The 115,343-nt window shown below is 41.0% G+C and carries 96 protein-coding genes and 3 tRNA genes (2 of these 99 cut by a window edge); 49 read left to right on the plus strand and 50 right to left on the minus strand.

Translation table 11 applies throughout. The annotated features are described in order from the left end of the window. The 7 genes from I2I04_RS00390 to I2I04_RS00420 form a co-directional block, all read right to left on the minus strand. Positions 1-813, minus strand: partial view of a FecR family protein gene (locus tag I2I04_RS00390; RefSeq protein ID WP_195654018.1) — the 5' portion only. Its footprint begins 174 nt before the window's first position; the window shows 813 of its 987 coding nt (coding positions 1-813); the start codon lies at positions 811-813; its stop codon lies beyond the left edge, outside the window. A 58-nt stretch (positions 814-871) separates the two neighbouring features. Continuing rightward, on the minus strand, positions 872-1,426 hold the full coding sequence (locus I2I04_RS00395; RefSeq protein WP_195654019.1) for an RNA polymerase sigma-70 factor: 555 nt from the start codon (positions 1,424-1,426) through the stop codon (positions 872-874). 283 nt (positions 1,427-1,709) lie between these two features. After that, positions 1,710-1,789, minus strand: a tRNA-Leu gene (locus I2I04_RS00400). Positions 1,790-2,036: 247 nt separating this feature from the next. Further along, the gene (locus tag I2I04_RS00405; protein ID WP_158570820.1) at positions 2,037-3,806 is read right to left on the minus strand and encodes a leucine-rich repeat protein; all 1,770 of its coding nucleotides are present in this window, start codon (positions 3,804-3,806) and stop codon (positions 2,037-2,039) included. A gap of 75 nt (positions 3,807-3,881) precedes the next feature. Continuing rightward, entirely contained in the window at positions 3,882-4,241 is a 360-nt protein-coding gene (locus tag I2I04_RS00410) for a DUF5640 domain-containing protein (protein WP_049701763.1), read from the minus strand. Between the two features lie 573 nt (positions 4,242-4,814). Next, entirely contained in the window at positions 4,815-5,450 is a 636-nt protein-coding gene (locus tag I2I04_RS00415; RefSeq protein ID WP_117971619.1) for a recombinase family protein, read from the minus strand. 283 nt (positions 5,451-5,733) lie between these two features. Next, complete coding sequence (locus tag I2I04_RS00420; RefSeq protein WP_117971622.1) at positions 5,734-6,759, minus strand: DUF3871 family protein; 1,026 nt, start codon at positions 6,757-6,759, stop codon at positions 5,734-5,736. 761 nt (positions 6,760-7,520) lie between these two features. Between I2I04_RS00420 and I2I04_RS00425 the strand changes: the two genes are divergently transcribed. Beyond that, positions 7,521-7,766: a hypothetical protein gene (locus I2I04_RS00425; RefSeq protein WP_117611307.1), complete on the plus strand. Its 246-nt coding sequence runs from the start codon at positions 7,521-7,523 to the stop codon at positions 7,764-7,766. A 208-nt stretch (positions 7,767-7,974) separates the two neighbouring features. Next, positions 7,975-8,793: a winged helix-turn-helix domain-containing protein gene (locus tag I2I04_RS00430; RefSeq protein WP_117971628.1), complete on the plus strand. Its 819-nt coding sequence runs from the start codon at positions 7,975-7,977 to the stop codon at positions 8,791-8,793. Positions 8,794-8,944: 151 nt separating this feature from the next. Here I2I04_RS00430 and I2I04_RS00435 read toward each other — a convergent pair whose 3' ends face one another. The 12 genes from I2I04_RS00435 to prmC form a co-directional block, all read right to left on the minus strand. Then, positions 8,945-10,750 (minus strand): DEAD/DEAH box helicase family protein, encoded by a 1,806-nt coding sequence (locus tag I2I04_RS00435; protein WP_117971631.1) that lies wholly within the window; start codon positions 10,748-10,750, stop codon positions 8,945-8,947. Beyond that, positions 10,734-10,910 carry a hypothetical protein gene (locus I2I04_RS00440; RefSeq protein ID WP_007754371.1) on the minus strand — a complete coding sequence of 59 codons (177 nt, stop codon included), beginning with the start codon at positions 10,908-10,910 and terminating at the stop codon, positions 10,734-10,736. Before I2I04_RS00440 ends, I2I04_RS00435 begins: the two co-directional genes overlap by 17 nt. Before the next feature lie 67 nt (positions 10,911-10,977). Beyond that, positions 10,978-11,457, minus strand: a complete 480-nt coding sequence (locus I2I04_RS00445) for a hypothetical protein (RefSeq protein ID WP_229032993.1) — start codon at positions 11,455-11,457, stop codon at positions 10,978-10,980. Between the two features lie 254 nt (positions 11,458-11,711). Continuing rightward, positions 11,712-12,710, minus strand: a complete 999-nt coding sequence (locus I2I04_RS00450) for a hypothetical protein (RefSeq protein ID WP_229032992.1) — start codon at positions 12,708-12,710, stop codon at positions 11,712-11,714. A gap of 66 nt (positions 12,711-12,776) precedes the next feature. After that, positions 12,777-13,982 (minus strand): site-specific integrase, encoded by a 1,206-nt coding sequence (locus tag I2I04_RS00455; RefSeq protein WP_049701755.1) that lies wholly within the window; start codon positions 13,980-13,982, stop codon positions 12,777-12,779. Between the two features lie 157 nt (positions 13,983-14,139). Continuing rightward, positions 14,140-14,223 (minus strand) — tRNA-Leu (locus I2I04_RS00460). Positions 14,224-14,239: 16 nt separating this feature from the next. Next, positions 14,240-14,312, minus strand: a tRNA-Gly gene (locus I2I04_RS00465). 93 nt (positions 14,313-14,405) lie between these two features. Next, on the minus strand, positions 14,406-15,746 hold the full coding sequence (gene argH, locus I2I04_RS00470) for an argininosuccinate lyase (RefSeq protein WP_004305025.1): 1,341 nt from the start codon (positions 15,744-15,746) through the stop codon (positions 14,406-14,408). 11 nt (positions 15,747-15,757) lie between these two features. Next, positions 15,758-16,168 carry an SRPBCC family protein gene (locus I2I04_RS00475; protein WP_008024483.1) on the minus strand — a complete coding sequence of 137 codons (411 nt, stop codon included), beginning with the start codon at positions 16,166-16,168 and terminating at the stop codon, positions 15,758-15,760. A gap of 95 nt (positions 16,169-16,263) precedes the next feature. After that, entirely contained in the window at positions 16,264-16,902 is a 639-nt protein-coding gene (pyrE, locus tag I2I04_RS00480) for an orotate phosphoribosyltransferase (RefSeq protein ID WP_004299787.1), read from the minus strand. A gap of 78 nt (positions 16,903-16,980) precedes the next feature. Beyond that, complete coding sequence (locus tag I2I04_RS00485; protein ID WP_004299786.1) at positions 16,981-17,463, minus strand: regulatory protein RecX; 483 nt, start codon at positions 17,461-17,463, stop codon at positions 16,981-16,983. Further along, positions 17,460-18,296 carry a peptide chain release factor N(5)-glutamine methyltransferase gene (gene prmC, locus I2I04_RS00490; protein ID WP_195654020.1) on the minus strand — a complete coding sequence of 279 codons (837 nt, stop codon included), beginning with the start codon at positions 18,294-18,296 and terminating at the stop codon, positions 17,460-17,462. Before prmC ends, I2I04_RS00485 begins: the two co-directional genes overlap by 4 nt. A gap of 36 nt (positions 18,297-18,332) precedes the next feature. Between prmC and ribD the strand changes: the two genes are divergently transcribed. From ribD to I2I04_RS00530, 8 genes are all read left to right on the plus strand, one after another. Further along, positions 18,333-19,388: a bifunctional diaminohydroxyphosphoribosylaminopyrimidine deaminase/5-amino-6-(5-phosphoribosylamino)uracil reductase RibD gene (gene ribD, locus I2I04_RS00495; protein ID WP_195471842.1), complete on the plus strand. Its 1,056-nt coding sequence runs from the start codon at positions 18,333-18,335 to the stop codon at positions 19,386-19,388. Positions 19,389-19,530: 142 nt separating this feature from the next. Next, complete coding sequence (locus tag I2I04_RS00500) at positions 19,531-21,048, plus strand: DUF6242 domain-containing protein (protein WP_195654021.1); 1,518 nt, start codon at positions 19,531-19,533, stop codon at positions 21,046-21,048. 25 nt (positions 21,049-21,073) lie between these two features. Continuing rightward, positions 21,074-21,808, plus strand: a complete 735-nt coding sequence (locus tag I2I04_RS00505) for an isoprenyl transferase (protein WP_143257019.1) — start codon at positions 21,074-21,076, stop codon at positions 21,806-21,808. A 30-nt stretch (positions 21,809-21,838) separates the two neighbouring features. Then, positions 21,839-24,493, plus strand: coding sequence for an outer membrane protein assembly factor BamA (bamA, locus tag I2I04_RS00510; protein ID WP_195654022.1), 2,655 nt, complete (start codon positions 21,839-21,841; stop codon positions 24,491-24,493). Positions 24,494-24,516: 23 nt separating this feature from the next. Next, positions 24,517-25,032 (plus strand): OmpH family outer membrane protein, encoded by a 516-nt coding sequence (locus I2I04_RS00515; protein ID WP_195654023.1) that lies wholly within the window; start codon positions 24,517-24,519, stop codon positions 25,030-25,032. A 56-nt stretch (positions 25,033-25,088) separates the two neighbouring features. After that, the gene (locus tag I2I04_RS00520; protein WP_143257016.1) at positions 25,089-25,604 is read left to right on the plus strand and encodes an OmpH family outer membrane protein; all 516 of its coding nucleotides are present in this window, start codon (positions 25,089-25,091) and stop codon (positions 25,602-25,604) included. A 108-nt stretch (positions 25,605-25,712) separates the two neighbouring features. Beyond that, positions 25,713-26,555: a glutamate racemase gene (gene murI / locus I2I04_RS00525; protein ID WP_195471837.1), complete on the plus strand. Its 843-nt coding sequence runs from the start codon at positions 25,713-25,715 to the stop codon at positions 26,553-26,555. A 72-nt stretch (positions 26,556-26,627) separates the two neighbouring features. Next, a complete protein-coding gene (locus tag I2I04_RS00530) occupies positions 26,628-26,861 on the plus strand; it encodes a DUF2007-related protein (protein ID WP_004313000.1) in 234 nt (77 codons plus the stop codon). Here I2I04_RS00530 and I2I04_RS00535 read toward each other — a convergent pair. Then, entirely contained in the window at positions 26,830-27,978 is a 1,149-nt protein-coding gene (locus tag I2I04_RS00535) for a pyridoxal phosphate-dependent aminotransferase (protein WP_195654024.1), read from the minus strand. The two genes, I2I04_RS00530 and I2I04_RS00535, sit on opposite strands and share 32 nt — an antisense overlap. Before the next feature lie 105 nt (positions 27,979-28,083). Here I2I04_RS00535 and proB point away from each other — a divergent pair, with 105 nt between their 5' ends. The 4 genes from proB to I2I04_RS00555 all read left to right on the plus strand — a co-directional run bounded on the left by proB (position 28,084) and on the right by I2I04_RS00555 (position 33,517). Continuing rightward, complete coding sequence (proB, locus tag I2I04_RS00540) at positions 28,084-29,166, plus strand: glutamate 5-kinase (protein WP_143257013.1); 1,083 nt, start codon at positions 28,084-28,086, stop codon at positions 29,164-29,166. A 503-nt stretch (positions 29,167-29,669) separates the two neighbouring features. Further along, positions 29,670-30,926: a glutamate-5-semialdehyde dehydrogenase gene (locus tag I2I04_RS00545; protein WP_195654025.1), complete on the plus strand. Its 1,257-nt coding sequence runs from the start codon at positions 29,670-29,672 to the stop codon at positions 30,924-30,926. A 78-nt stretch (positions 30,927-31,004) separates the two neighbouring features. Beyond that, on the plus strand, positions 31,005-31,961 hold the full coding sequence (locus I2I04_RS00550; RefSeq protein ID WP_195654026.1) for an acetylornithine carbamoyltransferase: 957 nt from the start codon (positions 31,005-31,007) through the stop codon (positions 31,959-31,961). 185 nt (positions 31,962-32,146) lie between these two features. Further along, positions 32,147-33,517, plus strand: coding sequence for a phosphatase PAP2 family protein (locus tag I2I04_RS00555; RefSeq protein WP_195654027.1), 1,371 nt, complete (start codon positions 32,147-32,149; stop codon positions 33,515-33,517). Between the two features lie 40 nt (positions 33,518-33,557). On the opposite strand, the gene I2I04_RS00560 is transcribed toward I2I04_RS00555, so the two are convergent. From I2I04_RS00560 to rpmH, 7 genes are all read right to left on the minus strand, one after another. Next, on the minus strand, positions 33,558-33,950 hold the full coding sequence (locus tag I2I04_RS00560; protein ID WP_143257009.1) for a rhodanese-like domain-containing protein: 393 nt from the start codon (positions 33,948-33,950) through the stop codon (positions 33,558-33,560). 14 nt (positions 33,951-33,964) lie between these two features. Further along, positions 33,965-34,666 carry a hypothetical protein gene (locus tag I2I04_RS00565; RefSeq protein WP_195654028.1) on the minus strand — a complete coding sequence of 234 codons (702 nt, stop codon included), beginning with the start codon at positions 34,664-34,666 and terminating at the stop codon, positions 33,965-33,967. After that, positions 34,663-35,811 (minus strand): 1-acyl-sn-glycerol-3-phosphate acyltransferase, encoded by a 1,149-nt coding sequence (locus I2I04_RS00570; RefSeq protein WP_143257169.1) that lies wholly within the window; start codon positions 35,809-35,811, stop codon positions 34,663-34,665. The genes I2I04_RS00565 and I2I04_RS00570 overlap by 4 nt, the downstream gene beginning before the upstream one ends. Positions 35,812-35,818: 7 nt before the next feature. Further along, the gene (locus tag I2I04_RS00575) at positions 35,819-36,793 is read right to left on the minus strand and encodes a D-alanine--D-alanine ligase (protein WP_143257007.1); all 975 of its coding nucleotides are present in this window, start codon (positions 36,791-36,793) and stop codon (positions 35,819-35,821) included. After that, positions 36,790-37,863: an RluA family pseudouridine synthase gene (locus I2I04_RS00580; RefSeq protein ID WP_004312991.1), complete on the minus strand. Its 1,074-nt coding sequence runs from the start codon at positions 37,861-37,863 to the stop codon at positions 36,790-36,792. Before I2I04_RS00580 ends, I2I04_RS00575 begins: the two co-directional genes overlap by 4 nt. Before the next feature lie 25 nt (positions 37,864-37,888). After that, complete coding sequence (locus I2I04_RS00585) at positions 37,889-38,539, minus strand: PASTA domain-containing protein (RefSeq protein ID WP_195654029.1); 651 nt, start codon at positions 38,537-38,539, stop codon at positions 37,889-37,891. Between the two features lie 369 nt (positions 38,540-38,908). After that, positions 38,909-39,067: a 50S ribosomal protein L34 gene (gene rpmH / locus I2I04_RS00590; RefSeq protein WP_004299762.1), complete on the minus strand. Its 159-nt coding sequence runs from the start codon at positions 39,065-39,067 to the stop codon at positions 38,909-38,911. Between the two features lie 192 nt (positions 39,068-39,259). Here rpmH and efp point away from each other — a divergent pair, with 192 nt between their 5' ends. After that, a complete protein-coding gene (efp, locus tag I2I04_RS00595) occupies positions 39,260-39,826 on the plus strand; it encodes an elongation factor P (RefSeq protein WP_004312989.1) in 567 nt (188 codons plus the stop codon). A 73-nt stretch (positions 39,827-39,899) separates the two neighbouring features. Here the strand turns inward: efp and I2I04_RS00600 are convergent, their stop codons facing one another. Both I2I04_RS00600 and I2I04_RS00605 read right to left on the minus strand, forming a co-directional pair. Then, on the minus strand, positions 39,900-41,300 hold the full coding sequence (locus tag I2I04_RS00600; RefSeq protein ID WP_195471823.1) for an alkaline phosphatase: 1,401 nt from the start codon (positions 41,298-41,300) through the stop codon (positions 39,900-39,902). 152 nt (positions 41,301-41,452) lie between these two features. Continuing rightward, on the minus strand, positions 41,453-43,048 hold the full coding sequence (locus tag I2I04_RS00605; RefSeq protein WP_195654030.1) for a DUF6377 domain-containing protein: 1,596 nt from the start codon (positions 43,046-43,048) through the stop codon (positions 41,453-41,455). A gap of 243 nt (positions 43,049-43,291) precedes the next feature. Here I2I04_RS00605 and I2I04_RS00610 point away from each other — a divergent pair, with 243 nt between their 5' ends. From I2I04_RS00610 to I2I04_RS00630, 5 genes are all read left to right on the plus strand, one after another. Beyond that, positions 43,292-45,145 (plus strand): glycoside hydrolase family 13 protein, encoded by a 1,854-nt coding sequence (locus tag I2I04_RS00610; protein ID WP_195654031.1) that lies wholly within the window; start codon positions 43,292-43,294, stop codon positions 45,143-45,145. A 203-nt stretch (positions 45,146-45,348) separates the two neighbouring features. Further along, positions 45,349-47,556, plus strand: a complete 2,208-nt coding sequence (locus I2I04_RS00615) for a glycoside hydrolase family 97 protein (protein WP_195654032.1) — start codon at positions 45,349-45,351, stop codon at positions 47,554-47,556. A gap of 105 nt (positions 47,557-47,661) precedes the next feature. After that, complete coding sequence (locus tag I2I04_RS00620; protein WP_195654033.1) at positions 47,662-50,673, plus strand: SusC/RagA family TonB-linked outer membrane protein; 3,012 nt, start codon at positions 47,662-47,664, stop codon at positions 50,671-50,673. Between the two features lie 11 nt (positions 50,674-50,684). Beyond that, a complete protein-coding gene (locus I2I04_RS00625) occupies positions 50,685-52,280 on the plus strand; it encodes a RagB/SusD family nutrient uptake outer membrane protein (RefSeq protein ID WP_195654034.1) in 1,596 nt (531 codons plus the stop codon). Between the two features lie 17 nt (positions 52,281-52,297). Then, the gene (locus I2I04_RS00630) at positions 52,298-53,425 is read left to right on the plus strand and encodes a SusE domain-containing protein (protein ID WP_195654035.1); all 1,128 of its coding nucleotides are present in this window, start codon (positions 52,298-52,300) and stop codon (positions 53,423-53,425) included. Between the two features lie 227 nt (positions 53,426-53,652). On the opposite strand, the gene I2I04_RS00635 is transcribed toward I2I04_RS00630, so the two are convergent. The 5 genes from I2I04_RS00635 to I2I04_RS23605 all read right to left on the minus strand — a co-directional run bounded on the left by I2I04_RS00635 (position 53,653) and on the right by I2I04_RS23605 (position 57,046). Beyond that, complete coding sequence (locus tag I2I04_RS00635; protein WP_195471808.1) at positions 53,653-54,417, minus strand: UDP-2,3-diacylglucosamine diphosphatase; 765 nt, start codon at positions 54,415-54,417, stop codon at positions 53,653-53,655. A 52-nt stretch (positions 54,418-54,469) separates the two neighbouring features. Continuing rightward, on the minus strand, positions 54,470-54,781 hold the full coding sequence (locus I2I04_RS00640; protein ID WP_143256996.1) for a metal-sulfur cluster assembly factor: 312 nt from the start codon (positions 54,779-54,781) through the stop codon (positions 54,470-54,472). Between the two features lie 182 nt (positions 54,782-54,963). Continuing rightward, the gene (gene radC, locus I2I04_RS00645; RefSeq protein ID WP_143256995.1) at positions 54,964-55,659 is read right to left on the minus strand and encodes a RadC family protein; all 696 of its coding nucleotides are present in this window, start codon (positions 55,657-55,659) and stop codon (positions 54,964-54,966) included. A 250-nt stretch (positions 55,660-55,909) separates the two neighbouring features. Continuing rightward, positions 55,910-56,899, minus strand: a complete 990-nt coding sequence (locus I2I04_RS00650; protein ID WP_195654036.1) for a glycosyltransferase — start codon at positions 56,897-56,899, stop codon at positions 55,910-55,912. A gap of 18 nt (positions 56,900-56,917) precedes the next feature. Further along, positions 56,918-57,046 carry a hypothetical protein gene (locus tag I2I04_RS23605; RefSeq protein WP_370511859.1) on the minus strand — a complete coding sequence of 43 codons (129 nt, stop codon included), beginning with the start codon at positions 57,044-57,046 and terminating at the stop codon, positions 56,918-56,920. Positions 57,047-57,553: 507 nt separating this feature from the next. Here I2I04_RS23605 and I2I04_RS00660 point away from each other — a divergent pair. From I2I04_RS00660 to I2I04_RS00695, 8 genes are read left to right on the plus strand one after another with little or no spacing between them, the layout of a single operon-like run. Further along, positions 57,554-58,657 (plus strand): hypothetical protein, encoded by a 1,104-nt coding sequence (locus I2I04_RS00660; RefSeq protein ID WP_195654037.1) that lies wholly within the window; start codon positions 57,554-57,556, stop codon positions 58,655-58,657. 10 nt (positions 58,658-58,667) lie between these two features. Beyond that, positions 58,668-60,731: a DUF5689 domain-containing protein gene (locus I2I04_RS00665; RefSeq protein ID WP_195471802.1), complete on the plus strand. Its 2,064-nt coding sequence runs from the start codon at positions 58,668-58,670 to the stop codon at positions 60,729-60,731. 14 nt (positions 60,732-60,745) lie between these two features. Further along, on the plus strand, positions 60,746-61,663 hold the full coding sequence (locus tag I2I04_RS00670; protein ID WP_195654038.1) for an endonuclease/exonuclease/phosphatase family protein: 918 nt from the start codon (positions 60,746-60,748) through the stop codon (positions 61,661-61,663). 35 nt (positions 61,664-61,698) lie between these two features. After that, positions 61,699-64,824, plus strand: a complete 3,126-nt coding sequence (locus I2I04_RS00675; protein WP_185911599.1) for a SusC/RagA family TonB-linked outer membrane protein — start codon at positions 61,699-61,701, stop codon at positions 64,822-64,824. Between the two features lie 28 nt (positions 64,825-64,852). Further along, positions 64,853-66,364, plus strand: coding sequence for a RagB/SusD family nutrient uptake outer membrane protein (locus tag I2I04_RS00680; RefSeq protein ID WP_229126891.1), 1,512 nt, complete (start codon positions 64,853-64,855; stop codon positions 66,362-66,364). Positions 66,365-66,389: 25 nt separating this feature from the next. Then, entirely contained in the window at positions 66,390-67,229 is an 840-nt protein-coding gene (locus I2I04_RS00685; protein ID WP_185911598.1) for an endonuclease/exonuclease/phosphatase family protein, read from the plus strand. A 38-nt stretch (positions 67,230-67,267) separates the two neighbouring features. Then, on the plus strand, positions 67,268-67,966 hold the full coding sequence (locus I2I04_RS00690; protein ID WP_195471792.1) for a BACON domain-containing protein: 699 nt from the start codon (positions 67,268-67,270) through the stop codon (positions 67,964-67,966). Between the two features lie 45 nt (positions 67,967-68,011). After that, positions 68,012-70,315, plus strand: coding sequence for a DUF5689 domain-containing protein (locus I2I04_RS00695; protein WP_143256987.1), 2,304 nt, complete (start codon positions 68,012-68,014; stop codon positions 70,313-70,315). Positions 70,316-70,390: 75 nt separating this feature from the next. Here I2I04_RS00695 and I2I04_RS00700 read toward each other — a convergent pair whose 3' ends face one another. Next, positions 70,391-71,482 carry an SGNH/GDSL hydrolase family protein gene (locus I2I04_RS00700; protein ID WP_195654040.1) on the minus strand — a complete coding sequence of 364 codons (1,092 nt, stop codon included), beginning with the start codon at positions 71,480-71,482 and terminating at the stop codon, positions 70,391-70,393. Positions 71,483-71,719: 237 nt separating this feature from the next. Here I2I04_RS00700 and I2I04_RS00705 point away from each other — a divergent pair, with 237 nt between their 5' ends. Beyond that, on the plus strand, positions 71,720-74,026 hold the full coding sequence (locus I2I04_RS00705) for an Sb-PDE family phosphodiesterase (RefSeq protein ID WP_195654041.1): 2,307 nt from the start codon (positions 71,720-71,722) through the stop codon (positions 74,024-74,026). A gap of 233 nt (positions 74,027-74,259) precedes the next feature. Then, a complete protein-coding gene (locus I2I04_RS00710; protein ID WP_143256984.1) occupies positions 74,260-74,505 on the plus strand; it encodes a hypothetical protein in 246 nt (81 codons plus the stop codon). Positions 74,506-74,713: 208 nt separating this feature from the next. On the opposite strand, the gene I2I04_RS00715 is transcribed toward I2I04_RS00710, so the two are convergent. From I2I04_RS00715 to I2I04_RS00735, 5 genes are all read right to left on the minus strand, one after another. Then, positions 74,714-75,580: an HAD-IIA family hydrolase gene (locus I2I04_RS00715; protein WP_370511853.1), complete on the minus strand. Its 867-nt coding sequence runs from the start codon at positions 75,578-75,580 to the stop codon at positions 74,714-74,716. After that, positions 75,567-76,844 (minus strand): MFS transporter, encoded by a 1,278-nt coding sequence (locus I2I04_RS00720; protein WP_195654142.1) that lies wholly within the window; start codon positions 76,842-76,844, stop codon positions 75,567-75,569. The genes I2I04_RS00715 and I2I04_RS00720 overlap by 14 nt, the downstream gene beginning before the upstream one ends. An 11-nt stretch (positions 76,845-76,855) precedes the next feature. Continuing rightward, positions 76,856-78,196, minus strand: coding sequence for a sn-glycerol-1-phosphate dehydrogenase (locus I2I04_RS00725; protein WP_195654143.1), 1,341 nt, complete (start codon positions 78,194-78,196; stop codon positions 76,856-76,858). 83 nt (positions 78,197-78,279) lie between these two features. Further along, positions 78,280-79,185 carry a glycerophosphodiester phosphodiesterase family protein gene (locus I2I04_RS00730; RefSeq protein WP_195654042.1) on the minus strand — a complete coding sequence of 302 codons (906 nt, stop codon included), beginning with the start codon at positions 79,183-79,185 and terminating at the stop codon, positions 78,280-78,282. 41 nt (positions 79,186-79,226) lie between these two features. After that, positions 79,227-80,798, minus strand: a complete 1,572-nt coding sequence (locus I2I04_RS00735) for a glycerol-3-phosphate dehydrogenase/oxidase (protein WP_143256982.1) — start codon at positions 80,796-80,798, stop codon at positions 79,227-79,229. Between the two features lie 216 nt (positions 80,799-81,014). On the opposite strand from I2I04_RS00735, the gene I2I04_RS00740 reads away from it, so the two are divergent. Continuing rightward, complete coding sequence (locus tag I2I04_RS00740) at positions 81,015-81,779, plus strand: DeoR/GlpR family DNA-binding transcription regulator (protein WP_065537542.1); 765 nt, start codon at positions 81,015-81,017, stop codon at positions 81,777-81,779. A 636-nt stretch (positions 81,780-82,415) separates the two neighbouring features. On the opposite strand, the gene I2I04_RS00745 is transcribed toward I2I04_RS00740, so the two are convergent. From I2I04_RS00745 to pta, 4 genes are all read right to left on the minus strand, one after another. Beyond that, positions 82,416-85,109, minus strand: a complete 2,694-nt coding sequence (locus I2I04_RS00745) for a PL29 family lyase N-terminal domain-containing protein (protein WP_195654043.1) — start codon at positions 85,107-85,109, stop codon at positions 82,416-82,418. 372 nt (positions 85,110-85,481) lie between these two features. After that, on the minus strand, positions 85,482-86,417 hold the full coding sequence (locus I2I04_RS00750) for a tyrosine-type recombinase/integrase (RefSeq protein WP_195472138.1): 936 nt from the start codon (positions 86,415-86,417) through the stop codon (positions 85,482-85,484). 205 nt (positions 86,418-86,622) lie between these two features. Next, entirely contained in the window at positions 86,623-87,822 is a 1,200-nt protein-coding gene (locus tag I2I04_RS00755) for an acetate kinase (protein WP_143256980.1), read from the minus strand. A 40-nt stretch (positions 87,823-87,862) separates the two neighbouring features. After that, positions 87,863-88,882, minus strand: a complete 1,020-nt coding sequence (gene pta / locus I2I04_RS00760; RefSeq protein ID WP_009039813.1) for a phosphate acetyltransferase — start codon at positions 88,880-88,882, stop codon at positions 87,863-87,865. Between the two features lie 197 nt (positions 88,883-89,079). Between pta and I2I04_RS00765 the strand changes: the two genes are divergently transcribed. Genes I2I04_RS00765 through I2I04_RS00780 form a run of 4 tightly spaced genes read left to right on the plus strand, consistent with a single transcriptional unit; the run spans position 89,080 to position 92,219 of the window. After that, positions 89,080-89,523: a CidA/LrgA family protein gene (locus tag I2I04_RS00765; RefSeq protein ID WP_143256979.1), complete on the plus strand. Its 444-nt coding sequence runs from the start codon at positions 89,080-89,082 to the stop codon at positions 89,521-89,523. After that, positions 89,520-90,215, plus strand: a complete 696-nt coding sequence (locus tag I2I04_RS00770; protein WP_004305057.1) for an LrgB family protein — start codon at positions 89,520-89,522, stop codon at positions 90,213-90,215. Before I2I04_RS00765 ends, I2I04_RS00770 begins: the two co-directional genes overlap by 4 nt. Before the next feature lie 56 nt (positions 90,216-90,271). After that, the gene (locus tag I2I04_RS00775) at positions 90,272-91,189 is read left to right on the plus strand and encodes a DUF2156 domain-containing protein (protein WP_195472144.1); all 918 of its coding nucleotides are present in this window, start codon (positions 90,272-90,274) and stop codon (positions 91,187-91,189) included. A 13-nt stretch (positions 91,190-91,202) separates the two neighbouring features. Next, positions 91,203-92,219: a GNAT family N-acetyltransferase gene (locus I2I04_RS00780; protein WP_195654044.1), complete on the plus strand. Its 1,017-nt coding sequence runs from the start codon at positions 91,203-91,205 to the stop codon at positions 92,217-92,219. Between the two features lie 46 nt (positions 92,220-92,265). Here I2I04_RS00780 and cdaA read toward each other — a convergent pair whose 3' ends face one another. Together cdaA and folP are read right to left on the minus strand one after the other, a co-directional pair. Further along, positions 92,266-93,030 carry a diadenylate cyclase CdaA gene (gene cdaA / locus I2I04_RS00785; protein WP_004299718.1) on the minus strand — a complete coding sequence of 255 codons (765 nt, stop codon included), beginning with the start codon at positions 93,028-93,030 and terminating at the stop codon, positions 92,266-92,268. Positions 93,031-93,041: 11 nt separating this feature from the next. Further along, positions 93,042-93,908 (minus strand): dihydropteroate synthase, encoded by an 867-nt coding sequence (gene folP / locus I2I04_RS00790; protein WP_195472150.1) that lies wholly within the window; start codon positions 93,906-93,908, stop codon positions 93,042-93,044. A 117-nt stretch (positions 93,909-94,025) separates the two neighbouring features. Between folP and I2I04_RS00795 the strand changes: the two genes are divergently transcribed. Continuing rightward, positions 94,026-96,041 carry a sensor histidine kinase gene (locus I2I04_RS00795; protein ID WP_195654045.1) on the plus strand — a complete coding sequence of 672 codons (2,016 nt, stop codon included), beginning with the start codon at positions 94,026-94,028 and terminating at the stop codon, positions 96,039-96,041. Positions 96,042-96,119: 78 nt separating this feature from the next. After that, positions 96,120-97,415 carry a UDP-N-acetylmuramoyl-tripeptide--D-alanyl-D-alanine ligase gene (locus I2I04_RS00800; RefSeq protein WP_195654046.1) on the plus strand — a complete coding sequence of 432 codons (1,296 nt, stop codon included), beginning with the start codon at positions 96,120-96,122 and terminating at the stop codon, positions 97,413-97,415. Between the two features lie 139 nt (positions 97,416-97,554). Here the strand turns inward: I2I04_RS00800 and I2I04_RS00805 are convergent, their stop codons facing one another. Continuing rightward, complete coding sequence (locus tag I2I04_RS00805) at positions 97,555-97,947, minus strand: VanZ family protein (RefSeq protein ID WP_195472157.1); 393 nt, start codon at positions 97,945-97,947, stop codon at positions 97,555-97,557. Positions 97,948-98,050: 103 nt separating this feature from the next. On the opposite strand from I2I04_RS00805, the gene I2I04_RS00810 reads away from it, so the two are divergent. Both I2I04_RS00810 and I2I04_RS00815 read left to right on the plus strand, forming a co-directional pair. Next, the gene (locus I2I04_RS00810) at positions 98,051-99,421 is read left to right on the plus strand and encodes a sodium-dependent transporter (RefSeq protein ID WP_143256973.1); all 1,371 of its coding nucleotides are present in this window, start codon (positions 98,051-98,053) and stop codon (positions 99,419-99,421) included. Further along, positions 99,421-100,341: a helix-hairpin-helix domain-containing protein gene (locus I2I04_RS00815; protein ID WP_195654047.1), complete on the plus strand. Its 921-nt coding sequence runs from the start codon at positions 99,421-99,423 to the stop codon at positions 100,339-100,341. Before I2I04_RS00810 ends, I2I04_RS00815 begins: the two co-directional genes overlap by 1 nt. A gap of 181 nt (positions 100,342-100,522) precedes the next feature. On the opposite strand, the gene I2I04_RS00820 is transcribed toward I2I04_RS00815, so the two are convergent. The 3 genes from I2I04_RS00820 to I2I04_RS00830 are packed head-to-tail and all read right to left on the minus strand — an operon-like array spanning position 100,523 to position 104,039. Continuing rightward, complete coding sequence (locus I2I04_RS00820; protein WP_195654048.1) at positions 100,523-101,179, minus strand: ABC transporter ATP-binding protein; 657 nt, start codon at positions 101,177-101,179, stop codon at positions 100,523-100,525. A gap of 8 nt (positions 101,180-101,187) precedes the next feature. Beyond that, positions 101,188-101,922, minus strand: a complete 735-nt coding sequence (locus I2I04_RS00825; protein ID WP_410489747.1) for a ThiF family adenylyltransferase — start codon at positions 101,920-101,922, stop codon at positions 101,188-101,190. Further along, on the minus strand, positions 101,904-104,039 hold the full coding sequence (locus I2I04_RS00830) for a cation:proton antiporter (RefSeq protein WP_143256969.1): 2,136 nt from the start codon (positions 104,037-104,039) through the stop codon (positions 101,904-101,906). The genes I2I04_RS00825 and I2I04_RS00830 overlap by 19 nt, the downstream gene beginning before the upstream one ends. A 513-nt stretch (positions 104,040-104,552) precedes the next feature. Between I2I04_RS00830 and I2I04_RS00835 the strand changes: the two genes are divergently transcribed. From I2I04_RS00835 to I2I04_RS00880, 10 genes are all read left to right on the plus strand, one after another. Next, on the plus strand, positions 104,553-105,560 hold the full coding sequence (locus tag I2I04_RS00835; RefSeq protein ID WP_004299708.1) for an aspartate-semialdehyde dehydrogenase: 1,008 nt from the start codon (positions 104,553-104,555) through the stop codon (positions 105,558-105,560). A 235-nt stretch (positions 105,561-105,795) separates the two neighbouring features. Then, positions 105,796-108,633, plus strand: a complete 2,838-nt coding sequence (locus I2I04_RS00840; RefSeq protein ID WP_195654050.1) for a TonB-dependent receptor — start codon at positions 105,796-105,798, stop codon at positions 108,631-108,633. A 4-nt stretch (positions 108,634-108,637) separates the two neighbouring features. Continuing rightward, complete coding sequence (locus tag I2I04_RS00845) at positions 108,638-109,870, plus strand: DUF4876 domain-containing protein (RefSeq protein ID WP_195654051.1); 1,233 nt, start codon at positions 108,638-108,640, stop codon at positions 109,868-109,870. Further along, positions 109,863-111,371: a DUF6850 family outer membrane beta-barrel protein gene (locus I2I04_RS00850; RefSeq protein ID WP_195654144.1), complete on the plus strand. Its 1,509-nt coding sequence runs from the start codon at positions 109,863-109,865 to the stop codon at positions 111,369-111,371. Before I2I04_RS00845 ends, I2I04_RS00850 begins: the two co-directional genes overlap by 8 nt. Before the next feature lie 39 nt (positions 111,372-111,410). Beyond that, the gene (locus I2I04_RS00855) at positions 111,411-112,334 is read left to right on the plus strand and encodes an FISUMP domain-containing protein (RefSeq protein ID WP_195654052.1); all 924 of its coding nucleotides are present in this window, start codon (positions 111,411-111,413) and stop codon (positions 112,332-112,334) included. Positions 112,335-112,493: 159 nt separating this feature from the next. Beyond that, positions 112,494-113,081, plus strand: coding sequence for a hypothetical protein (locus I2I04_RS00860; RefSeq protein WP_195654053.1), 588 nt, complete (start codon positions 112,494-112,496; stop codon positions 113,079-113,081). Continuing rightward, positions 113,068-113,634 (plus strand): PepSY-associated TM helix domain-containing protein, encoded by a 567-nt coding sequence (locus I2I04_RS00865; RefSeq protein ID WP_065537510.1) that lies wholly within the window; start codon positions 113,068-113,070, stop codon positions 113,632-113,634. The genes I2I04_RS00860 and I2I04_RS00865 overlap by 14 nt, the downstream gene beginning before the upstream one ends. A 23-nt stretch (positions 113,635-113,657) precedes the next feature. Then, positions 113,658-114,545, plus strand: a complete 888-nt coding sequence (locus tag I2I04_RS00870; protein WP_195654054.1) for an ABC transporter ATP-binding protein — start codon at positions 113,658-113,660, stop codon at positions 114,543-114,545. A 70-nt stretch (positions 114,546-114,615) separates the two neighbouring features. Next, a complete protein-coding gene (locus I2I04_RS00875) occupies positions 114,616-115,284 on the plus strand; it encodes a hypothetical protein (protein WP_195472181.1) in 669 nt (222 codons plus the stop codon). A 39-nt stretch (positions 115,285-115,323) separates the two neighbouring features. Then, positions 115,324-115,343, plus strand: the beginning of a protein-coding gene (locus I2I04_RS00880) for a DUF4857 domain-containing protein (protein WP_195654055.1). It continues 1,015 nt past the right edge of the window; the window shows 20 of its 1,035 coding nt (coding positions 1-20); the start codon lies at positions 115,324-115,326; its stop codon lies beyond the right edge, outside the window.

Raw genomic sequence — 115,343 nt, forward strand, 5'->3', positions numbered from 1 at the left:
GCGCTCCAGATGGGTAAATATGTCTTCCAAATACATATTGCTGAATACTAATTCACCACGTTGCCAAGCCGTTACTTCATCAATTTCAGGCTGATACAATTTATGGGTTTTGGTCAGCTTATTATATGCCAACTGCTGATTAGGTTTTAAAATAACATTAGTCATAAGGTTATTAAACTCCACACTCACACTTCCTTCCAACAATGTCGCAGTTAAATTCTCACTCTCCGGATATGCATTAACATTAAATTCTGTTCCTAAAGCAGTAACCTGAAAATCGTTCGCTTTTACAATAAATGGATGTTTCTTATCCGCTTTAACCTTAAAATTAGCTTCACCTATTAAATACACACTTCTAGTCTTCCCACTAAACTGGTCTGGATACAGTAAAGTACTTTTTGAATTCAGCATCACACGTGTACCATCCGGCAACGTAAGTTCACGAATTTCTGCTGTTGGCATATAACATTCAACTAAATCTTTTTCCGGCCGGTTCTTTTCCAATATTAGATAAATAGAAACAGACGAGACCGCTAACAAGAAAATAGCTGCCGCTCTCCATATAAGCAACTGGTAATTTCTATGAGAAGTAGCCGACTGTATTCCCAAATTCTGCTGCATTCGTCGTATTGATTGTTGCATACCACCAGAAACTCTCTGCTCCCCGGCTTGTTTCCAAAGCTCGCGAAGAGCCTCATTCTTTTCATCAACATGCTCCTCATCAGCCAACCACTGTTGCACTTTCTTCTGTGTATCGGCTGAATAGTTATTATGACCGAACAGTTCTACGAGTTGTTGAATATAATTTTTCATGAATCTTTTTCTTTCTTTTTTTTGGCTTTATATACTAAATACAACTACTACACACACACTACTTAAAAATATTGGAGAAAAAAATAAAAAGGAGAAGTACCTTCTTTAATTCTATCAATGCCAAATAAACCTGATGTTCTATTGTTCGAATAAAAACATCAAGTTTATCTGCTATTTCTTTATGACTTAATCCCCGAAAACGACTAAGTTCGAATATCAACCTCCGACGCTTCGGCATCTTCTCTAAGGTCAGCTGAATAATCATCAGCATTTCCTTGTAATATACGTTATTCAAGATCTCTTCCTTCTCTGTCAATTCGTAAAGAAGAGTCTTCTCTATAACTTCCGACTGATATTCCTGCTCCACTTGTTGATGTTTAAAGATATTCAGAACAATATTTCTAGTCATTATAAAAATATAATTGTCTAGTTCTTTATCATTGTCCAACCACAATTCGGGCTGTAACCAGAGCTTACAGAAAACATCTTGAGCCACATCTTCCGCATCAGTTTCCGATTTAAGCAGCATTTGAGCAAAGTTCTTTACCTTCGGAAAATTCAAAGTAAAAAACCTCTGAAACTTTAATTCAATCTGCTTGTCGTTATTTTCCATCTCTCCAGTATTTTTCAGTATTAACGGTTAAATCAAAATGTAGCACATATTAGGGTAAAGAAGCGGCTGCCTATATATCATTAAATGCAAAATCATAATCTGAAAGCAAAATAAAAGATTAATAACACAATAAAAAAATATTATTCCTATTTTTTGATTTATTTTTTCCAGGCAGCTATTGCATAGAACTCAAAAGAAATAAAATCGAATGTATATTATACACTCATAAAAATAAAAAAGGCTTCATGAATCAATGATTCATAAAGCCTATAAAGAATACTCGTACTCGAAGCGGGACTTGAACCCGCACAGCCGCAATGGCCAAAGGATTTTAAGTCCTTCGTGCCGGGTCACCATTCGAGCATCCTAATGGCTATAAATCAACACATTACCTAATTTACATCTATCAATGTACCCATGTGGTTTACATATTGGTTTACATCAACCATGTAAAACAAGATAAGTTATTCAATACGTTAATAATCCCTTTGCAGTATAATACTGCACTACAAAAGTAATGAAATTATTTGTTCCAATAGTCAAATTACAGCATATTGATAATAAAAAACAGCAAATGAATTTCTTCAAATGCTGTTTTTATCGATGACGATTATTCTTCATATATATTCCTTATCTCACGCCAAGGAGAAGTAGTACTGTAAGAATTAAAACACCCTTTAGGAACATATAATTTAGTATATTTAGCTTGGTCAGAATTAAAAATAGAAGCTGCGGAATATGGAGCAATCCGAGTTTTTATATGTACCTCAATATTAGCAGAACACCCCCAAAATATATTATACCCTATATTCTTTAAATTTGAACCTATATTTATTTTTTTTAGACCACAGCCCAAAAACGCTTCTGTCTCAATAGTAGTCACAGCCTCTGGAATATCAATATCTTTTATTCCCGACGAAATAAACAGCTGTTTGCTTATTTTATTTAAATTAGACGGTAACTTCACTGTCTTTAGCGATGTACACTTATGGAAACTAGCATTACCTATTTCTGAAATATTATCATGTAAATTAATTTTCGACAACTGAGTACAACAAAAAAAAGCATATTCTTCTATTTTGGTTATATTATCAGGAAGGACTATTTCTTGCAAAGTCCTACAATTGTGAAATAATCTAATAGGTATAGTATTGGATTTGGTAGTATACTGTTGATGATTATGTATATAATATGTCCCTCCACCAACAAAAAATGCATTAGACAAATCAAGCTTAGTCAACTTTCCGTTTGTTACATACTCATCACCATATACATTTGTTCGGGACATCTCCCTAACAAACAACATATCATCACCATTTACATAACCTCCAAGAGTTAAGTCCGTTATTTCATTCTTTTTGTCATCACTAATATAATTACTTAATGTCCCTCCTTCACTTAAGAATATGACAGCTTTTCCCCCTTCTATCCGATTTTTACCACCTTGTATTATCTGCACCTCCCGTTTAACATCACTTTTTTCATCATAAAATAGTAAACTTGCACAGCGAATTTTATCCGTTGTATTTTGTTTGATAGTATAATAAAGAGTATGACTTGATATTCCACGAGTATGTGATGCTTCTTGTATCCAATCCACAGCAGGTAATTTTACCTTAAAATCAAAATTACTTTTAACTCTAACAGTAATCATTTCTTCACTATCACTTACTAAATACTTAGCTGAAGTAAGTAACATTCCTTCTCCTGTTTGATAAATATGTATTGTCTCTGATTTATCATTTCCTCGAATTATAATTTCCCCTTCACGTTTATCATATTCCCAACTATACTGTACAGTAAATGATAAAATATTGCTAGACAAAGAGCGAGATTTATTATTTTGAACAATCCAACTTTGATATGCTGGCGGAATAATGACTTCATATTCTATATTCGATTTTACTTCAACATCAATTATATGGTTAGATTTATCCAACTCAAAAATATTTGATGATACTAAAAGTGCATCTTGCTGTTTTTGAGTAATCTTTATTCTTTTTTCTATTTCTCCGACTTTCAACGTTAATATGGCATTACGTTCATCATAAAATGTGTTCTCTGTTACTTTTATCGTCAGTGATACAGTACCTGCTACTCCATTATTAGAGGAAACAGTACACCATTCTATATTAGTTGGTATAGCAATATTCCATTTCTTGTTAGTCTCGAAAGTTAAAGTTTTCTCCTCATTATTTGAGGTAAAACAGATTCCTTTTTCAAAATACCCTTCACTTTCTCCCAAAGGTATTAATATAGTCTCAACATCATGGCTTTCTTCCTCTCTTGAATCGTTGACAGGATTATCATCTCCACAACCTATCAATACAAGAAGCGCATATACAATGCTACTAATAAATACAATATAATTATTTCTCATTATTTCATTCATTTAAAAACAGTAAAGGAGTAAATGCTAGCCTAATAAGACTAGCACTATACGGTTAAATCCCAATTATTGTTTAATAAAAGTTTCTGTATGCCCTCCTTCTTCGATTAACTTCAAGCTGTTATCGGAAATTTCAACTGTATAAGTTTCAGGGTCATCATCTCCCCAATCAAGAACCAACTTAGTACTACCGTCAAATGTATAAGAGAATGATTCTGTATTAGACTCATCATCATACACATCATAAGATTCCCAAGTTCCTTTACCGTCTGATTTAAAAGTAACAATTTCTTTGTTTCCACCTCCCCACGTATAAGACCAAACACCTACTAACGGATTTTCATCTTCATCATCATCGCTACAAGAAGTAAAACCTGCACATAAAGCAATAACCAATAAAGTCGCAAACAATCTAAATGTTTTCATATTCTGTAAATAATCTTTTTGTTAATAAATTAATTGTAGTATAAGCTGCTCAAAAATTGAGTTGGCTACTTAAAAGATAGTAGCAAAAGTTGTTTCTTAATGTCTGATTCGTAGTTATATATCGTTTTATGTACCCTGTTTCCTTCAGATACTATTAAAAATTAAAAGGCGTGGAAACTATTGAATATTATCATATTGAGGCTCTGGACTGCCCAAGGTTGAATAATAAACAATAGCCCACGCCAAACGATATATAGACTATCTTAACAAGATAGGTATATAACATTGACGTGAGCGTTCTTGCCTATTATCTTCAACCTTCGAAATTGTCCAGATTCCAATATGAGATAATATCTTAAACGCTCTTCGTTAACTAATATGTCCTTTCAGACCTAACACATTAGGTATCTGAAATTGCCACAAAGTTACGAAAAGCGTTTGTAATAGCAAGAACTATTGTTTATTAAAAGTTGAGAGCTGCCTCTTCTTAGTAAATCCAAGTAGGTAGAAAATTTGTGATTGCCTATATAAGAGCAAAATTTTAAAATTTTCTACCCAACTGATAATTTATACCTATGGCTTTATAAACTGATTTTTGATCCGTTGAACGGTGGAAATACCAATACTTTGTAGCTTAGCTATATTTCTGATTGAATAGCCTTTTCTTAGTAAAGCAATGACTTCTTTATATTCTTCTTTCTTCTTATCATCCTTTTTGGTTGAACCTGTCTTTCTGCCAAGTTTACCACCTTTGGCAATATAGTTTGCCCTACCACTATTCAAACGGTATTGAATATTGCTTCTTTCGATATTTGCCATTTCTGCAAGTACTGTCACCATGATAGACGCTATTGGATTAACTTCTCCATTTGGTTGCAAAGTATATAAGCCTAAGTTCTGTATGTAAACCGATACTTTCGATTCATGCAATATATCCAAAGAGCGAAGAACCTGTAATGTACTTCTTCCCAATCTTGACAATTCAGACAAAAGTAGGATATTCACAGATTCACGTTTACAGTATTCCAAACATTCCCCTAAAATCTGCCTTTCCTCTATTTTCTTTGCACCTGAAATATGCTCCTGGAATATATTCACTATTTCTATATCCTGTGAAATAGCATATTTCTTTAAATCCTCTATTTGTCTGCTCGTGTCCTGTCTGTCATTACTTGACGAAACACGAGCGTATATTACGGCTGTTTTCATTTTATTCTTTGATTAAATTGATAACATGAAAGAATGTGTTCAAAGCAACTTTGCAGATTTATTTGAACACATTCCTGTTTTGAACACTAACGAGGTTTATTCGCTTCTTCAATATCCCATAAGCCAACTAAAAGAATAAGTAGGATTAACGGAACACAACCTGTTATAAAAGACAATACCACCCAAAAGAGCCAAACAAGTATCTTATAATAAAACATGATTTTTTGTTTTACGTAGTTAATAAAATAGGAGAATACCCATTTCTGAATATTCCCCTGTTTAATCAATCAATAAACCACTTATATTTAGTGTCTCCATGCAAAGCGGCATTTATTCCCGTTGCTATTTCGGTTGCATTTACCGCTCTATCCAAAAACGTGTCGATATAACTATTTTTACACGCTCCAGTTAACAAATTAAAGAATTCCCACATAGACAAGTCACTTCCCAAGCTACCAAAGTTCTCATCATTGATATAAGCCCTAGCCACATTGTTAATCTGTGTATCAGTAAATAACATACGTGGAATATCTTTCTGATAACTTTGTGGCAATGATTGATAAAGTTTCATTCTACCTAATAGTTGGCAAAATTGATGTTCTGTAAGGTATGAATTACCAAGTGTTTGCATTAAGTGTAGATGTTTTGCAGGTTGGTAACTCTGAAACATTTCCAATACTGCTTGATATAAATCTTTGGTATTAGTAACTTCCAAACAGCTAAGAAAACCGTCTGTTGATACACACAAATTTGTGCATACTTTACAAATAAAGCCAATAAACACTTTAAAGCGTTCTGCTCCTTTCTTTGAATAAAGATTGGTGTGATTATAAGCACGAACACCACCAATAGTTAATATTAACTTATTTCCGTTCACCGTTTCGTAAATCGTAGGAATCTGAATAATAAAAGCACATCTTTCGTAGTAGATAGTCTTATCACTTTCTAATAACTGATTGGCTGGCTTATGGATAGCACCCGAAATACGACCCTTAATAACATGTGATACCCGTATATCGGGCTTATCAATACTTTCACCACTGAAAAACGTATTTGCAGCGTCATAAACAGTATCAATAAATGCAGGGTGAGGAATTGTAAGCTCATTGTCTTTGGCAAATACGGGTGTAATACAATCTTCTTTCAAATGTTGCATTGTTACCTCTAGTGTATTAGCTTCCAAGAAATGAGGATTCTCTTTTTTAACTTTTGGTTGTTCTTCGATTATTGTTGCTTCTTCTGCATATTCACCAAAGTTACTTTCTCTTCTTACCTGTGGCACATTGCCAATAATTTGTAGATTTCTCATAACGAATAAAATTTTAAATGATTTATAAATTGATTACGTGGATTGAAATATATTTCGTTTTCTATCCAACTACCCTCGGGGGTTGTTAGAACTACTCTTCATGTGCTCATGTAACTTTCAATTCAGTAAATCATAGGAGAAGTAAGCTGATATACATTTAAGATCCTATTTTTATAGGTAGGGGGTATTATATATAAGTACCTATACTTTATTGCACGCATATCTTTCTACTCTCCACAAATGGAACTACTTTAGACCATTACAGAATGTGGCATAACCATACAACCAATGTTTGAAAAATGAGTATCATTCATTTTTTAGCTTCCCCAATTATTCGTAAATTTGTGTATCCCATGAAGGAAAGATTACCGTATTGCATCGAGGGCTTATTATCTCCATTTCCCAATTACTATCAATGTGGTAAATTCATTTCTTCGCAGTCTTTCATAGATAAAGCCATGTTTGATAGATTTTATTGCAGTCGCCTATATACTAGTATTAGACGACCTTTTTCATTTTTGTAGCATAACCATAAAAAGTAGGGCAATTTGACGTCTGCCCTACCTCTTGTGGTTATGAAAAATTCTTCTTATTACCTACCATGTCAGAAGTATATACCTATCAAGAATTACGTGAATTAGCCTTGAAACACGGAATCAGAGATAATAAAGTCCATATCGGTGTATGGATACAAACACAAGGCTATCAGAAACAGAGAATACAGATTAACCACATTAGAAAAACATTTTATTTAAAATCCCATGATTGAGACAAGAATCCCAATAGCACCTGACACAAGTACCACCCTTACAGATGAAACAACAGAACACATTGTTAATCGCAAGGTAACAATCAAAATAGACAGAGATTATTTAAAAAAGAAGTATGCAGAACTATACGAACAACTGGCAAAAGTTGCAGAAAAATATCCTTATACTCCGAAAAAACAACTTGTAAAAAAACAGGGGCACGCTCATGTAAAAAAACAGGGTGGACTATACTACTAACCATTGGAAAATAACTAATAAGCATTGCCTTCTTTCAGAAGTCAAAAGCACATTCTAAATCTTATTTTTTTCATGTATGTAAATCAACTAACCAATGAAACTTATATAAACAGAAAGGAAGCCAAAATAAGTCTCGGAACTTCCAATTTCAACAGATTATTAAAAAAGAAGATTATTTATTTTATCAACGGACAACCATTTGCCAACTATGGGATACAGAATAATACCGGCAAGCCTAGTCATAGGACTTACAACAAATGAAGCATATACTTATTTTTGTTTATTAGCGAAATCAGATTACAACACTTATATTTCACGCGTAAAGCTTGAAACGCTATCCCAATTGACAGGAATAAGCAAGACCGAATATATATCCAAGCATATCGAGAAACTAATAAAGAAAGGGTTACTACGGAAAGATACACAACAGAACATTGGTAACAAAGGCGTGTTCAATACCTGTACGTATTATCTATACAAACCGCAAATTGACTGGATTAGAATTGACTTGGATTTATTGGAAGAAAACATTCCTAACAAACTCAAAGCTTTCCTCATCTTATTAAAATGTATCTGCCTAAACAACACCAATTACACAGGATACAACAAAAGTGAAATCTGCAAGAAACTAAATATATCCCGACCGACCTTAGATTCTTATCTCAATCAGTGTATCGACAAAGAACTGATAAAAGAAGAACAAAACGGATACACACTTACAAACACACATTTATTCAAAATAGATATTGTCAAAGGAAAGGATGATGACGAAGTTTATACAAAGGTATATATACCAATGGCTGATTTTTTCGCATCACAAAGCATTACAATACCACCATATAATAAAAAAATAGTAGGCAAAATTATCGACCATTATAGCGCATTACCATTTTTAGCAGCAGCACTAAAAAAACGAAAAATACCGGAAGGAACTGTTTGTACTTGGAAGTATTTAGCTAAAGTCTTGAAGGTAAATATCGTGGAAAAACCTCGTCCCATACCACCAAAGGTTACTCTTATCATGTAAAAATCAACCTTTACAAAAAAGGAGATTCGCTCCGTGATGAGTGAATCTCCTTTTTCTACTAAGTTATTCTTTTAGTCGATTATTCCAAAGTAAGGGACATTTTTCGAACAGGGTCTATAAAAGTGTTTTTCTTCAAAAAATGTCCTTCGCATTATAATATTTCCTCAATCAGCAAATAACATCTTTCACCTCTGACTTTGCATTCGGACACCATAAAAAAATCGCTTATAGTCTTACTTGTTATGGCTTTAGGGGGATGTATATTCAATAGAGCATAAATTCTCTTTATTTCTTCTTTTGTATATTTACGAGTGTATTTTTGACCAACAGTAAATGAGTTCTTTATTAAGCGGATTACCTCTGTTCCGGTTGCCTTCTCACTGTATTGCTTCTGTATCATGGCTTCCGTGATTTTCTTTTTGGAATATTTGAGTTGTTCAATCACTTCTTTACCTACCGTATCATAAGCTTCAACAATAAATGAATCAGCCGCAATCAAATCCCGCTTGTATTCCAGCTCCATTTCAGTAACACAATCTCCCAACATCTCCAACTGGCGGACTATCTCCTTACGCTTGTCTTTAATGGATTGAGATTTATTTTCCCTCTTTAGCCGCTCGCTATCCCCCAATGGACAATAGTGTCCCGCATGATAAACAATAAAAGAATCACAATTATCATATGCTTTATATAGAGAATCTTCATCATGGAAATAATTTTTCATCAATTCCTCATCCATGTAATTGTCTATTGCAAACCAATTTTTGTTCCCGTCCCTATCAAGCATCCTATTGAAAGGAAGACTTTCCAATGCAGCACGATAAGCATCACGGGAAGCCCTGTCTGTTGCACAATCATAAAAGTTCTTCATAGTTCGGTATATTTCCTTGCTGCAAATAAGATAACCTTTTATCTCCTCTTTGCTTCTTTGGGGCAATCCTTTTTTGGTATTACTTATATAGGTAATTGACGAAACTCCATTTCTGAATCGTCCTACTATCTGAATTGCGTCCGTATATGGATCTATCATAGTATGTTCCGCAAAATAGACATCGGTCAGCATTATAACATGAGGTTGCTCTTCCAACTCCATATCCACAGCATTGAAAAAGCGGCTTGTGAAAAAGTTGTACCGCTTCATTTTATCCTTGTTCCACTGTTCGTAAACATTACAAAATCTGTTCTTTTTTAGTTTATCAACACTTTTCGGAGCACAAAAAACAGCAGATTCTTCCAACAGGTCTAGTTGCTTCATCAATGAATATATAATATCGGTTGAATTGATAAACACACAAATCGGAAGTGGTGCAGCTTCCTCATTGTCTAGCTTGGATAGCACATTTTTAAATGCTTGCAGCGTATTATTCGTATGATGAAGCCAAATCTCCTTTTTATAATCGAAAGTCGGCTGTATTTCTATCGTCTGAAAGTTCTGCTCCTTAAATCGAGGATCATTCAATTCTATCGGTGTGGCAGAAACCAATGCTTTTTGGTCAAATTTAAAGAAATCATCTATCGGTAGTGTTATGTTATTCCGGTAATCCGCATCCTTCACTAGCTTATGACATTCATCAAACAGAAGAAAACAAGAACACTGCGCACTCATTTCCAGTTCTTCAAATGCGTCCTTTACTTTCTGAAAACTTTCGGGAGTAGTAAGTATCTTATAATACTTATTCTTACTCTTCTCCAAGTAGTTTACAATATCGTCAGTATATACACCTTCATATACTCCGAACAGATTATCATCTTTATGTTTAGGGTCATTACATTTACCGATAATAACAGGAACATTCGGCTCAATGATAATCGAGTTACGTTTTGCCGTGATTTCTCCATAGGTAGCACCAAGTCCGGTCAACTTCTTATAAAGAATTGTATTCGTGGGAATTTCGGGAAGAACTTCGGTAAGGTATTGCACCCTACCGAGTTCATTAAGATTAATTTCTATTGTCATCTTCCTCATTAACGTCTATCACATCCATTCCTTCATTTTCGTACTCTTCCTGCTTGATTGCATCAAAATCGGGTGCATCTTGCAACAAATTTCCAGGAGTTTTAGCTTCATTAATGAACTGGGACAATTCTTCTACTGGCTTTACATTTAACTTTTTCATAATTTTTAATTTTAATAGATTTATAAATATGAGGGAAGGAATTACACCTTCCCCGTTAATAATTCAATTATGCTATCAATTCTTTTTCCAATAAATAATCATATAACTCTTCTGTCCTTTCCAACCGGAAGAAAATCTTTCCTTTTCTGAAAAAAGCACAGGCAGTAATTTTCGCTCCATACTCACGAAACGTAGGAACAAATTGTAATGCTTTTCCCGCTAAAATCAGTTGCTTAAAAATTGATAGTTGAAAATCATTATCTTCTCCCTCACCATAAGCCGTAACACTATTAGGATTAAAACCAAAATCTTCCGCTTCTCCTGTTTCCAAATAAGTACGTAACCAACTTAATCCCTCTTGATTCAATATCAAACAGAAACCTTGGATCTTTTTGGAACCAATCCAAGCACATGGATAGTTATCCTTGTTAGTGTAAAACTTAACATCCAATTGCTCACCTCTTTTCATCATTGCCTTTACAGTTTGCATTGCACCTTCATTGTCATAAGACTTAACTACTTTTTTTTCTACAAATTCTAAATTCATAATCTTTATTTTTTAAAATTAAACATTAATGAATCTCAAACGAGGTGCGCACCTTTGTTTTTGATTACGCTGTAAAACTACGGAGAAATAGAAGCGTATGAAATGAAGAAAAAAACATAAAGAAATCCCTTTTTTTATGCTTAATTCTTTATGTAATCACAAATATCATAAATCACAATATATCAGCAGATTATATATATTCATACAATAATCATCAATTAAATAAAGGCTATCATTTTTTATCTTTATATGTTTTACCAATATGATTTTAAATGCTCAACCGGATTATTGGGAGATGTTTTACACATAGGAATTTTCCACCAATTTGGACGAACTTCATATTTTTGTAAGTTCCTGATTGTAGCCCGTAAATTCAATATGTCATTTTTAGGACTATCCTCATCAATCAGTTTGAGATATTTCAGTAACCCAAGAATGAAATTCCCCTCGTTATCTGTTAATCCTTTACCTTTGGCTGCAAATGATGAGTGACGTAGTAAGTTATATATACTAAGAGTTATCGTATCAAGTATCGCATTTTCGCGTTTCCTGCCTCTTTTACCTATACTGGGATAATCTTTATCCAATTCCGTTTCCGCTTCTTCCAAAGTTGAAACTCCTAAATATTTATCAAGATATGGAGTTATCATATTGAGAAACCAACTATCATCATTCGTAAGTTCTATTTTCTGTTTGTTATATTCAATCGTGACAATATTACTCTTGGTCTTTTTCTTCTCATGAAACATCTTGTAAAGACGTAGCATATCCGGTCTGACAGAATAACTATACTTTATCTGTGTTGGATCAGCAATATAATCCTCAAAATCAAAATAGCCATTGGTCTGTGTGTATTTATAGTAGATACTTACAATAAGAAGAACAGCGTAAAATACATCTTGGTCTTGCTGTTCATAGGCTTCGTCTTCATTTTTATTGTATGTATTCCACAATGTTTCAATATACTCGGCTTTAAAATTACCACTTTCAAGGACTAAATTCTTTCCCACAGTCATGCTAAATTCATATTTGTCCTCATCTGTCCCGCAATTAGGATAGGGAATCTCCTGCTCTTCCTTCTTTATTGACAAGTACAAATCCTGTATTTCCATTGGGAACTTATTACCCAAAAGATATACATCAGATATATAGTCCAGTTCATTATGAAACATTGAACGGCTGAATCCCACTTCACTATTCAGCCATGATTCGATTCGTTTTATCGTATTGATTGGTATTATCTGATATTCCATATTTTCAAACTTTGTCACAAAAATAAAAAATGTCGCTTCACCATAAAAGCAAAGCGACATTTTATTTTAAAGAAGATTCTTCATTGCATCATCTAATTGTTTATTTTCAAAGCTATCCAAGTAAATCTGTGTCACCCGTTCGGAACTATGTCCCAAAGATTCACTGATTACAGATGTTGAAACTCCCGAACGCTTCAAGACTGTCGCATAAGAATGTCGAGCCGTATAACTGGAAATCTTCAATTCAATACCCAATTCCTTCCCAATATCAGCTAAATATCCGTTGACATTATCCAATACATCATATATTCGGTTTCTTATCTGGCGTGGAGTTCGTTCTCTATTATCCAATATGGGAAATACATATTTACGTTGTGAGGAACGATAACGATTCACTATCTCAATTGCCTTCTCTTGTAATGGTAACATTATTTGTTTCTTCGTTTTCTGACGAATATACACCAAACGTTCACCTTCAAAGTTCTTATCAGTAAGAAACGCCATGTCAGTGAAATTAATACCACCCATTAAGTAAGAGAACGTAAACATATCAACTGCCAATCTCTTATAAAAGCGAGATTTTGACACATCATACTCAATAACCTGCTTCACCTGCTCTTTTGTTATTGCACGCTTAGCTGTCTCCTTATGTAACTTAGAAACCTTATACTTTTTGAATGGATAATTATCTGCTTTTACCAATCCCTCCACAAGGGCTAGATTATATATAGCCCGCAAAGTTCTAAAACGAATACCAATTGTATTATCAGCCAACTTATTACACCTCAACCATGATTCATAAGATTTCAGCCAATTAACATCTATATCAGAGAAATATATATCCAAATGACCTCTGAACTTGCACAATGAATTACAAACTTGCTGAACAGAAAGCGCATACCCTAACCTGCCTTCACCCTTCAGTTGAGCTATATATTCATTAAACAAATCACCAACAGTCTTTACCTTCCTTGCCGGAGCAACCGCTTCAACCAAGGTGGCAGGCGAATATTCCCGTTGTTCCATAGAGAATTCCAGTATCTGTTCTGAATACTTCTGTTCTTGCTCATTTAGAAGCTTAATAATTTGCTCCCTATTAGGACAATTGCGCTTAGGTTTATTCTTCTCAAAGTCCCAATTATTAGGTTTTACTGAAATCCCAAGACTGATATACTTTCGTTTACCCTCTTTACACACACAAATCATAAGCGGATGCTCTCCATTACGAAGAGTTTTTGACTTGTAACACAACACATTAACTGTCGCTTTCATACATTTTTCGGTTTACATCTTGGTTTACATGAACCGCATAATTCGTAGGAAATGTTACTTAATTTAAAGCCCAAGGACAGTTTATCTTAAGAAAATGCAGAAAAACAAAAAGCTCCATAAATCAATGATTTACAGAGCTTTTAATCAGGAATACTCGTACTCGAAGCGGGACTTGAACCCGCACAGCCGCAATGGCCAAAGGATTTTAAGTCCTTCGTGTCTACCATTCCACCATTCGAGCATCCTTTCAAAGAAAGAGCGGAAAACGAGACTCGAACTCGCGACCCTAACCTTGGCAAGGTTATGCTCTACCAACTGAGCTATTTCCGCGTTTTTTCAACGGGTGCAAAGATAAGTAGTTTACTTGTTTCTGCCAAATCTTTTCGGAGGAAAGTTTAAAAAACTATCCTCCGAAAGTTTATTTTATCTTCCAAGCAGTGCTTTCTCCGCTTTCTCCATTCCGCAAAAGTTGAATCCATCGATCACTTGCTGCATCAATGCGGAGATTTCTGCATTACAGAGGTTACCGATACTACCTTCATGAGTATGGTGTACTTCTTTAGTATGCGAGAATTTACCTGCTTCAATATCCAAACCTACCTTTTTATATGCATCACGGAAAGGCATACCTTCACGTGCCAAACGATTTACCTCTTCCACACTAAAAATAAGAAGGTATTTGTCATCATCAAGAATATGTTCATTTACCTTTATTTCATTCATGATATAGGTTGTCATCTGCAAACAGTCTTTCAATTCCTGAAAAGCAGGAAGGAAAACTTCTTTGATAATCTGCAAATCACGGAAATAGCCGGAAGGCAGATTGTTCGCAATCATCATAATCTGTTGGGGAAGCGATTGCAATTTATTGCATTTAGCACGTGTCAGTTCAAACACATCGGGATTTTTTTTATGAGGCATAATGCTGGACCCTGTGGTGCAGTCATCGGGCAACTTGACGAAACCGAAGTTTTGACTGTTAAACATACAGGCGTCAAAAGCTAATTTGGAGATTGTTCCGGCAATCGTAGCCAATGCAAAAGCGACATTGCGCTCCATCTTTCCACGCCCCATTTGAGCATATACAACATTGTAATTCATTGAATCAAAACCCAGCAAGTCAGTCGTCATGGTACGGTTCAAAGGAAAAGACGAACCATATCCGGCTGCCGAACCTAATGGATTACGATTGCACATCTTAAATGCTGCTTGTAAAAACAGCATATCGTCCATAAGACTCTCAGCGTAGGCACCAAACCACAAACCAAAAGAAGAAGGCATGGCGATCTGCAGGTGTGTATATCCCGGCATCAAAACGTTTTTATATCGTTCGCTCTGACGGATCAAGACATGGAATAGTTGCTCTACCGCTTCGGCAACCTCTTTTATTTGTGTACGGGTAAAAAGCTTCAAGTCCAACAGAACCTGATCATTTCTGGAACGGCCACTATGTATTTTCTTTCCGATATCACCCAAACGGCGGGTCAACATCAGTTCTACCTGTGAATGTACATCTTCTACCCCGTCTTCTATCACAAATTCACCTTTTTCAGCCGAGGCATAAATACTCTTCAATTCCACCAGCAACTGGTCCAGTTCTTCTTTCGTCAACAACCCAATGCTTTCAAGCATCGTAATGTGAGCCATAGAGCCAAGCACATCATGCTTGGCCAAATAAAGATCCATCTCACGATCACGACCTACCGTGAAACGTTCGATATCCTTATTTACCTGTACGGACTTCTCCCAAAGTTTCTGTGCCATAAAAAATAAGATTAATATTCAATAACTGCCAGCATATCAACCATCTTCTCCAAACCTTCCTGGAGAGGTTTCTGCACCATTGCTTTCATAAATGGATTAAGGTCCATTCCGATAGTTACCTTCACTTTACACTCTTCTTCTGCAGTTTCAACCAGTTGAATCCACATATTAAAAGGAAGAGGAGAGTTAGTTGTTGCCAATTTTATACACTTACAAGGATCGCGCTCTACAATTTGCAAAGTCAATTGTCCAATAGGAGAAACACTAAAACTCAACGTGTCCGAATCAAAACTCAAATCCTGCACCTTATCTTTTGGCAAACGGTCTTTGACTGCTTCCAGATTACTTAAATCCGAAAGTTTATTATATACGCGCTCCTGACTGTAAGGTATTACCTTGACACTACTCTCAAAATTACTCATAATTTTCTATTAGTATAAAACAAAAAAAGAACAATCCGGCCAAATATTGTCCGAACAGTTCTTTTTACCGAATATGTTTGATCAAAAAATGAATCTTATTTTCCAGCATCCCAATGAGCAGGGTCTTTACGCCATTCGTTCAATGTCTGTATGTCTTCTTCTTCGATATAACCTGTACGAAGAGCAACATCAAGCACTGCTTCATAATTGGTCAACGTTACCAAAGTCACCTTTGCATTTTTGAATGCCTCTTCTGCTACCGGGAATCCATACGTATAAGCTGCAACCATACCGATTACTTCGCAACCATCGCGACGAATTGCTTCAACAGCCTTCAAACTACTACCACCTGTAGAAATCAAATCCTCTACGACTACGACTTTCATACCCGGACGAAGTTCACCTTCAATCAGGTTTTCCAATCCATGATCTTTGGGGGTAGAACGAACATACACGAACGGCAGATTCAATGCATCAGCTACTAAAGCTCCCTGCGGAATAGCGCCTGTAGCTACACCAGCAATCGCATCCACCTGTCCGAATCGTTCCAATATCAGACGTGTAATTTCAATCTTCACAAAATTACGAAGAGAAGGATAGGACAGAGTTTTACGGTTGTCACAGTAAAAGGGGGATTTCCATCCAGAAGCCCATGTAAAAGGGTTAGCGGGTTGAAGTTTAATAGCTTTAATCTTCAACAGTTTCTCCGCAAATAGTCTCTCTAAGTTTTTCATAACTAAACTAACTATTAATTATTTGCCGCAAAAGTACAGAAATTGAACGAGAATAAAAAGAAGAATCCGTTTATTTTTTCAGTCAATTTGTTCCTCTTCATCAGGAATGTCGATACAACGCTTAATATCTTTCAGTTCAAAGCCACGACTCATAGCGAATCGCATCAGCTTTCCATTCAATTCATAATCGTCTGCTGCATGGATACTTTTCCGTTTGGAAGCCAGCAGATCACGCAGAATAGAAAGGTATTCTTCTTCATCAATTTCATTCAAATAACGCCATGCCACATCAGATGGGATCTTCTTCATATAAAGTCCCTGGGCTATTTTCATTTTTCCCCATTTGGCAAAGCGGAACTTGTCATTCACAAAAGCTCTGCAGAAACGTTCATCATCGATAAACTTCTCTGATTCCAGTCGGTCAAGAATACGCGCAATGGTATCATAGGCTATTCCCCAACGTTGTAACTTCTCATTTATTTCTGCCCGGCAATGCTCGGCAGTGGAGCAGTAAGAGGCTACGCGATTTAAAGCCTCTTCATCAGTTAATTGTGCACTCATCGGTTAGCTGTAACTATTCTATCTTTTCCAAATATGTCTCTTATAACACGAACATCACGATATTGGTTCATTTCAAGTATGTGTGCTGTTTCCCGGCCATAGGCCTGGTTGATTTCAAAATAAAGTTTCCCACCCGGCAAGAGTAATTCACTTCCCAGACGGGCTATGCGATTATAAAACCGTAAAGGGTCCTCGTCAGGAACAAACAGGGCCAGTCCCGGTTCCCAATCAAGGACATTAGCGTCCATTTCGTTCTTTTCCGTTTCGGTCACATAAGGCGGATTGCTGACAATAACATCGAAAGACGGTGTCTTTTCCCAATCATCGGCCAGAACATCTCTTTGTAAAAATCTCACCCCGGCTTCCAAGACGTCATTGTTTTCACGGGCAATAACCAATGCTTCTTCCGAAATATCCCAAGCTTCTACTTCTGCATCCGGAAGTTTTTTATCCAAAGAGATCGCAATACATCCGCTTCCCGTACCTATATCTAATAGACGACGGGCATTCGGATTCTCCTCCACTATTAGTTCCACAAGTTCCGCAGTCTCCGGTCGGGGAATCAGTACGCCGGAAGCAACCTTAAAATTCCTTCCACAAAACTCCGCAAAACCTCGAATGTACTGTATAGGCTCATTTTTCTGTAAACGGAATATAATGTTTTCTAATTCACGCTGTTTGCATTCGGATAAAATTATATCTTTGCCCATGTAAATATCGAGCGCATCTAAACCTAACATGTCGCAACAAATCAGCATCGAAAGGGCTTTTACCTCTTCCGGTGGATAGATTTCCTGCAAAGATTGGCGAATGTAAGCGGTGATACGATTCATATTTTCACAATTTCGAAGTGCAAAAGTAAGAATAATATGGCGAAGAGCACCAAAATGGAAGAAGAAAAATACATGAGGCGTTGCATTGAGCTTGCAAAGAATGGGTTATGCAATGTGCCTCCAAACCCGATGGTAGGGGCTGTTATCGTATGTGACGGGCGTATTATCGGTGAAGGTTATCACATTCGCTGCGGAGAGGCACATGCAGAGGTTAACGCAATCCGTTCTATCAAAGATGAGTCATTATTGAAACATTCTACAATTTATGTCAGTCTGGAGCCTTGCTCCCACTATGGAAAAACGCCTCCTTGTGCCGATCTTATTATAGAAAAGCAGATTCCCCGCATTGTTATCGGTTGTCAAGACCCTTTTTCAGAAGTAGCCGGACGGGGAATCCAGAAATTACGGGATGCCGGACGGGAAGTGACAGTCGGTGTATTAGAGGAAGAATGTAAATCGCTGATTCGTCGTTTTATCATTTTTAATACACTTCACCGTCCTTTCATCACACTGAAATGGGCAGAATCCGCCGATCACTTTATTGATATAGAACGTACAGATGGAAAACCTGTACTCCTCTCCTCTCCTCTTACTTCCATGCTAGTGCATAAAAAAAGAGCGGAGGCGGATGCGATTATGGTAGGCAGGCGAACTGCTTTATTGGATAATCCGTCACTTACGGTACGCAACTGGTATGGACATAACCCGATACGCGTTGTATTAGACCGCACATTATCTCTTCCAAATGATTTACATATTTTCGATGGTAACGTGCCTACATTAATCTTTACTGAAAAACAACAGCTAGAAAAAAAGAACATCACATATATTACCATTAACTTTAACCATAACCCACTGAAACAGATCATGGAAGCATTGTATCAACGAAAAATACAATCATTATTGGTGGAAGGAGGCAGGCAATTGCTGCAATCATTCATTGATAATGAGCTATGGGATGAAGCCTATATCGAAAAGTGCCCCAACCGGTTACATTCCGGTGTTAAAGCACCTCAAATGGACGATAATTTTAGTTATTCGATAGAAGAACACTTCGAAAGACAAATTTGGCATCATGTTCGTCGGATATAGCTAAGATAGTTCTATTCAGGGGGTTTTATGTCGATAAAAACAGTGTTATTATCTATAATTTTATATAAAACTTACCTGTAATGTTCATTATCGGAAAAAATGTTTCTATTTTTGCAACTTGTAAATAAACACAATCTTTCAAATGAAAATAAAGTTTTTATCATTCATTGCGAGTTTTTTCATGGTGTCATTTGTTATAACGTCATGTCTTGATGACGATAATAACATCGAATATAGCCCGGATGCAACTATACATGCGTTTGAACTTGACACAATCGGAGGGTATGGGGTAAAGTATAAATTCACTATTGACCAATTATCACGTGAAATCTATAACGAAGACTCTCTTCCTGTCCATGCCGATACCATCATTGACAAGATTTTAATCAAAACATTAACAACGGCATCAGGCGTCGTTACAATGAAAGACAAAAGCGGTAACGATTCTGTCATAAACATCAATGATTCTATCGATCTTCGGGAGCCACTTACTATAAAGGTATGGTCGACAGAAGCCTTAGCGGGTATATCTCCTAATCAAACTAAGGAATATACCATTAAGGTAAATGTGCATCAGTATGATCCGGATTCGTTAAGATGGAAGTATATGGATAAAATTAATGACCAAATTCAAATTACAGGAGAACAAAAATCTATTATTTTTGGAAGTGAAGTTCTCACATACTCTGTAGTTAATAGCAAGTTATATGTATATAAGAATTCTTTAACTAACTTCGGCAATGGGGCTCCACAAGCAACTGTAGGATTACCGGAAGGTAAACTTCCGACTTCTATCATAACCTTCAAATTCAACGACAGAAGCAACGCCATGTTATATGCCACCTCCGATGATTATAAAGTGTATGAATCTGAAGATGGAATAAATTGGGAAATATCTGAAAAGTTCGGGGATAAAGTGGAGTTACTTGTAGCCACACTAACAAATAAAGATATCAGCAGAATTTGTTATATAAAGAAAGGAGCAGATGACCAACGCTATTTCTATTATCAAACAAGTGATAAACAACAAGAGACTATTGAAACTTATGAAGAAGGAAAAGTACCAGAAAAGTTTCCGACTAAAAACATATCCTACACAATACATACGACTGCAACAAATATTAATTCAGTCCTTTTAGTAGGAGATACAGAAACGGCGACTTTGGCTGATGACAGTGAATTAGAAACGACCATTGTATGGGCATATGATGGAAACAAATGGGTTGAGTTCTCAACTACTTCCTCTGTTGCATACTGTCCTAAATACACTCAACCATCTATTATATATTATAATGACTTAGTATACATATTTGGTCAAGACTTCAGTTCTATTTATGTTTCCAATCAAGGATTATTCTGGAAAAAGGCGAATTCTAAGTTCTCCTTCCCCCATAGAGATTGGAGCAAAGGAGGAACTCCAGATCCCGATGTAGATCCTGAATTCAGAGGCAGAACCAACTATTCAATGGTACTAGATCCTAATACTCAAAATCTATGGATTATCTTTAGTAAAGGAAGTGCAAGTTTTGAAGAAGAGGTAGAAAAAGAAGAAAGCACGAAGACAACCACAACCGAAACACGTACGTATGAGCATGATTCAGAGGTATGGCGTGGTCGTCTTAATCAACTATGGTTTGATTTGGCAAAAGCCGGGAAATAAAAACGTATACGTTTAAAATAAGAAGATGTCCTATATAGAACAAATAGACAAAACTCGGATACCACAACACGTAGCCATCATTATGGATGGAAACGGACGATGGGCAAAACAACGAGGGGAAGAACGTACTTACGGTCACCGTGCTGGCGCAGAAACGGTACAGAATATTACTGAAGATGCTGCCAGGCTGGGGATTAAGTACCTGACACTTTACACCTTCTCAACCGAGAACTGGAATCGGCCGCAAGACGAGATAGCGGCTTTGATGAATCTATTGCTAGAATCTATTGAAGAAGAGACACTGATGAAGAACAATATTCGCTTCAACGTAATCGGTGATTTCAAGAAGTTACCGGTTGAAGTGCAGAAAAGTTTGACGTCATGTATAGAACGCACATCCAGGAATAGTGGAATGTATATGGTACTAGCTCTTAGTTACTCATCCCGTTGGGAAATAACAGAAGCGGTACGGCAAATAGCGACGCAAGTAAAAACGGGAGAAATATCTCCCGAGCAAATAACCGATGAGTGTATCTCATCTCATCTGGATACTAATTTTATGCCCGACCCGGATTTACTGATCCGAACGGGAGGAGAAATCCGGCTAAGCAATTATCTCTTATGGCAATGTGCTTATTCGGAGCTTTATTTTTGTGATACCTTTTGGCCGGACTTCGACAAAGAAGAACTCTACAAAGCCATTTGGGAATACCAACAAAGGGAACGCCGATTCGGCAAAACCAGTGAACAAATCAGCTAATATAACTCGAAACATCAAATTATAACATAAATGCATTATCGTATTTCCTTTATATTCATAACGTTTGTCTGCCTGTGCTGCTTTGCGACAACAGGCGTTGCGCAAAATGCTAACACTGATGAAGACTCAAAACCTGTCATCTTATACTCCGGTACACCCAAAAAGTATGAGATAGCAGATATTAAAGTCGAAGGCGTGAAGAATTATGAAGACTATGTATTGATTGGACTATCCGGACTATCGGTAGGACAAACAATTACTGTGCCGGGTGACGAAATCACTGGAGCAATCAAACGTTATTGGCGTCATGGTTTGTTCTCGAATGTACAAATTACAGCCGAAAAAATAGAAGGCAACAAAATCTGGTTAAAAATCAGTCTGACACAACGCCCACGTATTGCAGACGTACGCTATCATGGTGTGAAAAAGTCAGAACGTACGGACCTTGAAGCCAAGCTAGGAATGGTAAAAGGTATGCAGATTACTCCGAATACCGTAGACCGTGCCAAAACATTGATTAAACGTTATTTTGATGACAAGGGATTCAAAAACGCCGAAGTAATCATCGCACAGAAAGACGATCCTTCCAGCGAGAATCAGGTGATCGTGGACATTGATATAGACAAAAAAGAGAAAATCAAAGTACACAAAATCACCATTACAGGAAACACTGCAATCAAGGCTTCCAAGCTGAAAAAAGTAATGAAGAAAACCAATGAGAAAGGTAAACTTCTAAACTTGTTCCGCACCAAGAAATTCGTGCCGGAAAACTTTGAAGCAGATAAACAACTTATCATCGACAAGTATAATGAGCTGGGATATCGTGATGCAATGATCGTTAAAGACAGCATTTCACAGTATGATGAAAAGACGGTAGATGTATATCTGGATATAGATGAAGGTCAGAAATATTATCTCCGTAACGTGACATGGGTAGGTAATACTCTTTATCCGTCGGAACAGTTGAACTTCCTGCTTCGCATGAAGAAAGGCGATGTATACAACCAAAAGTTGTTGAATGAGCGTGTTTCTACAGATGATGATGCTATCGGTAACTTATATTACAATAACGGTTACCTCTTCTATAACCTTGATCCGGTAGAAGTAAATATCGTAGGTGACTCTATCGACCTCGAAATGAGAATCTATGAAGGCCGTCAGGCTACTATCAATAAGATTAAGATCAGTGGTAACGACCGCTTGTATGAAAACGTAGTTCGCCGTGAACTTCGTATTCGTCCGGGACAGCTGTTCAGTAAAGAAGACTTAATGCGTTCTTTGCGTGAAATCCAGCAGATGGGACACTTTGACCCGGAAAAACTGCAACCGGATATTCAACCGGATCCGATGAACGGAACTGTTGACATAGGTTTGCCTTTGACCTCGAAAGCTAATGACCAGGTAGAGTTCTCTGCCGGTTGGGGACAAACGGGTATCATTGGTAAATTGAGTTTGAAGTTTACCAACTTCTCTGTAGCCAACCTGTTGCACCCGGGTGAAAACTACCGTGGTATCCTGCCGCAAGGTGACGGACAGACATTGACTATCAGCGGACAGACGAATGCTAAATACTACCAATCATACAGTATTTCATTCTTCGATCCATGGTTTGGCGGTAAACGTCCGAACTCATTCTCTGTATCGGCATTCTTCTCTGTACAGACCGACATCAGTAGCCGTTACTACAATTCCAGCTACTTCAACAACTACTACAACAGTATGTATAGTGGTTACGGCGGTTATGGTATGTACAATTATGGAAACTACAACAACTACGAAAACTATTATGACCCGGACAAGTCTATCAAGATGTGGGGACTTTCCGTAGGTTGGGGTAAACGTCTGAAATGGCCGGATGACTATTTCACTCTTTCTGCAGAATTAGCTTACCAACGCTACAACTTGAGCGACTGGCAATATTTCCCGGTAACCAACGGTAAATGTAATGACCTTAGCATTTCATTGACTTTGGCACGTAACTCTATTGACAACCCGATCTTCCCCCGTTCAGGTTCAGATTTCTCATTGTCAGTTCAGCTCACACCGCCTTACTCGTTGATGGACGGTAAAGACTATAAGGGATATTATAGTAACCCTGAAACAGGTAGCATTACCCAGGACAACATGAATAAACTTCATAAATGGATAGAATACCACAAATGGAAATTCAAAGGCAAAACGTATACTCCGCTGATGGACCCGATTGCACATCCGAAATGTCTGGTGTTAATGACACGTACTGAATTCGGCTTGTTAGGTCATTACAACCAATACAAGAAATCCCCGTTCGGAACATTCGACGTGGGTGGTGACGGTATGACCGGCTATTCAACTTATGCAACTGAAAGTATTGCTTTGCGTGGTTACGAAAACAGCTCATTAACTCCATACGGATCTGAAGGTTATGCTTACGCACGCCTTGGCATTGAATTAAGATATCCGTTGATGCTGGAAACAAGTACTAACATTTATGTGTTAGGTTTCCTTGAAGCTGGTAACGCATGGCACGATATCAAGAAATTCAATCCATTCGAGTTGAAACGTTCTGCCGGTGTCGGTGTTCGTATCTTCCTGCCGATGATTGGTATGATGGGTATTGACTGGGGTTACGGTTTCGATAAAGTATTTGGTTCTAAACAATACGGAGGAAGTCAATTCCACTTTATCTTAGGACAAGAATTCTAATGTATCATCAAAAACTAAACGTTATGAGAAAGTCTGTTCTATTAATCATGATGCTATTTGCTGTCAGCATGGCGGCAAATGCACAGAAATTTGCACTGATCGATACGGAATATATCATGAAGAATATTCCGGCAGCTCAAAGCGCTAATGAGCAAATGCAAGAAGCTACGAAGAAATACCAAAGTGAAGTAGAAGTTCTGGCTAAAGAAGCACAGAAGATGTTCCAGGATTACCAGGCAAAATCTTCCACTCTTTCTGCCGCACAAAAAACAAAGACAGAAGATGCAATCGTAGCGAAGGAAAAAGAAGCAGCCGAGCTGAAGCGTAATTACTTCGGTCCGGAAGGTGAATTAGCCAAGATGAGAGACAAGTTGATAACCCCGATTCAGGACGATATTTATGAAGCTGTAAAAGCTATATCACAGCAACATGGATATGATTTGGTAATCGACAGAGCCTCTGCAACAGGCATAATATTTGCAAATCCACGCATAGATATTAGTGATGAAATCCTAAGAAAATTAGGATATTCAAATTAATTTCATACATTTGCAGCTGGAAATAACTAAAAATCATTCAAATAAATTATAGAACTATGCTAAAAAAAATTGCACTTGTAATGTTGCTTGCACTCCCAATGGGTGTATTTGCACAGAACCTGAAATTCGGTCATATCAACGCACAGGAGATTATCACTGTGATGCCGGAATTCACCAAAGCCCAAAATGATATTCAGACTTTGGAAAAACAACTTACTGCCGAACTTCAAAGAACACAGGAAGAATTCAACAAGAAATATCAGGAATTCCAGCAAGCTATTGCTAAGGATTCTCTTCCCCCGAACATTGCTGAAAGAAGACAAAAAGAGTTGCAGGACATGATGCAGAGACAAGAACAGTTCCAGCAGGATGCCCAACAACAGATGGCGAAAGCACAAAATGATGCTATGGCTCCTATCTATCAGAAATTGGACAATGCTATCAAAGCTGTAGGCGCTGCTGAAGGTGTAGTCTATATCTTCGACTTGGCAAGAACTTCGATTCCTTATGTAAACGAAGCACAGAGCATCAACTTGACTAACAAGGTAAAAGCAAATCTTGGTATCAAATAAGAACCGACCAAGAATAAAGAAATACCAAAAGGGAAAGAGAAAGAAGGAGCATCTTCTTTCTCTTTCCCTTTTTTTGGCGTACATTTGCGTATATAAATCAAGTGTGTCATGAAGCAACATCTATCCCATACGCCCGGACCGATCGGAGTATTTGACTCCGGCTACGGAGGTCTGACCATCTTAGACAAGATAAGAGAAGTATTACCGGAATATGATTATATCTATTTGGGAGATAATGCACGTGCTCCCTACGGAACACGTTCTTTTGAGGTCGTATACGAATTTACCCGGCAAGCGGTCAACAAACTATTTGATATGGGATGTCATCTGGTTATATTAGCTTGCAATACAGCTTCCGCAAAAGCTTTGCGCAGCATTCAGATGAATGACTTACCAGGCATCGATCCGGCTCGCCGTGTGCTCGGAGTCATCCGCCCTACCGTAGAGTGTGTCGGAGAGATTAGCAAAAATCAGCATATCGGTGTACTGGCAACAGCAGGCACCATCAAATCCGAATCGTATCCGTTGGAAATACACAAGCTGTTTCCTGAAATCCAGGTCAGCGGCACAGCATGTCCGATGTGGGTATCACTAGTTGAAAACAATGAATCACAGGACGAAGGAGCAGACTATTTTATCCGGAAATACATCGACCAATTGCTGTCGAAGGATCCTCAAATAGATACCGTCATTCTCGGATGTACTCATTTCCCCATACTTCTGCCCAAAATCCGGCAATATATTCCGGAGCATATCAGTGTAATTGCGCAAGGCGAGTATGTTGCGGAAAGTCTGAAAGACTATCTGAAAAGACATCCCGAAATGGATGCAAAATGCACGAAGAATGGGAACTGTCAGTTTTACACGACCGAAGCGGAAGAAAAGTTTTCAGAATCAGCCTCTACTTTCCTGAAACAGCAGATTAGCGTAAAACACATCACACTCGAATAAAATTTAAGAAAAAAGTAACCGTTTCTCTCTCTTTTTTGTTATATTTGTAGATAACCCCTAATAAGCAAGGTCATGAAAGAAGAAGATTATAGCAAAGCAATAGAAGTATTCTCCGGATCCCCATGGGAAGCCGAGATCATCAAAGGACTATTAGAAAGCAATGACATCCGTTGCGTAATCAAAGATGGGATTATGGGTACACTGGCACCCTATATCGCTCCTTCCGTATCCGTTCTTGTCACCGAGGATCAATACGAAGCGGCCACCGCGCTTATCAGGAGCCGGGCCGAGAAAGATAACGACTGATGCGGTCGAGTCCTTCACGGATATTCTCCAATGAGTTTGCATAGGAGAAACGTACATATCCTTCGCCTCCCGTACCAAAATCCACCCCGGGAGTAATGCCGACGTGTGCATGTTCGAGTACATCGAATGCAAAACGATAAGAGTCGGTAGTAAATTTGCGTGCGTTAGCAAAAATATAAAATGCCCCTTGAGGTTCTACTTTTATTTCAAAACCCATTTCCCGGAGACGGGCAATCATATATCGACGACGCTCATCATAAACCTGCTTCATCCGTTCCACATCCGGATCAGCCTGCCGCAATGCGGCAATTCCTGCCTGCTGGGCAACACTGGACGCGCAGATAAACAGATTTTGCTGTAACTTTTGCAAAGATCTCATACAAGATTTAGGTGCTATCAAATAGCCCAGCCGAAGCCCCGTCATCGCAAAACGTTTAGAGAATCCGTTCAGGACAAAAGCCTGATCCGTATATTCAAGAATGCTGTGCGCACGTCCTTCATACACAAGCCCGTGATAAATTTCATCTGAAATGACAGGAACTCCCAACGCAGCCACCTCTTTCAGGAATTTTTCATCCAACAACATTCCGGTCGGATTCATCGGAGAATTGATAAAGATAGCCGCAGTATGCGGATTCACACACTTACGGATAGCCTCTATATCGTATTGCAGATATTCTTTAGACAAAGGAACCAAAACTGGTTTAGCTTGCGCAGCCAACACAAAATTGCGATAGCAAGCATACCCCGGATTGGAAAGAATCACTTCACTATCCGGATTGCAGAGCAACATCAATGCAAGAAGAATAGACGGAGAAGAGCCGGAAGTCACGACAATACAATCCGGATCTACTGTTACCCCATATTCGCGCAGATAAAAAGCGGCAATTTCCCGCCGCAGTTCCGGGTCGCCCAAAGAATGCGTATAATGAGTAAGATGACGATCATAAGCCGCTTTTGCCGCTTCCGCCACACAGGCCGGCACATCAAAATCGGGTTCGCCAACTTCCAGATGAATAATATCAATGCCTTGTTTTTGCAATTCGTTCGCCCTCTCCAACACATCCATTACGATGAAAGAGGTCATCTGCTCTACTTGTGGATTTGTATGTTTCATTGTTTATCTTTTCTCTATCTGACTGCAAAGATAATTCTTTTTAGCCTGTTTTGGTAACATATCGGCAAAAAGCTCTATATTTGTGCTTTCAAATCGTTAGCAAGAATGAAACAGGAATTTACACGAATCGCAATAAAAGTAGGAAGCAATGTATTGACGCGCCGCGACGGAACGCTGGATGTTACCCGTATGTCGGCACTTGTCGACCAGATAGCGGAATTGCATAAGTCTGGGGTGGAAATCATTCTGGTTTCTTCGGGAGCTGTTGCTTCCGGGCGTAGTGAAGTGCATCCACAGAAAAAACTCGATAGTGTAGACCAACGCCAGCTGTTTTCTGCCGTAGGTCAGGCTAAGCTCATCAACCGTTACTACGAACTTTTCCGCGAGCATAGTATCCCTGTTGGTCAGGTGTTAACCACGAAAGAAAGTTTTGGTACCCGTCGCCATTATCTGAATCAGAAAAACTGTATGACGGTAATGCTTGAAAACAATGTCATTCCTATTGTCAACGAGAATGATACAATTTCCGTCAGCGAACTTATGTTCACTGATAATGATGAATTGTCCGGACTCATTGCTTCTATGATGGATGCACAAGCCCTCATTATCCTAAGTAACATCGACGGAATCTACAATGGTTCTCCTGCCGATCCGGGTTCTTCTGTTATTCGGGAAATCGATCACGGAAAAGATTTATCCAATTATATTCAAGCTACGAAGTCCAGTTTCGGACGGGGGGGAATGTTGACGAAAACAAATATTGCCCGCAAAGTAGCTGACGAAGGGATTACAGTGATTATTGCCAACGGGAAACGGGATAACATTCTGGTAGATTTGCTTCAGCATCCTAATGAGACGCTTTGTACACGCTTTATCCCTTCAAACGAACCGGTATCCAGTGTCAAGAAATGGATCGCTCATAGCGAGGGGTTTGCCAAAGGAGAAATTCACATCAACGAATGTGCTACTGAAGTTCTAAACTCCGAAAAGGCAGTCAGTATCCTCCCCATCGGAATCACTCATGTTGAAGGTGAATTTGAGAAAGACGACATTGTGCGTATCATGGACTTTCAAGGAAATCAAGTGGGTGTTGGAAAGGTGAACTGCGACTCCAAGCAGGCACAAGAAGCAATCGGTAAGCATGGAAAGAAACCGGTAGTACATTATGACTATCTATACATTGAATAATCAATAATAAGATCAACTGTAGATAGGATTAGTAATCTTTCAAGTTAGCCCGCAGCAGTGATAAGAAATAAATTAGTCAACCATTATCAGGGAAGTACATATTCTCATACATTCTCACTACGATGAGAAAAAATACTCATACTAATGAGAAAAAATACTCATTGCAATGAGAATAAACCCTTGTCAGAATAGGCTAAAACAGTTCATTACTACATAAGAAAATAATGCTATTATTCAGGAGAATATTAGCACCTTGATTGAAGGAAAGCGTTTATCTTCGATTGTATAATGTATCATAGATAAAGCATCTGCAACACAAATGCAGAATTTTAAATTATCCGGATATTATAGAATTCGTGAGCTACATCCATATTAAAAACACCCATATATTGTTGATATACCACCACAAAAGCAACATTTATTTCTGTTTTCAACAAGTTTTATTCACATCATTCACTATATTTGCATAGTTTATCTTTCCATTTAATGCAAAAAAGGAGCAAATGACTACAAATTTAAACGAGACCTTCGCTGCCGTACAGGTAGCAAGTCGGGAATTAGCCTTGCTGAATGATGACACCATCAATCAGATTTTAAATGCAGTAGCTGACGCAGCAATTGCAGAAACACCTTTCATTCTCTGCGAGAATGAAAAAGACCTCGCACGGATGGACAAAAATGACCCGAAGTACGATCGGTTGAAATTGACGGAAGAACGTTTAAAAGGCATTGCTGCCGATACACGCAATGTAGCGACACTCCCCTCTCCTTTGGGTAAAGTGTTGAAAGAAAGTGTTCGCCCCAATGGGATGAGATTGACAAAAGTCAGCGTTCCTTTCGGAGTGATAGGGATTATTTACGAAGCCCGTCCGAATGTCAGTTTTGATGTTTTCTCCCTTTGTCTAAAGAGTGGAAATGCCTGCATATTGAAAGGAGGAAGTGATGCCGATTGTTCCAACCGGGCTATCATCAGTGTGATTCACAAAGTATTGAAGAAATTCAATATCAATCCGCACATTGTAGAACTACTTCCGGCTGACAGAGAGGCTACGGCAGCATTGCTGAATGCAGTGGGTTACGTAGACCTGATTATCCCCAGAGGCAGCAGTAGCCTGATTCATTTCGTACGCGAGAATGCAAAAATTCCCGTTATTGAAACAGGGGCAGGTATCTGTCACACTTACTTTGATGAATTTGGAGATGTAAACAAGGGGGCAGCTATTATCCATAATGCGAAGACACGTAGGGTTAGCGTATGTAATGCGCTGGACTGCACCATTATACATGAAAAGAGACTGACCGATCTCCCTATGCTTTGCGAGAAACTGAAAGACAGCCATGTCATTATTTATGCTGACGCGCAGGCTTATCAAGCATTAGAAGGCCGCTACCCTGCCGAACTCCTGGAACACGCAAAAGCAGAAAGTTTCGGCACAGAGTTTCTGGATTATAAAATGGCTGTCAAGACCGTAAAAAGCTTCGAAGATGCCTTAGGACATATTCAGGAAAACAGTTCCAAACATAGCGAGTGTATTGTTACCGAAAACAAGGAACGTGCAGCTTTGTTCACAAAGATAGTGGATGCAGCTTGCGTATACACCAATGTATCTACTGCCTTCACCGACGGAGCACAATTCGGATTAGGAGCAGAGATCGGAATCAGTACGCAAAAACTACATGCACGCGGTCCGATGGGACTGGAAGAGATCACTTCTTACAAATGGGTCATCGAAGGAGATGGACAAACGAGAAGAAATTGAGACGATACCTTTATGTTAAAAATCAAACAAGGTTTTGAGCGAAACTAATTGAAAATTAAGAATTAAAAGATAAATGATATGAAGAAATTTACTTGCGTACAGGACATCGGCGATTTAAAATCAGCCCTTGCAGAAGCATTCGAAATTAAAAAAGACCGCTTCAAATATGTAGAACTGGGACGAAACAAGACTTTAATGATGATCTTCTTCAACTCCAGTTTACGCACCCGCCTTAGCACACAGAAAGCTGCAATCAACTTGGGAATGAATGTAATGGTACTAGATATCAATCAAGGTGCATGGAAACTGGAAACCGAACGCGGCGTAATTATGGATGGTGATAAACCGGAACATATATTAGAAGCCATTCCGGTGATGGGTTGTTATTGCGATCTCATTGGGGTACGCTCTTTCGCCCGTTTCGAAGACCGCGACTTTGACTATCAGGAAACGATTATAAATCAATTCATCCAATACTCCGGGCGCCCTGTCTTTTCGATGGAGGCGGCCACACGCCATCCGCTACAGAGTTTCGCCGACTTGATTACCATTGAAGAATATAAGAAAACAGCACGCCCCAAAGTGGTGATGACTTGGGCTCCGCACCCGCGTCCATTGCCGCAGGCCGTCCCCAACTCCTTTGCGGAATGGATGAATGCAACGGATTACGAATTTGTCATCACCCACCCCGAAGGTTATGAACTGGCTCCGCAATTCGTAGGTAACGCAAAAGTAGAATACGACCAGATGAAGGCTTTCGAAGGAGCCGACTTTATATATGCCAAGAACTGGGCAGCTTATTCCGGCGACAATTACGGACAGATATTAAGCAAAGATCGTGATTGGACAGTCAGCGACCGTCAAATGGCAGTTACCAACAACGCTTATTTCATGCATTGCCTGCCGGTTCGTAGAAATATGATTGTGACAGACGATGTAATCGAAAGCCCTCAATCAATCGTTATTCCGGAAGCCGCCAATCGTGAAATCTCGGCAACTGTTGTTCTGAAGAAATTATTGGAAGGGTTAGAATAATAATCTAAACGAAACAAGAATAACTATCAGCATCACGTAACGAATGTCTTCTGACAATATTCGTTACATGATGCTTTTTTATACCGTAATTTTCTACACAAACACCATCAAATATTTGGTAAATGTAACAACATCGTAATAAGTAAAAGCGTTATATATCAAACAATATCCTTAATTTTGGCGCTATGAAACAAATGTCATTCTTCATCTGTTTATTCTTTGCGTGCCTACTTTGTATGCCTCTAAAAGGACAAATCAGAGACAGTCTGGAGAGAGATTCTTCCTACACCCCTCTTCACCACCACATTTGGAACAGTAAAGCATATCAAATAACTCACATTGGCGCCCCGCTTATTCTTGCCGGAGTATTGACTTATCACAAAGACAAGGCTTTTCAAAATATACGTAATTCATACATTCCCCGCTTTCGTTTTCACTATGATGATTACTTACAGTATTCACCGGGCATTGTGATGCTAGGTCTAAAGTCGTTTGGAATAGAGGGACGTAGTTCGTGGGGACGAATGCTGACATCTGATGCGTTCTCGGCAGGAATCATGGCATTAACAGTCAACACTTTAAAAAGCACCATACATAAAGAGCGACCGGACAAAAGTGCTGATAATTCTTTTCCTTCAGGGCACACAGCCACTGCTTTTATGTTTGCCACTATGCTGCATAAAGAGTATGGAACTACACGCAGCCCGCTTTATAGCGTTCTCGGATATTCGCTGGCAACAGGAACAGCATTGAGCAGGCAGATGAATAATAAACATTGGTTCTCGGATGTATTGACAGGTGCAGGTATCGGCATTGTCTCCACCGAGTTAGGCTATTACCTTGCAGATCTCATATTCAAAAATAAAGGAATTGTCCGTCCTCCCCGCACGTGGAATGTGAGTCAGGACGATTCTTATTCTTTCTTCGGACTCCAGATGGGATATAATATAGGTGAACGTGAAATGCACCTTCCCGAAGGCATCGAGATAGAAGGTATGGGCGGTGCCATCGCATCATTCAACGGTGCGTGGTTCTTCCGTTCTCATTGGGGCGTTGGAGGTAAATTCACAGTGGCACAAACCAGCCCCCATGTGGCTAGCGACCGATTCTTCAGTTATCACCCGGAAACCGAAGCCTATATCGAAAACTTTGAAGCTGAATCGATGAATTATGCCAGCCTGGCGGGAGGTATATATTACAACGCCTGCCTCTGTCCGGATTTACATATTGGTGGTAGCGTTCTGGGAGGTGTAGGATGGTCTAGCAGTTACAGGGCAAGAATACGATACAAAGGGCAGGAAACAACAGATCCGCTTATTCACTGCACCATCCATCCAATTCCCAACATAGATTTCAGCGTATATCTGATGCATGCCACCGGACAAAACTTTGGGGTTAAATTATTCTTGAACTACAACACCGGAATTGGTAAAGGAAACTATACTTACTATGCTCCGCAAGCAGACAGAAATCCAAGTCCTGTTACAGATAAAACCAGATATATTCTACACAACTTCAATATTGGATTTGAAATAGATGCCTTGTTCTGGAAATAAAAAAACTCCGTAAGTCTCGAGGACCAACGGAGTCTATTTATTAACGTTCTATCTCCTTACCAGCTTCTTGCCAGGAGTTAAATCCTTTATCAAGTTCAAAGACCTTATAGCCCTTCTCACTTAAAATTGCCGCAGCCTTCTTACTCCGCTTGCCGCTACGACAATACACAGCCACCGGTTTATCCTTCTGTAATAATGAATCAGCCATTGAAGCAAAAGAATCATCCATCACATTGATGTTGATTGTCTTCGTGATATGCCCCTCCGAATATTCCGCAAGCGTACGGACATCCAGACGTTGTATATCCTCATTCTGAATAAGAGAATCAAATTCCTCTACATTCATGGATTGAAAATCTCCTTTCTGCTGACAAGAGAAAAGGGAAGAGAGAAATAAAAATATCCCCACGATTAATTGATTCAATTTAAACATATATACTCTATTATTCAATTCTGCCCAGGAATATAGTCAAACCCGGGATCACAATACTTTTCAGATACTACCGCAGATCCATCCTTATCGTACGTACAATATTTAAACTTAATATTTATGGTCCGGCCAGGATGCTCCTCATCAATATATTGCGCCAAAGGAACAGAAATGTAAGCACGCCGATTATAGTATTCTTCATCACTGTCCGCATCATGGTATAATAACATATTCACAACACCATTTGTTTTAAGTTCAGACACATCTTCCACTATGCCGAAAGTATGTCCTTTACCCGTACTGACCTTGAGATTCAGAATCATATTCAGATAATCCCACCCCAGCCAGATACTGACCACCTCTACCGGATCTTGCTTTATACCGTCTTTATACACCGGATCATCTTCCGGCTTAGGCACCGGCACAATGAGCGATTGCAAAGAATATATAGTAGCCGCACTTCCACCCGAAAGCACTTCATAGTTACTCATTACACGTCTGGAAGTATTTGCGGCAATAGTAGAACCCGTACGGTCTTCCGCCACAGACAAAGCCTCTCCCTTATCAGGAATGAGCGTTTGTATACGACCATCATCTCCGGCCTTTACAGTCACAAATTCCAGTTTCACCGAAGGATAATAATAATCATCATCTCCACAGGCAGTCATCAGGAAAAGCAATCCCCACAACCAAATAACATGTAATTTTCTTCCTTTCATCGGCAAGCTGCTAAATAATTAACTAACGGATTGGAATACATTAATAACAACTTCTCACGCAAAAAGTCCTCATCCTTATTCGGAATCTTGATCTTTGCCAATTGTTGTTCAATATAGTTCATAAACTGTTGTTTCTCTTCTTCCGTGTAATTGGACACAAATTCCGTCGTGCCATTCAGCCAATCGTACGCCACATAATTTCCCGGATATATCTGGTAGTTACGATGAATGCGGCGGTCAATACAGGCAGAGATACGGGCAAACAAATCCGGTTTCGGCAACGAACGGTCCAACTCTTTCAGATCATCATTCAGACAAGAGGCAACTTGAAAATGTACCCTGCCTTTATATCCGAAAAGACCGGTCTGCATATTAATCAAATCGTCCTGCGTTGTCTTCTTATACCCTTCGATGTCTCTCTTCAACTGAAACTCCTGCGCTTTCAGAAAATCACACGGATCATATTCGTATGAAATAGCAAGCGGAGCAATATTCATCTCCATCAAACGGTCTATCAAATCACCTTCACCGCCCATTGCCAGCATTTTCAACACACTGTCTTGTGTACGGTCATTCGAATCTTTTGCGCGTCCTTCACGCTGCGCAATCCAAATAGACTGTTTTTTCTCCGAAATGGTGTAATGCATATAACGGGACATACGTGCCGAAGATTCCAACATCTGCCGCATTGTCAATGCCCGCTGCACAATGAATGATTTATTGACACGTACCAATTTCTTAATCCAGGGATAAATCAGCAAATTGTCTCCAATCGCTATTTCTACCGTATCCATTCCCTGGTCAATCAACAAAATAGAGAGAAAGCCCGAATCGAGAATAATGTCTCTATGATTCGATATATACGTATAAGCTTTACTTTTATCCGGTATGGCGGTATGATCCAGTGTCAGTCCGGCGGTATGATCTGCCGCTATCTTCCACAAAATGCCATAGCAAAATGCCTCCTGAAAATCAAGTTTAGTCTTACAGGCACGCATCTTCTGCGCCAGAAGTTCAAATGGAACGTTCGGTATAGCCCCGATAGCAGCTTTCTGAAAAGCCGGGTCAGCAATCAGTTCCTCAAAGATTTGAGGAAGTTCCTCATCATTGTAAGGACGAATTTCATTAAACTCTGTCAGATCCATCACGTGATTAAAATTTGTTTTCAATAATATCAGTCATCACATCCTTTATATCCAGTCCGGCTGCACGCACTTGCTGGGGGATAAAGCTGGTAGTAGTCATTCCCGGAGTTGTGTTGACTTCGAGAAGATTCAGTTTTTCACCGGCAGTCACAATATAGTCTACACGGATAATGCCGGAGCAACCTAATATATCATAGATAGCCGAAGTCAGCATCTGCACACGCTTGGTCAGTTCGTCCGAGATACGCGCAGGAGTGATTTCATCTACTTGTCCATTATATTTAGCATCGTAATCAAAGAACTCATTGTGCGTCACCACTTCCGTAGGCGGGAAGATAACTGTCTTCTCTTTTGTCTTATAACAACCGCAAGTCAACTCCGTTCCATCCATAAACGCTTCTACAAGCACTTCTTTCGCCTCTCCGAAAGCTTTAACAATGGCCGGCTGTATTTGTTCTTTTGTCTTTACTTTCGTAACTCCGAAACTCGAACCTCCCAGACTGGGCTTGATAAAACAAGGCAGACCGATCTTTTCCACTACCTCTTCGTCAGAAATCGATTGTCCCTGGCGCAGCAACAATGATTCGGCAATGCGCACTCCAAAAGCTTTCAAATATTGATTGCAGGTAAACTTGTCATAAGTAATGGCAGCCGCCAATACTCCACAACAGGAATACGGTATACGCATCATATCAAAATAGCCTTGCAGGCGACCATCTTCACCGGGCGTACCGTGGATGGTGATATAAGCAAAGTCGAACACAACCTTTTCTGTTCCGTTCGTAAAACTAAAGTCATTTCTATCTACCGGCACTTTGTTTCCATCCGGCAATTGTACTTCCCAGCGACGGCCTTCCATCTCCACGATATACAAATTATACTTTTCCTTATCAATAAAGGAATAAATACCCTGTGCACTACGCAGGGAAACTACGATTTCGGAGGTATCTCCTCCTGCTACGATAGCGATGTTGCGTTTCATTCTAATTCTCTATTACTTATATAGCCTCTCCACTTCTCGATAAGCCGGGTCATGTCATCCGGAAGTTCGGAAGTAAAGTACATCTCCTCACCTGTGACGGGATGCACAAACCCCAACGTCATAGCATGCAAAGCCTGTCGGGGACAAGTGTCAAAGCAATTATTTACAAACTGTTTGTATTTACTAAAATGAGTTCCTTTCAGTATCTCATGCCCGCCATAGCGTTCATCATTGAACAATACATGGCCGATATGTTTCATGTGGACACGAATCTGATGGGTACGCCCTGTCTCAAGTATACATTCCACAAGGGTTACGTAGCCCAGTCTTTCCAATACGCGGTAGTGCGTAACGGCATGTTTGCCCACCGTCGGGTCAGACATCACCGCCATCTGCATCCGGTCTTTCGGATTGCGGGCAATATTACCGACAATCGTTCCTTCATCTTGTTCCACAACGCCCCACACCAAAGCACGATATCTGCGTTTGGTAGTCTTATTAAAAAATTGGAGTCCCAGATTTGTTTTGGCATCCGGTGTCTTGGCAATCACCAGCAGGCCCGAAGTGTCTTTATCGATGCGATGAACAAGTCCCACGTGCGGGTCATTGGCATCGTAATCCGGTATATCCTTCATGTGCCAGGCCAGCGCATTGACCAGCGTGCCGTGATAGTTACCGTGTCCCGGATGCACTACCAGTCCTGCCGGTTTATTCACCACCATTACATAAGGATCTTCATAAACAATAGTAAGGGGAATATCTTCAGGAATAATTTCGTTTTCATAACGGGGGCGATCCATCATCACCGTAATGACATCCAGCGGTTTCACTTTGTAGCTACTCTTCACCGGTTTGCCATTGGCCATAACAAATCCGCCTTCGGCAGCCTTCTGGATGCGGTTGCGCGAAGCATTGACAATACGTTCGAACAGATATTTGTCGACTCTGACCATCGCTTGTCCCTTATCTACAACCACGCGAAAGTGTTCGTAAAGCTGGGATTCGTCACCGACAGGTTCTATATCATCCAAATCATTCTCCAGTTCATCCGGAAGTTCTTCCTCTATCATGCAAGTCCGTTTCTGTTATTATCTATTAAAACCAACTATCATCCTGAGCTGATGATGATTCTGACGTAACCGGCTGGTCTGTATCTACTGAGACATCGACAGAGTCTTCTTCCGACGCATCACCGGAGCCGTCTCCTACCATCAATGTTAACGAAGATCCCACAGGGATTTTCTCTCCCGCAGCTAACTGGCGTCCCTGGTACTTCACGCCGTATACCCAGTCTTTCTCACCATTCACCAATTGAATCTGATTCAGTTTGAAACCGGCATTCAACAATTTAGCCTGCGCCTGGCGGAGCGAGCTGTTGTCCGCCACATCGGGAATACCACGTAAAGGTACATCCAATGTATTGACAGTCAGGTATACCGTACGGCCTTCTTTCACTTTCTCGCCAGCTCCCGGCTTCAGTTCGAGAATGATACCTGCTGCTTTATCCTTAACATATTTGGTATCGGAAATCACATATGCCAAACCGTGATTCCGGAACATTTTCGTCGCTTCGTCCACCGTCATCCCTTTCACATCGGGAACGGCAACAGTTTCACCATGATGAGTATGTATATCAAGCCATTTCAATACACCGAATATCATCACTACCACCACCACAATCATGGCGATAATATTCACCCAGAAAAATTTATTTGTTTTAAAAGAAAAGAATTCTTTAATAGTCATACGCATTGCTGTTAATATGCGCCAAAGATACGACAAAATAGTTGAACTTTTAAAAAGTAGGCGATGAAAAATGTCCCCATCTACTATGCAAGAACGCTTATCATCGCCAGAATTGCTGCAACTATAATCCCCACTCCTATAGATTTCAACAACCTTATTATAATTATGCGGGTTCTCAAGTCCCGGATCTGCTCTTCCATCGCATATGTTTGTTTACGAGTTTTATTCTATTCCACAAAGAAAAGCAAAAAGTCATAAACAAGAGCAAACAATATCGTTTTTTAACACACTATTCTCTTGAAAATCAGGAAACAAAAAAGGCGAAGATTAAATTCTCCGCCTTTTTTGTTTCCTGATGACAGGTGATTATCACTTTTGTCCGTTGTACTCATCAGAAACAGTCAGTTTCTTTCTGCCTTTTGCACGACGAGCAGCTAATACTCTACGACCATTAGCCGATGCCATTCTCTCACGGAAACCGTGTTTGTTCTTTCTCTTTCTGTTAGAGGGTTGAAATGTTCTTTTCATTACTGTATCTTGTTTTTATGTTATTATTCTACGTAATCGGGCTGCAAAAATAGGCACTTTTTTTAAATTAACCAAGAGATAACTCATTTTTGCTCAAAAGTTTTTGTGTTTTTTACCGATTTAGATTACTTTTGCAGTCGAATTCCTGCGAAAACAATTAAATAACAATAATATATTAAGAAAAATAGCAGTATGATTAATGCTCAAGACATCAAAAACGGAACTTGTATCCGTATGGACGGAAAGCTCTATTTCTGTATCGAATTCCTGCATGTAAAACCAGGTAAAGGTAATACTTTCATGCGTACTAAACTGAAAGATGTAGTTAGCGGTTACGTTCTCGAACGCCGTTTCAACATCGGTGAAAAGTTGGAAGATGTACGCGTAGAACGTCGTCCATACCAATTTTTGTATAAAGAAGGAGAAGATTATATCTTCATGAACCAAGAAACATTCGACCAACACCCTATCGCTCACGATTTGATTAACGGTGTTGATTTCCTGCTCGAAGGTGCAGTATTGGAAGTTGTTTCTGACGCTTCTACAGAAACAGTTCTTTATGCAGATATGCCGATCAAGGTTCAAATGAAGGTGACTTATACAGAACCGGGCGTGAAAGGTGATACAGCTACCAACACACTGAAACCTGCCACTGTAGAATCAGGAGCAACCGTACGCGTTCCGTTGTTCATCAACGAAGGTGAAACGATTGAAATCGACACTCGCGATGGTTCTTACGTAGGACGTGTAAAAGCGTAATTTACAAGAACATATAAAAACAGCCGGGAGTCCTTGGACTTCCGGCTGTTTTTATATACATACGGTTCTATTCTTATTTATATCCTGCTGCTTTCGCAATTCTTTTAGGAATCTCCGTGTTATCAATCTTTTCTCCAAACAGTTGAGAACCTGCACCGATAGCGAATACAGGCACATAACCGGCAGAGTGACCGCCACTTACCCAACCTACCATAGCTATTTCATCCATCACTTCCTTAGCACGTGCAGCCATCGGTTCACTCTTAGAGTACATACTTTCAGCAAATACGACTTTATTCTTCACGAATGATTTTTCAAACTCATCACGTAATTTCTTTTCCTGTTCCCAAGAAATAGGGAATTGTTTCCAAAAGCCCATTTCTTCACCCAGGAATGTTTTCATATCTTCCCAAGTCACTTTGTTGCCTTTTGACTTTCTCAATTCGCTGATACGTTGTGAAAGTCCGTCAGCAGAATGTTTCTGATGCTGCAACGCTTTCAAGTTCAACTCATATTTTCCTGTACCCAGCACGATACCACCTGTTTCATGGTCGGCAGTAACGACAATAAGGGTTTCTTTCGGATGCTTTTTATAAAACTCATAAGCTACCTTGATCGCATTATCCATATCCTTCACTTCGTTGAACACTGTAGCAGCATCATTCGCATGACACGCCCAGTCTATTTTACCACCTTCTACCATCAAGAAAAAACCTTTCTTATTGTCTTTAGTAAGGAAATCAATTGCACTTTCTGTAATCTGCGCTAAAGTCAAATCGCCTTCTTTACGGTCGATAGCATAAGGCAAACAAGAAGGATTGGCTCCTTCTTCCTGAATCAGGATCATCTTCTCTGCTTTTCCGGCCTTTGCTTTATAATCATTATAACCGCGTGCTACTGTATACCCGGCTTCTTCAAAAATAGGAAAAATGCTGGGAGCATCTTTCTTGTCAAAGGATGTAGTCGGTTTGAGAAAACCACCACCTGCATAAAAATCAAAATTAGCTTTTGGCAAATCCAAAGCTATTTCATAATACCTATTACGATCGGGTTGATGTGCATAGAATGCGGCAGGGGTAGCATGATCTACACTAACAGAAGTAGTTACACCAACTTTCTTACCAGCTTTTTTTGCCTTTTCTGCTACAGTCTGAATAGCATTCTTGTCCTCTCCCACAGAAATTGCATGATTATAAGTTTTCTTTCCTGTTGCCAATGCAGTACCTGCAGCCGCAGAGTCGGTTACTGAATTTTTAGCCGAGAAAGTAGTTGCCATAGTAGCAACCGGGAATTGAGTGAATAACAAAGGCTCGACGCCAATACGGCCATTTTGAATTTCCGCCTGATACATCTCCGTACCATTTACTTGATTGACTCCCATTCCATCCCCGATGAAATAGAATACGTACTTTGCCTGCCCGTTGGCTACAACGGAGATAAGGACAAAGAACAGTGTGTAGATTAACTTTTTCATTCTCTAGTATATTTATTTTTAGATTAGTTGTCTACAAAGGTAGAAAAAAAAGAGAGATACACAGTGGATTATTGAATACTAAAAGCGGATATTTGCTTTATACACAAGCATTATTGGCTCGTATATTACGAAGCAATAACATATTGCTAACATTATAGGTTCATTACATTCTGCTCGAACTGCTCCTTGTCTCCGGCAGCTTTATTACGCATCCGGCTACGATAATTATAGATAGTGGCCAAAGAATAACCGAGAAAATGAGCAATCTTATTACTGTCTACCACTCCCAAACGGATAAGGGCAAAGATCCGAAGCTCTGTTGTCAATAACTCATCGGATTTCGGATAAACCCGTGCTTCTTCTACCAGCAATTCATTAAAAGCAGAAATAAAATTCGGGAATAGTTTCAGGAAAGATTTATCAAATTCATTATAGAACTCATCCCGTTCATCCCGGATAAACTGCTCGGACTTTATGGCTTTAAACAAATCCTCGATACGTGATGCCATCGCCAATTTGGCCAATGAACGCCGGTAGGTTTCCAGTTTATCCAGATAGTTGACGCATCTATCCAGATAACGGGCGATATATACCTCTTTTATTTTCCCTGTCTGTTCCAGCTCTTTGTTCACTAGCTGCATCTGCTCATTAGCCAGACTCAAATCATGCCGCATCACAGACAGCTTTTTCATCCACCGATACAGGAAGAAGACAGCAACCAGAAGAAATAATGATAACAAACTGACACTGATTAACATGGCGCGGGAAACCACACGTTCTTTTTCTTCCTTCAACTTATAAGCCTTATCAATGATTGGAAAGAACTCTGTGACCTCAATAAAACGTAGACGGGCATTACAAGCTACAGCATCTTCCATCGAGCAGCTCAAATATTTGTAGGCGCGGTCAATATCTCCCTGCTCATACATAAGGTGTGCCAGCTTCTGCAAAGAGGCGTATTCCCTCACCGATGATTCTAAATCTGCTATCGCCGTCAATATCAAGTAGTATATTTCTTTTTCTGTATCTTTCTTCATACCATACGCTTCGGACAGCGTATAGTAGATATATACTTTCTGACGTTCGTCAACAACGTCCTTCAATGCGTCATTCAACATAACTAAAGCCGTATCAGCCTTACCATTGACTATATATTTTTCGGCCGCAACAATCGTCCTGTTTGTTTCCGGAGGCATGATGCTGACAATAGAATCACGATACAAATCTGTCTTTTTCAGGTATTTCTTTTTTTCCTCTTTATTGGTGGTGTAGTCGGCAAGCCAACCATAGCAGGCACGGTAAGTCTGATAATAAGACAGTAACATTCTTTCGTCCAACTTCTCCGGATGAATTCTCTCCAGCTCTTCCATTGCCTCAATATACATTCCCATCACCCCCAATACTGTTGCCCGGTTAATGATAATCTCATTCTCCAATTCCGGACGATTCAATTGAGGGAGAATCTCCTTCCTATTATTTATATAATGAAGTGCGGAATCAGCTTGATAATGAAGATAAGCATCAAACAAAGAACCGTATAGCCGATATTTGTCAGCAGGATCAACCGAATGAGCAAGCTGGACTTTCAAGGCATCAATCTGCTTTTCTTTCTGAAGCTGATAAGTCTCTTTCTTATTTATAATGTCGTCCAGTCTTTTAAGAGCCGCTCCATATTCTGTTTGCTTTGCAGACAATGAAACGGAGGAGGTTAAAAGAAGAAACAAAATATAATGGACCAGATTTCTCATAGGCTGCTTTTTAATGATGTCACAAATATAATGAATATAGTAATGAAAATGAAATATATATTCATAACTATTTTAATTTTCATTTGTATTTTCTCATCGTCTCCTTGCCATTAGCATACTGATTTACAATACAATAAATATTTTAAGCGTTTATATTTATATTCTAGTTTCCAAATACAGCCTCCTATCCTTCTACATTTGCAACATCGGTTCGCCGAGCAAACATTTAAAATCTACGTTACCATGAGAAAGTTTTTTTTATCCGTAATCTTGCTTGTATCATTATTAAATTGCAGTTCGCTATTCGCCGCAACTACAATTAAAAAAGTAGCCCCTGCATTCTGGTGGGCAGGAATGAAAAACCCGCAACTGCAAGTCATGTTGTACGGAGAGCATATAGCCTCTGCAGAAGTTAGCATTTCGTCCAAAGACATCATGCTGCAAGAGGTTGTCAAACAAGAAAATCCGAACTACCTGCTTTTGTATATGAATATTTCGGAAGCAGCCCCACAGACATTCGAAATCATCTTGAAACAAGGTAAAAAGCAAACGGTAGTCCCTTACGAACTCAAACAAAGAAGGGCGTCAGCTTCCGAAGTGGAAGGTTTCAATTCCAGTGACGTACTTTATCTCATCATGCCGGACCGCTTTGCTAATGGTGATGCGTCTAATGATATAGTTCCCGGAATGTTGGAAGCTAAAGTAGACCGTAACGATCCTTTTGCACGCCATGGCGGTGACTTGAAAGGAATAGAGAATCATCTGGATTACATTGCCGATTTGGGAGTGACGAGCATATGGCTCAATCCTATTCAGGAAAATGATATGAAGGAAGGTTCCTATCATGGGTATGCCATTACCGACTATTATCAGGTAGATCGTCGTTTCGGAAGCAATGAGGAGTTCCGGAGTCTGGTAGAGCAGGCGCACGATAAAGGAATGAAAGTAGTAATGGATATGATTTTCAACCATTGCGGAGATCAGAATCACCTCTTCAAAGATATGCCTTCCAAAGATTGGTTCAACTTCAAAGGCAACTATGTACAGACCACTTTCAAGACGGCTACTCCTTCAGATCCGTACGCTTCGGACTATGCAAAGAAAATAGTAGTAGACGGCTGGTTCAGTGAATGTATGCCGGACTTTAACCAACGCAACCGTCATGTAGCTACTTATCTGATACAAAGCAGTATCTGGTGGATTGAGTATGCAGGTATCAATGGTATTCGTCAAGACACACATCCTTATGCGGATTTCGACATGATGTCCAACTGGTGTAAAGCTGTAACAGAAGAATATCCCGATTTCAACATCGTAGGAGAAACTTGGATAGGCAGTAACGTGCTTGTCTCTTACTGGCAAAAGGACAGTAAAGTAGCCGCTCCCCAAAATTCCCATTTGCGTACGGTTATGGATTTCCCACTGACGGATCAGATGAACAGTGCTTTCGATGAAGAAACAAACGACTGGAACGGAGGACTTTACCGGCTCTTCGACTATCTATCACAGGACATCGTCTATGCTGATCCAATGAACTTATTAGTCTTTCTTGATAATCATGACACTTCCCGTTTCTACCGTTCGGAAGCAGCCACACAAAACCTAGACCGTTACAAACAGGCACTCACATTCCTGTTGACTACCCGAGGAATCCCGCAAATATATTATGGCACTGAAATACTGATGGCTGCCGACAAAGCCAATGGAGATGGCTTACTCCGTTGTGATTTTCCCGGAGGCTGGCAGAATGACACACAGAATTGCTTCGACGCAACCAACCGGACCGCACAACAAAATGAGGCTTTCTCTTTCCTCCAAAAATTACTTCAATGGAGAAAAGGAAACGAAGTCATTGCCAAAGGGAAATTAAAACATTTCTCTCCCAACAAAGGAGTTTATGTGTACGAACGTAAATATGGTAATCAATCAGTAGTGGTATTCCTCAATGGAAACAACCGGGAACAAACCATCAGCCTGAACGAATATCAGGAAATACTGCCTGCCTCATCCGCTCATAATGTATTGACAGGAGAAATAGTCAAATTAGACAAAGAATATACGTTTCAAAGCCGCGGAATTTTAATTTTATCCTTCTGAATAAGTTCATAACAACTTATATTTATGAAGAGGCCACCAAACGTTAATCATCTAATAAACAAGATATTGCCATTTATACAAACTTGTATTTTTATTCTAATTCACAGAGCCGGCAAGGATAGTCTTTACATTTGCGATATTCCTAATGCAAAACACCTGAAAGCTCGAATTGATTAGCTTACAATTTAATACCATAAGATAAAATGAAGAAGAATTTATTAATTATTGCCTTACTCTGTATTTCGTTCATCACGAACGCTCAACAGAAACTGACCTCACCGGATGGAAATCTGGTAATGACTTTCCAATTAAATAAGGAAGGTGCTCCCATGTACGAATTGAGTTACAAAGAAAAAGCTGTTATCAAACCTAGTAAACTGGGATTGGAGCTAAAAAAGGAGAATGCGACTAAAACCGACTTCGATTGGGTAGACCGCAGAGATATGGACAAACTCGATTCAAAAACAAATCTATTTGATGGATTCGAAGTGAAAGATGCGCGTACATCTACTTTTGACGAAACCTGGAAACCGGTGTGGGGAGAAGAAAAGGAAATCCGTAATCATTATAATGAACTGGCAGTGACCTTGTACCAACCGGCAAACGACCGTTCCATCCTGATACGTTTCCGTTTATTCAATGATGGCCTGGGATTCCGCTATGAGTTTCCCCAACAGAAAACATTGAACTACTTTATAATCAAGGATGAGCATTCACAATTTGCCATGGCAGGTGACCACACAGCTTATTGGATTCCGGGTGATTATGATACACAAGAATATGATTATACCATTTCCCGCCTGTCAGAAATCAGAGGGTTGATGAAACAGGCTGTTACACCCAACACTTCGCAAACAGTATTCTCACCAACAGGTGTACAAACCGCATTAATGATGAAAACCGACGATGGTTTATACATCAATCTCCACGAAGCAGCTCTGGTTGATTACTCATGTATGAACTTGAATCTGGACGATAAGAATATGATATTCGAATCATGGCTAACTCCGGATGCCCAAGGGGATAAAGGTTATATGCAAACTCCTTGCAATACTCCATGGCGTACTGTGATTGTCAGCGACGATGCCCGCAATATCCTTGCCTCACGTATTACACTCAATCTGAACGAGCCTTGCAAACTAGAAGATACTTCATGGATAAAACCGGTAAAATATATCGGTGTATGGTGGGACATGATTACCGGAAAAGGTTCATGGGCGTATACCGACGAACTGACCAGCGTGAAACTTGGTGAAACGGATTATTCTAAAACCAAACCGAACGGCAAACATTCTGCCAATACAGCCAACGTAAAACGTTATATTGACTTCGCCGCCACTCACGGATTCGATGCTGTGTTAGTGGAAGGATGGAATGAAGGATGGGAAGACTGGTTCGGCAACAGCAAAGACTACGTTTTCGACTTCGTTACTCCATATCCTGATTTCGATGTACAGGAAATACATCGCTACGCAGCCGGTAAAGGTATTAAGATGATGATGCACCATGAGACTTCCGCTTCTGTACGCAACTACGAACGCCACATGGATCAGGCTTATCAGTTTATGGCAGACAATGGATACAATTCCGTAAAGAGTGGCTATGTAGGCAATATCATTCCTCGTGGCGAACACCACTATGGTCAATGGATGAACAACCACTACTTGTATGCAGTAAAGAAAGCCGCCGATTATAAAATCATGGTCAACGCACACGAAGCAACCCGCCCGACAGGTATTTGCCGTACTTATCCCAACTTAATCGGTAACGAATCCGCACGCGGTACAGAATATGAGTCATTCGGAGGAAACAAGGTATATCATACCACTATCCTGCCTTTCACACGATTAATTGGCGGTCCGATGGATTATACTCCGGGCATCTTCGAAACTCATTGTAACAAAATGAATCCTGCAAATAATTCACAGGTACGTTCTACCATTGCCCGCCAGCTGGCTTTATACGTGACAATGTACAGTCCGTTACAAATGGCTGCCGATGTTCCCGAAAACTACGAACGGTTTATGGATGCTTTCCAATTCATCAAAGACGTAGCGATCGACTGGGACGAAAGCAACTATCTGGAAGCAGAACCGGGAGAATATATCACTATTGCCCGCAAAGCAAAAGGTACTAATGACTGGTACATCGGTTGCACAGCCGGTGAGAACGGACATACTTCTAAACTGACATTCGATTTTCTGACTCCGGGCAAACTGTATATTGCCACCGTTTATGCAGACGCCAAAGATGCTGACTGGAAAGAAAATCCACAGGCATATACCATCAAAAAAGGTATTCTGACTAACAAAAGTAAGATGACTTTACGCGCTGCCAACGGAGGAGGATATGCAATCAGCATCAAAGAAGTAAAAGATAAAGCAGAAGTAAAAGGATTAAAAAGGCTATAATCATATAGCCTTTAAAGAATGAATGTTTTCGATAGGTATTTTTTACGAAATGTTTTCAAGGATATGATAATATCACTATATTGTTAACTTTAATTTTTAGAATGCATGAAGCAAGTTAATTTCAGAATCTTTCAAGTGATTCTCCTCATATTGCCGGGGCTGTTCTTCGCATTAAGTTCTTATGCACAACAGATGGCTGTCAAAGGACATGTAAAAGACACTACTGGCGAACCGGTAATCGGTGCAAATGTAATCATCAAAGGTACTACCACAGGTACAATTACCGATTTCGACGGTAACTTTACCCTGAATGCTGCCAAAGATGCCATTCTCTCTATCTCTTTCGTAGGTTACAAACCCGCTGAAGTGAAAGCTGCTCCTTCTGTCACTGTAACATTGCAGGATGACAGCCAATTGTTGAATGATGTTGTTGTCATTGGTTACGGTTCTGTGAAGAAGAGCGATTTGAGTGGTTCAGTCGTTGCTATCAAAGCAGAAGACATGAATCGCGGTGCTGTTACATCACCACAGGAATTAATCCAGGGTAAAGTACCGGGATTATTTGTAGCTCCGGGTGACGGTAGTCCGGGAGCCAGTGCTACTATCCGTATCCGCGGAGGTGCTTCATTGAATGCCTCCAATGATCCGCTGATTGTGATTGACGGTATTCCTACTTCCAACGATGCCGCTCCGGGTACACCTAATGCGCTGGCAACAATCAATCCTAACGATATTGAGACATTCACCGTATTAAAAGATGCTTCAGCTACCGCTATCTATGGTTCGCGTGCATCAAACGGTGTCATCATTATCACAACCAAAAAAGGTTCGCAGGGCAAAATGAAAATTTCCTATTCCGGTAGTTTCACAGCTAAAGATGCTTATAAACGTGTGCCTACCCTCAATGCCGGTCAATTCCGTGAAGTGACACTTAATCAGTATGAAGGAACAACTCAAAAGGATGCAGTCAGCCAAATCATAAACAAATATCCCGATCAATCTACTGACTGGCAGGATGCCATCTACCAGACAGGATTAAGCACTGACCAGAACATCGCTATCTCCGGTAAGACAGGTATACTACCTTATCGCGTCAGCATAGGTTACAACAATGAACGGGGGACTCTCAAGACTTCCAGTTACGAACGCTACACTGCTGCAATCAACCTTAACCCGAAATTCTTTAAGGAACATTTGAGTGTAGACATCAATGTAAAAGGTACGATTAACAAAAATCATTTTGCGGACTCCGGTGCTGTAGGTGCCGCTGCTTTCTTCGATCCCACTAAACCGATGTATACGGAATACGGAAATTATCATGGCTATTGGAACTGGTCGGAAGTACCCGGTGCTGTTCAATCGGTAGCTACCTACAATCCGCTGTCGTTATTATACGACAGAGATAATCATGGAAAGACCAACCGTAGTTTAGGCAATATCCAACTGGACTATAAGATTCATGGGCTGGAAGACCTGCACATGAACCTGAACATGGGTTACGACGTAGCGAAAACAACAGGACGCAACTTTGTAAGCCCCGGTTCCATTCAAAGCGCACAAGATACCAACTTCCCCAATCTGGGAAGCGGTAACACCTGGAATAATCTGCGCCGTAACCACTTGCTGGACTTTTACCTGAATTATACAAAAGACATAGAATCAATCAAAAGTCATATCGACGTAATGGCAGGTTACTCCTGGCAGCATTTCTATTACGCCAATCATGACATCACCTACTCTAATCCGACTGACGGAAGTGAAGGAGACAAGGAAGGCTATACATACGATCAGGAAGAAGGACGATATATCCGCAGTAGCCATTATCGCATTCCTTATGAGAATTATCTCGTATCTTTCTTCGGACGCTTGAACTACAACTTCATGGGACGCTACCTACTCACAGCAACGCTGCGCCGGGATGGTTCTTCACGCTTCAGCAAGAACAACCGTTGGGGGTTGTTCCCTTCAGCTGCATTGGCATGGACAGTGAGCGATGAAGCATTCATGGCAGGAACAAAAGATGTTTTATCCAAATTAAAACTTCGCTTGGGTTACGGTGTCACCGGTCAGCAAGAAATCGGTGACTATCAATATCTGACTACTTATTCATTCAGCACCAATCCCAACACTACTTATCTGGGAACAACATTACTGAAACCGAATGGTTACAGCCCCGACCTGAAGTGGGAACAAACTGCAACTTATAACCTTGCCATCGACTACGGTTTCCTGAACAACCGTATCAACGGTAGCATCGAATATTATCAGAAGCATACCAAAGACCTGTTGAATACTGTCAGCGCACCTGCCGGCACCAACTTCACCAATCAGATTACAGCCAACGTGGGTGAAATGAAAAATGAAGGTGTTGAATTCAACATCAACGCAATGGCTATACAAAGCAAAGATTTCACCTGGAACGTAGGCTACAATATAACTTGGAATGACAGTAAAATTACCAAACTGACAGCTACTTATAATCCCGAATATCAAGGTATCGACGCCGGAACGAATCAGAAACATCAAATCAATGAACAGCCCAACACTTTCTATCTCTTCCAGCAAGTATATGATAAAGACGGGAAACCGATCCAAAATGCTTTTGTCGACCGTGATGGCAATGGAAAAATCACAGAAGCCGACCGTTATCTGACCGGCAAGAGCCCGATGGCGAAGGTGTTTATGGGATTGAGTTCGGAATTTACCTACCGCAACTGGGACTTGGGTTTCAACCTGCGTGCCAACCTCGGCAACTATGTATTCAACTCTCTCGCCGCAGGTAACAGCACTACCAACAATTACAGTGGCAAAGGTTTCCTCGTAAACTATTACGAAGCAATCTATAAAACCGGATTCACAAAGATCAACAGTACGGAACAGGGAGCCAGTGATTATTTCCTGGAAAATGCATCTTTCCTGAAAATGGATAACATAACATTGGGATATTCATTCAGAAAGTTGCTCAACAGCCGATTATCGGGACGTGTCAGTGCGTCAGTACAGAACGTATTTACAATTACCAAATATAGCGGTTTGGACCCTGAAACATCAGCAATAGACGGAAGTATGTGGCCTCGCCCCCGCATATTCACCTTAGGTATCAATCTTAATTTTTAAACCAGAATGCCATGAAAAAGAAATATTATATACTAGCTTCACTATTGACTTGCCTTACCAGTTTCAGTGCTTGTGTGGGCGATTTGGATGTACAGCCGCTAGACCCGACTGTTGTAACAGCAGAAAGAGCATATACAGATGCTGAAAGCTACACTCAAGGGCTAAATAAAATATATTCAGTATGGGCACTATCCGGACAAAACGGCAGCGATTCCGATATTGCCGGTCTGGATGGAGGTAACACAGTATTAATGCGTTGCTGGTGGACCATGCAGGAACAAACAACAGACGAATGTAAGAATGCATCGAAGGAGTCCTGGTCGGGAGAAATCAATAACCTGACCTGGACTACCAGCAAAAACGAAATCATAGAGGGAGTATACCAACGTTGTATGTTTGTGGTGGCACTGGTCAATGAGTTCATGAGGAATATAGATAACGCACCGGCAGATGTCGACCAGAAAAGTTATGCGGCACAAGCTCGATTTAACCGCGCTTTCGCGTATTATATACTGATGGATGCTTATGGCAGACCTCCGTTCATCACCGAACAGAATTATTCACTTACTCCGTCACAGCTTTCACGTACGGAACTATTCAACTGGATTGAAAGCGAATTGAATGCAATCAGAACCGATCTGCCTGCTACCCGCGCAGAATACGGACGTGCAGACCAGACTGTGGTAGATGCATTACTGGCACGTATGTATCTGAACGCCGAAGTTTATACAGGACAACCACGTTACACCGATTGTATCGCAGCTTGTAAACGCGTAATTCCTCACTACTCGCTGGCAGGCAACTATGCCGATTTATTTAAAGCGGATAATGGAGAGAACCCGGAAACATTGAAAGAGATTATTTATCCGGTCATTTTTGATGGCAGGAAAACGCAATCCTGGGGAATGACTGCGCTGATTGTCGGCGCACGCAAAGAAGCAGGCGGTGGCGTTCGCGAAGGATGGAGTGTATTCCGCAGTACACAAAATTTAGTGAAACTGTTTGATTTTGAAGATAATGATAACCCGAAACCGGAAGAGATTCAGGATAAAAGAGGTATCTTCGATGACTATAACGGAAAGTGTAACTATCAGATAACGACCGGCGTAGTAGGTAACTTTGATACTGAAGGCTGGGGAGTTATCAAATATACCAACCTCACCAGTACAGGAAAACCGGGACAGGATATTCTGTGGGTAGACACCGACTTCCCTCTGTTTCGTTTGGGTGATATTTATCTGATGTATGCAGAAGCTGTGGCACGTGGTGGTGAAGGCGGTGATATCAGTACGGCTGTTGGATATGTTAATGAATTACGCGACCGTGCTTATGGTGACACCCCACATCATAAGATTGACGCAGCCTGGCTGACAGCTAACAACTACCAGAATATTTTAGACGAAAGAGGTCGTGAACTTTACTGGGAAGGCGTCCGTCGCATCGACCTGATTCGTTTCGGCAAATACACATCTTCCTCCTATACGTGGCCTGCCAAAGGAGGCGTAATTACCGGAGTAGGTGTCAACGAAAGATATAATATATTCCCTATTCCCGTTTCAGACATCAGCGTAAACGGGTCACTGGAACAAAACGAAGGTTATAAATAATAAAATGACTTACAGACATGAAAATAGTAAAATATATATCAGCAATTTGCCTATCATTATTGATATTCAGTGCTTGTGACAGTGACCTGGACAAGGTATATTACAATGAGAGCGAAGCAACTCCCGCCGTATTGTCCGGCATTGCCGACACTTATGTATTGGACGCGAATAAAGCCCAAGCCACTGCGATCGAATTTAAATGGACCAATCCCCAGACAGGCTATGCCGCCCAGATTACCAATTCATTGCAAATGGACCTGAAAGGCAAGAATTTTGGAAGCGCAATAACATTGCATTCTTCTACGGAAGAAGGACCATATAACATCACTACACAGGATTTGAACAGCAAAATAATGAAACTGTTTCAATCTTATGAAATGGAAGTCACCGTAGAACCCTATGATTTTGAATTCCGTATCGCCTCTTCCATTTCGGATGCAGCCGATTCTTTCTATTCAAATGTAGAATCCGCTCAAATCACTCCGTTCATCGGCGATCCCGAATATCCAAAAGTATATCTACCAGGAGCCTACTGTAACTGGGGAGACCCGGATGATTCGTTCAAGCAATGCCAGCTGCTGTTTTCCGCCAATGATGATGGCATTTACGAGGGATGGGTAGTCTTTGGCAATCAGGCTAAAGACGGCTGGAAAATTTCTCCTGAAGCATCTTGGAACACGAGTTGGGGAACCGATGATGCCACTGAAAAGAATCCAGCTTCCATCACACTGGCTACCGGCACAGGTAATATTACCTGCTATGATAAATATTCTTATAAATTCTCTTTTAATAAAACGACTTTGGAGCTCTCTATAAAAGCATCAGCCGACGCATGGGGGATTGCAGGTACACATAACGATTGGGGAAAGGAAGCTGCAGACACTCCGATGACTTTAGCTTTTGAATCGGATGCTTCAGGAAACAGAGCTTATTACTTAACTGCCACGCTGGATCTGAAAGCCGATAACGCATGGAAAATCCGTGCAGACAACGAATGGGTTAATTCATTCGGTACCAATGATGTTGAAGGAGAATTTGAAGAAGCAGGTAGTGATAATAATTTTAAAGTAAGCAAGGATGGTACTTATACTATTAAGTTATACTTCAATAGAGTAAAAGCGAAGTTAATCGTGACGAAAAAATAAGTTTTTCACAACAAATCATGCAGGTTTATGCAGATTATTTGGAGCGCCTGCCTGAAATGTCCCTGAAGAAAAAAAAGCAAAGTTTTTTGGACGTCCTCTACTTAAAGGTAAAAAAGCAACTAACTCACAATGAATTAGTTGCTTTTTTTATATTCAGAGAATATCCCTGTTTATATTGTCAATGAATAAGTTACAATCCAATCGGTGTAATTGGCGGTGACTAATAATTAAGCTTGTGTCTCTCCTTCAATATACTCTTCCAAAAAGAGATTCTCTCCATCGAATACAGCATAAGAGAAAAAGTTAATCCAGTCTCCCAAAATCAGTACGCGGGAAGTAGCACTCAACATCAAATCCAATTCAATGTGACGATGTCCGTAGATAAAGAAATTAATATTGGGATGGTTTTTCAGATACTCCTTTGTATAGAGAACCAAATGTTCTTTATTTTCTCCCATGTAATCCGGTTCTTTTCCGTCAATACGCTTCTGCCGGCTACGCTTTGCCCAAGTCAATCCCAATTCTACACTCCAACGGGGATGGATGGCTGAAAACATCGTTTGCAAAGTTTTGCTATGAAACATCTGCCGGAGTAATTTAAACTTCTTATCCGGATCCCCTAACCCGTCACCATGAGCAAGATAGAATTCTTTCCCATAGATTTCGGTAGTCAACGGCTCACGATGCATAATGACACCACACTCTTTTGTGAGATAATCTCCACACCAAATATCGTGATTACCGATGAAGAAATGAACCTCCACTCCCATATCTGTCAGTTCTGACAGCTTTCCCAAAAAACGGGTATAACCTTTAGGAACCACCAGCCGGAATTCATACCAGAAGTCGAACATATCTCCTAACAGATAAATGGCAGAAGCCTTATGTTTTATACTGTCGAGGAAGTTCACCAAGCGTCTTTCCTGGGTGCGTCCATGTTCTATGGCACGAGACCCGAGATGCGCATCGGAAAGGAAATAAACGTTCTTCATGAGTTTTGAGTTGTTAGTTATAAGAGATTGATTATGAGGTTATCACTCGTAACTAAAGAAAGCCTAGTTCAAGCTTTGCTTCCTCGCTCATCATATCTTTGTCCCATTCCGGTTCAAACACCAAGTTAATGGTAGCTGCAGTGACACCTTCCACTGATTCCACTTTCTGACGAATATCCTCCATGATAAAATCAGCAGCCGGACAATTAGGAGCTGTCAATGTCATATCCAACACAACTTCCCCATTATCAGAAACATCTATCTTATAAATCAGTCCAAGATCGTATACATTCACCGGAATCTCCGGATCGTACACTGTTTTCAGTATGGCTACAATCTTTTCTTCTATTTCAAATTTCTCCATAACGTCTCCATTTAATTATGTATTGCAAAGATAGAGATAAAAAACGAAACATAAAAAATTAGGTGCGGAATGCGCATCCTGTACCTAAAGAATATTACATTTATTCTTCATCTTCACCTTATATGAAAAACGTATCAAGACAGTAAATTGTTGTAAAAGGGAATATTAAGGTATAAATGAAATTAAAGTAATCCCTCATCCGTAAAACTAAAGAACCCGTCTTCGCAAACGACGACATGATCTATCAGCCGAATATTCATTGTATCTGCAGCTTTACGAATATGCTCCGTCAATGTTTTATCCGGTTGGCTAGGACGGGTATTCCCTGAAGGATGATTGTGAACTACAGCTATTTGGGTAGCTCTTTGCAGTAATGCTTCCCGAAGGATGGTGCGTACATCGGTGTATGTTCCGTCTATTCCACCAGTACTGATACGTACCTTATCTATAAGTTTCGTCGCCTGATTCAGCAAAAGGACCCAGAATTCTTCTTGTTCAAGATCACACATCAGAGGTTGGAAAATGTCATAGATGTCTTTCGAACAAGTGATTTGAAGTCTTTCTTTTGTACTTTGCAGTTTCCGCCGCTTTCCAAGTTCCAAAGCTGCCATCACCGTGATACTCTTTGCCGGTCCCATACCTTTAAAACGGGAATAGTCGCAGACTTCCCATTTTGCCAATGAATTGAGATTGTTATCACAAGACAGGAGCAGACGTCGCATCAGTTCTACAGCACTTTCTTCCGTATTTCCGGAGCCGATTAATATAGCGAGTAGTTCGGCATCACTCAATGCGGCTGCTCCCTTTTCCATCATTTTCTCCCGTGGGCGGTCCTCCAGTGCCCATTGGTTGATGGATAGTTTGTGTTTACTTTCCATTTGCTATGTTTTGAAAGTGTAAAGGTAGGCTTATTTTATTTAATGATAGAGGCAATGGAAAAAAACTTGATTATAGTCTTCTTCTTTTTTTTATGCTAAGGTAAGTTGTACGACACCCGGGTGTCAGACATAACAACACCCGGGTCTTGAGCAGCACGACACCCGGGTGTCAGGCATGCTAAGACCCGGGTGTCATGCAACATTCCTTTTAAGTAAAAATAGGAATGGTAGTAAACAAATTAAAAGTAGGTTACTTATAAAAATTCTTTTGGAAAGCCTCAAACTCATCTTTCCCTCTGACACAACGCTGCCACCATGCACGCCAAAAGCCTGTACCATAGCCGATAAGTTGTATAAATGCAGCGGCTATGGAATAAATGCCAATAGCCAGACTCTTATTCTGAATTGTAGAATCCATGCATACTAGCAATGCATAAAGAATGAACGGCGTAAAACTGAAAAGACAGAATGGAGTCCCTAATAATAGGAGTGCCACTCCCAACGTAAATACAGCTGGAAGTAAATGCACCAGTTTCAGAGAGTCCGGATATTTCTTATAAAGATTAATTCGGGCAATGCCGGAGTTATGCACTTGCTTGAAGAACTTCTTCAAATCAGTGCGCCGTTTGTGATACACCCAGGCATCCGGAAAAAGCCGGCAAGTATAACCGTTCTTAAAGATACGGATACTGAAGTCAATATCCTCTCCAAAACGCATCTTTGAGAATCCGCCCAAAGCCTCATACACTGCCCGGCGAACTCCCATATTAAAACTGCGGGGATAGAATTTGTCCATCTTCTTTTTCCCGCCACGGATTCCTCCGGTCGTAAAGAAAGAAGTCATGGAATAGTTTATCGCCTTTTGGATATCCGTGAAAGAATCGTGCGCACGGTCGGGGCCGCCGAAAGCATCGACAGGAGAAGCGAGAAGTTCCTTCTCTACCGCATCGAAGTATCCTTCGGGAAGAATGACATCAGAATCTAATATAATAAGGTATTCCCCTTCGCTACGTTCTGCCCCGTAATTACGGGTCTGTCCCGGACCGGAGTTGGGTTTAGAGTAGTATTTTATATTCAGCCGGTCTGCATACCGGTCTACTACTCCTTTACAGGGAATGGAGGAACCATCTTCTACAACAACAACTTCAAAATCCTTAAAGTGTTGCATGGTAAGACTTTGCAATAATTCATCCACTTCATCGGGACGATTATAAACGGGGATTATGACAGAGTAACGCATATCAAAAATGGGATATAACTATTTGACATGCAAAGTAAGACAAAAAAAAGGAAACAGCTTCTTAGATTGACAAAAAATAAATGGAACGGAGATTCCCAAAATTTCCGCCACTTCTTTATTCTTCAGACCATGATACTTGATTAACATCAACACATTTCTTCTTTTTCCGGCAAGCTTTTGATGATTGAATAAATCTGACTGATTTCTTCTTTCACCACTATCCCAACTATATTCGCCTGAAGGTGAATACAAGTAATAAATAAGAATATGTAATACCGATGATGTTCAGTACTATCACAATAAAAAAGTTATTTTTTTATGCGCCTCCCCTTTCTTTTTCTTTCCATTACATCTATTTTCTTTCGTTTTCTTTCTAAAAAAGTTTGTTTATATGCTTTTTATGTTTATATTTGTGGCGTCAACCTATAACAAAAGATAAAAGTAGAAACTACAAACGCTATGAAAAGAAAGAAACACTTATCACTTTACCGATGTGAATTTTGCATGAAACCCATGCTAAATTATTCCGATTTTGTTCTAATAGATAACCTCTTAACAGAACTGTAAATCCTCCGTCATTATTAAGCAATATATTATATAGTTATTTGCATTTAAAACAAAGAGTATTTTATTTTTAATTAATTTATATTTTATATGATGGAAATTAATTTATCGTGTAAACATTTGCCCAAAAATGTAAGATGGAGGCAATGGTTACCTCTGTTAACCTTATTCTTATTACTTCCCTCCTACTGGAGTTGCGATGACAGCGAAGAAGGAAGGAACGAGTTTATTAGTGTGAGTCATGTAGACAACCAGACAGGAGAGAAAGTAGAGATGAAGCCTGATGAAGCTCTCAATATTCCTCCTAAGGCAGGACAGCTTTCAATCTTTGTTAAAACTAATACGAATTATTCGGTTTTGGTACAAAGCAAAGTTCCTGCTAACGAACAGGAGGAAGAAGAAGTTATTGAAAATTGGTTGAAAGCAGAAAAAGTGGGCCGGAACGAAGCGACTGGTGAAGACGAATGGCATCTCGCATGGGAAGCACAAACCAAAGATTACAAACGTCGTATCGCTACCGTTTCAATCACCTCCCCCGAGGTCGACTATGGCAAGTTTATCAACATCCGACAGGGATTCACAACCCGACTAGGTGAAGATTTTGAATGGCTGAAATATGGTTCATCTACCGCCTCTCCCAATGTGACTACGAATGAGAAATTGATTGGTGACTGGACGGAAGCACAAAAAGAGTATAAGTGGTCGTCAACTATCACAAAGGAGGAAGACAAAGCTTATTGTTATGGCAAATTCGGCTTTATCCGCCTTGGTGACGATCAAGGACATGGTGCTGATCTTATCACACCCTACATTACTGACATTGTAAGAGACTCTGTACTGCTTGTTTCATTTGATGCGGTTGCTTATACTGAAGAGGATGGGACAAAAGATAATAATAAATTAGTTATCAACATATTGAATGGAGGCGAATTTGCTGACACCCACACTACGACAAAAACGATCGATCTGGATTATTATGACCCTCTTGATCCTGATGTACTTACTACAATGTGGAATAAAGGACGCCATAATTTTTATGTGGTAAGTCCTCCTGAACGCCCTGTTACTGCTAATACCAAATTTCAAATCATTGGTGGTGACTACACTCTCACTACAGGCAATAATCGTGTATTTGTAGATAATTTCTATGTCTATCGCTTGGACGATGTATATTATTATTTATTAGATGAATAAAAACAAAGTAATGAAAAACATATTTCTATATCTTAGTATCGTGACCTTGTCACTTTCCTGTTTTTCATGTGATGATGATGAAGAACTGGAAGTGGTAACCATTGGTGATGCGTCCAATATTTATATTTCGTCAGAAGCAGGCAGGCGTGAAGTCCCTTTGACAGCGACATGCGCATGGACGGTGGAGCGCGATTCATTAACCCGTCAATGGGTCAATATTGAGCGTAAGAGTGGAGAAGGAGACGGAAGTTTTAATTTAGTTTGGCGAGCTAATGAAAAATTTCCTCGTAAAGGTAAAGTGATTGTAAAACTTGCCAATAAAGTAAAAGCAGATACTATCTATATTTATCAATATGGTGTATCTCCTTCTATCGCTTTTCCAGACAAAGAAGCCCGGGTTTCTGCAGTAGGTAAAGAATTGGAAGTGAATTTGAATACTAATATTCCTGCTAGTGACAGTACTCGTATTGCGATGACTGTGGATTATGACAAAGGCGAAGAGTGGGTATCACAGCTTTTATTTAACAAAGAAATGAATAAAATGCAGGTGAAGGTTGCTGCCAATGAGCCTGAAGTGGGAGAACGTAATGCTACACTACATATTACGTATGTTGATGACTGGGGAAAAGCTCATACTACAGATTTTAATATAGGTCAGATGGAGATGGGAGGTACCAAGCAAACCGAAACCATTTCATTTGCCGAGGTTCGCAAACTAGTGAACGATGCGACTGGTTCTCAAAAAATTGAGGAGGATGTGGCTATTGAGGGGATAGTCGTTTGCGATGCTACCGGTGCTAATAATGCAGCTAATACGCAGCTTTCTAAAACAGATATCGACCTAAGTACTACTTATCGCACCACTTATGTGCAGAGTTTAGATGGAAAGTATGGTTTTGCTTTGGTTTTTGATACAAAAGAACTGAATGAACTTGTTCCCTTCGATAAAGTGAAAATCTGGTTGAAAGGTCTGACTTTAAAGAAAGAAGATAATCCTCAACGTTACACGTTGACAGACATGACTTTCAAGAGCTTTATTTCTAAAGAAGAAGGTGATGCTACGAAGTTGGTAAAGAAAGAACGCACAATGTCTGAACTTACTGATAATGATGTGTATACTTTTGTAACATTGAAAAACTGTGAGTTTCCTATTCGTAAAGGGCCGTTTACACCTTTCAATGAGGGTTACTGTCCCACTTACAATCAGAAACGTGTTGACCGTTATCCTTTATTAATGCACGACAATCAGGGACAAAGTATGTTTTTGATGACAAATATTGATTGTCCTTACCGTCGCGATGGCAATATATTGCCACAAGGTTCAGGAACAATATCAGGCGTCATTGTACATGAAGAATACACTCGTTTCGAGAATGGTGGAGATATCGGACACTATCAGATGCGTCACCTCTCGCGTGAAGACATTAAAATCGACCAATCGAAAAACAATAGTTTTTCTACTATTATTGCTGAATGGAATGCATTTAAGCTTTCAGGTACGAAAGTACTTCCTTCTGAAGGAAATGGTGAATTATGGCATACTGCCGTAACTCCAACAGCCTCAACCGATTATGGTTATCTGGGAGTTATTGACGGAGTAACTGACGGAAAAGGTATTATATCCGCTAGCAAGAACTTGGCCTTCCAAGCTAAAAACTGGTGGAACTCTTCTACAGGAAAAGCAAATAGCTGGATGATTAAGTGTTCGACTTCTGGCATCACCGGCACACACGTATCACTACAACTTGCCACATTGAATTACAGCGTTGGCGCACCTCGCTACTGGAATGTAGAATGGTCTGAACATGGAAACGAAGATGGCGAATGGACGAAAGTTGGTGAGTACACAATTCCTGACGTCGTACAATGGGGAAATACACTCTACGAACAATTGAATGCATGGAAAAACACTAATATAGAGTTACCTCTTGATTTGTTGGGTAAAAGCACTGTCTATCTGCGCCTGATTCCTTCAGCTAATAAAGCCGGAACAACCACTACTTATGACACAGCTGTAATTAACAACAACAGCACAAGTGGACTAATGTATGTAAGCATTCGCTATAACAAATAAATAGATAACGTACAATGAATAAATTTAGCAAAATACTTTATGCTGCAATGGCATTGGCAATGGCTGTATGCAACTTCAGTTGTAGCGATGATGAAGAACTGCCGACTGGAGACCTCGAATTAAACAGCGGTTCCAGTGTGACGACTGAAACATTAAAAGTGTTGAGTTACAACGTACTCGAAGGAATGAAGTTGGATAAAGCCAACGACTACAACAACTTTGTAACTTGGGTCAGCGAACAGGCCCCCGACATTATGGCCATTGAAGAAACCAATGGATTCACCAAAGAAAAGCTAACAGCATTATCATCTCGTTGGGGACATAATTATGCCGAGATGTGCAAGGAAAGCGGCTATCCCGTATCTATCACTTCCAAATATCCCATTGAAGTGGTAAGCCGCATTTTGGATGGGGTATGGCATGGAGGTATTCATGTCAAGATCAAAGGTATCAACATTCTGGTACTTCATCTTTATCCTTTCTCGTATACCCCCTCCGGTTCAAATGCCGCCAATGGCGACGCTTACCGTTTGGAAGAGATCCAAACGTATCTCAACAATACTATCCGCAAGTATCCTGATGAAAAATACTGGCTGATGATGGGCGACTTCAATTCTTTCTCCCCACTTGATAAAAACGATCTTTCTACAGGAAGCACTCTCAATTATCAGGTGCATCAAGCCATTCTCGACAATGGATATAGAGATCCTGTTCGTGAGATGAATATCAACTTCGTGCGCAGCTGCCCTACCATCTACGGAGGATGGACAGGTCCCAACGGATCTTATAAAGGTTCGCGCATCGATTTCATCTATGCATCGGGAGAGGCTATGCGCAACATGCTCAATGCCCAGATCTTGATGGACAATTTCACCGACAACTATTCCGATCACTATCCAGTGACGGTAACTTGCCGCATTTATAATGAATAAACTTATTTAAGAAAGCGCTTAATCTATAAAAGCACATGAGACAATTAGTAAATAAATACAATGCATCGCTCTGTCGGAATGCTTTCCGAAAGACTTTGCTCATGCTGGTGGCATGTTGCCTGTTGCTTCCGGAAGCAGTGGCGCAGAACGCAGATAGAAAAATCAAAGTGACCGGTACGGTATTCGACGAAGAAGGCTTGCCTATGATTGGAGCAACCATCAGGGAAGCTACAACACAAGTCGGCACCTTGACCGACCTTAACGGGTGGTATGAGATACAGGTCCCTGCCAATGGCACCCTAGAGGTTAGCTTTATCGGCTATGAAAAGAAAAGAATCAATGTGACGGGACGCGAAAAGATCAATGTAAAACTCTTACCAGATAAGAAAACAGCCTTGGATGAAGTCGTGGTTATCGGTTATGGAGCTGTTAAAAAGGCCGACCTGACCGGTTCCGTATCGAATGTTAAAATGGGAGATATCCAGGACGCTCCGGTACTTTCTATCGACCAGGCTTTGCAAGGACGTATTGCCGGCGCAGATATTATGTCAACAACCGGTGAACCGGGTGCCACTACTTCTATCCGTATCCGTGGTACACGCTCAATCTCGGCCTCTAATGAACCACTGATCGTGGTCGATGGCGTTATGGATGCCGTTCATGACCTGAACGACTTGAACACCGCCGATATCGAATCCATTTCTGTACTGAAGGATGCATCTTCTACAGCTATCTATGGTTCGAAAGGTAGTAATGGTGTTATCATCATTACCACCAAGAAGGGACTGTCAAATGCAGACAAACCGAGTATTAGCTTCAAAACAGATATCGGTTTCTCCAAAATTCCACAGAAGCTCGACATCATGAATGCATCTGAATTGGCACAATACCGTAACGATTATGCTTACTTTAATACTGCGGATGGTAATGATGAGATTACTGATGGCACTCCCCTGTCATCATATCCTTACTCCGATCCCTTCTCTTTGGGCGAAGGAACCGACTGGGTAAATACGATCGGACGTACAGCCATGTATCAGAATTACGCACTCTCTTTGTCAGGAGGAACAAAGAAAACGTCTTATTATGTTTCTTTGAGCTACAACAACACCGAGGGGGTAATTCGCCGCAGCGGTCAGGAACGTATCACGGGGCGTGTTTCACTTACCCACCAACTTTTTAATTGGATGAAAGTGGGATATACCGGCAATTACACTTGGCGACACAACGACGAGAATTTAGCTTCTATCGGTGGTACAGGATGGTGGAACTCCGCTATCTATTTGAGTCCTACCATTAAACCAATGGATGACTATAACCCGTTCTACTATTCCGGACAGAAGATCAACACTCCGTTGGCTACCATATTGCTCAACACCAACTATCAGGTACGCCACTCTACCAACCATACTGGTTTCATCGAAATCGAACCCATTAAGAATTTGAAATTTAAAAGTCAGTTCACCTACTATATGTATCAACGTCACACTTACCGCTACTATCCAAGCACCTTGCCTGCCAAGGTTGAAGGAGAGGGAGGCGAAGCTTATCGCGCCGAGTATGACGACCACAACCTCCTGACAGAAAACACCCTGTCTTATTTAAAAGCATTGGATTCGGGACACACATTCGACGGGCTTCTTGGTTTCACGGGACAACGCCTTTCTTCAAATGATTTTTCGCTAAATGGCAAAGGATATATGGACGACAACGTGAAATGGAACAATATGAACGCCGTACAAGATAAACAAACATACTCGGCTTCATCGAGCACCAGCAAACGTACTAAAATGTCTCTATTGGCTCGTTTCAACTATAACTATAAACAGAGATACTATTTAACCGTAACCGGTCGTTATGATGGTGCTTCCAACTTTGCCGCCAATAACAAATGGGGATTCTTCCCTTCTGCAGCTTTGAAATGGAATGCCGCTAAAGAAGAATTTATGGAAGGGATCGACTGGATTAATGAAATGGCAATCCGTTTAAGCGCCGGACGTACCGGTAATGACGCAATTAGCGCCTATCGTTCGCTGGCCGCTCTTTCCAGTACCACAAACGGTTACCTTTTTGGCGGTTCGCAACCTGCAGCATATTACCCTTCGCGCCTGGCAAGCCCTAACCTGACTTGGGAAAAGACCGACCTCTACAATCTTGGTATTGACCTGGCGTTCCTGAACAACCGTTTGTTCGTGACTGCCGAAGCCTATATCTCGAAGACCCGAGACTTGTTGCTAACCTTACAGACACCGACACAGACCGGTTATTCTTCCCGCCTGACCAACATTGGCAAAACCTCAAACAAGGGAATCGAGCTAACCATCGAAAGCCGTAATATCGAGAAGCCGAAATTCTCATGGTCGACCACCTTCACCATTGCCCACAATGAACAAAATGTGGATGACATCGGTACGGAAGATTTTGTAAAAGCTTATGGTGCACCGGGCAACAACTCATATATGATGTACGGTTATGTAAAAGACTACCCCTTGAACGCCCTATGGGGATTCAAATATGGTGGCGTATGGAAGAATCAAGACGAAGTGAACCGTAATAAAGCCACTTTTGCCTACGCATCTCCTTCTACCACCTCAAACGGTTCGGTACGCTACTACGATATCAACCACGACGGAACGCTTAGTCAGGACGACTTGGTTTATCTGGGCAATGCCGATCCTTGGATTTATGGAGGTTTGCAGAACACTTTCCGTTTCGGTAACTTAAAAGTGGGCATCTACTTCAACTACTCCCTGGGTGGCAAAATTTACAACTATGCCGAACTCTATATGTCGGGAAGTACGTTTACCAACCAATACCGTTACATGCTCGACTCTTGGCATCCGGTTCGTAACCCGAACTCCGATCTTCCTCGTGCCGGAAGTATTGATACACACGTACCCAGTGACTTACAGATTCATGACGCAACCTTCCTGCGCTTGAAGAGTATTTCCATCGGCTACACATTCAACCTCTACAAGAAAACGAAATGTATCCGTGATCTGACTTTGAGTGTAAACGGTGAGAATCTCTACCTCTGGAAGAAATACAACGGATTCGACCCTGACGTATCAACCAGCGGCGATTCTACCCTACGACGTATGGACTTGGGTGCATACCCGAAACCGCGTACCATTACGTTCAGTGCCCAAATCAGATATTAATTAATGCAATAATATGAAAACTATGATAATGAAGAAAAGAAAAAATTGGTTGACCGCTCTTCTGTCAATGTTCGTGCTAGCTTCCTGTAGTCTGGAAGAAGATACGTCAAGTTTTTCTACACCCGACAACTTTTATCAGACGAAGGAACAATGTCTCTCTGCGCTCAACTCGTGCTATATTCCTTTAAACGGAACCTACAACTATACACTCTTCATCGCTACAGAGGCCTGCACCGACCTCATGTATATCAATTCGGGTACATTGGATTCCCGTCTGGATATCTCCCCCGCAAAGCCCCGCCACGGTGAAACCGTTTGGAACAATGGTTACAAAGGCGTAATGTACTGTAACGTTGCCATCAATGGAATCGAAAACTCTCCACTCGAAGAGAATGAGAAACTTCCTCTATTAGGCGAAGGCAAAATCATGCGTGCGTTCTATTACTACCTACTGACTTCATTCTTTGGCGATGTGCCTTTTTATACAGAACATGTGGCAGATGTGGAAACACAGCAAAAGATAGGACGCTTGGGCCGTATGTCAGCTGTGGAAACGCGTGAATATCTGATAAAGGAATTATCAGCAATTGTTCCTCTGATGGATCAGGTACGTTCGTCAGAAGTGGCCTCCAATCGTACGGGTGCTGCCACAGGATGGATGCTGATTGCCAAAATGGCGATGTGGAACAAGAAGTGGGATACAGCGATTGACGCAATATCCAAGCTCGAAGAGATTTATGGCGACCTCGGTCAATATCCACTCGAAGATGTAATGTTCCGTAACAAGAATACGCCTGAATCAATCTTTGAAATCCAGCACTCTTATGTAGCCGGTGGTTTGAACTATACCTCCAATCTTGCCAGCATTTGTATGCCTATCACCCGCCGTTCAGGTACCTGCGAATATGACGGCGTGGAAATTCCGGAATTGGGCGACAAGTCTACTTGTTGGACTCCCTGGCGTCCCACAGCTTATTTCTGCCAGAATCTGCAAACAAAGATTGGCGGTGACTTACGTGCCCAATATAATATGGCTTGGGAATACAACGGCCATGCTTTCAAAAGTGTAAGCACTGCTCCCTGGCCGGGTCCGAAATTCTGGTGTCCATATCTTGACAGCAGCCGCGACGGAAATAATTATAAGATATTCCGCTATGCCGACGCACTGTTAATGAAAGCAGAATGTTACTGCCAACTGGAGCAAGATCCTGACATTGCTATGAAATATCTGAATATGACCCGCAACCGTGCAGGCATTGGTGACTACCCGAAATTCCGCACCTGGGCACGATTGATGGATGAAATCCAGAAAGAGCGCGGACGCGAACTTATTGGTGAGTTCCAGCGTAAATTCGACCTGGTTCGTTGGGGAATCTGGTATACGCAGACTTATGAAAACACCGGTTCATCAAGTTTAAAGGAGAATATCCGTCCTTGTCATGAATACTATCCGATTCCGGACACGCAGGTCGTTTATTCCGGCTATGCGCTCGATAACAAAGCTTATGATGCTTACTACGGTTCAACTACTCCTCAATAATAATTTATCCAGATATTCAAATCATATGAAACTAAATTGGTTAGGAATAACACTATTTGCATTGATGATGGCTTTGCCTGGGTTTGCCAAAGACAAACGAGGAAAACAGGCCATGAAAATCATATCTTACAACATAGAATATGGTATGCGTGCCGATACCACCGCAGGAAAGACCATATTCTCTACATGGATGCGCAACCAGGATCCCGACATCGTATGTCTGCAGGAAGCCAATAAATTTACGCAAAAATCACTTGAAGCATTAGCTGCCTCCTATGGGCACCCTTATGCAGTGTTGCAGAAAGAGAAAGGATTTCCTACTGCCATAACATCTAAATATCCTATCGTGAACATCATGAAGGTGGAGAACAACATGTGGCATGGATTCGTAATGGGTACGATAAATGGCTATCACATTATTTCGCTACACCTTAGTCCGCACCGTTATGAGAGCCGCCAGCTTGACATTGATCTCATTCTCGAAACCATCCGCCAAAATGGACCATTCGAAAAATGGCTCATCATGGGTGACTTCAATTCCGTATCCCCTGTCGATGCCGGAAAATATGCCGACGGACGCCTGGCCGACCGTCTTCGCAAAGAAGAGGAAAAGCGCCCTGCATTAAAGAATCTCGTAAATGGAGAAATCGACTACTCGGTGCATCAGCGTATTCTTGATTTCGGTTTTATTGATTCGGCACGTCTCGATAAAAACTTTTCGGAGAAAAATTTCGGGGCACGTATTGACTTCATCTATATTTCGCCTGACTTGAAGTCCGCTTTCACCGGAGGGAACTTTATCATCGACGACTTTACCAAGAAATACTCTGACCATCGTCCGGTCTATATGACTTGGGAAAAATGATAGGACTGTTACTATAAATAATGAAACAATTTACAATTATGATACGAAGAAAATACTTATATCATCCACTCCTACTGATAATCTCGACATTCAGCTTCATACTTACAAGCTGTGAAAAAGATTTTGAATGGGAACTTCCACTGGCCTTCACACAGAAGAATCTGATTTTATCTTCGGGCACAGGAACCACCCACATCTTAGTGTATGCCACGAAGAACTGGAATGCTCATTTCGTGGAGAAAGTAGACTGGGCTTCTATCGACCGCCTCTCCGGCAAGGAGAACAGCGAAATCATATTCTCATACGCTGCCAACTATGGCGTGAACCGTAAAGTGCAACTGGCTTTTGAAACCGAAGAGCATCTTCGTGATACAATAACATTGGTACAGAGCGGCGAAATTTCGTCAAGTGACGCTCGCCTCATCATCAATGAACAGACAGTAGAAACGCCAGCTTCCACCACTATACTCGATTTGGAGCTCGACACTAATCTAAAGTACGACCTCTACCGCATCGGATATCTCGTAACGTATAGCTCCGGCAACCCCGAAGAAAATTGGATTGAAGAAGTGTCCTATGATAGCGAAAAACTTCATATTAAACTGGCTGCCAATCCTACTTATGAGCCCCGTAGCGCCCAAGTGCGTTTAGCAATTTCCATCCCAGCCAATACAATTAATGGTGGACAGAAAACAGTGACAACCAGCACTACGATTACCCAACTGGGAAAGGAATGAAAATAAAAAAATTAGTGTTTATCAGTTAAATACAATGACTCTAATATGAAACAATTTATTAAATACAGACCAATACAACTGGTCACTTTTTTAGGAGCTTTCATGCTTTCATTGTCCGCCTGCGAATTGGACAATGGAGATGAAGCCAACTTTGAAGAATTTGGAGCCGACGGAAAGACCTATACGCTCTCTTCTGATGCTGGTGACTTGGCCATTAAAGTCTATTCGAACCAGAATTATAACATTGCGCTTGAAGATAATAGCGGTGAATGGGTAGCAGTAGCCGAAAGAAATCTTTCGGGAGACGGTACGCTCCATGTAGAGTATGATTTTAACGACGGCTTCCCGCGTATGGCGAAAATCTGCCTGACTGCCACTAGTGCAAACCTTTCAGATACGATCTACCTGAAACAGAAAGGCGTGAAAACCCCGACATTTAAATTAGCTAAGCCTAATATGACCGTACATGGTTATGGAGGCGAAGTTAGAGCAGAGCTCGACATGAATGTCGACATAAAAGATCTCAATATCAGTGTAGATTACACAGGTGACGAAGCTGCTATGACAGTGCCCGACAAAGAGGATGGTTGGGTCAGGGATATCACTTATGAGAATGGTTTTCTTGTCATCCAGACCGATCCGAATCCCGACGAACGCGCAGTACGTACGGCTACCGTTAACTTGGTTTACATTGACGGTTGGGAAGTCGAAAACAAACAACAACTTTTCCTAATGCAAGCAAATGCAAAGGACGAATTGGGCGTTGAGGTTTCGTTTATAGATGTTCGCAATTTGGGTGAAACGGACGGTACGAAGGTGACTGATGATATTTATATTACCGGATATGTAGTAAGCGACCGCAACTCTGGCAATGTAGGCGATAACATACAGACGACTCAAAATTCAATTGACTATACTATCGCACAGAAGACCGCTTATATCGAGAGCCTTGACGGACGTTACGGATTTTGTATTGAAACTCCCACAGCGGACGACAATACATTCTCACGTTACAGCAAAGTTCAGATCCTATTAAAAGGAACCAAGGTAATCTTGCAAGAAGATCCCGAACGTTACACGATTTCCGGAGTAACAGCTTCTATGGTCATGTCGTCCACCGAAGGTACTGCGTCGGATTTGCCCGTAAAAGAAAAATATATGAGAGATCTGACGGACGAGGACATCTATACTTATGTCACACTGAAAGATTGTGAACTGCCTGTCCGCAAAGGCAGCCTGGTTCCGATCAACGAAGGCTATGCCAACGCCGGTGGTGCTCATCGTTGTGCCAAATACGCCACATTGATGCGTGACATCAATGGTAACAGTATGTATATCTACACCAATACCACTTGCCTCTATCGCCGTGACGGTACTCGTTTGCCTTATGGCTCAGGCAATATGTCCGGTGTTATCGTACATGAACTTTTCACCCGTTTCGAATATCTGGAAGCAGCAAACGGATTGATTGATGAAGAGAAAGCCGGCGACATCGGTCGTTATCAGATTCGTCACATGTCGAGATCCGACTTTAAGATGGCAGATGATTTCAAAAACAGTTTTTCAGGCTTGATTACTGAATTCCGTTATATCAACACCAATGGCATCATCAAAGAAGATGGTTCTTTCCCTTCTACCTATGGAGATGGAGGGCGCTTCCGTCACACTTATACCAAACATCAGATCGGTAACGGTTTGCGTGGAAATGGTAGTAGTGATTACACATATCTTGGTCCTGTAGGTAATAGCGCAACAGGTCCTTTTGGAGACAATAGAGGCAATGTAAACGGGTTTGGTATTATTCTTGAAGATGGAACAGACTATCAGAAGAATTACCAAGATACCAACACCGACGGAAAAGGCAATACAAGCGGCAATGCTTGGCTGGCTTGGTCGAACCCCTATTGGTGGGATGAAGAGAACAATCGTGGTTATGCCTGGATTGTAAACTTCTCGACCAAAAACATCACAACCAATCATCTCTCCATGCAGCTTAGCGTCAGCAATAATGTCGGTAACCAAGTGGGAAAACCTCGCTTTTGGAAAGCCGAATGGTCATTGACCGGTGATATGGACAATGAAGCCGACTGGCATTATATTACCTCCTATACCGTACCTGACATGGTAGTATGGGCTAACACGTTGCTATCTCAATGCCCAGGTTATAAGGCTATTGATGTGGAGTTGCCATTAACTTTGCTAGGCAAAGAGAATGTGTACATCCGTTTAATGCCCGAGAACAACAAAGCCAGTAACGGCGCCTCCTGGATTGATAAGGGAGCTACAATTTCGGTAAAAGGTAATGCAACCAGTGCTATGAATTATTTTGCTATTCGTTATAATAAATAGGGCATACCCCCAGTCCGGATTTATTAAAAAGAAGCCTCTTCTTCTACCTTAACGGTAGCCGAAGAGGCTTTCCTCTTATCTTTCCGCATGCCTTATAAGCTTTTTCACCACCGGATAAATTCCTTTTGCAAACCTATCAAATCCTAAATCTGTAAAATGCTCGCCATCAACCGTACTCTCTCCATCCTCGCCCAATAAATGTTCCGATTTTAAATAGTGAAGATTCTGATAACCTTTCTTCTCCAACTCCCGAAATGCTTTTCGTAATGCCTCATTACTTTCTTCAACCCACTCCCCTTTTTTCAGATTAAACTCTGCCAATGGAAAAGGAACATGTTCTATAAACAAAATCTGTACTCCCGGTATTTTATCTTCAATAATACTCATAAATCGTTCAATACGCTCATTCAACATGGAAGCACTAACATTGGGAATAAAATCCATCACAATAACTGAAGGATTTCGATGTGTCATCAGCTCTGCTATTTCATATTCCAAATGCCCATATCCGCTAAAACCCAAATTCACAACTTCCCTATTTAACATACGAGAAAGGATGTTTGTATACGCCATCCCCGGACGCGTTGCACAACCGCCTTGAGTAATACTTGTTCCATAACAGATAACAGGGCGTTCTGTCACGGGCGATTCCACTTGCGGTTGGCGAATCACAGCCTTTTCTTCTATTCCTATTTCAAGTGTTTCAATACCATCATAAAGAGGCAGGTAAAGCATATATTCATTCATTTCACTTTTCATATCAGAAATGATTATTCCCTCATTCTCTTTACCTTTTGGACGAGCACAACGCACATAACGCCATTTGCCACTTTTTAATACATAAAGATCAAGTCCTTTTACACCCACCATGGCCATATGCGACATATTATTATTTCTTTTCACCCTCCATTTGGCAGCAATCGTTGTTGAATTGGTCGCAAAGCGTACAGCCAGTCCGGGCGTATCCTGTCCCAATATCCATACCCACTTTTCACTTTTCCCCTTACAGGAAAGAGGTAAACGGGCATAACGCCCTTCCGTATCGTCAGACATCTTACCTATAAGCGGAAAATCATCTGCATTATAATATTTCAAACTCTGTCCCATTACAGTAACAACGCAGCAAACGAGAAAAAACACACTTACAATTAGTTTCTTTTGAATCATAATTTCAAGAGTTAGTATTAATAATAAAAAAGCGAACAGAGAAACAAAGGAAACACAAAAGTATAACATTCAAAAGCAAACAACAAGAAAAAGCAATTAAAAAAGAAAATATCTCTTAATTAGTTTCGTTTTACAACCTTTTATATTTATCTTTGCTTCAAATAAGCTACTAAAGAAAACGAAGTAAAAGCCTAATTAAGTATTAAATCTATATAACCCTTTAAAAACGACTCCTGTATGAGCAAGAAACTATTATGTATAATGTGTTGCCTTTTCACCACATTTACTACATTTTCACAAAACAAAGAAGAAAGTTTATCTACTCCGGAATTATTTGACTTCGTATTGTTAAAATGCGATTTGAGTTCTCCCGTCGAAAGCAAAGATGCAATAGACGGAGCCTTCAAGAAAGGATTAAACGGTATTTTCATCAACAACAAAGAACTGGCGAGCTATGCAACAAACAAAGGAATGGTAGCTGTCAGCAAATATACGATGTCAAAATGTCAAACAATATTAGATAATATAAAAGATAAAAACAAAACAACTCTAGTGTTTGCACGTGAAAGAAGTGACGGATACCTCCGCAATGCTTTGTTAGACCACTGCTTTGTAGAACTATTGAACGATACAATTTCCGGTGAAGAAAGATGGCTAAAGAAGTTAATAAGTTCCTCTTTGGATATACGCACCCGTCTTATCAATAATAATACCCGCATGGTAGTTGACATCACCAACAAAAGCAGTATCCCTTATCACATTCATATAACTCAATGCGATAATTTAAAACCGGAACAAAATGAAATGACTCTGTCTCCAATGAGCCAAACTACTTTGTTTTTGAATGGTGACGATATCAAATCTCCTCAATACACATTGTGTGCAAGCATCGAAAATGCGTTCAATACAGAGAAAAAACCACTGGAGTATGCTTTCCGCCTTCGTGGTATGAATTATATGGTAGGAACAGAATCTCAAAACATATATAACATCATCCCTGCCCCACGCTCTCTCGAAAAGAAGCAAGGCAAATTCATCTTTACTAAAGAAACCCGCATTATACTAAAAGATAAAAATGCCGAAGCGCCTTTACGATTCCTGACGGACAGATTGACACGGATAGCACAATTGTCTCTAAAGATACAGAATAACACAAAAAATCTATCCGATAACTATTTGATTTTCAACCGCGCCAACGATCCTACATTAGGAAATGAAGGCTATAAAATCAATATTTCTCCCGAACAGATACAGGTGCTGGCTGACAAAGAAGCCGGATTCTTCTATGCCATACAGTCTTTATTGCAACTGCTGCCACCGGAAATCTATTCCAACACAACAGCATACACAAACGAATGGAGTATCCCCGCAGCGAACATTACAGATATACCACAATTTGAATACCGGGGATTACACTTAGACGTAGGCCGACATTTATATCCTATTTCTTTTATCAAAAAATACATTGATTTAATGTCTATGCAGAAAATGAACCGCTTTCATTGGCATCTGACAGAAGATCAAGGATGGAGGATAGAAATCAAGAAGCATCCGAAGCTGACCGAAACCGGTTCCGTGCGCAAAGAAACAATCATCAACCGATATTCTGCCACAATTCCGGGAAAATACGACGGGACGCCCTATGGAGGATTTTATACACAAGAAGAAATCAAAGAGATAGTGGCGTATGCCAAAGAACGTTATATTACCATCATTCCCGAAGTTGATCTCCCGGGACACATGCTCGCCGCACTGGCTACTTATCCCGAATTAGGATGTACGGGAGGACCTTATGAGGTAGGTACAAGATGGGGAATCTACGACGATGTACTTTGTGCCGGCAATGAAAACATCTATCCTTTCATTGAAGATGTTCTGCTGGAGGTATTCAAGTTATTTCCCGGAGAATATGTACATATAGGAGGAGACGAATGCCCGAAAACACGTTGGAAGTCCTGCCCGAAATGCCAATCGAAAATAAAAGAACTAAAATTGAAAGACGAACATGAACTTCAGAGCTATGTCATCAGAAGAGTTGAAAAATTCTTGAATAAGAATGGGAAAAAGCTGATTGGCTGGGATGAAATATTAGAAGGCGGAATAGCCCCTAATGCAGCGTTGATGTCATGGAGAGGTGTTGCCGGAGGAATTACCGCGGCAAAATCAGGGCATCCGGTCATCATGACTCCTAACACTTATGTATATCTTGACCACTACCAGGCAAGTATGGATATATCTCCTTTAGCAAACGGACGAATCTGCGCACTTGAATGGACATACGGATATAACCCGATTCCCAAGGAATTGACGGAGCAAGAAGCAAAACATATAAAAGGAGTACAAGCCAATGTATGGACAGAATACATAAAAACTCCAGAACAAGTGGAATACATGGCATACCCCCGTGCCAATGCTGTTGCCGAAATAGGCTGGAGTAGCCCAGAGCACAAAAATTGGGAAGACTATTTAGACAGGCTTCAATACCAATTCAAAAGATGGCAATTTTATGGCCTGAATTGCGCAACCCATTATAAGAGTAAATGATTTAACTCACTAACAAGATTCATTTGCTTGATTCCTTTCTGCACAGTTATGAATATATTTTATTCATTACCAATATTAAGAATCAGCCTTCTTATTACTGATAAACTACCGTCTTATCATATACTTTATTTCTATTTATTAATCGCCGACTATAGTTGTCTACCTGGATGACTATAGTCGGCTGATTAGACAACAATAGTCGACTAGGTGGACAACTCTAGTCGGCTTCCTAGATGCAAGCTGTTCAATTTGCTAAGATTGACAATGCCGATGCAAAGGTTACGGGCTATGAAAGTGCAAACTGTGGGGATTGTGAAGGCGTGAAGGGCGTGAAGAAAAGACTTTTCTTTATTTGTTCACAGCAAACACCTATCAAACAGACGATTACCATCCGTGAAGGATGTGAAGGAGGAGAACCAAACTTTATTGGGGCTTTGGTTATTTTCGGCACAATTAGTTCAAAACCGCACCGGGAATGAATAAGATTCACTATAGGGTAATACAGTGATATCGTTTCAATCAAATTGGATTCAGGGAGGAGTTTTTAATTGATGTACTCATGACTGCACCAATAGAAACCAAGATCATTTCTGACAAAAAAATGTTACGGACAGTAGAACTGTCCGTAACATCATACCTATCAAAAACACTAAAAATAAATATACTATTGCATTTTCATGCACCAATCTAATCTATTTCATGAGCCAACAAAATCATTTGCTGGAATGCTGCCAGATCACGTAAAATCAAGTCCGGATTAGGATGAACAGCAATAGCTGTCTCATACGTTGTTTCGCCGGAAAGTACCAGCACTCCCAAAGCATTTGCTTTCTGCGCCATTAATATGTCGGTATAAATACGATCACCCACCATAGCTACCTGATCAGGCTGCAAGTTATGCCGTTCCATTATTCCGTTCAACATTCGCGGATCGGGTTTTCCAATCACAACATCCGGTTCCCGCCCCGTAGCATACTCCAAACTGGAACAAATAGAGCCACAATCCACTAACACTAAAGGTTTATCCGTAGGACACACACGATCCGGATTAGTAGCAATATAGAGCTTCTTCTGATTAATCCACCACGCAGCACGACATAAGCGCGAGTAAACAAGCGACATATCAAAACTGACAACCACTGCATCCGGTTCATCATCAGCATTGTCATCAGTAGACTCGAATCCGGCTTCCTCAAATTCTTTTATCATGCTGGGAGTGCCCAACAAGAAAAGCCGTTTACACTCCGGATGATATACACGTATATAATCTATGGTCGCTTGAGCCGATGTATAAAATTCATCTTTCACTGCTTTAATCCCCATGCCGGATAGGTGTCGAAGATAATCATTCGTGCTTTTGGAAGGATTATTCGTCAGAAACGAATAACCAATTCCCAATTCTTTCATTTTATCCAGGAAAGCAATCGTAAAAGGAAATAACGTGTTTCCGTTATAAATCGTTCCGTCCATATCCAAAGCAATATGCTTGATCCGACGAATACGATCCATAAGTTCCGCATTCAATTTATGTTCTACCTCATTAATCATTATCATACCCATTTGCTTTTGCCGACCATGCGGCCATAAATATCAAAGTTCCCATTATAGCAATCAGGATTAATGCACCCACTGCAATATTCCAACCATAATGTTGAGCCAACAATCCTAATCCCCAACCGGAGACCAACGTACTGGCATATCCGAACAATCCCGTGAATCCGACTGCCGTAGCGGCTGCTTTCTTTGTGGCTATATTAGCCGCAGCAATACCTACCAAAGCTTGCGGACCATAAATACAGAATCCTGCCGCTCCCAATAAAAGCGTAGCAAGCCACATGGGAGGTTGGGATATTCCCCAGAATAAAGCAACAAACACCGTAGCCAGTGCCATGCAAATCACACAAACGCGTGGACCACGTCCGCCAAAGAAACGATCGGTTGCCCAACCGGCTACCAGCATACCTACAATTCCGGATATTTCAAAGGCTGCCACCATCCAACCTGCATGATGAATAGAAACTCCCTTCCACTCTCCCAAAAGAGTCGGTCCCCAGTCAAGTACAGCATAGCGCACGATATACACAAAAAAGTTGGCAATAGCCAGTATCCAAATCGCCGGATTTCCAAAGACATTCTTACGCACAAATTGCTTAAATTCGGCAGAAGTATCTTCTTTTTCTTCTACACCCGTTTTTGAGTTCAGTTCCGGGAGACCTACCGAGCGAGGCGTATCGCGCAAAGCAAACCACATACCGGCCGCACCAACCAAGGCTATAATAGAAGGGAACCAGAAACACCAGCGCCATCCGAGACTGACAATATATCCACAAACAATCACCACTAAACCTGCGCCTACAGAATGTGAGGTGTTCCACACCGACATCTTTGTAGCCAACTGCGTAGGAGGTATCCAATGCGTCAATAAACGGGCACAAGGGGGAAATCCCATTCCCTGAAACCATCCGTTCAACATCCACACGATGCCAAACATCACCACAGCAGAACTAAACCCAAACCAAATATTACATGCTGCAGAGAGCACTAAACCTGTCACCATAAAATAGCGGGCATTCACCCGGTCGCCAACAAAGCCGTTGGCAAACTTGGAAACTCCGTACAGCAATCCGTGTAAGGTCAGAAATAATCCCAAGTCACCCTTGGTTATTCCCAAATCATCCTGCATGGCAGGCATTGCAATACTCAAGTTTTTACGAACAAAATAGAATAGAGCATAGCCTATCATACTTGCTATTATCGTCCGCGTCTGCCAGTATTTAAATTTCTTTGCCACTTCGGGCGCCATTCCTTGTAGTTCCATTCCTGTCATGATTAATCTGTTATTTCCCATATTTTACCTTTACCAAACAATCCATCCAGCCACTGTTCCATATATCCTGTCCGTACAGCTAAATCGAGGACAGTAAAACGACGGCGAATAAATTGTGCACGAACAAACGTTTCACGCAGGCGTTTCCGTGTAATACCGATTTGTTCCGGTTCTACAGGAGCGCCTACCTGCCGCAGGGATTGTTTCACTTCTTTGTAAGGAATCAACTGCTTGGACAAACGTTCACGAATTTCAGGCCAGTATTCTTTCAACTGCCGCAATTGAACAGCCAATTGCTCCCGTGTCACATATTTCGCTTTCGTCTCCTGCAGACCAATAGTAGGAAAATCAGTACCGACAAACATATCAAGAGCTACCTTATCGGCTATTTCCGGTTCAGGCCATGCCGCACAACACGCTTCCACGTCCAGTTTCTCTAATGGAGTGTTCAACACTTGTTCATAAAATGCCGTTATAGCCAACATACCTATACTCACCTGAAAGCCATGAGAAACATGCTCACCCTGATTTAAATGATGTTCCATATTCCAAAGATGGCTGAACTGATGTTCCGCCCCCGAAGCCGGACGACTCGATTTAGACCATTGCATGGCAAAACCTCCCAGCATCAATCCTTCAATAAGTTGCGACACCGCTTTTTCGTCTCCAGCCACCGCACCTTCAGGATTCGAAAGCGCATCATGCAATCCATCCTGCACAATCGACCACGCCTTTTCATCAATATCTTCTATGCCCATCCAATCGGCCAGAATCCAATCGGCACCAGCCGTCACTTTTGCAAACAAGTCAGCATATCCTGATGCCGTCATCGCCCTGGGAGCTTTCTTTATTATTTCAATATCAGCCAATACAGCTTGCGGTGCCGGACAGCTAAAAGTCTGTTTAGCGCCATTTGCAGTAATGGAAGCGCCGAATGCAGTATATCCATCCATGGAAGCGGCAGTAGCCACACACATATATCTTCTTCCGACAAGATGAGAAGCTAACTTCGTTAAATCATTAATCGTACCGGAGCCGACAGCTACCGGAATAGCGTCATGCACTTTCAACGATTCAACCAGCCGGTCAACATACGAATATTCCGCATACAGGTCGGAATCAGTAAAAATAAAAGATGGTAATAATTCTATATTCGCATTACGCAACTCTTTCTCTACTCTTTCGCCAGCAACACGATAGGTAATTACGTCAGCTACCACTACAGCCTTTCTTCCTGCAAACTGTTCCTTAAACAGTCCGGCTACTTCATTTAATATTCCATTTCCTACGCGAAGAGCACGTGTCTCATTCGCAGCTTTCAATGCTTGTTCCACTTTTGACATTTTCACAGTATTAATTGTTAGTTCACTAACCGGATTTTCCTTTACGATAGTAAACAGACGTTGCACCATATCAGGGCAACAATCTATCGAGATTGCAAAACTGTCCATACTTCTGTCGGTATATCAGATTCTATAATATCCGGTTTCTTATCTATCTCTTCTTTATATTTTAAAGCCCGTTCTTCTTTCAAAGGCAATTTGTCGTGCGTAGGCGCCACGCTAATCATACAACGCACGCCACGAGCATGCAGCATTTCAACGATTTTCTTATTTTCGGGTGTCATACTATGCCCTACATAAGCGATCATATTTTCCCATGGCACACCTGATATCGACAAGTCCTCAAATTCTTTCATATTACGGGCGAAAGCGGACATCATAATCGTCGGAAAACGGTCATAATAATATCTGGCTTGAGCACCGGTATGCACAGTCAGCATCACATGTCCCTCCGCCTTGTGCTTTTTGATCAAAGCCGCAATCATAGCCATCGGCACATCTTTCTTATCAAGGTTTATAATCGTTTTACCTCTGCTCCATTTGATTACTTCTTCCAAAGTAGGAATCTTGCAGTTGGTCACTTTTCCCGAATGGTCTTTCAAACGAAGCTTCTGCAACTCTTTCCAGGTATGATCGCAAACTTTTCCCGTTCCTGTTGTTGTACGATCCAAAGTAGCGTCATGCATCAATACAATCACGCTATCTTTTGTCAGACGAGGATCGATTTCGAAGAAAGCCGGCATTTGCTTCAGCACATTTTCCAAACCTTCGATGCAATTTTCCGAATACCCATCTTCGTATCCACCACGATGCCCGCTTACAATGATTGAGCCATTTTCCACATATTTAAAGAAGTCTCTCAATTGTGTGACACCGTCAAACTTTAACAGATGTAGTTTTTCCTGCGCCGACACAGACTGTATCCCTGCCAACAGAAGAAACATCAATGAGGCCACGAGCCCTCTCCGCAAAACCATACAACTTTTCATAAGCATTTATTTACAAACAACAATTAAAGTATTTTTTTCTTTTAATTCAAGATATACCCTCTTGCCAATCGGCTAAAGTCAGCTATCTGCGCCTGCTCCCAAGTTTTGTCCTTTCCCAGTTCCGTCGCTAATACCGATGCCACTTTCGGAGCTATTTTAAGAGCAGCACGGGCATCCAGAAATAACATCCTCACCCGACGGGCCAACACATCTTCTATATTCTGCGCAAACTCCTCACGAGCCGCCCACACAACATGAGCCGCTGTAAAAGTATAACCTTCATACAACTTTTCAGCAAAAGAAGGCTCTTTTTCTATCATCTTTTGTATTTTGTCCGCGTCGCTGCCATACACATAATTCCAGTCATTCTCATCAAATTGCTCTTTTGTATATCCATGAACCCTCAAATTCTTCGTCACACATTCCGCAGGAGACAACCCTCCTATTACGATGGCCTGATTGATGACATCTTCAGCCATTGCACGATAAGTAGTCCACTTCCCTCCGGTAATTGTCAAAAGCCCCGATTTCGAACGATAGATTTTATGATTCCGTGAAATCTCTTTCGTTTTCTTCGAATCAGCATGCGTTGGCGCAGCCAAAGGGCGCAAACCGGCAAAAACCGAAAGCACATCGGCACGGGTCGGTTTCCGTTCGAGATACTGCCCGGCCTGATCTAAAATGAAATCAACCTCTTCTTCCAATGCTCTCGGTTCCAAAGAAGCCTCATTCAGAGGGGTATCCGTTGTGCCAAGCACCACCTTTCCATGCCAGGGCACTCCAAAAAGGACGCGTCCATCTTTTGTTTTAGGTATCATTAGTGCCGAGTGGCCACCCAAGAATTTACTATCAACTACCAAATGCACTCCCTGACTGGGACGTACTTTCCTCCGGGTATCACATTCATCCATCTTCATCACATCGTCCACAAAGACTCCGGTAGCATTCACTACTACTTTCGATTTTATCTGATATTCTTTCCCGTCAAGCGTATCGACAGCATGCACCCCATTTATTTTTCCGGAGGTATCTTTCAGCAAACAATTCACCTTTATATAATTCAAGCACACTCCACCTTTATCAATAGCAGTCAGTGCCAGCGTTATAGCCATGCGCGAATCATCAAACTGTCCGTCATGATATACCACTCCACCTCTCAATCCTTCATGCTTTAAAGAAGGTATTTCTTTTAATACAGAACGTTTTAACATCGGTAACGAACGCCCCAATGCTTTGCGTCCGGCCAGTAAATCATAACAAGTCAGCCCCACCGCATAAAAAGGCTTTTCCCACCAGCGGTAATTGCCTATTATAAAACGCATATCTTTCACTAGATGAGGAGCATTGAGCCTCATACGCCCACGTTCATGTAATGCTTCAACTACCATAGAGACATCTCCCTGAGCCAGATACCGAACTCCTCCATGTACCAGCTTCGTACTGCGACAAGAAGTACCCTTAGCAAAATCATGCTGTTCCAATAGAATAACTCTGTACCCCCTGGAGGCTGCGTCCACTGCAGCCCCTAATCCGGTAGCTCCACCACCGATCACCAAGATATCACATTCACATTCCCAATTGAGCATCCTCTCAAGCAAATCACTTCGTTTCATTCCTTATAAATATTTCGTTTTCTTTCTTTATTTATAAATCAGCACTGCAAAAATACACAAAAAGAAATATCATCCAATATAAAAAGCAAATTATTTTTCGTTAGAATACCATTTTATATATAAAACGGAAGCTCTATATCATAGAATGAAACTTTTTATCTTTTTATTTGCCACATATTAATATTTAGTTTATCTTTGTGATAAAAACAGGGAATTATGACAAGTATTGCTGAAAGACATAAGTATATTCTTGAAAGTTTAGCGAAAAACGGTTTCATCAAAGTAAACGAAATCGCTAAAGAACTGGAAGTTACTCCTGTAACGATCCGAAAAGATTTAAAACATCTGGAAGAAAAAAAACTTCTCTACCGTACTCATGGAAGTGCAAGTCCGGTCAACCCATTAACATCAGATATTGATGTGCACGAAAAAGAAAAGCTTCGGAAAGAAGAAAAGAAAAGAATCGCTACTGCCGCAGCTAAATTAATAGAAGAAAACGATTCTATTATTATCGCTTCCGGTTCTACCGTACATACGTTTGCCGAGCATATCACTCCCATCAACCACTTAACCGTAGTTACAGCTTCTCTGAAAACCTCCTTATTATTAAATACCATTAATAATATCGAAGTAATCCAGCTCGGGGGAATCGTACGAAAGAATTCCTTTTCTGTCATTGGCGACTACACTTCTTTATTCTTTGAACAAATCACTTGTTCAAAACTCTTTTTAGGAGTAGACGGTATCGATCTGGAGTACGGAATCACAAACTCTAATATTGAAGAAGCTGTCCTAAACAAGAAAATGATAGAGGCGTCATTGCGTACCATTATCCTAGCAGATTCTTCCAAATTCGGGCGACGTGGATTCGGTAAAATCTGTAGTTTAGACTGTATTGATGTGATAATTACAGACTCCGGCATTTCCCAGTCAATGGCTCAAGCGATTGAAGAAATGGGGATTGAGCTTATCATTGTCTAAAATGACTATATCACCTAAAGAATTATCCGTCAAAGGTTACATTCAAAAGACTATAATTATTCAGACGGTTTCATAAAAAAAAGATGGACTTGAAATCGGAGGGCACTGAAAAGATCCCTTTAAGTTTCTATCTCTAAAAATGACATCATAAATCCAATTTACATTATTGGATTTATGATGTTCTTGGTATCATAGTATCACAAAAGATGTGATAGATGCCAGCTCTTTATGCAAATTCCGCAAGCTCCGTCTCAAAGATATGAATTTAAGAAAAAGGCATTATAAAATCCACGTCTGTAATAGTCTATTACAACTTCCAATTTGAAGGTCCCAGAATAACTCTTAGGAAATAAAAAAAGGGCGTTCCTGGGAAATAAGGGAAAATTGGAACGCCCTTCGAAATAAAGGTTTATTATTAGACCGGTCTTTCACAAGTGCAGTCTTTACCTTTTTTCATCTAATAAATTTAAGGATGTCAAAAATCCTTAGTGGGAAATAATATATCCATCTTTTCACAAAGATGAATAATTCGACAAATAATATCCGATACCACCATATCGGACAATTATATTATCAATAAAAGGGTAACTCTACACAGAGGAAAAGAGTTACCCTTTCTTTTTATTTAAAATAGGACTATTTCAAAGAAGCCTTCACAGTGATCCTATTAATAGTTTCTGTACCCCAGTTATGATTTACAGTTACTTTCACATAGATGTCCAATGACTGAACAATCGCTGTGTTGTTACATGTAATCACACCTGTTGACGGATTAATCGTATAGGTACCATCATTTACAGTAGCACTATATCCATCGATTGCATAAGTAATAGCGTCAGCATCAATGCCATAAGCTGCAGCCCAAGGAGCTTTTGCCACTCCATTTTCAATAACTACATTCTTCTTAGTTACATTGATATCTTTGTCAGACATCTTGATTTCTGCTTTCGTTCCTACATTGATAGTCTTATTCTGATCACCATCTATATTCCAATCAATAGAAGACTTGTTAGACAAAGCATCAAGCGGAGAACGCAATACAGGTTCACAATAAGTCACTTCTTTTCCATTTATATCAAGAATAGTAGCTTCAATATCAGTTCCTTGTATTTTAGCTCCGATCTTGATGGCACCTAAAGTCTTCACATCTACAGCCGGAGTCACAGTAATAACATTATTAGCAATGCTTATCTGATTATAAACAGCTTTAACAGCATCAGACTGTTTTGCTTGCGGAGCCAGATAATATTCAATAACTTCACTAGAAGTACTGTTATCTGTATTATATGCAGCATAAAGAACTGTCAAATCAGCTGTCATACTGAATGACTTATCAGCTTCAGTCCATACACCGGTAATAGTTGTCTTACCATTCACAACAAATGCACTATTTTGCTTGATGATCACTTTACGTTCACACTTAACAAGATCCTTCAATTTCAAAGTATACTGTTTGTTAGAGCCGTTAACGCGATGAGTTGTTGTAGATTTACGCCATGCATATTCTTCAGAATTTGTAATTTCATATTTTGCGTTTCCACCACCTGGCCATGTTTCGAATGAATACAACTGCTGATCTCCATTGATAACAGTTCCGGCAGGGAATATCAATTTAAGATTATCCAAATCTGTGCTTGTACCCGGTGTAAATTCAATATAGGCATCAACCTTGTTAGCATAAGTCTTACCATCTTCATTAGTCAAGTAATACAAACCATATTTAACAGGAGCTACGTTTTCATTGTCAGACATATAGTCACGTCCACCCAGTGAATTCAAGAATGCACGCACATTCAAGTCAATAGTTTGTTCACTTGTGCTATACTGCAATTTAGCCAACTTATCAGCTGCAGCTGCATCTTTCGTTTCTACATCAATATCAACCAACGCCGGAGCCACTTGCTGCTCGCGAACAGCTTTCACTGCAAAGTCATAAGAAATGATTTTCGTACCTTTTTCATTCTTATAAGTTGCTGTCACATAGCATAATTCATTGATAGCAGAAGCTTGCTCACTAGATTTAGCTGTAATAACACCGTCTTTAATTTCAAAGATACCTTTTGCCTTATCGGCTGTTTGTTTGAATTCAACAGTGATACCACTAAATCCTAAATCAGCCATTGAAATGAAATTCTCTTCCACATCATGTCCCAATGCTACAGAATCATTCAGATTATAAGATTTGTTATAAACAAATGTATATTCAACATAAGATGAAAAATCGGATTCGGTAGTTGCATCAGCCAAAATATCAGTAGGAACTTTAACTGCATCTTTTGTATGCACAAAACTCAAATCAGCCGGAGTCCATTTTTCAGCTTTGAAGTTGAAGTAATCAGAGGCTGTTGTATAACCGTTAATTGTTACATCCAAAGAAGAAGCGTAAGGTTTATCAACTTCAATGTTTTCGGAAATCATATTTACACTCAAGATACCTTGTCGGTTATCCACCCATTTTGCACTACCTTCTACATATTTCAATGTAGGAACAAGTGCTCTGGTTTTGTATGTATCGGTAAATGCAAATACAGCTTTACCCAGATCCAACGTAGTAGGCCATACCTTGAAAGTAGCAACAGAAGCACTGGTTGCCAATAATTCCGCATCAGGATCATCGGATGACATCAAACCAATTGATCTTACAAAATCCTCCCGATCATCAGCTGCCTGTCTTCTGTAAATAATGCTTTGCAACCCATTATAAGCAGAACCTTCTGCCAACATTTTATATTCTTTACCGTCAAGAGTGATAACGTACAAACCATCCACTTCATTTATAACGATAGAAGGAACTTGAGTATCAGTTTTCAAGCTTGTTACCACATCACCGATAACGATATACCCATCTTTATTAATAGACACGTTAGCTGATGCATCCTGACCTGGTTCGCCAGGCTGGCCAGGTTCACCTTGTTCTCCCTTCTTCCCAGTAGCATTAACCTTATTTCCATCTGCATCTAAAACATACTCATAGGTTTTGCCATCATCAGTACTTACCTGCCAATAGTTGTCACTTGATACTTTAAATTTAGGAATGACCGTTTCACCATTTAGTCCCGGCTGTCCGTTCTCTCCATCTTTACCATTGGTGATAGTCAATTTAGAACCGTCAGAAAGAGACAACTCATAACCATTTGCTACAGGAGTATAACTGACAATAAATTTACCGGCTTTCATTGCAGCATCCACCTCTTCAATTTTACTCTTATTGGCGTCGACCTGCTGTTGCAAACCATCTATATCATCATCGTAGTCTTTGCATCCTACGTAGCTGATAGTAGAAAGCGCCAGCGCCCCGAAGAGCATCACTTTTACAAACTTTTTCTTCATAACTACTTAAAAATTACATTAATAATATATTATTAAACACTAAGTTTCAATAATAGCATACCTGTTACTTTGTAGGTAACGGGAAAACCTTTGTCCCTGCTCTTTTTGAGTAGTCAATACTATAAATGATATAATATACAATGAAACTTTTTAACCCCTACTTTGAGAAAGAGGTAGAGGGGAGGGAAATCTTATGCAAAATTTAGAGGTTAACATACCCTAGTACAAAGAATCCACGTGTTTTATCTGTCTATGTTCTTCTTTTGAGTGCTTTAATGGAAAAATGTGCGATTTCGTTTGGTTGTTTTAAAAAATATGCTCATATTTGCACCGGTATTCATTCCCGTTACCTACAAAGTAACAGGCTTATTTTCAACAAATTGCATTCTGAACCGAATACCGGATAAAATCAATAACCCGCTTGTTTGCTTCATCTATTTTCTTATTCTGAAAAGGTTTCAGATAAGTCTCCGTCACTGTAATGGATGAATGCCCCATCGCTTCGGAAATAATGCCCGGATGAATTTCACAATAATACGCTGTTGTGGCCCATGTATGACGGGCGGTATATGAACTCAATTTATCGCCCAGTCCCAACAATTCACCCAACAACATTAATTGCCGGTTAAATGTGCGCAATGCTAACTGATACTCTCGATATGCCTCTTTTGTTCCTTCAGGACTTTTCAACAATGAGAAAAGGTATGGAGAAGAAGGGTCACAATTCATGTGCTTCTTCACCAAAAGCATTGCCTCCGGAGTCAATGTCACCGACAAGGTACGCCCTGTCTTACGCCTACGATAAGTAATCACATTATCATGCAAATCACTCTTACGCAAATATGCGAGATCGACAAAAGGCAAACCACGAAGTAAAAACATCAGAGTAAATAACTCTTGTGTACATCGCAAAGCCGGAGTTGCAACCGATGAATGTAATTTTGCAAATACCTTTTTTATGTCTTCCTCACATAAAGCTCGCTTACGATCAGCGCGAGTACCGGTATAAACCGAATGGAACAAATTCGGTACATAAGGGGCTTTCTGAAGATCGACCGCACGATTATAGACTGCACGAAATGTGCGCAAATAAGTTGAAACTGTATTCCAACTACAACCACGGCTACGAAGATGTATTTCGAAACCTTTCAGCCATCCCGGAGTTACTTTATCAAAAGTGAAATCTCCTTTCCCACAATAAACAATAATGGCATTGAGACTGCTACGATACACGTGAGCCGTCCCAAAGTTTCCCCCCATTTGTAGCCCATTAGCCACTTGCCTCATAAATGCTACTACTTTTAACATGTTACTATTACTTTATTTAATTACACAATAAACATACAGGTATTTTTAAGAACAAGCAAACCTGTAAGTTACAAATAACAATAATAATAACAATGTTGTTTCTTGGAAGTAAATGGAAGGAACAATGAGATAAAAACTAAAACAAAAAAAGACGGGAATGTCCCAATCTTGGCACATCCCCGTACAATATAAATCAGTTCAGTTATTATTTCTTCAAAATATCCATTGTATCGGATGCGATCAACAGTTCTTCATCTGTCGGAATCACTACTACTTTCACTTTAGAAGCAGGAGTAGAAATAATCGCTTCCTCACCGCGAACCTTAGCATTCACATCGTTGTCAAGTTCAATACCCATGAATTCCATATCCTTACAAACTTCACGGCGACATTCCATCTGATTTTCACCTACACCACCAGTAAACAGGATGATATCTACACCACCCAATGCAGCTGCATAAGCTCCGATATATTTCTTGATACGGTAATAATACATTTTCTCTGCAAGGATAGCTTTCTCATTACCAGCCGCACAAGCAGCCAAGAGTTCGCGCATATCGCTTGATACACCTGAAATACCCAGTACACCGCTCTTCTTGTTCAACAGGTTGGAAACACCAGTAGTATTCAAGCCTTCTTTTTCCATGATAAATGTTACTGCACCGGCATCAATGTCACCGCTACGAGTACCCATCATCAAACCTTCCAACGGAGTCAAGCCCATAGTAGTATCCATACATTTACCATCTTTGATAGCAGCGATAGAACCACCGTTACCAATGTGACAAGTGATAATTTTCTGTCCTACCGGATTCACACCCAGGAATTCGCATACACGTTTTGACACATAACGATGAGAAGTTCCGTGGAAGCCATAACGACGCACACCATACTTTTCATACAATTCGTGAGGAATAGCATACATGTAAGCATAATCCGGCATGGTCTGATGGAAAGCCGTATCAAATACACCTACCTGCGGAATATCAGGAAGAATAGCAGAAACTGCATTCACACCTTTCAGGTTTGCAGGATTGTGAAGCGGAGCCAGATCATTGCAAGCTGCAAAAGCCTCCAACACTTCCTTGTTCAGCAATACAGATTCGCTGAAACGTTCGCCTCCGTGCACCATACGGTGACCTACCGCATTAATCTCATCTAAAGATTTGATAGCGCCATATTCGGGGTGAATCAATGTATTCAGGATAAACTCTACTCCTATTGTATGTTCAGGAATATCTTTTTCCAGAATTTTCTTTTCACCGTTCGGCAAAGTCAGTTTCAAGAAAGATCCTTTCAGACCGATTTTTTCGATACCACCTTGCGCAATCACTTCTTTGCTGGTCATATCGAACAATTTATATTTAATAGATGAACTTCCGCAGTTCAATACCAGAATTTTCATTTCGTTGTCAATTTAATACTTACTACTTTATACCTAATACTTATTTATTTGCCTTTGCAGCAATAGCCTGGTTAGCCGTGATAGCAATCATACGATATACATCTTCAATAGAACAACCACGAGACAGGTCGTTTACCGGGCAAGCGATACCTTGAAGAATCGGGCCGATAGCATCAGCATGTCCCAAACGTTGAACTAACTTATAAGAGATGTTACCTACTTCCAGGCTCGGAACGATCAGTACATTTGCTTGTCCGGCTACCTCCGAACCCGGAGCTTTGCTTGCACCTACTTCAGGAACAAGAGCCGCATCTGCCTGCAGTTCACCGTCCAAATCAAGAGTCGGAGCCATTTCCTTAGCTATTTTAGTTGCTTCTACTACTTTGTCTACCACTTCATGTTTAGCAGAACCTTTGGTAGAGAAACTCAACATAGCAACTTTCGGATTTTCGATACCGGCAACCGCCTTGGCAGTCTGTGCTGTACAAACTGCAATCTGCGCCAATTGGTTAGCATCAGGAACCGGAGTTACGGCCACATCACCCATGACCAAAATTCCATTCTTTCCATATTCGGGAGCATGAGTCAGGAGCAACATAGCACCAGATACGCAAGTGATTCCCGGAGCAGTCTTGATAATCTGCAAAGCAGGACGCAATACATTACCAGTAGTGTTGCGGGCACCAGCCAACTGACCGTCAGCGTCACCGTTCTTCATCATTAAACAACCAAAGAATAAAGGATCATTCGTTAATTTGCGGGCTTCTTCGATAGTCATCCCCTTCTTTTTACGAAGTTCACACAACAACTGCGCATACTCTTCGTGTTTCGGAGAAGTTTCAGGATCAATGATAGTAGCTTTACCGATGTTTCCCAATCCCCATTTTGCAGCAAGTTCATTAATTTCTGCCGGTTTACCCAGTAAAATTAGATCGGCTACTTCGTCTGTCAAAATCATATTGGCAGCTTTCAATGTGCGTTCTTCAGTTCCTTCCGGAAGAACAATACGTTGGCGGTTTGCTTTCGCACGCGCCACGATTTGGTTGATTAAATTGAGCATAGATATATTGAATATTATTATAAAACCTCATTACAATTTGTAATTTGCGGTGCAAAAGTACTCAATTTTGCAATATCTACATTACAATTTCGTCTATTTCTCTCTCCCAAGTCTAAAATATTATAATATTTAACACTGTACTCCTATTTTTCATACCTTTGCAGTGTTTTCAAACAAAATCAATAGGTTATTAGTATATGATACGTCAGTGCGCCATTTTATTTGGCTGTTTGGCTTTGGGTGAATTAATAGTTTATCTTACGGGTATCAAGCTCCCCTCCAGCATCATCGGTATGCTGCTGCTCACCCTCTTTTTAAAATTAGGTTGGATCAAATTACATTGGGTACAAGGATTGTCCGATTTTCTGGTTGCCAACTTAGGATTCTTTTTCGTTCCGCCCGGTGTGGCTCTCATGTTGTACTTTGATGTCATCGCGGCAGAGTTCTGGCCGATAGTGATAGCTACCATCGTCAGCACCGCGCTTGTACTTGTCGTTACGGGATGGGTGCACCAAATCGTCCGCAAGTTCAGGCTGGCACGTCAGATTAAGCTGGCGCGCAAACTTCACCTGACGGATTTCCATCTGTCGGAGAAACTGCACCTTAAAGATAAAATCAACTTAACGAATAAAGACAAATGAGTTTCTTAGAGAATAATTTCTTCCTGTTGGCTATCACCTTCGGGATTTTCTTCTTTGCCAAATTGCTTCAGAAGAAAACAGGACTGGTATTATTAAATCCCATATTGCTGACCATCGCCCTATTAATCATCTTTCTTAAAATGACAAATATCTCATACGAGACCTATAATAAAGGAGGACATCTGATCGAGTTCTGGCTCCGCCCGGCTGTTGTTGCTTTAGGCGTACCTTTATATCTTCAATTGGAAATGATAAAAAAGCAGTTATTGCCTATCCTTCTGTCTCAACTGGCAGGTTGCATCGTCGGAGTTATTTCAGTAGTGCTGATTGCGAAGTTCATGGGGGCTTCCCAAGAAGTAATCCTGTCTCTGGCTCCCAAATCGGTTACGACTCCGATTGCGATGGAAGTAACCAAAGCCATTGGCGGTATTCCGTCACTGACGGCGGCAGTTGTTGTAGCAGTAGGTTTATTAGGAGCAATCTGTGGTTTTAAGACCATGAAAATCATGCGTGTAGGCAGTCCGATCGCCCAAGGGCTTTCGATGGGAACAGCTGCTCATGCTGTCGGAACCTCTACCGCAATGGATATCAGCAGCAAATATGGAGCATACGCCAGTTTGGGACTGACACTGAATGGAATCTTCACTGCACTGCTCACACCTACGATCCTTCGATTATTAGGTGTCTTGTAAAAACAAAATCTCTTGATTTTCCGTTATATAAAGAGTTAAACGCAAAAAGCAATCTTATGATTCCATTTAAAGATATCACATTAGCAGACAAAGCCACAATCACCTCATTCACGATGAAAAGTGATCGCCGCAATTGCGACCTTTCATTCTCCAATCTTTGCAGCTGGAGGTTCTTATATGACACTCAATTCGCAGTGGTCGACGACTTTCTGGTATTCAAGTTCTGGGCGGGAGATCAACTTGCTTATATGATGCCCGTAGGCACAGGAGATTTGAAAGCAGTATTGTGGGAGCTGATAGAAGATGCCCGCAAAGAGAACCAGCATTTCTGTATGCTGGGAGTGTGCAGCAATATGCGCACCGATCTTGAGACCATCCTTCCGGAACAGTTCACTTTCACAGAAGACCGCGACTATGCGGATTATATTTATTTGAGAAGTGATCTTTCTACGCTGAAAGGGAAGAAATTCCAGGCGAAAAGAAATCATATCAACCGGTTCCGCAACACTTATCCGGATTACGAATACACACCGATTACCCCGGACCGTATTCAGGAATGTCTGGATCTGGAAGCAGAGTGGTGTAAAGTGAATAATTGTGACCAACAGGAGGGGACAGGCAACGAACGCCGCGCCCTGATTTATGCCCTTCACAATTTCGAAGCACTCGGACTGACGGGAGGCATCCTGCATGTGAACGGTAAAATCGTCGCATTCACATTCGGTATGCCTATCAATCATGAGACGTTCGGCGTGCATGTAGAAAAAGCGGATACCAGCATTGAAGGTGCGTATGCTATGATTAATTATGAATTCGCCAACCGGATTCCCGAACAATATATCTATATCAACCGAGAAGAGGATTTAGGCATTGAAGGTTTGCGCAAAGCCAAACTGTCTTACCAGCCGGCGACGATTCTGGAAAAATATATGGCTTGCCTCAAAGAGCATCCCATGAATATGATTAAATGGTAACCCCATTATAAATATGATGATAAAGGAGCAAGTAAAAGCATTGTGGAAAATCTGTTTTGACGATAGTGAAGAATTCGTTGAAATGTACTTCAGACTGCGCTATAAAACAGAGGTGAATGTCGCCATCCAAAGTGGCGATGAGGTAATCTCTGCGCTTCAGATGCTTCCTTATCCGATGACTTTCGGCGGAGAGACAGTGCAGACTTCCTATATTTCAGGAGCCTGTACGCATCCCGATTTCCGAAGCAAAGGGGTCATGCGAGAGCTTTTATCACAGTCTTTCGCCCGGATGTTACGAAATGGAGTACATTTCAGTACATTGATACCGGCAGAGTCCTGGTTGTTCGATTACTATGCCCGCATGGGATATGCTTCCGTATTCAAGTATTCAATTAAAGAGATCATTTTACCGGAGTTTATTCCTTCTAAAGAGATAGCGGTCAGTGTGGTTTCGGAGTTTCAGGAAGAGATCTATTCCTATTTGAATAAGAAGCTTTCCGAACGGGCTTGCTGTATTCAGCACACGCCGGAAGACTTTCAGGTTATTATGACTGATCTTGCCATCAGCGGAGGATACTTATTTGCAGCCAGACAAGAAAACGAAATCAAGGGGGTGACTATTATATATAAAGGAGACAAACATATCATTATCAATGAGCTTTGCGCTGAAGATAAAGATGTGGAATATAGCCTATTGTATGCTATCAGGCAACACACCGGATATAAGTGCATGGTTCAACTCTTACCTCCCGAAGATCAACAGCCTCAATATCCGTTGGGCATGGCACGTATCATCAATGCCAAAGAAGTGCTGCAAATCTATGCCGCGGCTTTCCCCGAAGATGAAATGCAGCTGGAATTGTCGGACAAGCAATTGTCGGTGAATAACGGTTATTATTACCTGTGTAAAGGGAAGTGTATGTATAGTACCGAGCGACTGCCCGGTGCGCATATACAAATGAATATTAGTGAACTAACAGATAGAATACTTCAGCCGTTAAAGCCATATATGAGCTTAATGATGAATTAAGGCACGGATTACATGGATTCCACGGTTCTTAGAGGTCACTATAAAATCAGTTTTCTTTTGTCAGCAGACTTTCCAGCTCTTCCGCATTCAGACGAAGGTAAAATTGTCCGCGATAGGCTACGGAGATACCGCCTGTTTCTTCCGAAACAATAATAGCATGTGCATCCGACTGTTGAGAGATTCCCATTGCTGCACGATGTCTCAAGCCAAGTTCTTTCGGTATATTCAAATCATGGGATACAGGAAGAATACATCCTGCTGCCTTGATGCGTTTTTTGCTGATTACCATTGCGCCATCGTGCAACGGACTATTCTTGAAGAATATATTTTCGATCAAGCGTTGGTTGATCGCCGCATCAATCAGTTCGCCCGTGCGGACGACTTCGTCTAAAGGAACGTTATGCTCGATGACAATCAATGCACCGACTTTTTGTTTCCCCATATTCAAACAAGCCATTACCACCGGCATGATATCGTCATGCTTCAACGACTCTTTTTTCGAACCGTTAAAGAGACGGGCCAGTGCACTGACATGCCGGTGAGATCCCAAAGTCAAGAGGAAACGGCGTATCTCATCCTGAAAAAGAACAATCAACGCGATCACACCCACATTCATCAATGTGTCGAAAATAGAGCCCAACAATTTCATTTCCAGCACTTGCGTCACCACCAGCCAGATCAGGATAAAAACCAGAATTCCGGTGAATACCTTGATAGAACCGGAAGCTTTCATCAGTTTGTAGGTATAGTACAAAACAAAAGCTACCAGCAGAATATCGATAAAATCTTTTATGCCAAACTCAAAAAACATGCACCCTCCTCTTATTTGTCATATCCACTCTCTATTTTTAATTTCTCTGTGATCCGGACAGCTTCCACCGCTTCACGCACATCATGCACCCGCAGGATATGCGCTCCTTTCATTAACGCAACAGTGTCCAATACGGTTGTCCCGTTCAATGAATCTTGCGGGGTTCCTCCCAACAATTTATAAATCATCGATTTTCGTGAAACTCCCACTAAAACGGGAAGTTCGAAAATATGGAACTCTTCCAGATGTGCCAGCAGTTCATAATTATGTTCCAATGTCTTTCCGAACCCGAATCCCGGATCGAGAATGATATCTTTCACTCCCAAGTCGCGAAGTTGTTGTACTTTACGAGCGAAATACAGGAAAACATCTTTGATCAGATTATCATAAGACGGTTCTTTCTGCATATTTTGGGGAGTTCCCTTCATATGCATCATAATATAAGGTACTCCCAAGTTGGCTACTGTCTGAAACATCCGGTGATCCATTTCACCGGCAGCTATGTCATTAATAATAGCGACTCCATATTCTTTCACACATTCTTCCGCCACGTCAGCCCGGAAAGTATCAACGGAAATAATGGCTTCGGGATGATTACGATTCAGAATTTCCAAACCAGTGCGCAGTCTTCGCATCTCTTCTTCGGCAGAAATATGTTCGGCATTCGGTCGTGAAGAATAGGCTCCTATATCAATCATCGAAGCACCTTCATCAAGTATCTGCCGGGCCCGGGCAGCAATGTCTTCTTCAGTCTGCATCCGGCTGCCGGAATAGAAAGAATCGGGAGTAACATTTAAAATTCCCATCACCTGCGGAGTAGCAAGATCGAGCAACCGCCCTTTTACATTTATATAAATAGGAGATATAGGTTTCATCATTGACAACATTCCTTTTAGATCGCCTACAAATGTAGATAAAAAAAGCAAGTATTCGTACTAAAAAGAAGAAATAAACGTATATTTGCAAACTATAGAAGAACCCGAAAAATTCATACCATGAGCCGATTAACCCTATTTCGCGTAGGATTTCTTTTCCTCATTTTGTTCTTTACCGCCACTGCAAAAGCTCAAAAAGAGGCTGAAACTTTCAATGTTGACTCTACTCTCTATGAATATTATCAACGTTGTCAAGAATACTTATTAGAGCCAGTTGTACTTAGTATGTCCGACACTTTATTCCGAATGGCCGGCGAACGGCACGACGAACGAATGCAGGCAGTAGCCATAGCCACTCAACTGGATTATTTTTATTTTCAGGGAACCAATGAAGATAGCGTAATCTACTATACCAACAAAGTAAAAGAATTCGCCAAGGCCACTCATCAGCCTAAATACTATTACTTCGCATGGGCGAACAGATTAGTCACCTATTATCTAAAAACAAGTAGAACAAACATAGCACTTTATGAAGTGCAAAATATGCTAAAAGAAGCTCAAAAAGAGGATGACAAGACCGGCCTCTCCCGTTGCTATAACATCATGTCGCAAATCTACACCATCAAAAGATTCGATTCGATGGCGTTCGAATGGAGGTTGAAAGAAATCGAGCTGACAGAAAAATACAAGCTCGAAAACTACAACATCTCCCAAACTTATGCCCAGATAGCCAACTATTACATCGACCAGAAAAAGCAAAAAAAAGCATTGGAAGCTGTGGAAAAAGCCATTGCGACCGCCAATTCCTCTACGCAACAAATATCTGCCAAATTGGAGTATGTAAACTACCATAGCAAGTTTGGCGACTTTCAAGCTGCCGAAGAATTACTGAAGGAGTGTCAGGCTGCGTTTGAACAGGACAAAAGACTGGAGTCTATCAAAAAAAGACTGTATAACATAGAATGTTTATACTACCAGCAGACCAAACAATATCAGAAAGCGCTGGAAGCCGCAAAGATGCAGGAAAAAGAAGAACGCCGTTTAAGCGAGAGTATACTTAGCAGCATCCATTATCGCACACAGGGAGAAATCTACCAAAAGATGGGAAATATGAACCTGGCGGTCAAATATCTGCAAATGTACATCAATGCGGATGACTCTTTGAAAATAGCCAATGAACAAGTGGCCAGCAGCGAATTCGCCACCTTATTAAATGTAGAAAAGCTCAATGCCGAAAAGAAAGAACTCATGCTTCAGGCACAAGAGAAGGAGTTGCATAATAAAACAACCTTGATTATTTCATTGATTATTTTATTAGGTATCTTATTTGTATTCCTTTATAGAGAAAACTTCCTGAAACGCAAACTGAAAGTTTCGGAAGCCGAACTTAAAATAAGGAATGAAGAACTTATGGTATCGAAGGAAGAATTGCGTAAAGCCAAAGATATAGCTGAGGCAAACAGCCGGATGAAAACAACGTTTATCCAAAGCATGACGCACGAAATCCGTACGCCACTTAACTCTATCGTAGGCTTCTCGCAGGTATTAAGCGACCATTACAGCAACAATCCGGAAACACAGGAGTTTGTCAATATCATCAAAAGCAACAGTAACGACTTGCTTCGACTGGTCACTGATGTGCTCACGCTGTCCGAACTGGATCAATATGAACAACTGCCCACTGACGCTGAAACAGACCTTAATACGATCTGTCAACTTGCATCTGAAGTTGCCAAAGATAACAAGCAGAAAGATGTGGAAGTTTTATTCGAACCTGAAAGGGAAAGCCTGCTCATACGCAGTAATTCGGAACGTATATCACAAGTGTTGAACAACCTGGCACATAATGCCACTAAATTTACGGCTCATGGCAGTATTCGCATCGCTTATTCCGTGCTGGAAGCTGAAAAGAAAATTGAAATCAGTGTCACCGATACGGGAACAGGCATTCCGAAAGATCAACAGGAAGCAGTATTTGAACGTTTCTACAAAATGGACTCTTTCACGCAGGGAACCGGACTCGGACTTCCGATATGCCGGAGTATTGCCGAAAAGTTAGGAGGTAGTCTCCGAATCGACGCTTCTTATACAGAAGGATGCCGGATGATCCTGACTCTTCCTTTGATATACGCCTAAGCAAAAAACTGTCCGAACTCCCATCAAATCCGAAAGAATAGCCTATCTTTGCAACGTTTTAAATAAAAAGATCAGGTTATGAAACTTTCTGCTCTTTACCAGATTTTTCTGGATTGCCAATCAGTAACTACTGATAGCCGGAACTGTCCGGACGGTTCTTTGTTTATCGCCTTGAAAGGTGAGTCGTTCAACGGTAATGCATTTGCCCAATTAGCGCTGGACTCCGGATGCGCGTTTGCCATTATCGATGAAGCGCAGTATGCCATAGAAGGCGATCAACGATATATACTTGTAGACGACTGCCTGCAAACCATGCAGCAGCTTGCCAACTATCATCGCCGCCAACTCGGAACGCGAGTGATCGGCATTACGGGCACTAATGGGAAGACGACCACCAAAGAGTTAATTTCCAGTGTTCTCTGCCAAGCCTATAATGTGCTTTATACTTTAGGTAATCTCAACAACCACATCGGTGTACCGACTACCCTGCTACGATTGAAACCGGAACATGACCTTGCCATCATTGAGATGGGTGCCAGTCATCCGGGAGAAATCAAGTTTCTTTGCGAAATAGTCGAACCGGATTATGGCATTATCACCAATGTAGGCAAAGGACATCTGGAAGGATTCGGCTCTTTTGAAGGAGTAATCAAGACCAAAGGCGAGCTTTATGATTTCCTCCGCAAGAAAGATGCCATCACCTTTATCCATCACGATAACACCTATTTGATGAATATCTCACAGGGATTGAACCTGATTTCTTACGGAACAGAAGATGATATCTACGTCAACGGCCGGATTACCGGTAATTCACCTTATCTTGCTTTTGAATGGAAAGCCGGTAAAGACGGTGAACCCCATCAAGTATGCACACAGTTGATCGGAGAATATAATTTCCCGAATGCCCTGGCCGCAATCACTATCGGACGTTTCTTTGGAGTGGAAGCAAAGAAGATCGATGAAGCTCTGGCAGAGTATACGCCACAGAACAACCGTTCCCAACTTAAAAAGACGGAAGATAACACGCTTATCATCGACGCATATAACGCAAACCCAACCAGCATGATGGCTGCCTTGCAAAACTTCCGGAATATGACAGTCCCTCACAAGATGCTCATATTAGGAGACATGCGCGAGCTGGGTGCTGAAGGGCCGACCGAACATCAGAAAATCGTTGACTACATAAAAGAAAGTGATTTTGAGAAAGTATGGCTTGTGGGAGAACAGTTTGCCGCAAGTGAACATTCGTTTAAAACTTATGCAAATGTGCAGGAAGTCATAAAGGATTTGCAGGAAGATAAACCCAAAGGATATACCATTCTAATAAAAGGTTCCAATGGAATCAAACTTAGTTCAACGGTGGAATTTCTATAAAGCCGGAATGGTAAACTTCAAATGATAAATGATAAACGGTGAATAATGGTTGACTATATCATATCCATTATTCACCGTTTATTATTTGCCATCGTTCACGGCTTATCGTTCACCTTTGTTGTTCATAGGTTGCCTTTTACTATTTATTTATTTTCATCCTCGGCCGTACGACATAATAGGCTACTAAACTAGCCAGAATTGCTCCTGTGGTATTAGCTGCAAAATCCAACCAGTCACCTCCCCGGTAAGTAGTGCAGTATTCTTGCAGCAACTCCACACAACCGCTGAAAAGCACCGGACAGAGGAATGCACCTACCCACGCATGCCACATCGGAGCGTGATCCCTGCGATGTGCACGCAAAAACTCCAGCCACAACATCCCCGACATACCAAAATACATACAAATATGAACCAGTTTGTCTAAATTGGGAATTTCATTCAAATCCGTCTTAGGCGGTTTAAAGAACGACAGATAAATCACTGCCAAAATGATAAAAAGCGAGACAGGATATTTCTTAATATAAGATAGCATATCTAAATAATATTACAGTTTTCGTGCAAATATAAGTATCATTTTCTATATTTGCACTTTAACACGTATATTTTATAACGATTTGTAAGATAAAACAAGATTTATGGCAAAAAATGATAGAGCGAACTTCGGTAGCAAATTAGGGGTCATACTCGCTTCTGCCGGTTCTGCAGTCGGGTTGGGTAATATATGGAGGTTTCCCTATGAAACGGGAAATCATGGAGGTGCCGCTTTTATACTGATCTATTTAGGTTGCATTTTTCTCTTGGGATTGCCTATTATGATTGCCGAGTTCCTAATAGGACGCCGTTCAAGAGCCAACACTGCGAGAGCATATCAAACATTAGCTCCGGGAACGCATTGGCGTTGGGTAGGACGCATGGGAGTATTGGCAGGTTTCCTGATACTTAGTTATTATGCAGTAGTAGCTGGATGGACACTTGAATATATTTTTGAGGCTGCCACCAACGGTTTTGCCGGAAAAACTTCCGGAGAGTTTATCTCTTCTTTCCAACAATTCTCCAGTAACCCGTGGCGACCGGTCGTATGGCTGGTAGCATTCTTATTGGTTACTCATTTCATCATCGTGAAAGGAGTAGAAAAAGGGATTGAAAAGTCTTCGAAGATCATGATGCCTACCTTGTTTATCATTATCCTCATACTGGTAGTTTGTTCAGTCACTCTGCCGGGAGCCGGTGCGGGTATTGAATTCCTGCTCAAACCCGACTTTAGCAAGGTGGACGGAAATGTATTTTTAAGTGCTATGGGACAGGCTTTCTTCTCTTTGAGCCTGGGTATGGGATGCCTTTGCACATACGCCTCTTATTTCAGTAAAGAAACCAACCTGACTAAAACAGCTTTCAGCGTAGGAATCATTGATACCTTTGTGGCAATACTGGCAGGATTTATCATCTTCCCGGCAGCCTTCTCGGTTGGCATACAACCGGATTCAGGTCCAAGTCTGATCTTTATCACGCTGCCTAATGTATTCCAACAAGCGTTCAGCGGAGTTCCCGTACTAGCATATATATTCTCTGTAATGTTCTACGCGTTGTTGGCGATGGCTGCTTTAACTTCTACCATTTCTTTACACGAAGTAGTAACCGCTTATCTTCACGAGGAGTTCAATCTTTCCCGTGAAAAAGCGGCAAGGTTAGTCACCGGCGGTTGTGTCTTCCTCGGAATATTCTGTTCATTATCATTGGGAGTCATGAAAGGATTCACCATTTTCGGATTGGGAATGTTCGATCTCTTCGACTTCGCAACAGCCAAAATAATGTTACCACTTGGCGGACTGTGTATCTCCCTCTTTACCGGATGGTATCTGGACAAGAAGATTGTATGGTCAGAGATCACCAATGACGGCTCGTTAAAAATACCGGTATACAAGCTTATCATCTTTATATTAAAATATATCGCACCAATCGCCATCTCACTGATATTTATCAATGAACTGGGATTAATCAAGCTATAATGTGGAAAGACTTCCTTTATTATACTAAAACCGAACGACAAGGCATTATCGTCCTTGTCGTTCTTATTTTAGGAGTATATGCAGTTCCTAAACTCTTTGCCTTTTTCACTCGTGCCGAAGATACCGGCTACTGCACAGAGAATGAGAAATCCGATCAAGAATATAATGACTTTCTCTCCTCTCTCCGGGAAACAAAACCCCACAACAGGTCCGGTCATTCTTTTCCATCCTTCCCGCAACAGGAAGTCAAACTTGCCGTGTTTGATCCGAACACCGCGGACTCCACTACTTTCCTTTCGCTCGGATTACCGTCGTGGATGATAAAGAATATCCTGCACTATCGCCATAAACAAGGCAGATTCCGCCATCCGGAGGATTTGCGGAAGATATATGGACTCACAAAAGAACAATACCAGACTCTTCGTCCTTATATCCAAATCACAGAAGATTTCAGTTCGAAAGATAAAGATACAGTACGGTTATTAACCATGCAAAGCATACCACGGGACACACTTGTGAAATACCACCCGGGAACTGTCATCAGCCTCAACTCCGCTGATACCACCGAACTTAAAAAGATTCCGGGAATCGGAAGCAGCATTGCCCGGATGATTGTGAATTACCGCGAACGGCTGGGAGGCTTTTGCCGGATAGAACAGTTACAGGAGATTCATCTAAAAGCAGAAAAACTCCGCCCGTGGTTTTCTATCGATACCAGCCAGACACACCGTGTCAATTTAAACAAGTCGGGCATGGAACGAATGATGCGTCATCCATATATAAACTACTATCAAGCAAAGGTTATCATTGAATATCGGAAAAAGAAAGGAATCTTAAAAAGTCTGAAGCAACTATCCCTTTATGAGGAGTTCACTCCGGCTGATCTTGAACGGCTCGAGCCCTACATTTGTTATAATTAATAAAAAAAGATGCATTCCTATCACACCAGACAAGAATGCATCACACACAAACAAAACAAACACTCTACTATCATCTTCACAGACTTCTGTAGAGAAGCGACTATAAATATATAACTAAAAGATAGAACACTTGCAAGGCTCTACCTTTTTGGTATACATTTTTAGAAGTTAGGTTCTCTAATTAATGTTTTTTAATCATACCATCCACCATGTGGACTGTCCGGTCCGTGATTTTGGCAAGTCCCTCGTCATGCGTCACTATGACAAAAGTCTGCCCCAGACGGTCCCTCAAATCGAAGAACAGTTGATGTAAATCTTCTTTATTATGTGTATCCAGACTACCGGATGGTTCGTCTGCCAGAATAACTGCCGGATCGTTAATCAAAGCCCGCGCTACCGCTACCCGTTGTTTCTCACCTCCCGACAGTTCATTCGGTTTATGAGAGGCCCGGTCAACCAGCCCCATGAAATCCAGAATCTTCATGGCACGGTCATTTGCCTCTTTTGAAGAAACACCTGCAATGAGGGTGGGAATCATCACATTTTCCAATGCCGTAAACTCCGGCAACAGTTGATGAAACTGGAAAACAAAACCGATATTCTTATTACGGAACGCAGATAGTTCTTTCTCTTTCATCCGGCTTACTACTGTTCCGTCAATCTGCACCGTACCTGCGTCCGGTTCATCGAGAGTGCCCATGATTTGCAACAAAGTCGTTTTACCGGCACCGCTCGGACCTACGATACTGACAATTTCTCCTTTGTTGATTTCCAGATCAATGCCTTTCAACACCTGTAATGAGCCGAAACTCTTCGTTATACCTTCTAGTTTTATCATAATAGCCTTTATAATCGTTTAATGACATATTCAGCCAAATAGCACCCAAACACGGACGGCATATAACTGACTGTTCCACATGTCGATTTCTTATTCTGTTCATCATCCGTCAGCAACACGGCTTTCGGGTCGGCTTGTTCCGTACTGAACACTACCGGAAGTTTCCGTTTCATTCCCATCTTCTGCAAGCGCTTCCGTACCGCCTTGCTTAAACCGCAATGATATGTCTCCCAAAGATCGGCAAAACGAACTTGGGTGATGTCACTCTTCGCTCCTGCTCCCATACTGGAAATAATCTTTATACGACGTTTCATCGCTTCGTAAATCAGAAAGCATTTCGGACTGATCGTATCAATAGCATCTACTATAAAATCATATTGATTGGCATCCAGCAGTTCCGGTATATTCTCATCTTTCAGGTAGACGGGCAGAACGGTCAATTCGATATCCGGATTTATATCTTTATAACGGGCAGCCAATACTTCCGCTTTCGCCTTTCCCAGTGTGGAATGCATGGCCGGCAACTGACGATTTATATTGGTAGGCTGCACTGTATCGGCATCTACAATCGTCATCCGCCCGACTCCTGCACGGCAGATCATCTCGGCAGCGTAAGCTCCCACTCCACCCAGTCCCACAACCAATATGTGCGCGTTTCGGATGCGTTCCATCTTTTCCTCTCCCAACAGGAGTGCTGTTCTCTGTTGCCAGTCGTATCTTTCCATCAATTTTTCTTTAACCATTTATAGAACCATTTACCCACTTTCTCATAATGTTGAGACTCATTATGTCCACGAGGATCAGAGAATGACACAATTTCCTGCGGTTCTCCAAACTGATCGGGATATAAGATAATCAAACTATTATTAGAGAAATATTTTCCTAACTGCGCCGGCAGACGTTCAAAAGAGGTATCATAGGAGATAGATCCGCGACGGGCAGAAACAACAACCAGCAAGTGGTCATAATTCACCTGTCCTGTTAATAACAGAAGATCTTCCCATTCTTCCAAGATGGAAAATTCTGTCGGGGTACCTGCATATCTTTTCTTCACCAGTTGCTGAAGGCGCATTAATGTACGCTCATTGGCAAAGAAATGAACCCGACAGCCCAGGATGCTTCCCATACGGCAGAAATGTTCCACCCACTTTGAGAAACCCGATTCATATTCAGCCTTTGGCGGAACGGCGATATTGATTCGACGCAGGGTGTTAACCGGCATCAGGAATTTGGCAATCATCACTTCACGATGCGTACCTTTCAGCAGGCTTTCAGCCAGATGTCCGAAGAAAGAGTCGACAATATTAGCCTTCCGATGCAGACCGATCACAATATCCGTAGCTTCATACTCTTTGATCGTATGGATAATCCCCGAAGCAATATTCAAATCATAACGGCTCACCATCGTGACAGGCACATCGGCGGCAGCAGCAATCATGGCAGCCTTCTCCAGGTTACGTTTGCCCTGCTGCTCTTTCTTCTCCGAACTGTTATTGTCATTAATCACATTCAATGCCACTAATGCATTCTTCTGTTTGGCATCCTTTATTACCAAAGCCAGATTAACCAAATCTTCAATCGTCTCCGGATTAGCGACTGGAATCAGGATCTGTTCCTTATTTATCTGTTTAGCTTCTTCTTCCGCTTGCACATTTTCATCCAGAGCGAAACGGCGGGCCGAACGTTCGGTCACCAAAGAACTGATGACGCAAGTGAAAAGTATCATCACTACCGTGCCGTTCAATACATCATCGTTCAACAAGCGTTCTCCATTCTCCATAATAATTTCATGGCCGATCAATACTGCTGCCAGTGTAGCCGCGGCCTGCGCATTACTCAAGCCGAATATCATGCTCCGTTCATTTGACTGCATCCGGTATATCTTCTGCGTGATCCAGGCAGCCAACCATTTACTAAAGGTTGCCACCACTGTCATTACAACAGCCACCTTCAATGCTTCACCTCCGGTAAACAGGCTCCTTACATCAATAATCATCCCGACACCAATCAGGAAGTAAGGAATAAACAAGGCATTTCCCACAAACTCCAGTCGGTTCATCAAAGGAGATACATGAGGAATCAAACGATTCAACACCAAGCCTGCCAGGAAAGCGCCTAAAATTCCTTCCATTCCCACGAATTCCATCAATCCTCCTCCGAGGAAGACCATTGCCAACACAAACACAAACTGCATCACGCTGTCATCATACTTCCTGAAGAACCAACGTCCGATGCGGGGAAAGAAGAATACGATCAGAAATCCGAGAAAAGCCACTTTTGCCACAAGAAACACCCAGAACCAACCATCAACAGTGCCTTTAAACATACCACCTATGACGGCAAGAATAATCAAAGCAAGGGTAACAGTGACAGCCGTCCCCCCAATGGTTATATTGACACTGCGCAAACGCGACAATCCATAACGGCTAATAATAGGATAGGCTATTAAAGTATGGGAAGCGTACATACTCGCCAATAACACCGCCGTGAGAAAGCCATAGCCGAGCATACTCATACTACTCCATATTCCCAGCGCCATCGGAATCAGAAAGGTGAGCCAGCCAAACACAACACTTTTCGTCCGGTTTTTCTTAAAGTCCTCCATGTCCATCTCAAGACCGGCAAGGAACATGATATAATATAATCCCACTTTGCCGAAGAGTTCGAAACTGCTGTCCCGGTCGAGCACATGAAAGCCGTGTTCGCCAATCAATACACCCGCCAGAATCATGCCTATAATATGAGGTATATGAAGACGTCCGAGGATCATCGGAGCAAAGAGAATGATAATCAATACCAAAAAGAATACCCAAGTCGGGTCGGTAATCGGTAAGGTTAAATTAAAATCAAACAGGTTCATAGGCTGTGGCTTTAGGAATTCAATGCAAAGGAACAAAAAAGTTTGCAGAATCACAATGAATGTCCAGACGTATTATTCAGTAGTCAATTACTCACCTTACTACTTCTTTTCTCCCGCTTACCTATCAAGATATATTTCGTTAGGCACTTTTATTTCGTTCTACTATAGTGTCTCTTACGGATAACTATAGTGGAACGCAAGGGAGACTATAGTTATCCTTGCGTTACACTATAGTGGAACGAAGTAATATTAGGCAATAAAGACAATCTTATCAGGCTACGAAACCAATCCGATTCGCATCGCGACGGAAAACGCATCCCTTTTGGTGCGTTTATCCCGTCCAACAACCACACTTGATTATACGTAAGGTTAAAGAAATCCATCGAAAGCCTGAAATATTTCTCTCAAAAGCGATGTTTATATGCTAAATTGTTATAATTTTGCAGCCAAATCTTTCCGATTCGACAGAATGAAGGAAAGAATTCAATATTCACAATTTAACAAAAGAAAAAGATGAAAGTAGCTATTGTTGGCGTAAGCGGAGCCGTAGGACAAGAGTTCCTGCGCGTGCTCGATGAGAGAAACTTCCCGATGGACGAGTTAGTTTTGTTCGGTTCTAAACGTAGTGCCGGAACAACCTATACTTTCCGCGGTAAACAGATCGAGGTGAAACTCTTACAACACAATGATGACTTTAAAGGGGTAGACATTGCTTTCACTTCTGCCGGTGCAGGAACATCCAAGGAGTTCGAAAAAACAATCACCAAGTACGGTGCTGTGATGATCGACAACTCCAGCGCATTCCGTATGGATGCCGATGTACCTTTGGTTGTGCCTGAAGTAAATGCCGAAGACGCACTGGAACGTCCTCGTGGCGTTATTGCCAACCCCAATTGTACGACTATCCAAATGGTAGTTGCACTGAAAGCCATCGAAAAGCTTTCTCATATAAAAACCGTGCACGTATCTACCTATCAGGCAGCAAGTGGTGCAGGTGCTGCCGCTATGGACGAATTGTACGAACAATATCGTCAGGTATTGGCAAACGAGCCTGTGACTGTAGAGAAGTTTGCCTATCAGTTGGCTTTCAACCTGATTCCGCAGATTGACGTATTTACAGAGAACGGTTATACGAAAGAAGAGATGAAAATGTATAATGAGACACGTAAGATCATGCATTCTGACGTAAAGGTTAGTGCAACTTGTGTACGTGTTCCTGCATTACGCGCTCACTCTGAAAGTATCTGGGTAGAAACAGAACGTCCGATTTCCGTAGAAGAAGCTCGTGAAGCATTCGCTAACGGTGAAGGGCTGGTTCTTCAAGACAATCCGGCAGAAAAAGAATATCCGATGCCGCTGTTCCTGGCAGGTAAAGATCCGGTATATGTAGGCCGTATCCGCAAAGACCTGACAAACGAAAACGGATTGACTTTCTGGATTGTAGGTGACCAGATTAAGAAAGGTGCCGCCCTGAATGCTGTTCAGATTGCCGAATACCTGATTAAAGTAAAAAACATCTAGACTTCAAGAGAAGCATATAAATAAAACAAAATAAGTGACCGGCTTGCTATACGACAATCGTCGTAATGCAAGTCGGTCACTACTTTTATATACCTATTTATTATATCACAAACCATTTTTCGATTAACAGGCGAAAATCCCCATCACCACATATAGGTATCAAATGTCCAAAAATAGTCATTTATTGCGATTGCCCTGCATTATATATTTAGGGAACTTTGCACAAAATTTGTATATGGGACATTTTCGACTAAACATAGCGTTCTTTGGGCTTCTCTTTTGTATTGTATTTAAAGCCACAGCCAACCCGGGTACGTATACAATCTCTGGTCGTATCACCGAAGAAAAGACAAACACTCCATTACCGGGAGCATCCATCATTATCAAAGGTACCTATTTGTGGGCTGTATCCAATCAGAACGGAGATTTCACAATACAAGGAGTTCAGGAAGGAAAATGTAATCTGGAGGTTTCCTTTCTCGGTTACGTCACAACAACAATTCGGGTTGATATCCGCAGCAACGTCAAAGATCTAACGATACAACTCAAAGAAAATACCCTTGCGCTAGATGATGTAGTTATAACAGCACAAGCTCCCAAAAGTGAGTTGAATACGACTCTCATCATTGGAAGCAATGCTTTGGAACACCTTCAAGTATCTAACGTCAGCGACATATCCGCCCTTCTTCCGGGAGGAAAGACGAAAGTCCCGGATCTGACTACCAATAATGTATTTTCACTAAGAGACGGAGGTTCAACCGTTGGCAACGCCACTTTCGGAACAGCAGTAGCTGTAGACGGTATACGCATGGGAAATAATGCATCTTTCGGTAATATGAGCGGAATAGATACACGCAGTATTGCCGTTACAAATATAGAATCGGTAGAAGTCATAACAGGTGTACCTTCAGCAGAGTATGGAGATTTGAACAGTGGCATGGTCAATATCCGGACAAAAAAAGGTAAAACACCTTGGGAGATCTTATTGGCCATTAATCCCCGCACAGAACAGTTTTCATTTTCAAAAGGACTGGCTCTGGGAAATGACAAAGGTACCGTTAATATCAGTGGCGAGTGGACAAAAGCCACCCGGAAATTATCATCACCCTACACTTCCTACACACGAAGAGGATTCTCTGCAAACTATAATAATACATTCCGGAACATTTTCAGATTTAATATCGGTTTCACTGGAAACATCGGAGGTATGAACACCAAGGATGATCCCGATGCCTATACCGGAGAATATACAAAAGTAAGGGATAACGTGTTCCGGGCAAACACATCATTAAGCTGGTTGCTCAACAAATCATGGATTACCAATCTGAAATTTGACGCATCCCTCCATTACAATGATAATAAGTCACACGCACATACTCCCTACACGTATGCGTCCGAACAACCGGCTGTACATGCTGAACAGGAAGGTTATTTCCTTGCCGATAAACTGCCTTATTCGTATTTCGCCGACCAAATTATAGATTCAAAAGAACTGGATTATGCCGCTTCCCTAAAATACGAGTGGAACCGACGTTTTAAAAAGGTGAACAGCAATCTGATAGCAGGAATTCAGTGGAAATCAACAGGTAACATAGGAGAAGGGGAATACTACCAAAACCCGTCATTAGCTCCTAACGGATATCGCCCGCGTCCGTACACTGCTTATCCGTATATGCATAATGTTTCACTTTATGCTGAAGAGAATCTGACAGTACCTCTCGGAAGCACTACACTAAGACTCATGGCAGGTATACGCTGGGAAAAGATTTTCATCAGTGGAACAGAATATAAAAACCTGAATACGTTTTCACCACGTTTCAATGCCAAATGGCAGTTGAACCGGAATATATCAATCCGTGGTGGATGGGGAGTTGCCGAGAAACTGCCGTCTTATTACATTCTCTATCCCAGACAGGAGTATCGTGACATACAAACTTTTGGTGTTTCTTATAACAATAACGAATCATCCTACGTCTATTACAGCCAACCATACGTGCTCTTACATAATAAAAACTTGCGTTGGCAACGGAATCAAAACGCAGAATTGGGAGTCGATATCGAAATCGCAAAGACCAAGATATCATTGGTTGGTTATTTCAACCGTACTAAAAATCCTTATAAATACACCAATGCCTATACTCCGTTTTCTTATGATGTCCTGCAATTACCGGACGGATTCAGCATGCCTGCCAATCCGCAAATTAACGTAAACAACCAAACAGGAATGGTGTATATACGCGGAAATGAATCGGAGGAGTGGGTACCTATGGACGTAAAAGTAACGAACCGTACTTTTGTCAATTCCGTTTCACCGGACAACGGACCGGATATCAATCGCCGGGGAGTGGAAATGATTGTCGATTTTCCCGAAATAACTCCTATTCGTACACAATTGAGACTGGATGCCAGCTATGATTATATGAAATATATAGATAATTCGTTGTCTTACTACTATCAAACAGGGTGGTCACATACCGGTATCCCAAATCGTTCCTACCAATATGTAGGTATCTATGCCAACGGAGATAATTCATCGACAACAGCTAACGGCAAACGTACTCATTCTCTGGACGCCAATATAACGGCAATAACCCGTATCCCCAAAGCCAGATTGATTATATCATTCCGGCTGGAGGCCTCTCTATTAAAACGGTCACAGAACCTGTCCGAATACAACGGTAAAGAATATGCTTTCAACGTAAGTGATAATAGTAATGCGGGAACAGGAGGTAGTATTTATGACGGCAATTCGTATACAGCAATTTATCCGGTAGCATACCTTGATCTCAATAATGAGATACGCCCTTTTACCGACAAAGAAGCCCAGAATTCCGCATTCGCAAACCTGATACGCAAATCGGGCAATGCCTATACGTTCGCTGCGGATGGATACGATCCCTATTTCTCCGCCAATATCAATATAACCAAAGAAATAGGCGATCATGTCTCGCTCGCTCTCAATGCGATCAACTTCACGAATTCACGGAAGTATGTAACCTCTTACGCAACAGGAGTAAGCGCCATTTTTACTCCGGATTTTTACTATGGATTAACTTGCCGCATAAAATTCTAGAACAATGAAGCAACTAGCATACATATTATTACTGATGACATTCTTCACCACAGGAAGTTGTACAGACATTGACAAGGACAACCCTTACGATAACCAACTGCATACGCTTCAAGTAAATGCAGTATATCCGGACGAATACTCAGATTATCTCCGAGAAGGAGTTATCGTAAAAATCGAAGATATAGACCGGGGGAATTCGTATACGTCAAAAACAGATAAAAACGGAACAGTCCGTTTCAGCCTGACCAAAGGCATATACCGCATTCAGATAAGTGATAAAGCGGAGCAGGATATCTTCAACGGATTGGCAGACAAGGTGAAACTTGTGAATGGAGACCTCGCCCTCAATCTGCCACTGGTGCACTCCAGGTCCGGTGACATTGTTATCAAGGAGATTTATTGCGGGGGATGCACCAAGCTACCGTTTGAAGGCAACTATCAGTCAGACAAATATATGATTCTACACAACAACACCTCCGAGACACAATATCTCGATGGTTTATGCTTCGGCTCACTCGATCCTTATAACTCGCAGGCAACCAATGTATGGGTAACACAGGATGAATCGACTGGAGCTACCATCTTTCCGGACTTTTTACCTGTGGCACAGTGTGTCTGGCAGTTCGGAGGTACGGGACAGACATTCCCTCTGGCTCCTGGCGAAGATGCCGTAGTTGTTATCTGCGGAGCTATCGACCACGCAGCGCAATACCCCCAATCGGTCAATCTGAACAAACCCAAATATTTCGTTTGTTATAATCCTGTATATTTCTGGAATACATTGTATCACCCCGCACCGGGCGACCAGATAACGCCAGACCATTATCTGAATGTTGTGATAAAAACAGGACAGGCAAATGCTTATACTTTCTCTGTATTTTCTCCTGCCACTGTCTTGTTTAAGGCAAAAGACACTACCATACAAGATTTTGTATCGCAGGCAGACAATGTTATTCAAAAACCCGGAAGCACAGTAGACAGGATTGTTAAAGTACCGGTCGACTGGGTATTAGACGCAGTAGAAATATACTATGGAGGTTCTTCCAATAATATGAAACGTATGCCGCCTTCTGTCGATGCGGGTTATGTTACTCAAAGTGCGCTATATGACGGACGAACCCTGTACCGCCATACCGATGAAGAAGCCTCTCGTGAAGCAGGCTATGAAATACTGGAAGATACCAACAACTCTTCCTCGGACTTTTATGAAAGAGAAAAACAATCCCTGCATGAGTAATATGAAACGAATATATATAACTTGTCTTTTCTTGTACGTGGCATCCACAGTCTCGGCACAATCTTACGATCTTGTGGAACGGCGTAATCCTTGGAATGCCGGAGCAAACGTTACCGGAATAATGGTGGACAGTACCACCGTTTCTTATGCTGAACTATATGGCAGGAATAATCATGGCGATTTCCACAATTATTACGAAGCTGATAAGTTATGGAACGCAGGTGCAATAGCAAAGTCTATCACACATCTAAAAAGCTATTCTCTGACAGGTTCATTTTCGTTTGATCACACTTCCGGTAGAAATATGAGTGGTTCTATGTTCATTCATCCGGGATTCTACCCGGTAGACATACTGGAATTTACTCCCGGCCGGAAAGATTTACAGACTTATGCTTTCATGGGAGGTATAGCCAAAGACATTGCCCCCTGTTGGCGTATAGGCGGAAAAATAGACTTTACCTCCGCCAACTACTCGAAACGTAAAGATCTGCGGCATACCAATTATAGACTAGACTTAAAAGTAGCTCCAAGTATAATGTATCATTCGGATGACTATGCCATAGGATTCTCTTACATTTTTGGCAAGAACAGTGAATCGGTCAAAGCAGAAGAAATCGGCACCGCTGCTACATCGTACTATGCCTTCTTGGACAAAGGACTAATGTACGGTGCGTATGAGACATGGGAAGGCAGCGGAATTCATCTGAATGAATCGGGTATGAATGGATTTCCTATTAAAGAACTATCTCACGGAGCAGCCGCTCAATTCCAATGGAAGGCTTTTTATGTAGATGTGGAATACAGCCATTCATCAGGTTCGGCTGGAGAAAAGGAAAGCATCTGGTTCAAATTCCCGGCCAATCGGGTCACTTCACACTTGAGCTATCGTTTCTCAAAAGGAAATGCAGCACACTTCCTACGGTTAAATTTGATTTGGTCACGCCAATTTAATAATGAAAATGTATTAGGTCGGGAAACTTTCAACGGAATAACGACTACTCATGTTTATGGTTCTAACCGCATTTTTGAAAGAAGTGTCTTTTCTGTCCAATCCGAATATGAGTTCATAGCCCCCCGGAGAGAACTACGCTTTGGCGCGAATGTGTCATCATTGAAAAGTCTGACTACACAGATGTTCCCCTACTCCGTTTCACAGACCATGACATGTGGGCGTATATACCTTGCCGGCACATTCCACACCAAACTGTTTGATCTGAAAACTTCCGGCATTTTCTCTGCCGGAGATTATACGGAGAAGAGTAAAACAGTTAAAACTGAATCAGAGGCGGGTGAACCTCCGTACCGATTGACAGAGTATTATAATCTACAGAACGAATACGCAACAGCCCCCCGACTAACGTTTGAAGTTGGACTCCGATACAAGTTTTATCGAGGAATCTATACAGAAATCCAAGCCGAATATACACATGGTTTCAACCTTAAATACATAGCAGGAGCAAATCGGTGGAATGAAACCATCAAACTAGGATATACATTTTAAATTAATCAATATAATTATATAAACTAAATTTATCAGAACATGAAAAAGTACTTAATGTTTATGCTCGCAGCAGCACTCTTCACATCTTGTAGTGATGATGACAAATTACCGAAAGAAGACGAAACACCAGGTGATACTAATTTTGAAGAACATGATGGATATTTCGTCTATTATGGAGAGACTTATAAAACAATCAAACTTGCTAACGGAACGACTTGGATGGCAGAACCATTACGTTATGTGCCGGAAGGATATACGCCGTCAAGTGACCCGACAGCTGACGCTCATATTTGGTATCCGTACAAATTGATTGTAGAGGACGGTAACACTAAACTTACAGCCGATGGAGCAGAAGCGTTAACAGACGAAGCTTCTATTAAGAAATTAGGCTATTTCTATGACATGTATATCGCACTTGGCAGCAAAGAAGTGACGGAAGAGAACTGCTATGAGTTTGAAGGAGCTCAAGGTATTTGCCCTGAAGGTTGGCATATCCCGACACGTGAAGAATTTCTCAATCTTTGTGGCCTTTCTAATGCAGCAGTGGGCGAAACAGGGAATAAAAAAAATGAAAACGCCCTTTTCTATGACGCAAGCTATGGAGGAGGAAATATAAGCAAATATAATGTTGCTGGCTGGAATTATGTTTTATCAGGCGTGAGAATGCAAAACAATTTTACATCTGCTCCCTCATACCAATTATCAAGAATCTATTCAGGTAATACAACTGAAGAAATTCTGGCCAAATATGCAAATCAACCAGCTCTGACATACATCATGTCCTCAACATGCTATAAACCAAATTATTCTACTACCGATCCTACATTACTAACAAATATTCAGTTCTTTGGGCAAATGACAACATTTAGCAAGACCTATCCGGAAGGACGCGTTAACGTTTCTTATATCAGCATAAAATCGGGTCAGCAACTTCGTTGTGTAAAGGATCAAGCCGTCAACTAAAAGGCTAATATGTATTATATGCCGTGAAACAAAGTGTATCACGGCATGATACTAAAAATTTTAAGCAGGGGCGAAACTCCACGCCTATAAGGCGAACTATTATAAGCTATAAACAAACGAAAAACTGATTACAAACTATATAAAAACGAAGCAATAATAATGAAAACAAAAAAGTTAACAATCGCAATTGCCCTTATGGCAATAACCTTTATCGGAACTTCATGTGGTAACAAACAACAGAAAAGCGCATCAAAAGCGACAACAGAACAGTCTGCATCTTCCGCTTTGGAAATCGATTCTCTCCTTGCCAATGCCGAAAACCTTATAGGGCAAGAAGTTACCATTGAAGGCGTTTGCACACATACCTGCAAACATGGTGCAAAGAAAATCTTCCTGATGGGTAGTGACGATACACAAGTGATCCGTGTAGAAGCCGGAACATTGGGAGCCTTCGATCCTAAATGTGTAAACTCTATCGTCCGTGTTACCGGAACATTAAAAGAACAACGCATCGACGAAGCCTACCTCCAAAACTGGGAAGCGCAACTGAAAGCACAGACTGCCGAGAAACACGGAACAAGCGAAGCCGGATGCGACTCTGAAAAGAAAGCACGCGGCGAAACGGCTAACAGCCCCGAAGCCCGCATCGCAGACTTCCGCGCAAAAATAGCCGACCGCAAGGCAGAAACGGGAAAAGAGTATTTATCTTTCTATTTTATGGAAGCTAATTCGTATGAAGTGGAGTAGTAACATCCGTAAATGGAGTCGGCTCATACACCGTGACCTGTCATTTTTCTTTTCCGGAATGGTATTGATATATGCCATTTCCGGAATTGTAATGAATCACCGTGACACGATTAATCCGAACTTCTCCATCACACGGAAAGAATATAAAATAGCAGAAAAGCTACCTGATAAAGCTGGAATGAGTAAAGAGAAAGTACTTACTCTACTGGAACCGTTAGGAGAAACCGGCAACTATACCAAATATTACTTCCCGAAAACGGATGTAATGAAAGTATTCTTGAAAGGCGGTTCCAACCTCCTGGTAAACGTGAAGACAGGAGAAGCGGTATATGAATCCGTCACCCGTCGCCCGCTTATCGGAGCAATGTCCCGTTTACATTACAATCCGGGACAATGGTGGACTTACTTCGCGGATATTTTCGCTATCGCCCTTATTATCATTACTCTCTCCGGCATCATCATGCTGAAAGGGAACAAGGGCATTATCGGCAGAGGAGGAATAGAAATCATTGTCGGAATCTTGATTCCCATTCTTTTCCTTTTCTTCTTTTGAATCGAAATAACAGATAAAATCAAATGGAACAAATTATCGAATGTAACAACCTGACGCACTACTATGGCAAACGGTTGATTTACGAAAACCTTAGTTTCACAGTGCCTAAAGGACGTATCCTGGGACTATTGGGAAAGAACGGTACGGGCAAAACCACCACTATCAATATCTTGAGCGGTTACCTGAAACCCCGTTCGGGGGAATGCCGCATCTTCGGACAGGAGATACAAACAATGGCACCGGCTCTGCGCCGCAATATCGGACTGCTCATCGAAGGTCATGTGCAATACCAATTCATGACCATCACCGAAATAGAAAAATTCTACGCAGCCTTCTACCCCGGCCAGTGGAAAAAAGAAGCGTACTACGAACTGATGAATAAACTGAAAGTAGCTCCCGGACAACGTATCTCACGTATGTCCTGCGGACAGCGCTCTCAAGTAGCTCTCGGACTTATCCTTGCACAAAATCCGGAACTTCTGGTACTGGACGACTTCTCACTCGGACTCGATCCCGGCTACCGCCGCCTGTTTGTCGACTATCTCCGCGACTACGCCCGCTCGGAAGAAAAAACCGTCTTTCTGACTTCACATATCATTCAGGATATGGAACGTCTCGTTGACGACTGCATTATTATGGACTACGGAAAGATACTGATTCAGAAACCAATCGCCGAATTACTGGAAAAAGGACGTCGCTACACCTTCACTATACCCGAAGGTTATGAACTTCCTGCATCGGATGATTTCTACCATCCTTCTGTCATGCGGAACCAGTTGGAGACTTTCTCCTTCCTGCAACCGGCAGAAACAGAAGCCAAACTGAAATCAATGTCAGTGCCCTACACAGACTTGCACTGTGAACAAGTGAATTTGGAAGATGCCTTTATCGGGCTCACCGGGAAATACTGATTAAATTAAGAATAAGAGTTGGCAACTCGTAACCCATAAATCATCATTCATAAATCATAAATCCTCAAGAATGTACGCTATATTTTATAAAGAATGGATAAAGACACGGTGGTATTTTCTGCTTGCCGTGCTCACCACACTTGGTTTTACAGGCTACTGTATGCTCCGCATCAACCGGGTGGTAGAAATGAAAGGGGCTGCCCATGTATGGGAAGTCATGCTGCAACGGGATGTCATCTTCATTGATATGCTGCAATATATCCCTCTGATTGCCGGAATCCTGATGGCAATCGTGCAGTTTGTCCCCGAGATGCAACGCAAATGTTTGAAACTGACTCTCCATCTGCCTTATCCGGAACTGAAAATGACAGGCAATATGTTACTATCCGGACTCATATTGCTTCTTGTCTGCTTCGCTTCCAATTTCCTGTTGATGGAGATCTATCTAAACGGAATACTTGCTCATGAACTCAAAAACCACATACTGCTAACCGCTTTAACGTGGTATCTCGCCGGCATCTCCGGCTATCTGCTCGTCGCATGGATTTGCCTCGAACCGGCATGGAAACGCCGTATCCTGAATCTCATTATCGCAGTATTGTTACTCCGAATCTTCTTCCTGTCGCCTACACCGGAAGCATACAACAAGTTTCTCCCTTATTTAGTGGTCTATACTTTGTTGACAGCCTCTTTCTCGTGGCTCTCTATCGTACGGTTCAAAGCTGGAAAACAGGATTAACCAATAAAAATAAAAGATTAAATATTAAAAGATTGAGAAATGAGACGTTTCAGTACCAT

It is taken from the genome of Bacteroides sp. 1001136B_160425_E2, from assembly GCF_015559655.1.
GTDB classification, from domain to species: Bacteria; Bacteroidota; Bacteroidia; order Bacteroidales; family Bacteroidaceae; genus Bacteroides; species Bacteroides luhongzhouii.

Bases quoted from the DNA above. Each gene is read 5' to 3' on its own strand.
- I2I04_RS00615 (WP_195654032.1), top strand. From the start codon at position 45,349: ATGAAGAAGAATTTATTAATTATTGCCTTACTCTGTATTTCGTTCATC.
- I2I04_RS00665 (WP_195471802.1), top strand. From the start codon at position 58,668: ATGAAAAACATATTTCTATATCTTAGTATCGTGACCTTGTCACTTTCC.
- I2I04_RS00685 (WP_185911598.1), top strand. From the start codon at position 66,390: ATGAAACTAAATTGGTTAGGAATAACACTATTTGCATTGATGATGGCT.
- I2I04_RS00635 (WP_195471808.1), bottom strand. From the start codon at position 54,417: ATGAAGAACGTTTATTTCCTTTCCGATGCGCATCTCGGGTCTCGTGCC.
- I2I04_RS00570 (WP_143257169.1), bottom strand. From the start codon at position 35,811: ATGGATCTGACAGAGTTTAATGAAATTCGTCCTTACAATGATGAGGAA.
- prmC (WP_195654020.1), bottom strand. From the start codon at position 18,296: ATGAATCGTATCACCGCTTACATTCGCCAATCTTTGCAGGAAATCTAT.
- I2I04_RS23605 (WP_370511859.1), bottom strand. From the start codon at position 57,046: ATGTTAATCAAGTATCATGGTCTGAAGAATAAAGAAGTGGCGGAAATT.
- I2I04_RS00545 (WP_195654025.1), top strand. From the start codon at position 29,670: ATGACTACAAATTTAAACGAGACCTTCGCTGCCGTACAGGTAGCAAGT.
- I2I04_RS00580 (WP_004312991.1), bottom strand. From the start codon at position 37,863: ATGATAGAGGAAGAACTTCCGGATGAACTGGAGAATGATTTGGATGAT.
- I2I04_RS00550 (WP_195654026.1), top strand. From the start codon at position 31,005: ATGAAGAAATTTACTTGCGTACAGGACATCGGCGATTTAAAATCAGCC.
- I2I04_RS00825 (WP_410489747.1), bottom strand. From the start codon at position 101,922: ATGGTTAAAGAAAAATTGATGGAAAGATACGACTGGCAACAGAGAACA.
- I2I04_RS00535 (WP_195654024.1), bottom strand. From the start codon at position 27,978: ATGAAACATACAAATCCACAAGTAGAGCAGATGACCTCTTTCATCGTA.
- I2I04_RS00860 (WP_195654053.1), top strand. From the start codon at position 112,494: ATGAAAACAAAAAAGTTAACAATCGCAATTGCCCTTATGGCAATAACC.
- bamA (WP_195654022.1), top strand. From the start codon at position 21,839: ATGCATTATCGTATTTCCTTTATATTCATAACGTTTGTCTGCCTGTGC.
- I2I04_RS00560 (WP_143257009.1), bottom strand. From the start codon at position 33,950: ATGTTTAAATTGAATCAATTAATCGTGGGGATATTTTTATTTCTCTCT.
- I2I04_RS00690 (WP_195471792.1), top strand. From the start codon at position 67,268: ATGATACGAAGAAAATACTTATATCATCCACTCCTACTGATAATCTCG.
- I2I04_RS00585 (WP_195654029.1), bottom strand. From the start codon at position 38,539: ATGACTATTAAAGAATTCTTTTCTTTTAAAACAAATAAATTTTTCTGG.
- I2I04_RS00620 (WP_195654033.1), top strand. From the start codon at position 47,662: ATGAAGCAAGTTAATTTCAGAATCTTTCAAGTGATTCTCCTCATATTG.
- I2I04_RS00835 (WP_004299708.1), top strand. From the start codon at position 104,553: ATGAAAGTAGCTATTGTTGGCGTAAGCGGAGCCGTAGGACAAGAGTTC.
- I2I04_RS00870 (WP_195654054.1), top strand. From the start codon at position 113,658: ATGGAACAAATTATCGAATGTAACAACCTGACGCACTACTATGGCAAA.
- I2I04_RS00450 (WP_229032992.1), bottom strand. From the start codon at position 12,710: ATGGAATATCAGATAATACCAATCAATACGATAAAACGAATCGAATCA.
- I2I04_RS00660 (WP_195654037.1), top strand. From the start codon at position 57,554: ATGATGGAAATTAATTTATCGTGTAAACATTTGCCCAAAAATGTAAGA.
- I2I04_RS00700 (WP_195654040.1), bottom strand. From the start codon at position 71,482: ATGATTCAAAAGAAACTAATTGTAAGTGTGTTTTTTCTCGTTTGCTGC.
- I2I04_RS00805 (WP_195472157.1), bottom strand. From the start codon at position 97,947: ATGCTATCTTATATTAAGAAATATCCTGTCTCGCTTTTTATCATTTTG.
- I2I04_RS00770 (WP_004305057.1), top strand. From the start codon at position 89,520: ATGAGTTTCTTAGAGAATAATTTCTTCCTGTTGGCTATCACCTTCGGG.
- ribD (WP_195471842.1), top strand. From the start codon at position 18,333: ATGGCGAAGAGCACCAAAATGGAAGAAGAAAAATACATGAGGCGTTGC.
- I2I04_RS00705 (WP_195654041.1), top strand. From the start codon at position 71,720: ATGAGCAAGAAACTATTATGTATAATGTGTTGCCTTTTCACCACATTT.
- I2I04_RS00455 (WP_049701755.1), bottom strand. From the start codon at position 13,982: ATGAAAGCGACAGTTAATGTGTTGTGTTACAAGTCAAAAACTCTTCGT.
- I2I04_RS00430 (WP_117971628.1), top strand. From the start codon at position 7,975: ATGGGATACAGAATAATACCGGCAAGCCTAGTCATAGGACTTACAACA.
- I2I04_RS00650 (WP_195654036.1), bottom strand. From the start codon at position 56,899: ATGCGTTACTCTGTCATAATCCCCGTTTATAATCGTCCCGATGAAGTG.
- I2I04_RS00715 (WP_370511853.1), bottom strand. From the start codon at position 75,580: ATGATAATGATTAATGAGGTAGAACATAAATTGAATGCGGAACTTATG.
- I2I04_RS00440 (WP_007754371.1), bottom strand. From the start codon at position 10,910: ATGAAAAAGTTAAATGTAAAGCCAGTAGAAGAATTGTCCCAGTTCATT.
- cdaA (WP_004299718.1), bottom strand. From the start codon at position 93,030: ATGTTTTTTGAGTTTGGCATAAAAGATTTTATCGATATTCTGCTGGTA.
- I2I04_RS00530 (WP_004313000.1), top strand. From the start codon at position 26,628: ATGAAAGAAGAAGATTATAGCAAAGCAATAGAAGTATTCTCCGGATCC.
- I2I04_RS00755 (WP_143256980.1), bottom strand. From the start codon at position 87,822: ATGAAAATTCTGGTATTGAACTGCGGAAGTTCATCTATTAAATATAAA.
- I2I04_RS00830 (WP_143256969.1), bottom strand. From the start codon at position 104,039: ATGAACCTGTTTGATTTTAATTTAACCTTACCGATTACCGACCCGACT.
- I2I04_RS00425 (WP_117611307.1), top strand. From the start codon at position 7,521: ATGATTGAGACAAGAATCCCAATAGCACCTGACACAAGTACCACCCTT.
- pyrE (WP_004299787.1), bottom strand. From the start codon at position 16,902: ATGAAAAACTTAGAGAGACTATTTGCGGAGAAACTGTTGAAGATTAAA.
- I2I04_RS00555 (WP_195654027.1), top strand. From the start codon at position 32,147: ATGAAACAAATGTCATTCTTCATCTGTTTATTCTTTGCGTGCCTACTT.
- I2I04_RS00675 (WP_185911599.1), top strand. From the start codon at position 61,699: ATGAGACAATTAGTAAATAAATACAATGCATCGCTCTGTCGGAATGCT.
- I2I04_RS00750 (WP_195472138.1), bottom strand. From the start codon at position 86,417: ATGTTAAAAGTAGTAGCATTTATGAGGCAAGTGGCTAATGGGCTACAA.
- I2I04_RS00600 (WP_195471823.1), bottom strand. From the start codon at position 41,300: ATGAAAAAGTTAATCTACACACTGTTCTTTGTCCTTATCTCCGTTGTA.
- I2I04_RS00435 (WP_117971631.1), bottom strand. From the start codon at position 10,750: ATGACAATAGAAATTAATCTTAATGAACTCGGTAGGGTGCAATACCTT.
- folP (WP_195472150.1), bottom strand. From the start codon at position 93,908: ATGATGAAACCTATATCTCCTATTTATATAAATGTAAAAGGGCGGTTG.
- I2I04_RS00605 (WP_195654030.1), bottom strand. From the start codon at position 43,048: ATGAGAAATCTGGTCCATTATATTTTGTTTCTTCTTTTAACCTCCTCC.
- I2I04_RS00610 (WP_195654031.1), top strand. From the start codon at position 43,292: ATGAGAAAGTTTTTTTTATCCGTAATCTTGCTTGTATCATTATTAAAT.
- I2I04_RS00745 (WP_195654043.1), bottom strand. From the start codon at position 85,109: ATGAAGAAAAAGTTTGTAAAAGTGATGCTCTTCGGGGCGCTGGCGCTT.
- I2I04_RS00740 (WP_065537542.1), top strand. From the start codon at position 81,015: ATGACAAGTATTGCTGAAAGACATAAGTATATTCTTGAAAGTTTAGCG.
- I2I04_RS00815 (WP_195654047.1), top strand. From the start codon at position 99,421: ATGTGGAAAGACTTCCTTTATTATACTAAAACCGAACGACAAGGCATT.
- I2I04_RS00720 (WP_195654142.1), bottom strand. From the start codon at position 76,844: ATGGAACTACAAGGAATGGCGCCCGAAGTGGCAAAGAAATTTAAATAC.
- I2I04_RS00875 (WP_195472181.1), top strand. From the start codon at position 114,616: ATGTACGCTATATTTTATAAAGAATGGATAAAGACACGGTGGTATTTT.
- radC (WP_143256995.1), bottom strand. From the start codon at position 55,659: ATGGAAAGTAAACACAAACTATCCATCAACCAATGGGCACTGGAGGAC.
- I2I04_RS00395 (WP_195654019.1), bottom strand. From the start codon at position 1,426: ATGGAAAATAACGACAAGCAGATTGAATTAAAGTTTCAGAGGTTTTTT.
- I2I04_RS00730 (WP_195654042.1), bottom strand. From the start codon at position 79,185: ATGAAAAGTTGTATGGTTTTGCGGAGAGGGCTCGTGGCCTCATTGATG.
- rpmH (WP_004299762.1), bottom strand. From the start codon at position 39,067: ATGAAAAGAACATTTCAACCCTCTAACAGAAAGAGAAAGAACAAACAC.
- I2I04_RS00485 (WP_004299786.1), bottom strand. From the start codon at position 17,463: ATGAGTGCACAATTAACTGATGAAGAGGCTTTAAATCGCGTAGCCTCT.
- I2I04_RS00795 (WP_195654045.1), top strand. From the start codon at position 94,026: ATGAGCCGATTAACCCTATTTCGCGTAGGATTTCTTTTCCTCATTTTG.
- pta (WP_009039813.1), bottom strand. From the start codon at position 88,882: ATGCTCAATTTAATCAACCAAATCGTGGCGCGTGCGAAAGCAAACCGC.
- efp (WP_004312989.1), top strand. From the start codon at position 39,260: ATGATTAATGCTCAAGACATCAAAAACGGAACTTGTATCCGTATGGAC.
- I2I04_RS00640 (WP_143256996.1), bottom strand. From the start codon at position 54,781: ATGGAGAAATTTGAAATAGAAGAAAAGATTGTAGCCATACTGAAAACA.
- I2I04_RS00500 (WP_195654021.1), top strand. From the start codon at position 19,531: ATGAAAATAAAGTTTTTATCATTCATTGCGAGTTTTTTCATGGTGTCA.
- I2I04_RS00420 (WP_117971622.1), bottom strand. From the start codon at position 6,759: ATGAGAAATCTACAAATTATTGGCAATGTGCCACAGGTAAGAAGAGAA.
- I2I04_RS00840 (WP_195654050.1), top strand. From the start codon at position 105,796: ATGGGACATTTTCGACTAAACATAGCGTTCTTTGGGCTTCTCTTTTGT.
- I2I04_RS00735 (WP_143256982.1), bottom strand. From the start codon at position 80,798: ATGAAACGAAGTGATTTGCTTGAGAGGATGCTCAATTGGGAATGTGAA.
- I2I04_RS00850 (WP_195654144.1), top strand. From the start codon at position 109,863: ATGAGTAATATGAAACGAATATATATAACTTGTCTTTTCTTGTACGTG.
- I2I04_RS00855 (WP_195654052.1), top strand. From the start codon at position 111,411: ATGAAAAAGTACTTAATGTTTATGCTCGCAGCAGCACTCTTCACATCT.
- I2I04_RS00780 (WP_195654044.1), top strand. From the start codon at position 91,203: ATGATGATAAAGGAGCAAGTAAAAGCATTGTGGAAAATCTGTTTTGAC.
- I2I04_RS00820 (WP_195654048.1), bottom strand. From the start codon at position 101,179: ATGATAAAACTAGAAGGTATAACGAAGAGTTTCGGCTCATTACAGGTG.
- I2I04_RS00515 (WP_195654023.1), top strand. From the start codon at position 24,517: ATGAGAAAGTCTGTTCTATTAATCATGATGCTATTTGCTGTCAGCATG.
- I2I04_RS00710 (WP_143256984.1), top strand. From the start codon at position 74,260: ATGCAAGCTGTTCAATTTGCTAAGATTGACAATGCCGATGCAAAGGTT.
- I2I04_RS00445 (WP_229032993.1), bottom strand. From the start codon at position 11,457: ATGAATTTAGAATTTGTAGAAAAAAAAGTAGTTAAGTCTTATGACAAT.
- I2I04_RS00520 (WP_143257016.1), top strand. From the start codon at position 25,089: ATGCTAAAAAAAATTGCACTTGTAATGTTGCTTGCACTCCCAATGGGT.
- I2I04_RS00670 (WP_195654038.1), top strand. From the start codon at position 60,746: ATGAATAAATTTAGCAAAATACTTTATGCTGCAATGGCATTGGCAATG.
- murI (WP_195471837.1), top strand. From the start codon at position 25,713: ATGAAGCAACATCTATCCCATACGCCCGGACCGATCGGAGTATTTGAC.
- I2I04_RS00800 (WP_195654046.1), top strand. From the start codon at position 96,120: ATGAAACTTTCTGCTCTTTACCAGATTTTTCTGGATTGCCAATCAGTA.
- I2I04_RS00695 (WP_143256987.1), top strand. From the start codon at position 68,012: ATGAAACAATTTATTAAATACAGACCAATACAACTGGTCACTTTTTTA.
- I2I04_RS00630 (WP_195654035.1), top strand. From the start codon at position 52,298: ATGAAAATAGTAAAATATATATCAGCAATTTGCCTATCATTATTGATA.
- I2I04_RS00725 (WP_195654143.1), bottom strand. From the start codon at position 78,196: ATGTCAAAAGTGGAACAAGCATTGAAAGCTGCGAATGAGACACGTGCT.
- argH (WP_004305025.1), bottom strand. From the start codon at position 15,746: ATGGCACAGAAACTTTGGGAGAAGTCCGTACAGGTAAATAAGGATATC.
- I2I04_RS00565 (WP_195654028.1), bottom strand. From the start codon at position 34,666: ATGAAAGGAAGAAAATTACATGTTATTTGGTTGTGGGGATTGCTTTTC.
- I2I04_RS00680 (WP_229126891.1), top strand. From the start codon at position 64,853: ATGAAGAAAAGAAAAAATTGGTTGACCGCTCTTCTGTCAATGTTCGTG.
- I2I04_RS00810 (WP_143256973.1), top strand. From the start codon at position 98,051: ATGGCAAAAAATGATAGAGCGAACTTCGGTAGCAAATTAGGGGTCATA.
- I2I04_RS00410 (WP_049701763.1), bottom strand. From the start codon at position 4,241: ATGAAAACATTTAGATTGTTTGCGACTTTATTGGTTATTGCTTTATGT.
- I2I04_RS00415 (WP_117971619.1), bottom strand. From the start codon at position 5,450: ATGAAAACAGCCGTAATATACGCTCGTGTTTCGTCAAGTAATGACAGA.
- I2I04_RS00505 (WP_143257019.1), top strand. From the start codon at position 21,074: ATGTCCTATATAGAACAAATAGACAAAACTCGGATACCACAACACGTA.
- I2I04_RS00865 (WP_065537510.1), top strand. From the start codon at position 113,068: ATGAAGTGGAGTAGTAACATCCGTAAATGGAGTCGGCTCATACACCGT.
- I2I04_RS00625 (WP_195654034.1), top strand. From the start codon at position 50,685: ATGAAAAAGAAATATTATATACTAGCTTCACTATTGACTTGCCTTACC.
- I2I04_RS00845 (WP_195654051.1), top strand. From the start codon at position 108,638: ATGAAGCAACTAGCATACATATTATTACTGATGACATTCTTCACCACA.
- proB (WP_143257013.1), top strand. From the start codon at position 28,084: ATGAAACAGGAATTTACACGAATCGCAATAAAAGTAGGAAGCAATGTA.
- I2I04_RS00775 (WP_195472144.1), top strand. From the start codon at position 90,272: ATGATTCCATTTAAAGATATCACATTAGCAGACAAAGCCACAATCACC.
- I2I04_RS00765 (WP_143256979.1), top strand. From the start codon at position 89,080: ATGATACGTCAGTGCGCCATTTTATTTGGCTGTTTGGCTTTGGGTGAA.
- I2I04_RS00405 (WP_158570820.1), bottom strand. From the start codon at position 3,806: ATGAGAAATAATTATATTGTATTTATTAGTAGCATTGTATATGCGCTT.
- I2I04_RS00475 (WP_008024483.1), bottom strand. From the start codon at position 16,168: ATGAGTAATTTTGAGAGTAGTGTCAAGGTAATACCTTACAGTCAGGAG.
- I2I04_RS00575 (WP_143257007.1), bottom strand. From the start codon at position 36,793: ATGAAACGCAACATCGCTATCGTAGCAGGAGGAGATACCTCCGAAATC.